General features: G+C 71.5%; 101 protein-coding genes, 3 pseudogenes and 1 riboswitch (2 of these 105 running past the window's edge). Of the genes and pseudogenes, 51 read left to right on the top strand and 53 right to left on the bottom strand.

What is annotated here, in order from left to right; all coding sequences use genetic code 11:
* The 4 genes and pseudogenes from IF54_RS0127515 to IF54_RS39825 form a co-directional block, all read left to right on the top strand.
* On the top strand, positions 1–2,132 hold the 3' portion of the coding sequence (locus tag IF54_RS0127515) for a SpoIIE family protein phosphatase/ATP-binding protein (protein ID WP_078852120.1). Its footprint begins 661 nt before the window's first position; the window shows 2,132 of its 2,793 coding nt (coding positions 662–2,793); its start codon lies off the left edge, out of view; it ends in the stop codon at positions 2,130–2,132.
* Positions 2,133–2,278: 146 nt separating this feature from the next.
* Complete coding sequence (locus tag IF54_RS0127510; protein WP_030323389.1) at positions 2,279–3,643, top strand: FAD-dependent oxidoreductase; 1,365 nt, start codon at positions 2,279–2,281, stop codon at positions 3,641–3,643.
* 194 nt (positions 3,644–3,837) lie between these two features.
* A complete protein-coding gene (locus IF54_RS0127505; RefSeq protein WP_037820670.1) occupies positions 3,838–4,998 on the top strand; it encodes an FAD-dependent oxidoreductase in 1,161 nt (386 codons plus the stop codon).
* A 122-nt stretch (positions 4,999–5,120) separates the two neighbouring features.
* Positions 5,121–5,670 (top strand): annotated as a pseudogene (locus IF54_RS39825) (MarR family winged helix-turn-helix transcriptional regulator).
* A gap of 150 nt (positions 5,671–5,820) precedes the next feature.
* Here IF54_RS39825 and IF54_RS0127495 read toward each other — a convergent pair.
* On the bottom strand, positions 5,821–6,798 hold the full coding sequence (locus IF54_RS0127495) for an ABC transporter substrate-binding protein (RefSeq protein ID WP_030323385.1): 978 nt from the start codon (positions 6,796–6,798) through the stop codon (positions 5,821–5,823).
* 152 nt (positions 6,799–6,950) lie between these two features.
* Between IF54_RS0127495 and IF54_RS0127490 the strand changes: the two genes are divergently transcribed.
* The gene (locus tag IF54_RS0127490; RefSeq protein WP_030323382.1) at positions 6,951–8,345 is read left to right on the top strand and encodes an alpha/beta hydrolase family protein; all 1,395 of its coding nucleotides are present in this window, start codon (positions 6,951–6,953) and stop codon (positions 8,343–8,345) included.
* Between the two features lie 12 nt (positions 8,346–8,357).
* Here the strand turns inward: IF54_RS0127490 and IF54_RS0127485 are convergent, their stop codons facing one another.
* Positions 8,358–9,248: a peptidoglycan-binding domain-containing protein gene (locus tag IF54_RS0127485; RefSeq protein WP_030323381.1), complete on the bottom strand. Its 891-nt coding sequence runs from the start codon at positions 9,246–9,248 to the stop codon at positions 8,358–8,360.
* 285 nt (positions 9,249–9,533) lie between these two features.
* On the opposite strand from IF54_RS0127485, the gene IF54_RS0127480 reads away from it, so the two are divergent.
* The 3 genes from IF54_RS0127480 to IF54_RS0127470 all read left to right on the top strand — a co-directional run bounded on the left by IF54_RS0127480 (position 9,534) and on the right by IF54_RS0127470 (position 13,036).
* Entirely contained in the window at positions 9,534–10,883 is a 1,350-nt protein-coding gene (locus tag IF54_RS0127480; RefSeq protein ID WP_030323380.1) for a jacalin-like lectin, read from the top strand.
* Between the two features lie 201 nt (positions 10,884–11,084).
* On the top strand, positions 11,085–12,461 hold the full coding sequence (locus IF54_RS0127475) for a glycoside hydrolase family 43 protein (RefSeq protein ID WP_030323378.1): 1,377 nt from the start codon (positions 11,085–11,087) through the stop codon (positions 12,459–12,461).
* A gap of 83 nt (positions 12,462–12,544) precedes the next feature.
* The gene (locus tag IF54_RS0127470) at positions 12,545–13,036 is read left to right on the top strand and encodes a lamin tail domain-containing protein (RefSeq protein ID WP_030323376.1); all 492 of its coding nucleotides are present in this window, start codon (positions 12,545–12,547) and stop codon (positions 13,034–13,036) included.
* Here IF54_RS0127470 and IF54_RS0127465 read toward each other — a convergent pair.
* Both IF54_RS0127465 and IF54_RS0127460 read right to left on the bottom strand, forming a co-directional pair.
* Positions 13,020–14,027, bottom strand: coding sequence for a hypothetical protein (locus tag IF54_RS0127465; RefSeq protein WP_030323374.1), 1,008 nt, complete (start codon positions 14,025–14,027; stop codon positions 13,020–13,022). The two genes, IF54_RS0127470 and IF54_RS0127465, sit on opposite strands and share 17 nt — an antisense overlap.
* Positions 14,024–14,416, bottom strand: a complete 393-nt coding sequence (locus IF54_RS0127460) for a PadR family transcriptional regulator (RefSeq protein WP_030323372.1) — start codon at positions 14,414–14,416, stop codon at positions 14,024–14,026. Before IF54_RS0127460 ends, IF54_RS0127465 begins: the two co-directional genes overlap by 4 nt.
* A gap of 307 nt (positions 14,417–14,723) precedes the next feature.
* Here IF54_RS0127460 and IF54_RS0127455 point away from each other — a divergent pair, with 307 nt between their 5' ends.
* A complete protein-coding gene (locus tag IF54_RS0127455; protein ID WP_030323370.1) occupies positions 14,724–15,839 on the top strand; it encodes a hypothetical protein in 1,116 nt (371 codons plus the stop codon).
* Between the two features lie 82 nt (positions 15,840–15,921).
* Here IF54_RS0127455 and IF54_RS0127450 read toward each other — a convergent pair whose 3' ends face one another.
* Positions 15,922–16,581, bottom strand: a complete 660-nt coding sequence (locus IF54_RS0127450; RefSeq protein ID WP_030323369.1) for a maleylpyruvate isomerase N-terminal domain-containing protein — start codon at positions 16,579–16,581, stop codon at positions 15,922–15,924.
* Positions 16,582–16,692: 111 nt separating this feature from the next.
* Between IF54_RS0127450 and IF54_RS0127445 the strand changes: the two genes are divergently transcribed.
* From IF54_RS0127445 to IF54_RS0127435, 3 genes are read left to right on the top strand one after another with little or no spacing between them, the layout of a single operon-like run.
* A complete protein-coding gene (locus IF54_RS0127445; RefSeq protein WP_030323368.1) occupies positions 16,693–17,232 on the top strand; it encodes a (2Fe-2S)-binding protein in 540 nt (179 codons plus the stop codon).
* A complete protein-coding gene (locus IF54_RS0127440) occupies positions 17,229–18,221 on the top strand; it encodes an FAD binding domain-containing protein (RefSeq protein WP_030323367.1) in 993 nt (330 codons plus the stop codon). The genes IF54_RS0127445 and IF54_RS0127440 overlap by 4 nt, the downstream gene beginning before the upstream one ends.
* Positions 18,222–18,233: 12 nt before the next feature.
* The gene (locus IF54_RS0127435) at positions 18,234–20,300 is read left to right on the top strand and encodes a xanthine dehydrogenase family protein molybdopterin-binding subunit (RefSeq protein WP_078852119.1); all 2,067 of its coding nucleotides are present in this window, start codon (positions 18,234–18,236) and stop codon (positions 20,298–20,300) included.
* Positions 20,301–20,469: 169 nt separating this feature from the next.
* On the opposite strand, the gene IF54_RS0127430 is transcribed toward IF54_RS0127435, so the two are convergent.
* Entirely contained in the window at positions 20,470–21,498 is a 1,029-nt protein-coding gene (locus tag IF54_RS0127430; protein WP_030323363.1) for a hypothetical protein, read from the bottom strand.
* 211 nt (positions 21,499–21,709) lie between these two features.
* Between IF54_RS0127430 and IF54_RS0127425 the strand changes: the two genes are divergently transcribed.
* From IF54_RS0127425 to tgmB, 3 genes are all read left to right on the top strand, one after another.
* The gene (locus IF54_RS0127425) at positions 21,710–22,027 is read left to right on the top strand and encodes a YkvA family protein (protein WP_030323361.1); all 318 of its coding nucleotides are present in this window, start codon (positions 21,710–21,712) and stop codon (positions 22,025–22,027) included.
* Between the two features lie 131 nt (positions 22,028–22,158).
* Positions 22,159–22,350 carry a putative ATP-grasp-modified RiPP gene (gene tgmA / locus IF54_RS0127420; RefSeq protein WP_020134687.1) on the top strand — a complete coding sequence of 64 codons (192 nt, stop codon included), beginning with the start codon at positions 22,159–22,161 and terminating at the stop codon, positions 22,348–22,350.
* A gap of 16 nt (positions 22,351–22,366) precedes the next feature.
* Entirely contained in the window at positions 22,367–23,341 is a 975-nt protein-coding gene (gene tgmB, locus IF54_RS0127415) for an ATP-grasp ribosomal peptide maturase (RefSeq protein WP_030323360.1), read from the top strand.
* 7 nt (positions 23,342–23,348) lie between these two features.
* On the opposite strand, the gene IF54_RS0127410 is transcribed toward tgmB, so the two are convergent.
* Together IF54_RS0127410 and IF54_RS0127405 are read right to left on the bottom strand one after the other, a co-directional pair.
* Positions 23,349–23,564 (bottom strand): hypothetical protein, encoded by a 216-nt coding sequence (locus tag IF54_RS0127410; protein WP_020134689.1) that lies wholly within the window; start codon positions 23,562–23,564, stop codon positions 23,349–23,351.
* Between the two features lie 116 nt (positions 23,565–23,680).
* Complete coding sequence (locus tag IF54_RS0127405) at positions 23,681–24,136, bottom strand: hypothetical protein (protein ID WP_030323359.1); 456 nt, start codon at positions 24,134–24,136, stop codon at positions 23,681–23,683.
* A gap of 182 nt (positions 24,137–24,318) precedes the next feature.
* On the opposite strand from IF54_RS0127405, the gene IF54_RS0127400 reads away from it, so the two are divergent.
* Positions 24,319–25,293 (top strand): GlxA family transcriptional regulator, encoded by a 975-nt coding sequence (locus IF54_RS0127400; RefSeq protein WP_037820662.1) that lies wholly within the window; start codon positions 24,319–24,321, stop codon positions 25,291–25,293.
* 103 nt (positions 25,294–25,396) lie between these two features.
* Here the strand turns inward: IF54_RS0127400 and IF54_RS0127395 are convergent, their stop codons facing one another.
* Positions 25,397–25,639 carry a DUF5133 domain-containing protein gene (locus IF54_RS0127395; RefSeq protein WP_030323357.1) on the bottom strand — a complete coding sequence of 81 codons (243 nt, stop codon included), beginning with the start codon at positions 25,637–25,639 and terminating at the stop codon, positions 25,397–25,399.
* A 174-nt stretch (positions 25,640–25,813) separates the two neighbouring features.
* Here IF54_RS0127395 and IF54_RS0127390 point away from each other — a divergent pair, with 174 nt between their 5' ends.
* On the top strand, positions 25,814–26,170 hold the full coding sequence (locus tag IF54_RS0127390) for a hypothetical protein (protein ID WP_030323356.1): 357 nt from the start codon (positions 25,814–25,816) through the stop codon (positions 26,168–26,170).
* 68 nt (positions 26,171–26,238) lie between these two features.
* Here IF54_RS0127390 and IF54_RS0127385 read toward each other — a convergent pair whose 3' ends face one another.
* Together IF54_RS0127385 and IF54_RS0127380 are read right to left on the bottom strand one after the other, a co-directional pair.
* Complete coding sequence (locus IF54_RS0127385; protein WP_030323354.1) at positions 26,239–26,781, bottom strand: hypothetical protein; 543 nt, start codon at positions 26,779–26,781, stop codon at positions 26,239–26,241.
* Positions 26,782–26,809: 28 nt separating this feature from the next.
* Positions 26,810–27,280 (bottom strand): ATP-binding protein, encoded by a 471-nt coding sequence (locus IF54_RS0127380; protein WP_107047898.1) that lies wholly within the window; start codon positions 27,278–27,280, stop codon positions 26,810–26,812.
* 288 nt (positions 27,281–27,568) lie between these two features.
* Between IF54_RS0127380 and IF54_RS0127375 the strand changes: the two genes are divergently transcribed.
* Both IF54_RS0127375 and IF54_RS0127370 read left to right on the top strand, forming a co-directional pair.
* Positions 27,569–27,799 (top strand): DUF397 domain-containing protein, encoded by a 231-nt coding sequence (locus IF54_RS0127375; RefSeq protein WP_028809148.1) that lies wholly within the window; start codon positions 27,569–27,571, stop codon positions 27,797–27,799.
* A gap of 141 nt (positions 27,800–27,940) precedes the next feature.
* The gene (locus tag IF54_RS0127370; protein WP_030323352.1) at positions 27,941–28,858 is read left to right on the top strand and encodes a helix-turn-helix domain-containing protein; all 918 of its coding nucleotides are present in this window, start codon (positions 27,941–27,943) and stop codon (positions 28,856–28,858) included.
* A gap of 10 nt (positions 28,859–28,868) precedes the next feature.
* Here the strand turns inward: IF54_RS0127370 and IF54_RS0127365 are convergent, their stop codons facing one another.
* The 3 genes from IF54_RS0127365 to IF54_RS0127355 form a co-directional block, all read right to left on the bottom strand.
* Positions 28,869–29,600, bottom strand: a complete 732-nt coding sequence (locus tag IF54_RS0127365; RefSeq protein WP_030323350.1) for a class I SAM-dependent methyltransferase — start codon at positions 29,598–29,600, stop codon at positions 28,869–28,871.
* Positions 29,601–29,735: 135 nt separating this feature from the next.
* On the bottom strand, positions 29,736–30,554 hold the full coding sequence (locus IF54_RS0127360) for an SAM-dependent methyltransferase (protein WP_030323348.1): 819 nt from the start codon (positions 30,552–30,554) through the stop codon (positions 29,736–29,738).
* 156 nt (positions 30,555–30,710) lie between these two features.
* Entirely contained in the window at positions 30,711–31,568 is an 858-nt protein-coding gene (locus tag IF54_RS0127355; RefSeq protein WP_030323346.1) for an aldo/keto reductase, read from the bottom strand.
* 246 nt (positions 31,569–31,814) lie between these two features.
* Between IF54_RS0127355 and IF54_RS0127350 the strand changes: the two genes are divergently transcribed.
* On the top strand, positions 31,815–32,693 hold the full coding sequence (locus IF54_RS0127350; RefSeq protein ID WP_030323343.1) for a Gfo/Idh/MocA family protein: 879 nt from the start codon (positions 31,815–31,817) through the stop codon (positions 32,691–32,693).
* A gap of 75 nt (positions 32,694–32,768) precedes the next feature.
* Here the strand turns inward: IF54_RS0127350 and IF54_RS0127345 are convergent, their stop codons facing one another.
* Together IF54_RS0127345 and IF54_RS0127340 are read right to left on the bottom strand one after the other, a co-directional pair.
* Complete coding sequence (locus IF54_RS0127345) at positions 32,769–33,122, bottom strand: hypothetical protein (RefSeq protein ID WP_030323341.1); 354 nt, start codon at positions 33,120–33,122, stop codon at positions 32,769–32,771.
* Positions 33,123–33,215: 93 nt separating this feature from the next.
* On the bottom strand, positions 33,216–34,112 hold the full coding sequence (locus IF54_RS0127340) for a GNAT family N-acetyltransferase (RefSeq protein WP_030323336.1): 897 nt from the start codon (positions 34,110–34,112) through the stop codon (positions 33,216–33,218).
* 868 nt (positions 34,113–34,980) lie between these two features.
* Here IF54_RS0127340 and IF54_RS42780 point away from each other — a divergent pair.
* The 4 genes and pseudogenes from IF54_RS42780 (at position 34,981) to IF54_RS0127320 (ending at position 41,643) form a co-directional block, all read left to right on the top strand.
* Complete coding sequence (locus tag IF54_RS42780) at positions 34,981–37,398, top strand: type II secretion system protein GspG (protein WP_159002214.1); 2,418 nt, start codon at positions 34,981–34,983, stop codon at positions 37,396–37,398.
* 1 nt (position 37,399) lies between these two features.
* Positions 37,400–39,688, top strand: a complete 2,289-nt coding sequence (locus IF54_RS0127330) for a hypothetical protein (RefSeq protein WP_159002212.1) — start codon at positions 37,400–37,402, stop codon at positions 39,686–39,688.
* Positions 39,689–39,805: 117 nt separating this feature from the next.
* Positions 39,806–40,500, top strand: a pseudogene (locus IF54_RS39815) (beta-1,3-glucanase family protein); the annotation flags it as partial.
* A gap of 21 nt (positions 40,501–40,521) precedes the next feature.
* Positions 40,522–41,643, top strand: a complete 1,122-nt coding sequence (locus tag IF54_RS0127320; protein WP_030323332.1) for a PP2C family protein-serine/threonine phosphatase — start codon at positions 40,522–40,524, stop codon at positions 41,641–41,643.
* Here the strand turns inward: IF54_RS0127320 and IF54_RS0127315 are convergent.
* Positions 41,600–43,873: an MMPL family transporter gene (locus IF54_RS0127315; RefSeq protein WP_030323330.1), complete on the bottom strand. Its 2,274-nt coding sequence runs from the start codon at positions 43,871–43,873 to the stop codon at positions 41,600–41,602. The genes IF54_RS0127320 and IF54_RS0127315 overlap by 44 nt on opposite strands.
* A gap of 191 nt (positions 43,874–44,064) precedes the next feature.
* On the opposite strand from IF54_RS0127315, the gene IF54_RS0127310 reads away from it, so the two are divergent.
* Both IF54_RS0127310 and sthA read left to right on the top strand, forming a co-directional pair.
* Positions 44,065–44,271 carry a hypothetical protein gene (locus IF54_RS0127310; protein WP_020134704.1) on the top strand — a complete coding sequence of 69 codons (207 nt, stop codon included), beginning with the start codon at positions 44,065–44,067 and terminating at the stop codon, positions 44,269–44,271.
* A gap of 188 nt (positions 44,272–44,459) precedes the next feature.
* Positions 44,460–45,863, top strand: coding sequence for a Si-specific NAD(P)(+) transhydrogenase (sthA, locus tag IF54_RS0127305; protein WP_030323328.1), 1,404 nt, complete (start codon positions 44,460–44,462; stop codon positions 45,861–45,863).
* A 65-nt stretch (positions 45,864–45,928) separates the two neighbouring features.
* Here the strand turns inward: sthA and IF54_RS0127300 are convergent, their stop codons facing one another.
* Positions 45,929–46,396, bottom strand: a complete 468-nt coding sequence (locus IF54_RS0127300; protein WP_030323326.1) for a DUF5709 domain-containing protein — start codon at positions 46,394–46,396, stop codon at positions 45,929–45,931.
* A gap of 347 nt (positions 46,397–46,743) precedes the next feature.
* Between IF54_RS0127300 and IF54_RS0127295 the strand changes: the two genes are divergently transcribed.
* Both IF54_RS0127295 and IF54_RS0127290 read left to right on the top strand, forming a co-directional pair.
* Positions 46,744–48,216, top strand: a complete 1,473-nt coding sequence (locus IF54_RS0127295; protein WP_030323324.1) for an APC family permease — start codon at positions 46,744–46,746, stop codon at positions 48,214–48,216.
* Between the two features lie 11 nt (positions 48,217–48,227).
* The gene (locus IF54_RS0127290; RefSeq protein ID WP_030323322.1) at positions 48,228–49,190 is read left to right on the top strand and encodes a hypothetical protein; all 963 of its coding nucleotides are present in this window, start codon (positions 48,228–48,230) and stop codon (positions 49,188–49,190) included.
* A 31-nt stretch (positions 49,191–49,221) separates the two neighbouring features.
* Here the strand turns inward: IF54_RS0127290 and IF54_RS0127285 are convergent, their stop codons facing one another.
* The 7 genes from IF54_RS0127285 to IF54_RS0127255 all read right to left on the bottom strand — a co-directional run bounded on the left by IF54_RS0127285 (position 49,222) and on the right by IF54_RS0127255 (position 57,554).
* Positions 49,222–50,376 (bottom strand): HoxN/HupN/NixA family nickel/cobalt transporter, encoded by a 1,155-nt coding sequence (locus IF54_RS0127285; RefSeq protein ID WP_030323321.1) that lies wholly within the window; start codon positions 50,374–50,376, stop codon positions 49,222–49,224.
* A gap of 127 nt (positions 50,377–50,503) precedes the next feature.
* Positions 50,504–51,358 carry a proteasome subunit beta gene (gene prcB, locus IF54_RS0127280; RefSeq protein WP_030323319.1) on the bottom strand — a complete coding sequence of 285 codons (855 nt, stop codon included), beginning with the start codon at positions 51,356–51,358 and terminating at the stop codon, positions 50,504–50,506.
* 73 nt (positions 51,359–51,431) lie between these two features.
* Positions 51,432–52,370: a lysylphosphatidylglycerol synthase transmembrane domain-containing protein gene (locus IF54_RS0127275; protein ID WP_030323318.1), complete on the bottom strand. Its 939-nt coding sequence runs from the start codon at positions 52,368–52,370 to the stop codon at positions 51,432–51,434.
* Positions 52,367–53,854 carry a hypothetical protein gene (locus tag IF54_RS0127270; RefSeq protein ID WP_030323316.1) on the bottom strand — a complete coding sequence of 496 codons (1,488 nt, stop codon included), beginning with the start codon at positions 53,852–53,854 and terminating at the stop codon, positions 52,367–52,369. Before IF54_RS0127270 ends, IF54_RS0127275 begins: the two co-directional genes overlap by 4 nt.
* Before the next feature lie 137 nt (positions 53,855–53,991).
* Complete coding sequence (locus IF54_RS0127265; RefSeq protein WP_030323313.1) at positions 53,992–56,346, bottom strand: glycoside hydrolase family 65 protein; 2,355 nt, start codon at positions 56,344–56,346, stop codon at positions 53,992–53,994.
* Positions 56,343–57,080, bottom strand: a complete 738-nt coding sequence (locus IF54_RS0127260; protein WP_030323311.1) for a beta-phosphoglucomutase family hydrolase — start codon at positions 57,078–57,080, stop codon at positions 56,343–56,345. Before IF54_RS0127260 ends, IF54_RS0127265 begins: the two co-directional genes overlap by 4 nt.
* A gap of 42 nt (positions 57,081–57,122) precedes the next feature.
* Positions 57,123–57,554: a YybH family protein gene (locus tag IF54_RS0127255; protein WP_051735552.1), complete on the bottom strand. Its 432-nt coding sequence runs from the start codon at positions 57,552–57,554 to the stop codon at positions 57,123–57,125.
* Positions 57,555–57,632: 78 nt separating this feature from the next.
* On the opposite strand from IF54_RS0127255, the gene IF54_RS0127250 reads away from it, so the two are divergent.
* The gene (locus IF54_RS0127250) at positions 57,633–58,265 is read left to right on the top strand and encodes a nucleoside/nucleotide kinase family protein (protein WP_030323307.1); all 633 of its coding nucleotides are present in this window, start codon (positions 57,633–57,635) and stop codon (positions 58,263–58,265) included.
* Positions 58,266–58,421: 156 nt separating this feature from the next.
* Here IF54_RS0127250 and IF54_RS0127245 read toward each other — a convergent pair whose 3' ends face one another.
* The 9 genes from IF54_RS0127245 to IF54_RS0127205 form a co-directional block, all read right to left on the bottom strand.
* The gene (locus tag IF54_RS0127245; protein WP_030323305.1) at positions 58,422–59,573 is read right to left on the bottom strand and encodes an NAD(P)/FAD-dependent oxidoreductase; all 1,152 of its coding nucleotides are present in this window, start codon (positions 59,571–59,573) and stop codon (positions 58,422–58,424) included.
* Complete coding sequence (locus tag IF54_RS0127240; RefSeq protein ID WP_030323303.1) at positions 59,570–59,767, bottom strand: ferredoxin; 198 nt, start codon at positions 59,765–59,767, stop codon at positions 59,570–59,572. Before IF54_RS0127240 ends, IF54_RS0127245 begins: the two co-directional genes overlap by 4 nt.
* 12 nt (positions 59,768–59,779) lie before the next feature.
* Positions 59,780–60,964, bottom strand: coding sequence for a cytochrome P450 (locus tag IF54_RS0127235; RefSeq protein ID WP_030323299.1), 1,185 nt, complete (start codon positions 60,962–60,964; stop codon positions 59,780–59,782).
* A 193-nt stretch (positions 60,965–61,157) separates the two neighbouring features.
* Positions 61,158–62,990, bottom strand: a complete 1,833-nt coding sequence (locus IF54_RS0127230; protein WP_030323297.1) for a hypothetical protein — start codon at positions 62,988–62,990, stop codon at positions 61,158–61,160.
* A gap of 13 nt (positions 62,991–63,003) precedes the next feature.
* Positions 63,004–64,695 (bottom strand): hypothetical protein, encoded by a 1,692-nt coding sequence (locus IF54_RS0127225; protein WP_030323295.1) that lies wholly within the window; start codon positions 64,693–64,695, stop codon positions 63,004–63,006.
* 2 nt (positions 64,696–64,697) lie between these two features.
* Entirely contained in the window at positions 64,698–65,600 is a 903-nt protein-coding gene (locus IF54_RS0127220; protein ID WP_030323293.1) for a carbohydrate ABC transporter permease, read from the bottom strand.
* Complete coding sequence (locus IF54_RS0127215) at positions 65,597–66,517, bottom strand: carbohydrate ABC transporter permease (protein ID WP_030323290.1); 921 nt, start codon at positions 66,515–66,517, stop codon at positions 65,597–65,599. Before IF54_RS0127215 ends, IF54_RS0127220 begins: the two co-directional genes overlap by 4 nt.
* Positions 66,518–66,641: 124 nt before the next feature.
* On the bottom strand, positions 66,642–67,964 hold the full coding sequence (locus tag IF54_RS0127210; protein WP_030323288.1) for an extracellular solute-binding protein: 1,323 nt from the start codon (positions 67,962–67,964) through the stop codon (positions 66,642–66,644).
* Between the two features lie 277 nt (positions 67,965–68,241).
* Positions 68,242–69,363, bottom strand: coding sequence for an ROK family protein (locus IF54_RS0127205; protein ID WP_234439069.1), 1,122 nt, complete (start codon positions 69,361–69,363; stop codon positions 68,242–68,244).
* 308 nt (positions 69,364–69,671) lie between these two features.
* Between IF54_RS0127205 and IF54_RS0127200 the strand changes: the two genes are divergently transcribed.
* The 3 genes from IF54_RS0127200 to IF54_RS0127190 all read left to right on the top strand — a co-directional run bounded on the left by IF54_RS0127200 (position 69,672) and on the right by IF54_RS0127190 (position 74,460).
* The gene (locus IF54_RS0127200) at positions 69,672–70,571 is read left to right on the top strand and encodes an N-acetylglucosamine kinase (RefSeq protein ID WP_030323283.1); all 900 of its coding nucleotides are present in this window, start codon (positions 69,672–69,674) and stop codon (positions 70,569–70,571) included.
* A 184-nt stretch (positions 70,572–70,755) separates the two neighbouring features.
* Positions 70,756–72,687 carry a phosphatase PAP2 family protein gene (locus IF54_RS0127195; RefSeq protein ID WP_030323274.1) on the top strand — a complete coding sequence of 644 codons (1,932 nt, stop codon included), beginning with the start codon at positions 70,756–70,758 and terminating at the stop codon, positions 72,685–72,687.
* Between the two features lie 93 nt (positions 72,688–72,780).
* On the top strand, positions 72,781–74,460 hold the full coding sequence (locus IF54_RS0127190) for an ArnT family glycosyltransferase (RefSeq protein ID WP_051735551.1): 1,680 nt from the start codon (positions 72,781–72,783) through the stop codon (positions 74,458–74,460).
* Between the two features lie 29 nt (positions 74,461–74,489).
* On the opposite strand, the gene IF54_RS0127185 is transcribed toward IF54_RS0127190, so the two are convergent.
* Both IF54_RS0127185 and IF54_RS43085 read right to left on the bottom strand, forming a co-directional pair.
* The gene (locus IF54_RS0127185; protein ID WP_030323271.1) at positions 74,490–74,891 is read right to left on the bottom strand and encodes a DUF3662 domain-containing protein; all 402 of its coding nucleotides are present in this window, start codon (positions 74,889–74,891) and stop codon (positions 74,490–74,492) included.
* A gap of 31 nt (positions 74,892–74,922) precedes the next feature.
* The gene (locus tag IF54_RS43085) at positions 74,923–75,087 is read right to left on the bottom strand and encodes a hypothetical protein (protein WP_199821252.1); all 165 of its coding nucleotides are present in this window, start codon (positions 75,085–75,087) and stop codon (positions 74,923–74,925) included.
* A gap of 205 nt (positions 75,088–75,292) precedes the next feature.
* Here IF54_RS43085 and IF54_RS0127175 point away from each other — a divergent pair, with 205 nt between their 5' ends.
* The 4 genes from IF54_RS0127175 (at position 75,293) to IF54_RS0127160 (ending at position 80,293) form a co-directional block, all read left to right on the top strand.
* Positions 75,293–76,216 (top strand): MurR/RpiR family transcriptional regulator, encoded by a 924-nt coding sequence (locus tag IF54_RS0127175; RefSeq protein WP_030323269.1) that lies wholly within the window; start codon positions 75,293–75,295, stop codon positions 76,214–76,216.
* A gap of 345 nt (positions 76,217–76,561) precedes the next feature.
* Positions 76,562–76,954: a hypothetical protein gene (locus tag IF54_RS0127170; protein WP_030323268.1), complete on the top strand. Its 393-nt coding sequence runs from the start codon at positions 76,562–76,564 to the stop codon at positions 76,952–76,954.
* An 84-nt stretch (positions 76,955–77,038) separates the two neighbouring features.
* Positions 77,039–77,608 (top strand): antibiotic biosynthesis monooxygenase, encoded by a 570-nt coding sequence (locus IF54_RS0127165; protein WP_037820605.1) that lies wholly within the window; start codon positions 77,039–77,041, stop codon positions 77,606–77,608.
* Between the two features lie 204 nt (positions 77,609–77,812).
* The gene (locus IF54_RS0127160) at positions 77,813–80,293 is read left to right on the top strand and encodes a SpoIIE family protein phosphatase (protein WP_030323266.1); all 2,481 of its coding nucleotides are present in this window, start codon (positions 77,813–77,815) and stop codon (positions 80,291–80,293) included.
* Between the two features lie 25 nt (positions 80,294–80,318).
* Here the strand turns inward: IF54_RS0127160 and IF54_RS0127155 are convergent, their stop codons facing one another.
* The gene (locus IF54_RS0127155; protein WP_030323264.1) at positions 80,319–80,810 is read right to left on the bottom strand and encodes a flavin reductase family protein; all 492 of its coding nucleotides are present in this window, start codon (positions 80,808–80,810) and stop codon (positions 80,319–80,321) included.
* 9 nt (positions 80,811–80,819) lie between these two features.
* Positions 80,820–81,500 (bottom strand): peptidoglycan-binding domain-containing protein, encoded by a 681-nt coding sequence (locus IF54_RS0127150; RefSeq protein WP_030323261.1) that lies wholly within the window; start codon positions 81,498–81,500, stop codon positions 80,820–80,822.
* A gap of 184 nt (positions 81,501–81,684) precedes the next feature.
* On the opposite strand from IF54_RS0127150, the gene IF54_RS0127145 reads away from it, so the two are divergent.
* The 3 genes from IF54_RS0127145 to IF54_RS0127135 all read left to right on the top strand — a co-directional run bounded on the left by IF54_RS0127145 (position 81,685) and on the right by IF54_RS0127135 (position 85,927).
* A complete protein-coding gene (locus IF54_RS0127145; RefSeq protein ID WP_078852118.1) occupies positions 81,685–82,374 on the top strand; it encodes a TetR family transcriptional regulator in 690 nt (229 codons plus the stop codon).
* Positions 82,375–82,556: 182 nt separating this feature from the next.
* Positions 82,557–82,970, top strand: a complete 414-nt coding sequence (locus tag IF54_RS0127140) for a Zn-ribbon domain-containing OB-fold protein (RefSeq protein WP_028809156.1) — start codon at positions 82,557–82,559, stop codon at positions 82,968–82,970.
* A 191-nt stretch (positions 82,971–83,161) separates the two neighbouring features.
* On the top strand, positions 83,162–85,927 hold the full coding sequence (locus IF54_RS0127135; RefSeq protein ID WP_030323256.1) for a hypothetical protein: 2,766 nt from the start codon (positions 83,162–83,164) through the stop codon (positions 85,925–85,927).
* 220 nt (positions 85,928–86,147) lie between these two features.
* On the opposite strand, the gene IF54_RS0127130 is transcribed toward IF54_RS0127135, so the two are convergent.
* A complete protein-coding gene (locus IF54_RS0127130; protein WP_030323253.1) occupies positions 86,148–86,528 on the bottom strand; it encodes a PPOX class F420-dependent oxidoreductase in 381 nt (126 codons plus the stop codon).
* 32 nt (positions 86,529–86,560) lie between these two features.
* Positions 86,561–87,148: a TetR/AcrR family transcriptional regulator gene (locus tag IF54_RS0127125; RefSeq protein WP_030323250.1), complete on the bottom strand. Its 588-nt coding sequence runs from the start codon at positions 87,146–87,148 to the stop codon at positions 86,561–86,563.
* A 58-nt stretch (positions 87,149–87,206) separates the two neighbouring features.
* Here IF54_RS0127125 and IF54_RS0127120 point away from each other — a divergent pair, with 58 nt between their 5' ends.
* From IF54_RS0127120 to IF54_RS0127110, 3 genes are all read left to right on the top strand, one after another.
* Positions 87,207–88,151: a patatin-like phospholipase family protein gene (locus IF54_RS0127120; RefSeq protein WP_030323248.1), complete on the top strand. Its 945-nt coding sequence runs from the start codon at positions 87,207–87,209 to the stop codon at positions 88,149–88,151.
* Complete coding sequence (locus IF54_RS0127115) at positions 88,148–89,698, top strand: flavin-containing monooxygenase (protein ID WP_199821251.1); 1,551 nt, start codon at positions 88,148–88,150, stop codon at positions 89,696–89,698. Before IF54_RS0127120 ends, IF54_RS0127115 begins: the two co-directional genes overlap by 4 nt.
* A 95-nt stretch (positions 89,699–89,793) precedes the next feature.
* Complete coding sequence (locus tag IF54_RS0127110) at positions 89,794–91,158, top strand: S1 family peptidase (RefSeq protein ID WP_030323245.1); 1,365 nt, start codon at positions 89,794–89,796, stop codon at positions 91,156–91,158.
* 350 nt (positions 91,159–91,508) lie between these two features.
* Here the strand turns inward: IF54_RS0127110 and IF54_RS0127105 are convergent, their stop codons facing one another.
* Positions 91,509–91,694: a hypothetical protein gene (locus IF54_RS0127105; protein ID WP_020134742.1), complete on the bottom strand. Its 186-nt coding sequence runs from the start codon at positions 91,692–91,694 to the stop codon at positions 91,509–91,511.
* 116 nt (positions 91,695–91,810) lie between these two features.
* On the bottom strand, positions 91,811–92,971 hold the full coding sequence (locus tag IF54_RS0127100) for an ROK family transcriptional regulator (RefSeq protein WP_030323244.1): 1,161 nt from the start codon (positions 92,969–92,971) through the stop codon (positions 91,811–91,813).
* Positions 92,972–93,402: 431 nt separating this feature from the next.
* Here IF54_RS0127100 and IF54_RS0127090 point away from each other — a divergent pair, with 431 nt between their 5' ends.
* A complete protein-coding gene (locus tag IF54_RS0127090; protein WP_030323238.1) occupies positions 93,403–94,602 on the top strand; it encodes a Gfo/Idh/MocA family protein in 1,200 nt (399 codons plus the stop codon).
* A gap of 26 nt (positions 94,603–94,628) precedes the next feature.
* Here IF54_RS0127090 and IF54_RS0127085 read toward each other — a convergent pair whose 3' ends face one another.
* The gene (locus IF54_RS0127085; RefSeq protein WP_030323236.1) at positions 94,629–95,324 is read right to left on the bottom strand and encodes a L,D-transpeptidase family protein; all 696 of its coding nucleotides are present in this window, start codon (positions 95,322–95,324) and stop codon (positions 94,629–94,631) included.
* 121 nt (positions 95,325–95,445) lie between these two features.
* Positions 95,446–96,243, bottom strand: coding sequence for an SDR family NAD(P)-dependent oxidoreductase (locus IF54_RS0127080; protein WP_030323233.1), 798 nt, complete (start codon positions 96,241–96,243; stop codon positions 95,446–95,448).
* 50 nt (positions 96,244–96,293) lie between these two features.
* On the opposite strand from IF54_RS0127080, the gene IF54_RS0127075 reads away from it, so the two are divergent.
* Positions 96,294–96,830 carry a hypothetical protein gene (locus IF54_RS0127075; protein WP_030323231.1) on the top strand — a complete coding sequence of 179 codons (537 nt, stop codon included), beginning with the start codon at positions 96,294–96,296 and terminating at the stop codon, positions 96,828–96,830.
* Between the two features lie 66 nt (positions 96,831–96,896).
* Here the strand turns inward: IF54_RS0127075 and IF54_RS0127070 are convergent, their stop codons facing one another.
* From IF54_RS0127070 to IF54_RS0127050, 5 genes are all read right to left on the bottom strand, one after another.
* Positions 96,897–97,811 (bottom strand): SDR family oxidoreductase, encoded by a 915-nt coding sequence (locus IF54_RS0127070; protein ID WP_030323228.1) that lies wholly within the window; start codon positions 97,809–97,811, stop codon positions 96,897–96,899.
* A gap of 80 nt (positions 97,812–97,891) precedes the next feature.
* Positions 97,892–98,266 carry a DUF4180 domain-containing protein gene (locus IF54_RS0127065; protein ID WP_030323227.1) on the bottom strand — a complete coding sequence of 125 codons (375 nt, stop codon included), beginning with the start codon at positions 98,264–98,266 and terminating at the stop codon, positions 97,892–97,894.
* Positions 98,256–98,885, bottom strand: a complete 630-nt coding sequence (locus IF54_RS0127060; protein ID WP_030323225.1) for an MBL fold metallo-hydrolase — start codon at positions 98,883–98,885, stop codon at positions 98,256–98,258. Before IF54_RS0127060 ends, IF54_RS0127065 begins: the two co-directional genes overlap by 11 nt.
* The gene (locus IF54_RS0127055) at positions 98,885–99,970 is read right to left on the bottom strand and encodes an S-(hydroxymethyl)mycothiol dehydrogenase (protein ID WP_030323223.1); all 1,086 of its coding nucleotides are present in this window, start codon (positions 99,968–99,970) and stop codon (positions 98,885–98,887) included. The genes IF54_RS0127060 and IF54_RS0127055 overlap by 1 nt, the downstream gene beginning before the upstream one ends.
* Before the next feature lie 128 nt (positions 99,971–100,098).
* Positions 100,099–100,785, bottom strand: a complete 687-nt coding sequence (locus IF54_RS0127050; protein ID WP_037820600.1) for a TetR/AcrR family transcriptional regulator — start codon at positions 100,783–100,785, stop codon at positions 100,099–100,101.
* A gap of 53 nt (positions 100,786–100,838) precedes the next feature.
* Between IF54_RS0127050 and IF54_RS0127045 the strand changes: the two genes are divergently transcribed.
* Entirely contained in the window at positions 100,839–101,957 is a 1,119-nt protein-coding gene (locus IF54_RS0127045) for an FAD-dependent oxidoreductase (protein WP_030323217.1), read from the top strand.
* A gap of 195 nt (positions 101,958–102,152) precedes the next feature.
* Complete coding sequence (locus IF54_RS0127040; protein WP_030323212.1) at positions 102,153–103,907, top strand: ABC transporter ATP-binding protein; 1,755 nt, start codon at positions 102,153–102,155, stop codon at positions 103,905–103,907.
* A gap of 110 nt (positions 103,908–104,017) precedes the next feature.
* On the opposite strand, the gene IF54_RS0127035 is transcribed toward IF54_RS0127040, so the two are convergent.
* Entirely contained in the window at positions 104,018–104,314 is a 297-nt protein-coding gene (locus IF54_RS0127035; protein ID WP_020134755.1) for a hypothetical protein, read from the bottom strand.
* Positions 104,315–104,487: 173 nt separating this feature from the next.
* On the opposite strand from IF54_RS0127035, the gene IF54_RS0127030 reads away from it, so the two are divergent.
* A complete protein-coding gene (locus tag IF54_RS0127030) occupies positions 104,488–104,853 on the top strand; it encodes a nuclear transport factor 2 family protein (protein WP_030323208.1) in 366 nt (121 codons plus the stop codon).
* A gap of 24 nt (positions 104,854–104,877) precedes the next feature.
* On the opposite strand, the gene IF54_RS0127025 is transcribed toward IF54_RS0127030, so the two are convergent.
* Positions 104,878–105,420, bottom strand: coding sequence for a MarR family winged helix-turn-helix transcriptional regulator (locus tag IF54_RS0127025; RefSeq protein ID WP_051735549.1), 543 nt, complete (start codon positions 105,418–105,420; stop codon positions 104,878–104,880).
* A gap of 61 nt (positions 105,421–105,481) precedes the next feature.
* On the opposite strand from IF54_RS0127025, the gene IF54_RS0127020 reads away from it, so the two are divergent.
* From IF54_RS0127020 to IF54_RS43560, 3 genes and pseudogenes are all read left to right on the top strand, one after another.
* Positions 105,482–106,360 carry a hypothetical protein gene (locus IF54_RS0127020; RefSeq protein WP_030323203.1) on the top strand — a complete coding sequence of 293 codons (879 nt, stop codon included), beginning with the start codon at positions 105,482–105,484 and terminating at the stop codon, positions 106,358–106,360.
* 47 nt (positions 106,361–106,407) lie between these two features.
* Positions 106,408–106,490: riboswitch (ZMP/ZTP riboswitch) on the top strand.
* A gap of 22 nt (positions 106,491–106,512) precedes the next feature.
* Entirely contained in the window at positions 106,513–107,406 is an 894-nt protein-coding gene (locus IF54_RS0127015) for a bifunctional 5,10-methylenetetrahydrofolate dehydrogenase/5,10-methenyltetrahydrofolate cyclohydrolase (RefSeq protein ID WP_051735548.1), read from the top strand.
* A 77-nt stretch (positions 107,407–107,483) separates the two neighbouring features.
* Positions 107,484–107,755: pseudogene (locus tag IF54_RS43560) on the top strand (glycosyltransferase); the annotation flags it as partial.
* A gap of 433 nt (positions 107,756–108,188) precedes the next feature.
* Here the strand turns inward: IF54_RS43560 and IF54_RS0127000 are convergent.
* Positions 108,189–108,851 (bottom strand): TetR/AcrR family transcriptional regulator, encoded by a 663-nt coding sequence (locus IF54_RS0127000; RefSeq protein ID WP_030323198.1) that lies wholly within the window; start codon positions 108,849–108,851, stop codon positions 108,189–108,191.
* 219 nt (positions 108,852–109,070) lie between these two features.
* Between IF54_RS0127000 and IF54_RS0126995 the strand changes: the two genes are divergently transcribed.
* Positions 109,071–110,315 (top strand): YncE family protein, encoded by a 1,245-nt coding sequence (locus IF54_RS0126995; RefSeq protein ID WP_030323197.1) that lies wholly within the window; start codon positions 109,071–109,073, stop codon positions 110,313–110,315.
* A gap of 70 nt (positions 110,316–110,385) precedes the next feature.
* Here IF54_RS0126995 and IF54_RS0126990 read toward each other — a convergent pair whose 3' ends face one another.
* A protein-coding gene (locus tag IF54_RS0126990) for a cellulase family glycosylhydrolase (RefSeq protein ID WP_030323196.1) crosses the window boundary here: on the bottom strand, positions 110,386–111,984 show its 3' portion. 261 nt of this gene lie beyond the right edge of the window; 1,599 of the gene's 1,860 nt are visible here — the last part of the coding sequence; its start codon lies off the right edge, out of view; the stop codon is at positions 110,386–110,388.

Here is a 111,984-nt window from a genome sequence, read left to right as displayed (position 1 = left end):
TGGGCGGCACCGCCAACCAGCAGCTGCCGCTGCTCCTGATGGCCGCCGGCGTCGGACTCGCCCTCGCCACGGCCGGCACCTACCTCGTCAGCAGACGTCTGCTGCGCCAGACACACGGTCTGGGACCGCACGAGATGACCCGCATGTACGAGCACCACGACGCGGTCCTGCACGCCGTACGGGAGGGCGTCCTGATCGTCGGCGGCGAGGGCCGGCTGCTGCTCGCCAACGACGAGGCGCACCGGCTCCTCGACCTGCCGGCCGACGCCGAGGGACGGCACGTCCTCGACCTCGCCCTGCCCGCCGACATCGCGGGACTGCTGGCCTCCGGACGGGTCGCCACCGACGAGGTGCACCGGGTCAGGGACCGGCTCCTCGCGGTCAACCAGCGGCCCACCGACATCCAGGGCGGCCCGCCCGGCAGCGTCGCCACCCTGCGCGACTCCACCGAGCTGCGTGCCCTGTCCGGGCGCGCCGAGGTCGCCCGCGAGCGCCTGGACATGCTGTACGACGCCACGGTCGGCATCGGTACCAGCCTGGACGTGACCCGCACCGCCGAGGAGCTGGCCGAACTGGCCGTGCCGCGGTTCGCGGACTTCGTCACCGTGGACCTGTTCGACCCGGTGCTCAGCGGCGGCGAGCCGGAGGAGGCGACCACCCTGCGCCGCACCGCGCTCAGCGGGATCCGCGAGGACGCCCCGCTGTACAAGGTGGGCGAACGCATTCCCCTGGTCGACTCCGCCCCGCAGGCCCGTGGCATCAGCAGCGGCAAGGCCGTCCTGGAACCACGGCTCGCCGAGGCCACCGGCTGGCACGCGCAGGATCCGGAGCGCTCCGCCCAGGTCATGGAGTACGGCATCCACTCGCTGATCGCCGTCCCCCTGCGGGCCGGCAACCTCGTGCTCGGCACGGTCAGCTTCTGGCGCTCGGAGAAGCCGGAGCCCTTCGACACCGAGGAGGTCACCCTCGCCGAGGAGCTCGTCACCCGGGCCGCGGTCTCCATCGACAACGCCCGCCGCTACACCCGCGAGCACGCCATGGCGGTGACGCTCCAGCGCAGTCTGCTGCCGCGCCGGCTGCCCGAGCAGGACGCCCTGGACATCGCCTACAAGTACCTGCCCGCGCAGGCGGGGGTGGGCGGCGACTGGTTCGACGTACTGCCGCTGTCCGGAGCCCGGGTCGCGCTGGTGGTCGGTGACGTGGTGGGGCACGGACTGCACGCGGCGGCCACCATGGGCCGGCTGCGCACCGCGGTGCACAACTTCTCCGCCCTCGATCTGCCGCCCGACGAACTGCTGGCCCTGCTGGACGAGTTGGTGGCCCGGATCGACCAGGACGAGGCGGAGGAGAGCGGCAACTCCCCGGTGACCGGCGCGACCTGCCTGTACGCCGTGTACGACCCGGTCACCCGGCGGTGCACGATCGCCCGCGCCGGCCATCCGCCGCCCGCCCTCGTCCACCCGGACGGGAGCGTCGAGTACCCCGACGTGCCCGCCGGTCCGCCGCTGGGCCTCGGCGGCCTGCCGTTCGAGACGGCCGACCTGGAACTCGCCGAGGGCAGCCGTCTGGTGCTCTACACGGACGGGCTCGTGGAGGACCGGGAGCGCGACATCGACGTGGGTCTGGAGCTGCTGCGCGCGGCACTGGAGCGGTCCGGGCCCAGCCCGGAGGACACCTGCCGGGCCGTGCTGGACGCGCGGCCGCCGTCCCGGGCCATCGACGACATCGCCCTGATCGTGGCGCGCACCCGGGCGCTGGCGGCGGACCGGATCGCCGAGTGGCAGGTCCCCGGCGACCCCGCGGCCGTCTCGGATCTCCGGGCGTCCGTGTCGCGGCAGCTGTCCCGGTGGGGCCTGGAGGAACTCGCGTTCACCACGGAGCTGATCCTGAGCGAGCTGGTCACCAACGCGATCCGCTACGGCGGCGATCCCATCCGGGTCCGGGTGCTCTTCGACCGCTCCCTGATCTGCGAGGTCTTCGACAGCAGCAGCACCTCACCGCATCTGCGGTACGCGGCGATGACCGACGAGGGCGGCCGCGGGCTCTTCCTGGTGGCCCAGCTCAGCGAGCGCTGGGGCACCCGGTACACCCCCGCGGGCAAGGTCATCTGGGCGGAACAGCCTCTGCCCTGACCCCTGTCAACCCCCTTGCCCCTGATGCGGCGACCCCTCATAAGGCGTTTTTATGAGCCCATAGACCGGACCCGCGTACCCACTTAGGCTTGCCTTAGCTTAGGCTTCCCCGAGTCGATCTGTCACCGCTCGAAGGGAACCTGATCATGCCGCGCCCCCTGCGGGTAGCCATCGTCGGAGCCGGCCCCGCCGGGATCTACGCGGCCGACGCGCTGCTCAAGTCCGACGTGGCCGCCGAACCCGGTGTCTCCATCGACCTCTTCGAGCGGATGCCGGCACCGTTCGGGCTGATCCGTTACGGCGTGGCCCCTGACCACCCTCGGATCAAGGGCATCATCACGGCCCTGCACCAGGTGCTCGACAAGCCGCAGATCCGTCTCTTCGGCAACGTCGACTACCCCACCGACATCAGCCTGGACGACCTGCGCGCCTTCTACGACGCGGTGATCTTCTCCACCGGCGCGACCGCGGACCGCGAGCTGCGCATACCGGGCATCGAGCTCGACGGCTCCTACGGCGCCGCCGACTTCGTCTCCTGGTACGACGGCCACCCGGACGTGCCGCGCACCTGGCCCCTGGAGGCCGAGAAGGTCGCCGTGCTGGGCGTCGGCAACGTGGCGCTCGACGTGGCCCGCATTCTCGCCAAGACGGCCGACGAGCTGCTGCCCACGGAGATCCCGCCGAACGTGTACGAGGGCCTGAAGGCGAACAAGGCGCTGGAGGTCCACGTCTTCGGCCGCCGCGGCCCGGCCCAGGCGAAGTTCTCCCCGATGGAGCTGCGGGAGCTGGACCACTCCCCCAACATCGAGGTCATCGTCGACCCCGAGGACATCGACTACGACGAGGGCTCGATCGAGACCCGGCGTGGCAACAAGCAGGCCGACATGGTCGCCAAGACGCTGGAGAACTGGGCGATCCGCGATGTCGGCGACCGTCCGCACAAACTGTTCCTGCACTTCTTCGAGTCGCCCACCGAGATCCTCGGCGAGGACGGCAAGGTCGTCGGCCTGCGCACCGAGCGCACCGCCCTGGACGGCACCGGCAACGTCAAGGGCACCGGCGAGTTCAAGGACTGGGACGTCTCCGCGGTCTACCGCGCGGTCGGCTACCTCTCCGACAAGCTGCCCAAGCTGCCCTGGGACATCGACTCGGGCACGGTCCCGGACGAGGGTGGCCGGGTCATGCAGGAGAGCGGCGAGCACCTCCGGTCGACGTACGTCACCGGCTGGATCCGGCGCGGCCCGGTGGGCCTGATCGGCCACACCAAGGGCGACGCCAACGAGACGGTGTCGAACCTGCTGGACGACTTCGCGAACGACCGTCTCCAGACGCCGGGTTCGCCCGAGCCGGAGGCCGTGGACGCGTTCCTCGCCGAGCGCAACGTCCGCTTCACCACCTGGGAGGGCTGGTACAAGCTGGACGCCGCCGAGAAGGCGCTGGGCGAGCCGCAGGGCCGTGAGCGCGTGAAGCTCGTCGAGCGCGAGGACATGCTGCGCGAGAGCGGCGCGTGAGCCGACCCGCAGGCAACCGACCGGGCGGCGCGTGAGCCGACCCGCAGGAGCCGACCGAACGCCGGTCGTGCCGTGACCCTTCGCAGGGGCGGTACGACCGGCGTCGTGCTGTGCACGGAACCCGCGCGCCCGGCCGGTCGTTCCCCTCATGCCTGTACGGCCGTGCGGGCGCACGCGGGACGAACGGGGTGGGTGTGGCACGCGTACTGGTCATCGGCGGCGGTGTCGCCGGTACGGCGACGGCACTGGCGCTGCACAAGGCGGGCTTCGGGGTCGAGGTGCACGAGGCTCATCCGGACTCGGCCGAGGACATCGGCGCGTTCCTCACCCTGGCGAGCAACGGCATGCGCGCGCTGGCCCAGTTGGACGCCTCGGCGGCGGTCACGGCGGTCGGCTTCCCGCTGACCTCGCTGCGGCTCCTGGACGACCGGGGCACCGAGCTGGCACACGCCCCCATGGGCGAGACCTCCGCCCCGGTGCTGAACTACCGGTGCCTGCGTCGCGGGGAGCTCAACACCGCGCTCCAGACCGAGGCCGCCCGCCGCGGCATCCCCGTGCGGCACGGCGCCCGCCTCACGTCGGTCGAGGACGGCCCGGACGGCGTCACCGCGCGCTTCACCGACGGCGGCACCGCGAGCGGCGACCTGCTGATCGGCGCCGACGGCCTGAACTCCGCCGTGCGCCGGTCGATCTCGCCCACGACGCGGCCGTTCCCCTCCGGCCAGTACGTCTTCTACGGCTACACGCGCGCCGCGGCTCCCTCCGGCCCCGAGGCCTGCATCACCATGGTCCGCGGCAGCGGGGCCGCCTTCGGCTACGCGGTGTCGCCCGACGGCGAGACGTACTGGTTCGCCCGGGTGACCGGAGATCCGCTGACCGCCGAGGAGTTGGCGCAGGGCACCCCCGCCCACTGGCGCGAGCTGCTGCTGCCACTGCTCCGTGCGGACGCCGGCCCGGCCGCGGACCTCGTCGCGGCCACGGGTGAGGACCTCATGGTCACCAACGCCACCGAGATCCCCACCGGCACGCCCTGGCGCTCCGGCCGGACCCTGCTCGTCGGCGACGCGGCGCACGCGGCCTCCCCCGCGACCGGCCAGGGTGCCTCGATGGCCCTGGAGGACGCCGTCGTCCTCGCGAAGTCCCTGCGGGACGCGCCGGACACGGACAGCGCCCTCGCCCTGTACGAGGAACTCCGCCGTCCCCGGGTGGAACACAACATCACGGTCAGCGGCAACATCTCCCGGGGCACCCACACCCCGTCGACCGCTCCCCGGCCCGCCCCGGACGAGGAGCTCGCCCGGCTCCTGGACTGGGACACGGATCTCTGGGCCGCGCGGCCGGCCCACCACGGGTAGGGCTCCCGGCGACACCGGCGACAGCTCTCACGCCCGGTCCCCCCTGCCGCGGCCCGCACCAGAATCTGGGCCCGGACGACCTGTGCCCGACGAAGGAGCCGCCCGTGCCCGGGCAGTGATCCATCACCCAAGTGGAGAAGCTCGCGGCCGAGAAGCTCGGCGGGGTCCCGATCCGCCGGGAGCAGACGGCGGCCGTGGCGAACATCTGCCGGGCCGCCTCCGCGGTGCGCCAGCACCTGGAGAACTCCGTGCTGTGCGGCTCCGACCTGACGTTGACCGCGTTCTCGTGCTCTGGGTGGTGTGGGTGTGGGGCGAGTCGGAGACCCGGCATGTCGGCGAGGAGGCCGGCATCTCCAAGGGCACCCCGACCGGCGTGGCCCGCATCCTGGAGTCGCGCGGACTGCTGAGCCGCCCCGGGCACCCGGCCGACGGGCGTCCGGTGCTGCTGCGCCTCACCGGCCAGGGCGAGAGCTGATGCAGCGGGTGTTCCCGGCGTTCGACGAGGAGGCGGCCTTCGTGACGGCCGGCCTCAGTGACGCGCGGTGCCGGGGCCTCGCGGAGGGGCTGCGGCGGGTCGTCCTCCAGGTGGAGGAGCATGGCGAGGAGCGCCGCCACACCCTGCTCGACGGCGCCGCCCGCCCCCGCCGCAGCGGCCGGCACCCGAAGGCCTGACCCGGGCCGGATCCCCGGCGGCGGGCCGGGTCCCCGGCGGCGGGCCGGGTCCCGTGCAGCACGGAGCGCCTCGTGCAGCGGGCAGAGGCCCGCGCAGCGCGTAGAGCCCCGCGCAGCGCAACGCCGGGTCCCGGTCCGCCGCCCGGCCGGTCAGGAGAACAGCGCCGGGATGTCCGGCTTCTTGCCGCCGAAGATGCCGTCCTGCTCACCGAGGGCGGCGAGCTTCTCCAGGGAGGCCGTGTCGACCTGGGGCGGCCAGCTGGGCAGGATGAGCCCGCTCAGCACACCACCGCTGATCTTGGTGTAGGTCGTGAGGATCTGCCGGGCCTCGTCCGGGTGGCCGGTGGCGTACTGGAGTGACTCCGTCATCGCCTCGGTGAAGTTCTTCACCAGCGCCGGGTCCTGCTGCGCGATCTTCGACGAGGTGAAATAGGTCGCGACCGTCAGTTTCGGGTCGGTCTCGGCGAACGGCGAGGCGATGACCCGGGCGCCCTGCCCCTTGGCGACGGTCTGGGCCGGCTCGCCCATCCAGGCGGCGTCCACGCGGCCGCCGTCCAGCGCGGCCGGCATCTGGTCGAAGGGGATCTCGACGAACTTGACCTTCGCCGGGTCACCGCCGTCCTTGCGCACCGACTCGCGGACCGTGGTGTCCCCGATGTTCTGGAGGGTGTTGACCGCGACCGTGCGCCCGGCCAGATCCTTCGCCGACTTGACGGGGCTGTCCTTCTTCACGAGGACCGCGGTGACATCGGCACCCACCTTGCCGTTGGACGCGGCCCCGTTCACCACCGACTTCACGGGCACGCCCTTGGTCTGCGCCAGCATCAGGGAGGTGGTGTTGCTGAAGCCGAACTGGAACTGCCCGCTCACCACCCCGGGAATGATGGCCGCCCCGCCCTGCGCGGTGACCATCTTCAGTTCGATCCCGCGGTCGGCGAAGAACCCCTTCTTCTGTCCCAGGTAGAGCGGTGCCACGTCGACGATGGGGATGACACCGACGGTCACCTGGGTCTTCTTCCCGCCGCTCGCGGACGACGACCCCCCGCTGCCGGAGTCCGACGATCCGCATCCGGCGGCACCCGCGAGGGTCATCACCGCCACGGCAAGTCCGAGCATGCGCCTTCGCATGGAGCCCTCCTGACGAGGGGTCAGACACCTCACGACCCGCCCATTGATGTTGTGCACATCATTGACGCCCGCAATGTACACGCCTAGTTTCACGGTGTCAGTCCCCCCGACCGCAGGAAAAACGGACTGCGCCAAGGAGCCCACGTCTCGTGATGCACCGCATCCGCACCCGTACGCTCGTAGCCGTCGCGGCACTGCTGCTCGCCGCCCCCCTCACCCCGGCCGCCCACGCCGCCGCCGAGGACGTGCAGGTCGAGGGCCGGCTGCCCTCCGGAGCGACCTACCTCATGGACGTACCCGCCGACTGGAACGGCACGGTCCTCCTCTACAGCCACGGCTACACCCCGGCCGGCGCCCCCAACCCGGCCCGCAACGCGCCCGACGACACCACCAAGTCCCTTCTGCTGCACGAGGGTTACGCCCTGATCGGTTCCTCCTACGCCACCACCGGCTGGGCGGTCACCGAGGCTGTGCCCGACCAGCTGGCCACCCTCGACGCATTCACCGCCCGCTTCGGCCGCGCCGGACGCACCCTGGCCTGGGGCACCTCCTACGGCGGCCTCGTCACCACCGCCCTGGCGGAGCGTCACGCGTCCCGTCTGGCGGGCTCGTTGTCGATGTGCGGGCTGGTGCAGGGCGGTGTCGCCAACTGGAACAGCACGCTGGACCCGGTCTTCGCGCTCAGGACACTCCTCGCCCCCGGTTCGGACATCCCCCTGACCCGGCTGCCGAGCCAGGCCGCCGCGACCGAGGCGTCCGACGCGATGACCGGCGTGGTCACCGGGGCGCAGCGGACCCCCGAGGGCCGGGCCCGCATCGCGCTCGCCGCGGCCCTGCACAACATCCCCGGCTGGAATGACCCTTCACAGCCCCGGCCCGCCCCCACCGACTGGGACGCACAGCAGAGCGGGCAGTACCAGGCCGTGGTGGGGCTGGTGCGGTTCCCCGCCTTCGTCTGGCGACAGGAGGCCGAGACGCGGGCGGGCGGGAACATGGCGTGGAACACCGGCGTCGACTACCGCGCCCTGCTCCAGCGCTCGCCCTACCTCAAGGAGGTCGAGGAGCTGTACGCGAAGGCGGGCCTCTCCCTGAGGTCCGACCTCAACACCCTCGACAAGGCCCCCCGCGTCCGCGCCGACGCGAAGGCCGTGCGGTGGATGAGCCGGACGAGCACCTTCACCGGCCGGCTCACCAAGCCCCAGCTGAACATCCACACCACCGGGGACGCGCTGATCCCGATGCAGTCCGAGAGCGCCTACCTCAGGGCCGCCACGGCCGCGGGCTCGACGCCCCTGCTGCGGCAGCGCTATGTCGACAACGCGGGCCACTGCACATTCAGCCCCGGCGAGCAGATCGCCGCGCTGCACACCCTGGAGGACCGGATCACCCACGGGCACTGGCGCGACAGCGATCCGGCGGCCCTCAACTCCCGTGCCTCGAAGGCTGATCCGTCGTCCGCGGCTCGCTATGTCCCGTACGTGCCCGCACGTTACCCCCGCCCCTACGACCGGTCCCGCCCCTACGACGAGCACCGGAAGCATCCCTGACCGGACGACGGGTCACGGCTCCGTCGTCTCGGATTCGAGGGAGGCCCGCGTCGCCGCGCCGTAGACCCCCGACTCGTCCTGGAAGACGAATCGGGTGACCTGGTAGGTGCGTACCGCGCTCTCGACCGTGTCGTCGAAGTCGCCGTCCGCGTCCCCGCTGTAGAGCCCGACCTGCTTCAGGCGGAGCTGGAGTTCGACGACCTCGGGGCCGTGGTCGCCGTAACGGAGCACCGGGGGCTGTCCGTTCGACGAGGTCGGTCCGGGGGCCGCCGTCACGGAGGCGGCGACGCTGGAAGGGGCGCCGACCGGAGTGGGCGTGCCCGACGTGCTCGCGCCGGCGTCGGCGGACGCGCTCGGCGAGGAGGTGGGCGGCGCGGACGAGGCCGAAGTCGCGGTAAGGGAAGGGGAGACAGCGGACGGGCCGCTCGACGACGGCTGTTCCTCGGGTACGCCCGCCCGCACACCGCCGGCCACCGACCCGTCGCGCGCGGGGCTGTCGTACGAGAAGAGTCCGCCGACGAATCCACCGGTGACCAGGACGGCGACAGCCGCACCGGCTCCGGCGACGATCACCGGCCGCCGACTGCGGCGGCCGGGTCCGGCGACGGCCGGGGACTCCACGGACTGCTCCGCGACGGGCGTCCGCACCGTCTCGTCCATGGCCGCCAAGTCCCCTGTGAGACTTGGTCGTTCGAGGTCGTCGGCGGGATCCACGGGCTCCTCGCCGACCGCCACGAACGGCCGGATACGCACGGGGTCGAAGTCCTCGGCGGCGGCCGCCTCGGCCGTACGGGACTCCAGGTGGGCCTCGGCGGCGCGGTGGGCGCAGGCGCAGGAGGGGGTGCCGTCCGCCGCCCGGGGCGCCCCGCACTCAGGGCAGACGAGGACTGGTGGTTCACTCACGCGCGTTCCCTCTCCGTACGATCTTCATATCGTAGACAGATATGCCGCGCGGAAATTCCACAACTCTTCTTGATCTGGAACCGGGTCGTCCACAGCACCGAGATTCAGCCATCAAGCGTGAAGGCGAGATGAACGAAGGCCGGAGCGAGCCCTCAACAGCCCATCAACAGAGGGCGACTTGACGGAAGATGGTCTTCCGAGACCGCGACAACATGGGGTAACCAGCGGTAACTTCTGTGCCACCCGCTCCACTCACCCGCGCCACTCCTCCAGGAGAAACTCCCCATGCGCAGACTCCTCGCCTGCCTGGCGGCGGCCACCGCCGTTCTCGGCGGGCTCACCGTGGCCGCCCCGGCCGCCTCGGCCGCCTCGGCCGCCGACTCGGGCAGCTTCAACGTCCTCACCTACAACGTGGCCGGCCTGCCCGAGGCCCTCTCCAGCGCGCCGACCCCGCGCGAGTCGAGCACCACGGCGATCGGCCAGCGGATCGCGCCCTACGACATCGTGCACGTGGAGGAGGACTTCAACTACCACGCCTACCTCTACGCGGGCGACACCAACCACGCCTACCGCACGCCCACCAGCGGCGGCGCCGGCATCGGCAGCGGCCTCAACACGCTCTCGAAGATCCCCTACGACGTGGACGACTTCGAGCGGGTGCGGTGGAACTCCTGCCAGTACGACTCGGGTGACTGCCTGACCCCGAAGGGGTTCACCTTCATGCGGGAGCGCCTCGCCGAGGGTGTCTACGTCGACTTCTACAACCTGCACACCAACGCGGGCACCAACGACGGCGACCTCACCTCGCGCGCGGACAACCTCAACCAGCTCACGGCGTTCATCAACAGCCACTCCAAGGGCAACGCGGTGGTCGTCATGGGCGACACCAACACGCGCTACACCCGCTCCGGCGACACCATCGGCGAGTTCGCCGCGGCCAACGGCCTCACCGACGCCTGGGTCCAGCTGATCCGCGGCGGCACCCCGCCCGCCAAGGGCACGGACGCCCTGGTCTGCGACCAGACGGGGACGACCGTCCCCAACACCTGCGAGGTCGTCGACAAGGTCCTCTACCGCGGCAGCAAGCTGGTCTCGCTGAACGCCACGTCGTACAACAACGAGCACGCCAAGTTCCTCACCAGTGACAACAAGATGCTCTCCGACCACGACCCGATCACGGTCGGCTTCACCTGGCAGCGCAACGCCGCCTACCAGTTCAGCGACCAGTACGGCGGCCCGCACGGCGACTACTTCAACGACATCGCCGGCGTCCCCGCGGGCACCAGTGCCACGGCCATCGGGCTGCGGGCCGGCACCCGGGTCGACCAGATGAGCGTCACCCTGGCGAACGGCACCACGCTGACCCACGGCGGGACCGGCGGCACCGCTTCCTCGCTCACCCTCGGCAGCAGTGAGTACGTCACCACCGCCCAGCTCTGCCAGGGCGCGAAGGACGGCAACACCCGGATCTTCTACGCCAAGTTCACGACCAACCTCGGCCGCACGCTCGCCGGCGGCTCGACCACCTCGGACTGTGTGACCCGCACGGCACCGAGCGGCTGGCAGATCGCCGGCTTCCACGGCCGCGCGGGCGACGAGGTCGACAAGATCGGTTTCATCTACACCCAGCGCTGACCCGCCCCCGTTCCGGGACGGCGCGCCTTCCCGCGCCGTCCCGGAACGCACAGGAACCACAAAAGTCCGGCCGGATGATTGACGCGACCATGGCCAGGCCCTAGCTTCTGATCGATTTACCGAACTCCGTTCGAAATATCGGTCATTGAGGTGCCCCCCACGCCACCTCCAGGTCCCCCGCACGCACCTTGGAGAGACACGATGAGCGCGAACCCCCACCTGTCCCGTCGCGGCCTCCTGGGCATGACCGCCGCCGTCCCGCTCGCCCTGACCCTCGGCACGGGCACCGCGCAGGCCGCCGACTCGGCGTACGCGATGGTCTACTTCACCGAGTCGACCAATCTCGGCGACGGCACCGACTACGGTCTGCACCTCGCCGTCAGCCCGGACGGGCTCAACTGGACACCCCTCAACCAGAACAACCCCCTGGTCACCCCGACCGCCGGCGCCCTCGGCCTGCGCGACCCGTTCCTGATGCGCAGGCAGGACGGCACGTTCGTGGTGCTCGCCACCGACCTCAAGGGCACCGACTGGAACTACAACAGCCAGTACATCCACGTCTGGGACTCCGCCGACCTGCGCACCTTCACCGGCTACCGGCGCCTGAAACTCCACGACATGACCACCCACAGCTGGGCGCCGGAGGCGTTCTGGGACGCGGGCCGGGGCCAGTACGCGGTCATCTACTCGTCGGTGAACTCCAGCGGCCACAACGTGATCATGGTGAACTACACCAGCGACTTCGTCACCGCGTCGGCCCCGCAGGTCTTCTTCGACCCCGGCTACGACGTCATCGACGGTGACATGGCCGTGGGCGTGAACGGCTACAACTACCTCTTCTACAAGAAGAACCAGACCCTGGTCTCCGCGCGCTCCACCTCCCTGAACCCGGGCAGCTTCACCGAGTACAGCGCGGGCGTGGCCCACGGCGGCACCGAGGCGCCGACGGTCGTCAAGTCACTGACCTCGAACACCTGGTGGCTCTGGGGCGACACGTACACACCCAACGGCGTCTTCTACGCATGGCAGTCGAGCAGCCCGGCCACCGGCTCCTGGACCGCCCTCGACCAGAAGGCCTACACCCAGCCGGTCAACTCCAAGCACTGCGGCATCGCGACGATCACCACGGCCGAGTACACCAACCTGCTCGCCAAGTGGGGCGTCCCGGCCTGGAACCGGCTCAAGTCCTACAACTTCCCGGCCCGTTACGTCCGCCACGCCGACTACGTGGGCCGGATCGACGAGTACCCGATCGAGCCGTACAAGGACTCCCTGTGGACCCTGGTCCCGGGGCTCGCCGACAGCTCCGGGGTCTCCTTCCGCTCGGTCAACTACCCCGACCGCTACTTGCGGCACTACAACTACGCCCTCCGGCTCGACGTCAACGACGGCACGTCGACGTTCGCCGGTGACGCCACCTTCTACCGCACGGCGGGCCTCGCGGACGCGAGCTGGACGTCCTTCCGGTCGTACAACAACCCGACCCGTTACATCCGTCACGCCGACTACGTCCTGCGCATCGACCCGATCTCCACCACGACCGACCAGCGGGACGCGACATTCCGAGTCGGTTACTGATTTCTCCGAAAAAGCCCCCCTGACGGTCCGTGTTGTATACGCTCCAGATCTTCTTCACGAGACCTTCACAGGGGGGCTTTTCCATGCGCAGAGGACACATAGCCGCCGTCGCGGCCGCGGGCGTGCTGACCGCGTTGAGCGCGGTCCCGGCTCACGCCACCGAGTACTCGTCGGCGCTCAAGATCAAGGCCATCCAGTACGACGCCCCCGGCCCTGACTCCAACAGTTGCACCTCCGGCAACACCGACGAGGAGTACCTGACGATCAAGAACTACTCGTCGACCGCAACCGTGAACCTCAAGGGCTACGTCGTGAAGGACGCGACCGGGAACAAGTTCACGTTCACGAGGAGCCACTCGCTCCAGCCCGGCGACTACGTGAAGCTGCGCGGCGGCCACGGGACCGACTCGGACGCGAAGAACGTCGTCTACCGCAACAACTGCAACTTCATGTGGAACAACCCCGGGGACACGATCTACCTCTACAAGCCCTCCGGCGCGCACGCGGACACCCACAAGTACACCAAGAGCGCCAACGACCCGGACGGCAACGGGTACATCACGTACCACGGCTGAGCAGGTCGCGTCCGCTCACGACGGCCAGTGCGGCGGTCAGCGCGACGAGGGCCGCCGCCTGGGTCAGGACACCCACCCGCAGCGTGCCGGGCAGGACGTCGAGCCACGGGTAGACCGCGGCGATCCGGACCGCCAGGAGGAGCAGCCCCAGCGCCGCCAGGGCCGCGGCCTCCCCCGCCGCGGGGCCGCGGCTCCCGCTCCGGGCTCGGTACAGCAGCCAGGCGAGGGCCGTCACGAGGTAGCAGGTGACGAGCGCCCAGGCGGTGTCGACCCCGTCGGGCAGGGCCACGACCGAGCCGCCCATCAGCACACAGCAGGCGGCGAAGACCAGGCCGGGCGCGCCCACGGGAAGGCGGGCCGGGGGCGCGTCACGGTGGTACGCGGCGCACCATGCCAGTGCCGAGGACCATGCCAGGACGGTGGCCGCGACGACATAGCCGGAGTCCGAGGGCGCGAAGTCGAGCACCCACAGATCGGCCAGGGGCCAGAGCGTGGGCAGCGCCGCGACGAGCGCGGAGACCTGGGCGAGCCGGCGGTGGTCGCGCAGCAGGGCGAAGTAGGCGACCGTCCACAGCAGGGGCAGGAACCACTGGGCGACCGCGCCGGCACCGGCCCACACACCGTGGCCGGTGAAGCCGTCCGTGAACAGCGCCCACTGGCTGCCGCCACGGGTGGACGCCCAGGTCAGCCCGAGCACCCGGTCGACCACGGCGGAGGCCGCCTGGAGCAGGACGGCGAAGAGCGCGAAGAGGCGGACGGCCGAGCCCAGCACGGCGTAGCGGCGGGGCGCGCTCCCGGCACCGAGCCTGCTGCGGACGGCCAGCGCGACGATGCTCGCCACCTCGCCGAGGGTGGGGCGGCTCTGGTCCTGGGTCTCCTGGTCGACGTCCCAGAGGTAGGTCTCGACGATCTCCTCCTCGCGCTCGCGCCGGTAGTAGGCGGGAAGCAGGCGCAGGACGGCGCGGTAGCGGGTCTCCAGCAGGGTCGTCATGCCAGACCTCCGGCGAGTCCGGGACCGGCGAGGGGCCCGTCGGTCGTTCCCGACGAGCGCCCCGGGGCCGGTCCCGGGCTGCGCCGTCCCTCGGCGATCCGCTTCTTCGCGGCGCTCGCCCCGGCGGCCAGCCGCTCCGCCTCCGCGGCCAGGGCCGCGGTGCCCTCGTCGGTGAGGCGGTAGTAGCGCCTGAGCCGGCCCTGCTGGACCTCCTCGCGGTCCAGCACGATGAGCCCGTCGGCGGTGAGCCGGTCCAGTACGCCGTAGAGGGTGCCGACGCGCATCTGAACGGCCCCCTCGGACAGTTCCTCGACCTCGCGCAGGATGCCGTAGCCGTGCCGCGGCTGGTCGGCGAGTGCGGTCAGTACGAAGAACGCCGCCTGTGTCATGTTCCTCGGTGCCATGAACACGAATATATCGGCTCCCGATATATTCAGCGAGCCGAATCGCGCGATCCGGTGGAACACGACGAACAGGGCCGGCCCCAATGCGGATGGTGGGCCGGCCCTGTTCGTGAGGTCATTCTGGCGTGCGGAGCGCGAACAGGGCACAGGTGAAAGGAGGTTGCTCTGTGTGGAACTTGTGCGCCCCGTGTGCGCTTGCGCTGTCCGGCTGCCGGACCCCGCCTGGCCCGGACAGGCCGTCGGCGACGATACTTGGCCGTGGCACGCACCACCCCCTCCCACAGATGGACCCATGTCAAGCACTCCCACGGCAGACTCCACAGCACCTTCCACCGTCTGGCTGGCCCGCGGCCGCCATCTCGGATCCGACGCGGCGGACGTCCTGCGCCGAAGTCTCGCGCGGCTCAAGGAGAGCGCGGTCATCGACGACTTCAACGAGCCGTCCGGGGCCGACGACGCCCCGGAGCGGATCTTCGAGGCCCGCTGGCGGGTCGGGGACGAGGTGACCGTCCGGGCCCGCCTCTCGCTGTCCGCCGTCTCCAGCGGCAGCCAGGAGTGGGTGCTGGCGGCGGAGGCGGAACAGCCCTGGGATCTGCGCTGGCCCTCCCCCGCGACCATGTTCTGGCCCGAGAGCGACGACGTGTTCTGGGACCGGGACGCGGCCACGGGCCTGCGCCTGCGCGACCTGAGCGTGCTGCCCGAGGAGGACAAGGAGGTACGGCGGGTGCTGCGGCAGGCGGTGCGCGGCAGTTGGGCCGTGCAGGTCGTCGTGCACGAGGCCATGACCCCCGGCCAGGGCGGCCGCCGGCCCCTGGCCGACATGCTGCCGCCCGGCCTGCGCCACCGGGTCGTGGAGCACCGGGCGCAGCCGCACCAGCTGCGGGTGCTGAACTGGGCCGTGAAGGAGTTCGGTGTGGAGGTGCCGCGCGGCGGTGCCGTGGTGCTGCCCGGGACGCCGGTGCCGCCCGGTTACGACGGCCAGGACTTCGCCGTACGCACCGTGTTCCTCGACGGCTCGGAGCCCACCGAACTGCTCGCGGCCGTGACGCGCTACGCCTCGATGCCGAAGCCGCTGCCCGAGGGTGGCGAGGCGGCCGTGACCGCGCTGCGGGAGCAGTGGCAGCTGCTGACCCTTCAGGAGGAACTCGAGCGCGAGCGCGCGCTGGTGGCGATGTACGCCGAGGCGCTGGAGGCCATGACCAAGTCCCGGGACCTGTACCGGGAGGCCGCCGAGCGCGCCAACGAGGCGCTGGCCATCTACCGCGAGAACGCACCGGCGGCACCCGAGACCCCGGCCGATCCGCAGGCCGGCTCGCCCTTGCAGCAGCTCTCGAAGACCTTCGAGCGCTGGAAGGGCACCCTGCGGCCGGCCGCGCGCGAGGAGGACCCGGACCAGCGGATCGGCTGAGGCTCGGGCACGGCGGGACAGCTGAGGCTCGGGCAGAGCCGCGTCGGCTCAGGCCAGGCTCGCACAGAGCCACGTCGGCGGATCAGCTGAAGAGCGGGAAGCGGTCCGCGTCGGCGCCGAGCGCGCGTCGGTCGGCGTCCGTGAGCGGTGCGCGTCCGGTGGCGGCACGGGCGTAGTGCTCGTCGCTCCAGTCGAGGGGCAGGGGCCGGCCGAGGAGTCCGTCGAGGGTGGCCCGGACCGCGGCCAGCCCTTCGGGCGCCGGACCTGGCGCGTCCGGCAGGCCGGTGACCAGGTCCAGATGGTGGATCGTGGCCTCGACGGCGAGGGTGGTCACCAGGTCGGCGGCGGTCAGGACATGCCCCTGCGTGGTGACCCGCAGTCCCGCCGGGGTGTCGGCGGCGGCCCGCACGGTGGCCGCGGCGGTCTCCAGGTACAGGTCGCGCAGCTGGCGGAAGTCGAGGAACATGCCGGCGCTCACCCGGCTCCAGCGCCGCCCGTTCGCCGCGCCGACGGGGTCCGGCGCCCAGTCCCGCCAGTAGGTCACGGCGTCCCGGTCGGGCGGCCCGGGCGCGGGTGTGTGCAGGGCGACCAGGGCGCGCTGGGCGTCCCCCATGCAGTGGAAGACCAGGTCCCGCACGGCCCAGCCGGTACAGCCGGTGGGCCGCCAGGACTCCTCGTCCCCCAGGGGCCCCACGACGGCCGCGAAGGCCCCGTAGGCGGCACGCAGTACGTCGGCGTTCATGCGGGTCAGCCTAGGCGGGCATGCCGCCCGGGAGGCGAGAGGTGTCAGAGGGCCGACTGTGGATACGCGGTGGGGACAGCACCTCCGCCTGTCCGGAAGGTCACCGTCATCATGAGCGGTCAGCACGACCCCGGCTCCACCTGCTCCGAGACGACACTCACGGTCAACGGCAAACCCCACACCCTCCTCGTCGACCACCGGCGCGTCCTGCTCGACGTGCTGCGCGAGGACCTGGAGCTGTGGGGTGCCGGGAAGGGCTGCGACCACGGCCAGTGCGGCGCCTGCACGGTCCTGGTGGACGGACGCCGCGTCAACAGCTGCCTGCTGCTCGCGGTGGCCCTGGACGGCAGCGAGGTCAGGACCGTCGAGGGCCTCGCCGGCGACGGCGAGAAACTGCACCCACTGCAACAGGCCTTCCTGGACCGCGACGCCTTCCAGTGCGGCTACTGCACACCCGGCCAGCTCTGCTCGGCGCTCGGCATGCTCGACGAGGCCGCCGCCGGTCATCCCTCGCGCGTCACGACCGATGCCCCCGCAGGCCGTCCCGTGCCGCTGGACCGCGACGAGATCCGCGAGCGGCTCAGCGGCAACCTGTGCCGCTGCGGCGCCTATCCACGCATCGTCGACGCGGTCGAGGACGTGATCCCGTGAAGACCTTCGACTACGTACGGGCCGCCTCCCCCGAGGAGGCGGCCGAGCTCTTCGCCGCCCGCCCGGGCGCCCACTACCTCGGCGGCGGCACCAATCTCGTCGACCTGATGAAACTCGGCGTCGAACAGCCCGACGCGCTGGTCGACGTCAGCCGCCTGCCCCTGGACGAGGTCGAGGAGCTGCCGGACGGTTCGCTGCGCGTCGGCGCCACGGTCCGCAACAGCGACCTGGCGGCCCATCCGACCGTGCGCGAGCGGTACCCGGTCCTCTCCCAGGCCCTGCTCGCGGGAGCCTCGGGGCAGTTGCGCAACGCGGCCACCACCGGCGGCAACCTGCTCCAGCGCACCCGCTGCCCCTACTTCCAGGACGTCTCCAAACCCTGCAACAAGCGTGCACCGGGCAGTGGTTGCGGGGCCCGGGAGGGCGTGCACCGGGACCACGCGGTGCTCGGGCACTCCCCGCACTGCATCGCCACCCACCCCTCCGACATGGCCGTCGCCCTCGCCGCGCTGGACGCGCGTGTCGAGCTGTACGGCACGGAGGGCGCCCGGAGCGTGCCCGTGGCCGACTTCGTCCGGCTGCCCGGGGCACATCCGGAGCGGGACACCGAGATCGCGCCGGGCGAGCTCGTCACCGGGGTACTGCTGCCCGCGGCCGGTGCCGGGCTGCCGTCCGCCTACCGCAAGGCCAGGGACCGGGCGTCGTACGCCTTCGCGCTCGCCTCGGTTGCCGTGGTGCTGCGCGTGACGGACGGGGTGGTCGACCACGCCGGGATCGCGTTCGGCGCGCTGGCGCACCGGCCGTGGCGAGCGCGGCGGGCCGAGCAGGCGCTGCTGGGCGCCGCGCCCACACAGGCCGCGTTCGAGCACGCGGTCGACCTGGAGCTCTCCGCCGCGGAGCCGCTGCGGGACAACGCCTACAAGGTGCCGCTTGCGCGTTCGCTCGCCGTGGACGTGCTGACCCGGCTCGCCCGGGCCGCCGGGGCCTGAGGAGGAGGACGCATGAACGCCACCGCGCCGAGCCCCGCTCCGGGGGTTCCTGTCGAGCGCCGCGAAAGCGGGGAGTCTGCCCTGGGCGCTTCGGTGGAGCGCCGCGAAGGCCGTCAGAAGGTCACCGGCACCGCCCGTTACGCCGCCGAGCAGCCCCGCCCCGGCCGGGCCCACGCGTGGCCCGTGCCCGCCTCGGTCGCCCGCGGCCGGGTCACCGGCATCGACACCGCGGCCGCGCTGGACCTGCCCGGGGTCATCGCCGTGCTCACCCACGAGAACGCGCCGCGGCTCTCCGAGCCGGACGATGCCATGCTCGCCGTCCTGCGCGACTCCCGTGTCCCGCACCGGGGTTGGTTCGTCGCCCTGGTGGTGGGCGAGACCCTGGAGGCCGCCCGCGCGGGTGCCGCCGCCGTCCGCGTCGACTACGCGGTGGAGGACCACGACGTCACCCTCACCCGCGACCATCAGGCAGCGTACGCCCCCGAGGAGGCGAACGGCGGATACCCCGGGACCCGTGAACACGGCGATCCCGAGGGCGCGTTCGCGTCCGCGGACGTCCGCGTCGACGTCGACTACCGGGTGCCGCCGCTGCACAACCACCCGATGGAACCGCACGCGACGACGGCCGAGTGGCAGCACGGCCGGCTCACGGTGCACACCTCCACCCAGGGCGCCACGACCGTACGCACCGTCCTCGCCGGCCTGTTCGGCATCCCGGAGGATCACGTCACCGTCCACGCGGAGCATGTGGGCGGCGGGTTCGGGTCCAAGGGCACGCCGCGTCCGGACGTGGTGCTCGCCGCCATGGCGGCCCGGCACACCGGCAGGCCGGTCACCCTGGCGCTCCCCCGCCGCTTCCTGCCCGCCGTCGTCGGACACCGCGCCCCGACCCTGCACCGGCTGCGGCTCGGCGCCCGCCCCGACGGACGGCTCGTCTCCCTGATCCACGAGGTCACCACCCACACCTCGCGCGTCAAGGAGTTCGTGGAGCAGGCCGCCGTACCGACCCGCGTGATGTACGCCGCCCCCGACTCCCGTACGGCACACCGGGTGGCACCCCTCGACCTGCCCACGCCCTCCTGGATGCGGGCCCCCGGCGAGGCGCCCGGCATGTACGCCCTGGAGTCGGCCATGGACGAGCTGGCCGGCGAACTCGGCATGGACCCGGTGGACCTGGGCGGGGCCGGAGGGGCCCCGCGCCCGGCCGCGGGAGCCGAGGGCCCCCTGCTGGTGGGGTCGGGGGTGGCCGCCGCCACGTATCCCGTGCTGGTCCATCCGTCCACGGCGGCAGTGCGGGCGCTGCCCGACGGGACCTTCCAGGTGGGGATCAACGCCGCCGACATCGGCACGGGCGCCCGTACCGTACTCGCGCAGATCGCCGCGGACAGGCTCGCTGTGCCCGTGGACCGGGTGCGCATCGAGGTGGGCAGCACGGATCTGCCCGCCGCGCCGCTGGCCGGGGGCTCCTCGGGCACGGCGTCCTGGGGCTGGGCGGTGCACGAGGCGTGCGCCCGGCTCGCGGAGCGCCTGGCCGGGGGACTTGTGCCCGCGGAGGGCATGGAGGTCCGTGCCGACACCGCAGGCCGGGCCGACGCCGACAGCCCCTACGCCCGGCATGCCTTCGGCGCGCACTTCGCGGAGGTCGCCGTGGACACCGTCACGGGTGAGACCCGGGTCCGCCGGTTGCTGGGGGTGTACGCCGCGGGACGCATCCTCAACTCCCGTACCGCGCGCTCCCAGTTCGTCGGCGGGATGACCATGGGGCTCGGGATGGCACTCACCGAGGGCAGCACGATGGACGCCGCGTTCGGCGACTTCACCGAGTCGGACCTGGCCTCGTACCACGTGCCCGCCCACGCCGACGTGCCCGACATCGAGGCGCACTGGATCGACGAGGACGATCCCCACCTCAACCCCATGGGCAGCAAGGGCATCGGCGAGATCGGCATCGTGGGGACGGCGGCCGCGATCGGCAACGCCGTCTTCCACGCCACCGGCACCCGCGTGCGCGAACTGCCCCTCACACCGGACCGCGTGCTCGGCGGCATCGGGAGAGGGGCAGTTCCCCGCGGTTTCTAGCGGCTTGCGGTTGTCGGCAGCCGGGATTTCCAGCGGCTTCCGGCGGTCGACAGCCGGGATTTCCAGCGGCTGACGGCGTTCGGCAGGCGCGGTTTCCAGCGGCTCGCGGCGTTCGGCAGGCGCGGTTTCCAGCGGCTCGCGGCGGCCGGTAACCGCGAGGGGGCTTCGGCTACGGCGTCAGTTGCGCGTCCGGCCGCTCCCGGGCCGGTCCCTCCACGAGCCGCCGGTCCGCCGGGACCCGCTCCGGCCGGGCCGGCACCGCCAGCTGCACCACGAGTGCGGTCAGCGCCGTCAGGGACGCGCACACCGCCGCCGTACCGGCGATCCACGCCGGGGCGAGCGGCAGCTCCAGGGCTTGGGACAACCCCGCCGAGCGGAAGCGGCCGTCGAGGAGCTGGCCCGCGGCCACTCCGGCCGGCAGGACCACCGCGAGGGCGAGGAGCGGCACGGCGGGCCGGATCGCCAGCAAGACCGCCAGGACGGCACAGAGCGCCGAGACGCCCAGGGCGAACCCGTACACCGGCAGCGACGCCCCGTCCCGGTGCGCCGGGAAGCAGAGCACGGCGCACACCAGCAGGGCCAGCGCGGCGAGGCGGCCGGGCCAGGCCGGAGTCCGCGCGGGCCGACGGGGTGTCGGGGGGTGCGGCGGCGGCGCCGGGAACACGCTCGCACCCGGCATCGCGTACTCCGGCGGCGACTCCGCCGCCAGGAGCGGTTTCGACGGCTCGTACGACGGCTGTGCGGGCCGCTCCTCGGCCAGTCTGCCGATCAGCTCGACGAGTTCCTCGACGGGCCGTCCGGTCGCGGCCGCCCGCACCGCCTCCTGACCGCAGTGGGGTTGCAGCTCGGAGCGGTTGAGCAGGGACACCAGGCGGGTCACCTCCGCCACGGGGCGGGACTCGGCGGCGGCGCGGATCGCCTCGTCGGCGCTGTCCGGGTCGCGGGGCGGCCGGGTGAGCAGGGAGACGAGCCGGGTGACGTCCTCCACGGACCGGTCCACACCGACGGCACGGAGGGCCGCGGCCGTGGCCTGGGCGTACTGGGGCGACTGTTCCAGCAGGGTGATGAGGTGGACGACGTCCTCCAGGGGACGGTCGGCCACGGCGGCACGCACCAGGTCGCCGACGGTGTCGCCGTACGACGGCTCGGTCGGTATGGCGGGGTCGTTCGGGCGGGGTGCTGACGGGCCGGTGGTCATGCTTCTGCTCCAGACACAGGGTGCGGTCGCTCCTATGCGCCCCCGTCGTACGACCGCGACATTGAGGTCTCCATTCGTAAGCGGGTCAACGACGGCGTGCCACTCGGATGCGCCACGGGTGTGAGTGCCGCCCTCGGCAGGCCTATTGCGGCCGGATGGGGGAATCCGTCGGACAGCGCTGCGTCGAGCGCCCCGAGGAGGAGGTCGGCCCGTGGATTCGACCACAGCACTGATCGTCGTCGTCGCGGTGCTCGCGGCGCTGGCGCTGGCGGTGGCCGTGGGACTGCTGGTACGGCTCGTCAGGACCCGGCGCGGGCTGCGCCGGGCGGGGCTGCCCACCGGGCCCCGCTGGGTGTTCTGGGGCGCGTTGCTCTACCTCGTGCTGCCCACCGATCTGGTGCCGGACCCGGTGTATCTCGACGACATCGGGGTCCTGCTGCTCGCGTTGCGCACGATGCGTGGTTCCGCCGCCGACCGGGCGGCACTGCAACTCGGTGAGGACGACCGGTCGGCCTCCCGCCGACCGTGATTACGCAGTGTAAGGAAACCAACCACCCGTTCGATTCGTATAAGTCTCTGGGAGCCGAAGGAAGTCGGTGACCCGACGGCGTCGTGGGGAGACGGCCGTCCGCTAGAAGCAGTACCGGCGAGGGAGAGACGATGCAACCGTTCGCGCTCAACTACGCACGCCCGGCAGCGGCGTTGGAGGCGACCACTCCGTACGTCTACGACTCCGGGCGGCAGTTGAACGTGCTCATGGACGGCCGGGTCGCGGCCCGCGACCACGCCCTGATGCGGGAACTGGGGACCACCACCTCCACGGCGGGCTCCAAGACTCACTTCGACGACTGAACACAGGTCGACACTGATGACCGTGTTGATTCTGACCTGCGAAGAGGATGTGACGGCCGACATGGTCGTGGTGCACCTCGACGCCACGGGGGTTCCGGTGGTCCGGCTCGATCCGGCCGATCTCACCGACGGGGTCGCGCTGTCCGGCGAGTACGTGCACGGCCGCTTCCGCGGCCATCTGTCGGCCGGCGGGCGCCTGGTGGGCATCTCCGGGCTGCGTTCGATCTGGGTCCGCCGCCCGGGCATCCCGGCGGCCCGGGCCGCCGTCCCCTCGGAGTGGCTGACCGAGGAGTCCGGCCAGGCGCTGTACGGCATGCTGCGGGGCAGCGACGCCCGCTGGATGAACCATCCCGACGCGGCCCGCCGGGCCCGGCACAAGCCCTGGCAGCTACGGCTCGCGCAGCGCTGTTCGCTGCCCGTGCCGGCCACGATCGTGACAACGTTTCCGCAGGCCGCCCGCGAGTTCGCCGAGCGCTATCCGGATCTGGTGGTCAAGCCGGTCTCCGGCGCCCATCCGCAGGATCCGCCGCGGGCGGTGCCGACCAGCCGGGTCGCTCCGGACACCGACTTCGCGGCGGTCGCGTTCGGTCCGACGCTGCTCCAGCGGCGGGTGGCCAAGCGGGCCGACATCCGCCTGACCGTCGTGGGAGAGACGATGCTGGCCGCCCGGAAGGCCACCGGTCCGGACGACGAGGTGGACGTCCGGTTCGCCCGGTCGGCCTCCTCCTGGCAGCCGGTCGACGTGCCGCCCCGGGTGGCCACCGCGGTGGGCGAGTATCTCCGGGCCGCCGAACTGGCCTACGGCGCTTTCGACTTCGCCGAGGACGGGGACGGGACCTGGTGGTTCCTGGAGTGCAACCAGTCGGGGCAGTTCGGGTTCATCGAGGTGGAGACCGGTCAGCCCATCGCGCGCAGCATCGCCGCATGGCTGGCCCAGCCGGGACCGGAGAACCGCGCCTCCGCCGACGGGGCCGACCCGGTGGTGAACTGAGGCCGGTTCAGTAGGGCCGGGGGGCGGCGGGCGGAAGCGCGGGCACCCAGCCCTGGCCGGGCTGGGCGGGACGCTCGGGGGCGGGCGGGGACATCAGGGACTGGTACGGCCGCATGACGTACTCCAGTTCCCTGCGTACGCGCTCGGCCTCCCTGCGGGTCAGAGCGGGGACGTCGCCGCGTTCGGCGACGAGTCGGTCGTAGATGGGGGAATCCTGGAACACCCGTCAACGCGCCTTTCGTTCTCACGGCCCACGCGCGTGGGCACGGCTGCCGAGTCTAGGCGCCCCCACGCACCGACGTGCGAATTACGGTGTCGGCCTTGACGGTCCGGAGGCGCTCATGCGCCCGTGGTGGACCCCGGGCGGACGATCATCAGGACGGTCACGGTCGCCCACAGCAGGTTGAAGACACCGGTGAACATGGCGAGTTGAACGGTACCGCGGCGTTCGACGCTCCCCTGCCCGGTCAGTTCCTCGAGGAGTTCGCCCTGCCGGGGCAGCACGAAGGCGGCGAGGACGCCCGCGGCCGCCGCGGTCAGGGCCATCGACGCGGTCAGCCACGCGTCGCCGAGGACCCCCATCGCGGCCCCGGTGGCGACGCCCAGGACCGGGACGGCGATGCCGACAGCGGCGTAGGCGCGGCAGATGCGGTGCAGCAGACGGACCGTGCCGACCCCGCTGGCCTCCTCGTGGGCCCGGCGGACGGCGGGCGGGAACATGCTGGCCGCGACGGTCACCGGCCCGACGGCGACGATGGCGGCGAGGACGTGCAGGGCCAGCAGGAACTTGGTCATGGGGTGGGGTGTCCTTCTCCGGTGCGGTCGGCGGTGCCCGATCACCCTAGGAACCCGCGGGACGATCACACAGCGGCAGAAACGACAGCTTCCAACTGGTTTCCGCCAACCCCACCGACCGGATGTCCCCACGGTTGTCCCAGGTGTGCGGCCCTGGCGGGAATCCGCCTACTGTGGCGGGCATGCATTCCGTGGCGATCCTGGCTCTCGACGACGTGGTGCCCTTCGACATGGCGGCGCCCATGCAGGTGTTCGACTGGACGCACCTGCCCGACGGCCGCCCCGGTTACCGCGTCCGCCTGTGCGCAGAATCACCCGAAGTACGCGCGGACGGCGGCTTCTCCCTGCGCGTCGGACACGGACTCGACGCCCTCGTCGAGGCCGACACGGTCGTCGTGCCGGGCCGCTCCCCCGCGGCCGGACCGCCGTCCCCGCGCGTCCTGGCCGCTCTGCGGGACGCGGCGGCGGCCGGGACCCGGATCGCGTCCGTGTGCGCGGGCGCGTTCGTGCTGGCCGAGGCGGGCCTGCTGGACGGGCTGCGGGCCACCACCCACTGGGTGGCCGCGGACGAGCTCGCGCGGCGTTTCCCCGCCGTCGAGGTCCAGCCCGACGTGCTGTACGTGGACAACGGTCAGATCCTGACCTCGGCCGGCGCGGCCGCCGCCCTCGACATGTGTCTGCACATGATCCGCCGGGATTTGGGCTCGGCCGTCGCCGCGCACGCCGCCCGGATGTCGGTCATGCCGCTGGAGCGGGAGGGCGGACAGGCCCAGTTCATCGTGTACGACCATCCGCCGGTGCCGCGGGGTTCGACGCTGGAGCCGGTGCTGGAGTGGGTCGAGGACAACCTGGCCCACGAGATCACCCTCGGGGCGATGGCGGCGCGGTCGGGGATGAGCGAGCGCACCTTCAGCCGCCGGTTCCGTGAGCAGACGGGCAGTACGCCCTTGCAGTGGCTGCTGCGGGCCCGGGTGCGGCGCGCCCAGTACCTGCTGGAGAACACCGCGCACCCGGTCGAACGGATCGCGCGGCAGGCGGGGTTCGGCTCCCCGACAGCGTTCCGGGAGCGGTTCCGCCGGGTGGTCGGCACCACTCCGCAGTCCTACCGCGCGGCCTTCCATGCGAAGGACGCGGTCCCGGCGGCGGCACGGATCTGACCGCCCGCCGGGTCCGGCGTCATGGGCCAGCGCTCCCGGTCTGCGCGCTGCACTCCCGGGCTGGGCCCTGTGTTCGGTTCCCGGGCGCGGAGGCCCGGGTCCCTCAGACGGCCAGCGGCAGGCCGCTCTCCCCTTCGGGGTCCGTACGTCCCACGGTCGGCAGCAGGGCGTCCGCCCTGGCCACCGCCTCGGCGACGTCGGTGGTGCCCATCATCACGCACAGTGAATAGCTGACGTCGGCCAGCTCACGGGCCGTCGCCGGCCTCTCCCACTCCGCCTGCGCGATCCTCAGCGACGCGTAGCGGGTCAGCAGCGTTCTGACGGCCTTCGGGTCCGGCACGAGCACGAAGTGCCCCTCTCTCGATTTTTCGCTGCGTATGCCCGGTCTGGCCCGGACCAATCCCATCCGCCGCCGTCCGGCACGCAATTGGCGCAATACCGTGCGACCGCACCCGCTTCCCCGAGGGGTCGCAAACCGTTGGACAAGGGGCATCCCTCGCACCACGAACGGTATACGCCCATGAACCGCTCCGCAGGACTCCTCAGTGCCCTCTACCTCGCCACGACCACGGGCCTCGTCTGGACGGCGGCGCTGACGCTGCGCGACGGCCCGGTGTGGGCCGCGTGCCTGTTCGCGGCGGCGAGCCTGGTGCCGGTGATCGCCGTCGTGCGGGAGTGCGTCGTCTGCGACCAGCGGCAGGCTCTGGCCGAGATGCGAAGGAGCGCGGCCGCTCCCGGTGGCCCCGGCGCAGAGGCCGCAGACGCGATCGTCCGCGCCGAGCTGGGGGGCGCGTGCTGCGAGCGCTGGTGGACGAGCTGCGGTACTGACCACGACTCGACGTGCCCGCGCCGGGTGCCCCGGAGCAGCGCGGCGTGACATCCAGCGGCCGGCCGGCGGTTCGGACGAGCTCTCTGGCGTGCAGCGAGGTGTAGGCGCCGCCGCTCCTACTCGTCCAGAGCGCGGGCGAGTTCCGAGGTGGCGTGGGCGATCTCGGTGTCGTCGTCGGCCATCAGACTCTTGAGGGCGCCGCTCTTGGCCCGGACGGCCTGGCGGGCCTGCCGCTCCCAGACCACCGGGTTCTCACGGTGGTTGAGCAGCTTGGGGTAAACGGCCGCGGTGCTCTCCCACTGACGGGCCCCGGCGATGCTCCTGAGCAGCTGGATGATCTCGGCCCGGCAGGTCACCTGGGGCAGTTGGGCGAGCTCCCAGAGGAAGGGGACGGTGGCGGCGGTGGCCTGCTCGACGACGAAGCCGTACTGGCAGATGCGCCGGCGCAGATCGACGAGGGCGGCGCCGGCGGTCTCGGGATCGCCCCAGGCGACGCTGTTGAGGAGGAGCGGGATCGCCGCCGCGTTGCCGGTGGAGTCCTGGATCTCGCCCCAGGGGACCCGGCTCAGTGCCGTGAGGGGCGTGGTGCGCGCCACCCCGGCGGTGGGAGCGGGGCTGCTGGTGCGCTCGTGGCTCGGCTGGTCCGGAGCGGTGCGCATGGCGTGAGACCTTTCCGCGGCTGTCATGTCAGGGAGGAGGGGCGGTCGACAGCTTGGCCCAGACGGTCTTGCCGGCCGGGGGCCGCGAGGTCCAGCCCCACTCCTCCGCCAGGGCGTCGACGATGTACAGTCCCCGGCCGTGCTCCCGCAGGGCGCGGTCGTCGGTCGGCGTGTACGCGGGTGGTTCGTCCCCGGGGTCGGAGACGGTGACCAGCAGATGGCCGGGGCCCAGGGACAACCCCAGCCACACCTCGGCCGAACCGTCCACCGCGGGCCGGAGCACCGCGTGGGCCACGGCGTTGGCGGCGAGTTCGGTGATCACGAGGGTGGCGTCGTCGCTGCGGTGGCCCATCGACCAGCCGCCGAGAGTCTCGCGGGTGAACGCACGGGCCCGGGCGAACCCGTCCCCGCTGCACGCCACGAGCAACGCGGCGGAGACCAGGGGTCCGGCCGAGGGCGGGCGCCGGGCGCCGAGCGGATCCGGGCGTCGCAGGGACACACCGGCCGTGCCCGCATCACCCGCCCCCGGCACAGCCTCGCCCGGCGGCCGGAGTACATCTTTCGCAGGTGATGACACGGCATCTCCCTGATGCGACGTCAAGACGGGGCGCAACCGCAGGGGGTGACGCTGGAGCTATTATCCACGCTGAAGGCGCCCGCGTGCAATTGCACGAGAAATTGCGCGAAGGACGGGTGGGGCCACGGAGGTTGTGGATGTGCGCCCCCTCCCGGCCGGGCGGCCGGGCGACATGGCTCGGCGCCGAACGTGAACAGCAAGGAGACAGCAGTGCCACGAGTGCAGAACGGAGTGCGGGCGAGCTCGCTCGACGCCCGCTGGGTCAAGAGCCGTCACAGCAACGCCGAGGGCAACTGCGTCGAAGTGGCCTCACTGGTCGACGGTGGTGTCGCGGTGCGCAACTCCCGCTACCCCGACGGTCCCGCGCTGGTCTACACACCGGCCGAGGTCGCGGCGTTCGTCGCCGGCGCGAAGGACGGTGAGTTCGACCACCTGCTCTGAGGCGCGGGAGGGGCGTGCGAGAGGCATGGGGACACCGGTCTCAACTCCCGTACGCCGACCGGCTTCTACGGAATGATGCGGTACGGCCACGCTGCGTGCGATAGTGTGAGTCGTCTCTGTGCCGGTTTACTGGGAGTCAGGATGTCTGCCGCGTCCCACCGCATCTCCCGCCTGGAACCGTACCTGGACCGGTCCGAACCGGCTCCCACGCTGCTGAAGATGCTGGTCGGCGTCCAGTTGGCGGGTTTCCGGGAGGATGCCGGGCTTGCCCAGGACCAGGCGGCGCGAGCCCTCGGGTTCAGCCCCGCCAAGCTGTCCCGCATCGAGTCGGGCAAGGGCCGCAGGCCCCCGTCGGAGAGCGACGTCCGCGCCCTCCTGGAGCTGTACGGCACCGAGGACTACGAGTCCTCGGTGCTCCTCAAGCTGCTCCAGCGCGCCGGTGAGCCCGGCTGGTGGCAGCGCTACGACAAGCGGCTGATGCCGGAGTGGTTCGACCGGCTGGTGGGCCTCCAGGAGGCGGCCGCGGCCATTCGTACCTTCGAGATCCAGTACGTCCCCGGACTGCTCCAGACCCCTGACTACACCCGGGCGGTGGTGGAGCGCGGGCTGCCGACCGCACCCGCGAGCGAGGTGAACCGGCGCGTGGAACTGCGCACCCGGCGTGCCGAGTTGCTGCTGCGCCAGGACGCACCTCAGCTGTGGGCGGTCATCGACGAGTCCGTGCTGCTGCGGGTGCTGGGCAGCCGGGAGGTCATGCGGAACCAGCTCGCGCACCTCGTCGCGATGGCCCAGCGTCCCAACGTGACCTTGCAGATCATCCCGTTGGACGTGACCAACGCCTCCGCCCCGGCCATCCCGATCACCTATCTGCGTTTCGGCGGTCTCGATCTGCCGGACGTCGTCTATCTGGAGCACATCAAGAGCGCCAACTTCCTGGAGGACCGGGACGAGACGGAGGAGTACCGCCTCGCCCTGGACCGGCTGGCGGACGACGCGCTCGAACCCCGGGACTCGCTGGAGCGGTTGCGCGAGACGATGAACAGCCGTTACGGCGGCTGACGGCTCGAGGTCAGTGGTCGCGCCCGAACAGGGCGGTCCAGAGGAAGGGTTCACCGAAGCGGGGCGACTCGGGCGGTTCGTCATGCATGCGCCGCAGTTCGATCTCCGTGAGATCGCGGAAGATGCGGCGCAGGGAGTCCGCGCTGTAGGCGAGGCCGCCGTCGAGCCGGCCCTGCCGGTACAACTCCTCGTCGGACAGCTCCGATCCCATGGCGCCGTCGGCGAAACAGACGAGGCCGAAGCGACCGCCGGGTGCGAGGTGCCGCTCCAGCAGGGCTAGGTAGCTGACGCGTCGGTGCGGTGGCAGGTGGTGGAAGCAGCCGGAGTCGTAGATCAGGTCGTATTCGGCGCGGAGTTCGGTGCCCGCCAGGCGGAAGGCGTCGCCGCACAGGAAGCGGACCTCGCCGGGCACCTGGCGGGCGCGCTCGCGGGCCCAGTCGATCGCCGCGGGTGAGAGGTCCACGGCATCGACCTCGAAGCCGAGCGAGGCGAGATACACCGCGTTGCGACCGGGACCGCATCCCAGGTCGAGGGCACGGCCGGGGGTGACGAGACCGCGCTCGACGGACGACACCAGGTTCTCGTCTGGTGCGTCCGCGAAGAACGGCACCGGCCGGGAGCGGTCGGCGTAGAAGCCGTCCCACCAGGAACCGGCGTCCGCCGTCCAGCGGTCGGCCTGGGGAGGGAAGAGGGCGTCGAGGAGTTGGAGGACGTCCTCGGTGGTGCGGATGGTGCGGTCCATGTCCGTGGCGTCCCTTCCCGGACTTGCTTGGTGCGTGATCCAGGGCTGAACCACCGCACTCAGCGCGCTGTCGCCGACACACATGTGCCCCTGGCGCCGGGCCTTCGCGGGCGGGCCAAGGGCATCGGTGTGCGGTCAGACCAGGCGGCCGACTCCGCCGAACTCGATCCACTCGTGGGTGAGCTGGCGGGGGGCCACCTCGGAGTCGGGGCGCCAGGTGGAGACCTCCACGAGGCCCGGCTCCAGGATCTCCAGGCCCTCGAACCACTCGGCGACGTCCTTCGGCTCCCGCACCCGGCCCCAGTGCCCCTGGGTCGCCTTGTCCATGAAGTCCGTGACGAAGGCCCGCACTTCGGCGTCCTCGCTGACCAGCTGGCACATCACCATGAAGCTGCCCGGCGCGAGCCGCTCGCGCACCCGGCGGGCCAGGGCGGCCGGGCCGTCGGTGTCGCTGTCGGGGATGCAGTGCATGACCGAGTTGAACAGCACGGCCACCGGCTGCGAGAAGTCGATCAGCCTCTTGGTGTCCTCGTGGTCGAAGATCGCCTCGGTCTCCCGCATGTCCGCGTGGATGACCGCGGTCCGCTCGTCCTGCTCCAGCAGGGCCCGGCCGTGCACCAGGACCATCGGGTCGTTGTCGACGTAGACGACGTGCGAGTCGGGGTCGATGCGCTGGGCGACCTGGTGGACGTTGTCCTGCGTGGGCAGGCCGGATCCGTGATCGAGGAACTGGCGGATGCCGTGCTCCGCGGCGAGGGTCTTCACCACTCGCTGGAGGAACCGCCGGTTGTTCACGGCCAGCCTGCGGGTGCTGGGGACGACCTTGTCGAGTTCCTCGCAGGCGGCGCGGTCGGCCGCGTAGTTGTCCTTGCCGCCCAGATAGTGGTCGTACATGCGCGCGGCCGTGGGCACGGATGCGTCGATCGAGGTGGACAGCTTCTTACCGGTGCTCATCTTTCCCCCAGCTATTGCCGCCAACTGGCCTGGCAGGGCAGGGAGTCCATCCTAGAGACACCACGATCGCCGGTGCCAGTCCGCACACGGTCAAAAGCCACCGACCAGCGACGTGGCGGACCTGTGGGACGGCACCGGCGAGAGCACGTGGGGATGTCAGGCGGCGTCCAGCTCGGCGAGTTCGTCCGCGCCGAGCACCAGGTCGGTGGCGGCGAGGGAGTCGCGGATGGTCTCCGGGCGGCTCGAGCCCGGGATCGGCACGACGACCGGGGACTTGGCGAGCATCCAGGCCAGGCAGACGCGCTGCGGACTCACCCCGTACTTCTCGGCGATCCGCGCGAACGGGGCGTGCGCCGAGCCCAGTTCGCCCGCGCGCGAGATACCGCCGAGCGGGCTCCAGGGCAGGAAGGCGATGTCGAGCTCGTCGCACAGGCTCAGCTCGGGCTCGCTGGAGCGGAAGGCCGGGGAGAACTGGTTCTGCACGGAGACCAGTCGGCCGCCGAGGACCTCGTTGGCCAGCCGGATCTGTTCCGGGTTCGCGTTGGAGATGCCCGCCATGAGGATCTTGCCCTCGTCGAGGAGGTCGCGCACGGCGCCGACGGACTCCTCGTAGGGGACGCGGGGGTCGGGGCGGTGGAACTGGTACAGCCCGATCGCCTCGACACCCAGCCTGGTCAGGGACGCCTCGCAGGCCTCCTTGAGGTGCCGGGGGCTGCCGTCGAGGGTCCAGCTGCCGTCACCGGGGCGCAGGTGGCCGCCCTTGGTGGCGACGAGGACGTCACCGCCCCGCTCGTGGGAGGCGAGCGCCTTGGCGATCAGGGTCTCGTTGTGGCCGACCTCGTCGGCGTCGCGGTGGTAGGCGTCGGCGGTGTCGATGAGGGTCACGCCCGCGTCGAGCGCGGCGTGCACGGTGGCGATGGAGCGTTCCTCGTCCGGCCGCCCCTCGATGGACATGGGCATTGCGCCCAGGCCGATCGAGCTGACGTCGACATCACCGATGCGGCGGGTGTGCATGGCTTTTGACCTCTTTCGGCTGTCCAGCGGAACCGAGCTCGCTCCGGCGGGCGGACGAGCTCCTTCCAGAGTGGCCGCCTTCCGACTCGAGGGTCCAATAGAAGAATGAGAACGGATTCAGCGACCGGAGAACTGAATGGCGGCGCTTGCGCGGCGGCCACCCGTTTGTGACACGCTCACCTCGACCGCCCGGTGACAGCGTGGCCGGTCGTGGTGGGAATCGGCTGTGGTGAGAGAGGCGGCGGCATGCGTATCGGACTGCTCGGAACCGGTCCCTGGGCCCGGATGGCCCATGCCCCCGCGCTCAGTGCGCACCCGGACCTGGACTTCGCCGGGGTGTGGGGCCGCCGTCCGGACGCCGCCAAGGAGGTGGCCGACGAGCACGGCACACGCGTGTACGACGACGTCGACGCGCTCCTGGCCGACGTGGACGCGGTCGCCGTAGCCCTGCCGCCGGCCGTGCAGGCCGGTCTCGCGGCGCGGGCCGCGCGGGCGGGGCGTCATCTGCTGCTGAACAAGCCGCTCGCCACGACGGTCGAGCAGGGGCGGGCGGTGGTCGAGGCCGTCCGGGAGACCGGGGTCGCCTCGGTGGTGTTCTTCACCTCGCGCTTCCTGACCGAGACCGAGGCGTGGATCGCCGAACAGGCTTCGGTGGACGGCTGGTTCACGGGTCGGGCCGAGTGGCTCGGGTCGGTGTTCACCGGCGAGAGCCCGTTCTCGGACTCGCCGTGGCGACAGGCCAAGGGTGCCCTGTGGGACGTGGGCCCGCACGCCCTCTCGGTGCTGCTGCCGATCCTGGGCGAGGTCCGCGAGGTGGCCGCGGCCGCGCACGGCCCCGGGGACACGGTCCACGTGGTGCTGCGGCACGCCTCCGGCGCGTCGAGCACCCTGACCCTGAGCCTCACGGCTCCGCCCGCGGCGGCGGGAGCGGGCGTGGAGCTGCGGGGCGCGGGCGGAGTGGCCCGGCTCCCGGAGTCGTCCGAGGGCGCCGTACCGGCCCTCGTCCGGGCCACCGACGCCCTCCTCGCCGCCACCCGCACCGGCCGGCCCCACCCGTGCGACGCCGCCTTCGCCCTGCGCGTCACGGAGATCCTGACGGAGGCGGAGGCATTGCTGGAGCGGTAGCGGCAGGACGGAGCCCTGGCGCCCATGGACGGGTACGTTGCCCGGGCGCCCACGTACGGGTACGTCGGCGCCTGGTCACGATCCGTCGTGCGGTGTCGCGAACGGCTCGTCGTTCCACCGGAACCATGCCCGCTCCCCCTCGATGTGCAGCAGGAACTCGGGGACCGGACCGTGCGGGGCGATCAGGGAGACGCGTCTCGCTATCCGGTCGTAGGTCTCCTCCCACTCCTCCCGCCGCTCTTCGTCGTCGAGGTCCATCAGGGCGAGTTCGCGGGCGAACAGCTCGCGTACGGAGTCGAACCCCGGGCCGGCGGTGAAACGGCCCGAGAGCCAGGGGAAGTCGACGTCGTCGATCAGGATCTCCCCGACCTCGCCCCCGGCGCCGTCCTCTCCGCTGCGCACCCGCCAGACCTCGCCGTCGAATCCCATGCCCGCCGCCTCGCTGCACCGACGATCACCGCTGCGGCCAGCATCGCATCGGGCACTGACACCGGCCCGGGGACAGGGAGGCTCAGGTGAAGATCAATCCGCTTTCCCGGGAACGAAGTTCAACCGTTCCCGCACCACCGGATAACCCGCCTTGGTGAAGTTGGCGGCCATCGGGAAGTTGCCCTGGTCCGTCGCGGCGGAGACGAAGTCCGCGCCCCGCTCGGCCAGGTAGTGGGTGCACTCGGCGAGGAGGTCGTAGGCGTAGCCGTGACCCCGGTGCTCCGGGACGACCCCGATGAAGCCGACGCAGGGTCCCGAGGGGTTGTGGGCCGGGATGTGGATGCCGGCCGTGTCGCCCTCGGGGGTGTACGCGATCTGCCACCACTCCCGGGGCGAGGGGCACCAGTGGAAGAAGTCGAGTTCCTCCTGGGCGGCCCGGTCGAGTCCGCCCTCCTCGATGGCCTTGAGGGCGTGCGCGTCGAGGGTGGCGGAGTGGATGCGGCGCAGGAGGTCGAAGAAGACGGCGTCGTCCGGTTCGGGGCGGAACTCGAGGCGTCCGGGGCGCTCGGGCAGCCCGCACTCCGGTGTCCAGCGGTACAGGAAGCGCTCGACCATCAGCTCCTGCCCGGCCTTCCGCGCGGCGCTGAAGCAGGTCTCGGCGGCCGCCCGCTGCGTCGGGTGCTCGCGCCAGCCCGCGGGCAGGTTCATCTCCAGCTCGACCTGCCAGGGTGCGGAGCGCAGGAGTTCGGCGCCGGCCTCCTCCTCCCCTTCGGCCACGTCGAACCAGTTGATGTTGAGGGGCGCGGTGGCGTCGGGGCCGCCCCACCAGGCACCGCGCGCCACGACCCGGCCGTCGCGCAGGGCCACGCGCTTCCAGTCGGGCCGGTGGCGGGTGAGCCGGTGGGACTCGCGGGCGCCGAGCGGGTCGGGCAGGGCGTCGAACAGGTGGGCGTCGCGCTCGTCGAGCGCGCGGATGACCAGATCGGTCATGTGTGGGTTCCTCCGGGATGCGTACTGCGTGGGCGCTCCCGGTCAGACGAGGCACGCCGGGACGACGGAGAGGGAGCGCTGGACGGTCGTGACCTGCATGGCACTCGCCTCCTTCCGCTGGTCTCGTGGCGTGGCGGCTCACGCTACGGGATACGCGGAGCGGCGTCCACCGGCTTTCGCGTTCAACTGCGTTGCCGGTAAGGCGACTTAACCGGTCATTGCGCTGGCTGACACAGTGCGGTGGATCGCCGCCGCTTGCCGTGAGTCTGAGAGAGCGTTTGCGTGGTCGTGGGGACGCCGCCGTGGAGGTGTCTGAGCAGAGGGGAGCGCTTGGAGCCGCTGCTTCCTCCTTCCTCAGCACGAACGGCACTTTCGGGACCGAGGCCGCGAACCGCTGCCGGGCCAGGCCGGGCCGGGAGGTGCTGCGCGGGACCTTCTACGTGCTGCACACGAACCTTCAGTGGGAGTACAGCCCAGGAAGGGGGCTTGAGCCCGGGCATACTGCTAGGTGCGACCGGGCGTGCCGGACCTAGCCTTCCGCGGAATCAGTCAAAGCTTTGTGCAACGGCAGCGCACTCATGCGCCAGCGGCGATGGCACGCTGCAACAGAGTCCCCGGTAATTCGACAGCCCCACGGTATGCCTGATCACTCAGGCGTTCGCTGTCTCTCATCAGCCAGCCCAAGCGGCGAGGCTCGACATATGCGCGAGAGGCGAGAGCCGCAGCGGCTTACCTCACTCAATTCCCGTAGGCATCCATGGACGCTGCGCATGAAGCTTCAGCGTTGACGACCGATGGGCTTGACTCGGCCTCCCGCTACGCGACCCAATGGAGCCTGATACATGGCCAACGAACTAGGGGGGCGGCCATGGCAGAGCTGACCAATTCGCGTCGCACGATTCTTAAAGCGACACACACCCCGATCCTGCTGGCCGATCCGGAACGTGAAGTTCTGCGCGGGCCGATGAAGCGTTCGCTGGTGTTGCACATGGCCCAGGACCGGGCCGTTGACGGCGCACTCGACCGGTTGGCAGTGCACTCTCCGCACGCGGATGCAATACGGCAAATCGTGGAATCGGCGGGTGGTGATCCCGGGGCCGAGCTGGCCGCAGTCGCCACAGTACCCGCCGGTGTGCTTCTCGATATCGCGGAGGAAATCGGCGCCGACAGGGCCCAGGTATCGGCATTCCGGGCATCCCTCGCCGTGGAGCCGATCGGCTATCTCCATTTGGAGAAGCTGGCGTTCACACCAGTTGGCGTGGAGCGCGGCGAGCTGGTCTACTCCGTGCCGCTGGCCCCCGCCGAGCAAGTGAACATCACTTTCCGTGAGTGGTCGAACACGAGCCAGGAGTTCGAGCGTCTGGAGACCGACACGCTCGACGAGTTCAGCGAAGAAGGCGTCTCGGAGAAGAGCGAACTCCAGCAATCGACGGAAAACCAATACCAGCACACGACCGAGTTGAGCGCGAGCGTCAATATCTCGGGCACGTATGGTGGTGTTTCGTTCGCGGCCGCCGGGTCGGCCAGCGCCACTGATTCGGCCAGCCGCTCGGAGGAGTTCACCCGCTCCCAGTCCAGGACCGTCACGAAGAAGGCGTCTCGCAGGGCCGTTCAGGAACACAAGCTCAGCTTCCGGGTGGCCTCGGCGTCCGGCACGGAGAACGAGAGCGTCAAGCGGTTCAAGAATCCCCACCGCGACAAGCCGATGCGAATCGACTACTACCGCATGATGCGCAAATGGTCCGTGGACCTGCTCCGCTACGGCATCAGACTCACGTACGACCTGGTCATTCCCGAGCCTGGATCGGAACTCTTGGATCGCATCATCGAGATCAGGTCCATTGAGGCGGCGCTGAGGGCGGGCTTCGGTGCTGACGACGGACCGGAGTGGGCCCGCTTTCCCCTGAAACCGGATGAACTCACCCGGGCCGATTACCCGGACAAGGCCGCTTCGTACGGTGCGGTGGTCGAGTCACCCCCAACGGAGACCAAATCGGTCAACGCCGCAGACTCCAGGACGTTCAGCTCCTTCGACGAGAGCCAGCGCGGCGGCGCGTACGCGGTCGTTCTGGACGTAGACACGCTGTACACGGTCACCGGAGTCATGGCGACATCGAAGGGGTTCGAATGGCCGAAATATCTGTCTGATTTCGAACGTGACAAGACAGTCGTCGACAACGGCTATGCCGAGCCTTTCACCCTGGGCCGGTCAGGATCAGTCGCAGTGCCGTACTCGGTGCGCTACGCGGCCAGCTACTCGGTCACCGTCACCTTGACGCTCACGCTCAAGGACGAGGCCTTCCGCGCCTGGCAGAACAAGGCGTGGTCGACGATCAGGGACGCCGCCGAGCGTCGCTACTACGAACAGCGCACCGCTCTGCAGCAGCGCCTTGCCGAGCTGACCGAGCAACTGGCGGCAAACGACACCCTCACGCTCCGGCGCATGGAGCGCGAGGAGATGATGAAGCACGTCCTGCGCTGGCTCGTCGGCCCGCCCTTCAGCACCTACGCGGACACTGAGGACTACTACTCCGGCACCGGTGCCGTGACGGATGACGCGACCTGGCGCGACGGTCTAGCCCGAGGAGCGACGATCCGGTTCCTGCAAGAGGCCGTCGAGTGGGAGAACCTGCTCTACATCGTCTATCCGTACTTCTGGTCGAACCTCAAGGGCGCGAATTTCCGTAAGTTCCTCGACCACCCTGACCCCCTGCACCGTGCATTCCTGCGCTCCGGCGCGGCACGCGTCGTAATGACGATCCGCCCAGGCTTCGTGGAATCCTTCCTCGCCTTCGTGGCCGGCACTCCGGTGCCGCCCGCGCCGTACGTGGCCATCGCCCAGGAGCTGGAGGCGTTTGCGAACACCAACTACCCCGGGATCCAGCCGGCCAACGCCGTCGAGGACACGCGCCCCCTATTGCTGCCGAAGCAGAAGGCTGCCTGGGCCGACATTCAGCTCCTCACCCTGCTCTTAGGCGATTACGAAAAGCAGAACGGCAGTTATCCCACCACCAGCGATGGTCTCCAGGCCATGGCCGCCGTGGCGAAGGCGCGGAATGTCACGCTGCCCCTGAAGGACCCGTGGGGGACGCCGTACGAGTACGTCAGTCCGGGGGTGCACGGCGACTACGACCTGTCCTCGCTCGGCGCCAACCGCAAACCGGGCGGCGAGGGGGCGGACAGTGATCTCACCAGCTGGGCGGAGGGCGCGTTGATCGGGCAGTGGTACGAGTACACGCCCACCAGCGCCATCGACATCACGATCGATGCACCCCCGGGACCGTGAGATGAACACCAAGGGACACCGTGGTGTCGGTGAGCAGGGCGCGCTCCCACTCCTCGAACGGACCTTCAAGGACTGGGCCGACGGGGAGGCGCAGGGCCTGGAAGCGGTGCTTCTCGGCAACTGGCTGACTGACCTCTCCCAGGTCATCGACCCCGTCGCGTACGCGGCTCTGGCTTCCAAAGCCCAGTCCTTGGTCGAGGACTTCATCCGGCTGATCACCGCGACGACCCTGTACCGATCAGGGACGAATTGGTACCGGACTTGGACCGGCGACCGAGAGGACCGCCTGGTCCGGGCAGTACGCGAGAAGGTCTACGGCGCCCTCGGCGTGCTCCTCGGCGCCGACCCAGCCACTCGGTCGGTGCTCCGAGACGTCTCCACCGACGCCGTGTTCGTGAAGGGCTATCTTTCCTTCGGTGTGGCAGAGAGGGAGAGCGAGCCGGACCGGTTCTCCGTCGAACAGTACGAAGCGATCTTCAAGGCCGTCTTCCGTCAGTACTTCCCTCACGAGCACTGCGACCGCCCACGCGTCCCCATGTCCCCTGACACGTACGAGACCTCACTGGACCGAGGCCCCCGCGCGGGGCAGCAGCGGTACCGCACTCCGGACCTCTACCGCTATCTGCGTGACGACATCGAAGTCCTCGCAGCCGGTTTCGCCGAGCTCGAGACCGACTGGGCGCGGCCTGTGGGCCGCGGCGAGCTCGCAGTGGACGGCTCGGACCCGGCTTTCGCTGTCGGACTGGCCCGCATGGGCTATCTCTTGCACGCGGTCGAGGACTTCTACGCGCACTCCAACTTCGTCGAACTGCACGCCCTGGCGAGCGGAGCGAAGTATCTGCCTAAGCAGTTCGAGACTCGTGACGCCGGGATCTTCGCGCGACGGCTGAAGCGGTGGGTTCCAGGGGCGCGGGACGGCGCCGCCCTGCCGACCGAGGACTTCGTGGTCACCGGCTATTTCGACACCCAGGACACCGTGGTCTCCCTCCTCCACGTTTTTGAGGAAGTCCTCGGCATCGGCTGGAAGGACCCGCGGCGCCAAGTCGGGGATTTCTTCCGGACCGTAGAGTCCACGGATCTCAGCCGGGTGGAGCAGGAGTACTACGATTGGCTGCAGTCGGTACTCGAGATCTTCCGTGATCCCGTGCAGGCGGCGGAGAACGAGGACAACCGTGTCGTCGAGGTGCTGAAGGACAAGTTCGGGGACAACCTCGAAACGCTCGCCAAGCCTGCCATGCGTCAGTCCGTACTCGCCGAGACGCTGGCGAGAACGACCTACTTGAAATTGCTCCCGGCGGAAGTCCTGTCGCGGCTGTCACGGTTTGTCCTCGCTGTGTCGAAGACGATCGCCGTGGGAAAGCTCGCGATGTCCGTGTACGAGGCTATCGACACCGTCGCCAAGTTGCTCGCGAATCCGATCGGCGTCCTCATCGACGCGGCGAAGGACGCGGGTCTGGGGTTCGCCCAGGAATCCGCCCTGTATCTGGCGAAGGACCTGTTCCTGTACGAGCGGCTGTTGCAGGGCTCGGACCATCGGGTCGGCTCGCACTCGCTTCTTGCCAAGGACACCGGGTCCGAGTGGCTCTACGGCTATCAGCGGGCCTGCGCGACAGCGGCCCATTACATCATCGTCGACACCATGCTGCGCCGTCTCCGCCCGGCCCCACCGCTCGACGACCAGTACGTGGACTGGTTGGCGCTCCTAGAAACGCTGATGTGCAACCCACTGGTACGGAGCACGGGACGGACCGAGTTCGCGACTGCGGACGCGGTCGAGCTGAACGTGTGGCCGCCGTCTCAAGTGGTCCCAGCCATGAGGGACTTGGCCGCCAGGCGAGGCGTCCAGGAGGTCGACGGGGTGCCCGGCTGGATGCGGGTGGCGGCCTCGACGTTCACCGTGGCCGATTTGACGCCGGAGCAGGCCGGGCGGTTGGCCCGCGCGGCGGTTCGCAAGCCGGCTGGCGTGACCTCGAGTAAGGGCATGATCAGCCTGATCGTGCCCGATCAATCGGTCAGCGTCGACTCACGGCCGAGTCGCTCGGCTCCCACTGCCGGCGAGTGGCCAGAGGCCGTCTTCGACAGGGAGCGGTCCTACGCGGGCAAGGGCTGGGAAGTGGTCCGGGGCTACACATCCGCCTCGCAAGACCAGAGCGTTGCGCCGAAGACTTTCGTCGATGTGGCATTCATGGACGAGTCCCGGACACGGCAGCAGATTCTGCGTGGACATGACCTGCGCCGGCGCCTGGAACAGGCGTACCACGTGCTGGTGATACCGCCGTTCAAACCGTGACACAGGGCTGGGGCTGAGCAACCGTCCGACGGTACAAGCCGACTTGCCCGGGGAGAACCATGCTGTGATCGTATGGCGTGATTCCGCCCTTGTAATCGGCCTGTCCGGCAGCGGTGAGTCCAGGCTGGCGCGAAGCTGAAGTTCAGGGTCGTCAGGGACGGCAACGGCAACCCGGCCCTCCAGTACTCGGCGGGCTGGGTGACTTCGGACCCCAACTACCCGGTGCTGCACGACTGCGCCGAGTTCACGTGGCCGACAGGCGGGTCATCGCGGCGGGCCACGGCCTGGACGCCGGCCTGTTCCCCGCGGACCACTTCGCGCCCTCCATCGACGAGGTCTGGAGCACGTACACCGGCAGGGACCTGAAGGTCACGACGGACGCGGGTACCTTCACCGGCCGGGTGCGCGGCGAACGGTTCGTGTTCAGCGGGCCCGCGCAGGTCTCCTTCGCCCGCCCCTCGACCCGGGACGTACTGTTCTGCGACGCCGCGCTCGCCGCCCCCAACGACGGCACCACGGGGCCGGTCGCCGCCGTGCTCGGCGCCGGGTTCAACCGGTCGACGCCGGTGAGCGCCGCCGCCCAGCCCACCACCGACCCCGCGTCCTGCTACCGGACCGCGCGCACCAACCACTACGCCAGGGCCATGCACGCGGCCACCCAGGACGGCAAGGCGTACGGCTTCGCCTTCGACGACGTGGCCGACTTCGCCTCCTGCGTCCAGGACACCGCACCGACCGGGATACGGCTGACACTGACGCCCTTCCAGGGGTCCGCGAAGCCGGTTCGGGGTGCGGCGCCCGGCGTGGCGTAGCAGCGTAGAGGTGTGAGCGGAGTGCGCGGCCGGTCGGCACACCGCGACCGGGACGACGGGCGGACCTGGCTGCGCGGCGGCGCGCCGCCGCCCCGCTGGGTGCGGGTGCTGCCCGCCGCCCTGCTGGCCGGGGTGTGCGTGTCGACCCTCGTGAGCCCGGATCCCCTGGACATCGGGTTCCTGCTCGGTGCCATCCCGCCGCTGGCCGTGCTGTCGTACGGCCCGGCGGCGACCGCGGTGCTCGGCGTGCTGGTCCTGGCCGTGCTGAACATCCCGGCGTTCCGGCTGAACGATCCGGGTGCCGAGGACGCCCTGACCGTGGGCTTCGTCGCCGCTCTGAGCGTGGTCGTGTCCTACGTCCGCAGTAGGCGTGACGCGCAGCTGGTGACCGAGCGCGCGGTCGCCGAGGCCGCCCAGCGGGCCGTCGTGCCGCCGTTGCCGGAGCGGGTGGGCGGCGTGCGGTGCGCGGGACTGTACGTGGCCGCGCAGCAGGGGACGCTGGTGGGCGGCGACTTCTTCGACGTCCGGGAGGGTCCCTGCGGGGTGCGTGCGGTCATGGGTGACGTGCAGGGACACGGGCTGTCGGCCGTCGCGACCGTCGCCTCCCTGCTGGGGGCCTTCCGGGAGGCGGTCCTCGACCGGCCGGATCCCGAGTCCGTGGCGGCGCGGCTGGACCGCAGGCTGACGGTGGACTCCGCGGCCGTACGGCACTCGGAGCTGTTCGCGACGGCGGTGGTGCTGGAGTTCGGCGGTGGCGCGAGGGCGGTACGGATCGTGGCGTGCGGGCAGCCCGGCCCTGTGCTGCTGCGGGACGGGCGGGCCGTGGAACTGGACGCCCCGGTGGGGACCCCGCTCGGTCTCGGCCTGTCCGACGGGGCGCCGGCCGGGCTCACGGTCCCGCTGAAGCCGGGGGACCGCCTCTTCCTGGCCTCGGACGGCGTCTGGGAGGCGCGGGACTCCGCCGGGGCCTTCTATCCGTTGCTCGACCGGCTGGTCGAGCTCTCGGCCGACGGCCCGGACGGCCCGGTGCCGCTGCCGGTGCTCGCCGAGCGGGTGTGGACCGACCTCGTGCGCTACGCCCCGGAGCTCGACGACGACGTCACGATGCTCGTTCTCGCGCCCGGCCCTGCCGATCCCCGCTGACTGCCCCGTCCGTCTCGTGCTCCCCCTCGGCGTCGATGTGCGGGAGGATCCGGTCCAGCCACCGGGGTGTCCACCAGGCGTGCCGGCCCAGCAGGGTCATGACGGCCGGGACCATGAGCAGCCGTACGACGGTCGCGTCGATCAGCACGCTCACGGCGAGGCCCAGTCCGAGCATCTTGACCACGATGTTGTCGCTCACGATGAACGCGGCGAAGACGCTCACCATGATCAGCGCGGCGCAGGTGATGACCCGCGCGGTGATCTCCAGGGCGTGGGCGACGGAGGCCTTGGCGTCACCGGTGCGCAGCCAGGCCTCGTGGACGCGGGAGAGCAGGAAGATCTCGTAGTCCATGCTCAGTCCGAAGATGATCGCGAACATCATCATCGGCACATAGCTCTCGATGGGCACCTTCCCGGAGACCCCGAGCGCGGGACCGCCCCAGCCCCACTGGAAGACGGCGACGACGACGCCGTAGGAGGCGGCGATCGACAGGACGTTGAGGACGGCCGCCTTCACGGCGACGAGCAGCCCGCGGAACACCGCGAGGATGACGAGGAAGGCGAGGGCGACGACCACGCCGATGATCAGCGGCAGGCGGCCGGCGACGATGTCCCGGAAGTCGACCTGTGCGGCCGTGGTGCCGGTGACATAGCCCTTGGCGTCGGTGCCGGAGACCGCGGCGGGCAGGGTGGTGTCGACCAGGCGGTTGGTGAGGTCGGTGGTGGTGGCGCTCTGCGGGGACTCCTTGGAGTACACGGTGGCGAGCAGGACGTCCCCGTCCTGGGTGGGGTTCAGCTGGGTGACCGTGGCGGCGCCGGGCACGGCGTTCAGGGTCTTCTGCGCCTGCGTGGACAGGTTCGAGCGCTGTGAGGACGGTACGGAGGTCTGGTCGATCACCACGGTGAGCGGGCCGTTGGAGCCCGGTCCGAAGGCGTCGGTCATCAGGTCGTAGGCGCGACGGTCGGTGAAGGAGGTCGGGTCGGCGCCGTCGCCGATGTGGCCCAGCTGGATGGAGAACAAAGGGATGGCGAGGATCGCGACGGTCGTCACGCCCGCGGCCAGGTACTGCCACGGCCGCCGCTCGACCCGCTGGGCGTAGCGGTGCCACGTTCCGTGCGGTGTCTCGCCCTCGGGGGCGTCCGTCTCGGCGACCGGGCGGCGCACGTGGTAGCGGTCGATGCGGGTGCCGATCAGCCCCAGCAGGGCCGGGACCAGGGTCAGGGCTCCCAGGACCGCGGAGACGACGGTCACCGCCGCGGCCACGCCGAGCTTCCCGATGAATCCCACCCCGGACGCGGACAGCCCGGCCAGGGCGATGATCACCGTGCAGCCGGACACGAGGACGGCCCGTCCGCTGGTGGCGGTGGCCCGGCCCGCCGCGTGCACCGGATCCTTGCCGTCCATGAGGCTCTGCCGGTGGCGGGTGATCTGGAAGAGCGCGTAGTCGATGCCGACGCCCAGGCCGATCATCGTGGCCAGGGTGGGCGAGACGGTCGCGAAGGTGAACGCCGCCGCGAGCAGGCCTAGGCAGGCGAGTCCGCCGATCACGCTGATCAAGGCGGTCACCAGGGGGATGCCGGCGGCGATCACGCTGCCGAAGCCGATGAGCAGGACGACGATGGCCACGGCGAACCCGATCAGCTCGCTGATCTTGTCGTTGGCGGCGGGCCGGGCGAGCTCCCCGAGCGGCCCGCCGTACTCGACGTCGGCCCCGGCCGACCGCAGGGGTTGTACGGCACTGTCCACGCCGTGCAGGTAGCCGTCGCCCAGGGTCGAGGGCTGGACGTCGAAGCGGACGGTGATGTAACCCGTCTTCCCGTCCGAGGAGACCGGTCCGACCTTGGAGGCCGGCACGGAGAGCGGGTTCTGAGCCGACAGGACGTGCGGCAGCTTCTGGAGGTCGCCGACGGTCGTGGACATCTGCGAGCCGAGCGAGGTGAGCGCCTTGTCACCGTCGTGCAGGACGATCTGGCTGCTGTAGCCGCCGGCCACCGGGTCGTGCTTCTTCAGGACGTCGAGGCCCTCCTGCGACTGGACGCCGGGCAGGGAGAAGTTGTCGGAGTAGTCCCCGCCGAAGGAACGGTTCAGGGCCTGGAGGGCGACCAGGGCCACCAGCCAGGCCACCACGACGATCACGAAGTGCCGGGCGCACCACTCCCCGAGTCTGCGCAGCACGCCCTTCGGTGCCTGGGCCTGCTTCTCCGTGCTCGTCCGGCTGGTGGTGGACATGGCGTCGTCTTCCCTGCCGTCCCCGAGTGCTCAGTACCCCCATTACACGCCTGTCGTATCACCGGGGCATCCCGAAGGCGCGTCGCCCCGGCGGCTCCGGATGCAGGGTCGGCCCGGGCGTTGAATGGTGATATCGGACCCGTTGACCTCACCGGGGCCGCACCGCTTTCCGGATCCGAGGAGCCGAGATCATGCCGACGTCACAGCCCGACGCGTCCGGGTCCTTCGAGGACCGCGCCACTCCGGACGCCCTGCTCCACGCCCGTACCGGCACCGAGGTGTCGCCGGAGGACCTCGTCCTGGCCTCGGGCAAGGACATCACCCCGCACAACCTGGAATGGGCCCGGCGCAAGCTGGCGGCGGAGGGCCCGGCGGCGCTGGACAAGCTGCTGCCGTAGCGGTGGCCGTCGGACCTGGCTGTCGTGCGGCAGCCGGGTCCGGGCGTCGCCGTACAGCCACGACTCGCCTTCCAGGCACAGCACTTGGACCCGCCGGACGGGGATGCCGGCCGAACCCGCCGCCGTTCCAGGGCCGGTTGGTCGCTCGCTCTTTCGGAAGGGGCCCTACGGCTGCCAGACTTGCGAGGGTGCCCGACTTCGACATGCTCGTCATCGGATCCGGTCCGGGTGGCCAGAAGGCCGCCATCGCCGCGGCCAAGCTGGGCCGCCGGGTCGCCGTCGTCGACCGCCCCGACATGGTCGGCGGGGTCTCCATCCACACCGGCACCATCCCCTCCAAGACACTGCGCGAGGCGGTGCTGTACCTGACCGGTCTCACCCAGCGCGACCTGTACGGACAGAGCTACCGGCTGAAGGAGGACATCACCGTCGCCGACCTGACCGCGCGCACCCAGCACGTGGTCGGCCGCGAGGTCGACGTGATCCGCAGTCAGCTCTCCCGCAACCACGTCTCCCTCTACGGCGGCACCGGTCGCTTCGTCGACGCCCACACCGTCGCCCTGCGCGAGGTCACCGGCCAGGAACGGCTGCTCAGCGCCGAGCACATCGTGATCGCCACCGGCACCCGGCCCGCCCGGCCCGACAGCGTCGAGTTCGACGGCCGGACCATCATGGACTCGGACAACGTGCTGAACCTGGAACGGGTTCCGCGGTCCATGGTCATCGTGGGGGCCGGTGTCATCGGCATGGAGTACGCGTCGATGTTCGCCGCGCTCGGCAGCAAGATCACGGTGGTCGAGAAGCGCGCCGGAATGCTCGACATGTGCGACGTCGAGGTGATCGAGTCGCTCAAGTACCACCTGCGGGACCTCGCGGTGACGTTCCGCTTCGGCGAGACCGTGGCCGCGGTCGAACGCCATCCCCGCGGCACGCTGACCGTGCTGGAGAGCGGCAAGAAGATCCCGGCCGACGCGGTGATGTACTCGGCCGGCCGGCAGGGGCTCACCGACGGCCTCGACCTCGGCAAGGCGGGCCTGTCGGCGGACCCCCGCGGGCGGATCGCCGTGGACGAGCACTACCGCACCGAGGTGCCGCACATCTACGCCGTCGGCGACGTGATCGGCTTCCCGGCGCTGGCGGCCACCTCGATGGAGCAGGGGCGCGCCGCGGCCTACCACGCCTGCGGCGAGCCGGTCGGGCAGATGCACAACCTCCAGCCGATCGGCATCTACACCATCCCGGAGATCAGCTTCGTGGGCCGGACGGAGGATCAGCTCACCGAGGACCGGGTGCCGTTCGAGGTCGGCATCTCCCGGTACCGGGAACTGGCCCGCGGGCAGATCGTCGGCGACTCGCACGGCATGCTGAAGCTGCTGGTCTCCGCCGAGGACCGCTCCCTGCTCGGCGTGCACTGCTTCGGCTCCGGCGCCACCGAACTGATCCACATCGGCCAGACCGTGATGGGCTGCGGCGGCACCGTCGACTACCTGGTCGACGCGGTGTTCAACTACCCGACGCTCGCCGAGTCGTACAAGGTCGCCGCCCTGGACGCCACGAACAAGCTCCGCCAGATCGACCGGATCGGGGACTGAAGCTCCTCCGGGCCGTGCCTCAGGAGCTCCTCGGGCCCGCCTCAGGGGCTCCTCCGGGGCCTGCCTCAGGGCGACTCGGGGTCCTCGATCACGTGCATGGCGGCCTCCTCGGCACCGGCCGCGCCCGCGTCGATGCCCACGTCGGTGGCGACCTCCTCCTTGACGGTGTCGGAGTGGGCGCCCTCGTCGGGGGCCACGAGGCGCCCGGCGCGCTCGGTGCCGGCCTCGGGATCGACCGGCTCGCCCTCGCCGCCGGGGAGGTCGCCCACGCCGTCGCCGACGGGTTCACCGGCCTCGGGGACCTCCTGGGCGAGGCGCTGGTCGAGGGTCTCGCCGTCGTGCTGCTCGGCCGCGGTGGTGCCGTACCGGGTCACACCGAGGGGCTTCTCCGGCGGCGAGTAGCCCTCGTCGAGGGTGTCGTCGTAGGTCCGTTCGTCCAGGGCGTCCTGGAGGTCGAGCGGGGCCGCGTCCTCCTGCTCCTCGTTGGTGCCGGTGGGCTGGTAGACGTCGTCGGCCATCGGGTCGCCGGACATGGATGTCTCCTTCGCACATGGGTTGATCCACGGTCCTGATCCGCGTTTCCCCGAACGCGCCGTCCAACCTCAAAAGGTGCGCGGAGCACGGCTTTCACCGTTTCGGAAGGTTACCCCCCAGTTAATCTTGAAGGGTCAAGGAATAGGGCTATCATCACACGCACACACGGAGTGACCGTCGGCCCACACAGCGATCGGGCGGTCCCCGTATTCTCGCGATTCCTCTCGACACCTCCCCTGGCCGAGGCCATCCCTCTCCAGCCCCGGGGCGGAGCCACCCCCCACTCTTCTGCGCCGTACGGTCCCCCCGCGGCCGTACGGCGTGCCCTACCGAAAGCAGCGCAACCATGAGCATCAACAGGGGCAGAGGGCTACAGGCCAACGCCCTCGGGACGTTCGACACCGTGGTGATGGCCGTCGCGGGCAGCGCGCCGGCCTACTCGATCGCGGCGACCACCGCGGTCCTGGTCGGCGCGGTGGGTCTGGCCAGTCCGGCGGCTCTGCTGTACTGCGCGATACCCATGCTGGGCATCGCCCTCGCCTTCAGCTACCTCAGCCGCATCGACGTGAACGCGGGCGCCAGTTACTCCTGGGTGGGCCGTACGCTCCATCCCTTTCTGGGTTTCGTCAGCGGCTGGGCGCTGGTGATCTCGGCGACCATCTTCATGGTGGCGGGTTCGCTGCCCGCCGGTTCGATGACGCTGTCCCTCTTCGACCAGGACCTCGCGGACAACACCGCGCTGTCGACCGTCGTGGGCGCGGCCTGGTTCGTGCTGATGCTGCTGGTCGTGCTCGGCGGCGCCCGGCTCACCGTGCGCGCCCAGCTCATCATGTCCGGCGTCGAACTGGCGATCCTCGCGCTGTTCGCGGTCCTCGCCCTCTTCCACACGGGCGGCGCACGCGCCTTCGAGTGGTCCTGGCTGGGCTTCGGCCACTTCGACGGCATGCAGGGCTTCGCCTCGGGCGCGCTGATCGCCGCGTTCTACTACTGGGGCTGGGACGTCACCAGCAACCTCAGCGAGGAGACCCGCAACAGCCGCCGTACGACGGGCCTCGCGGGCCTCATCGGCGTCGGCATCGTCTTCCTCCTGTTCGAGGTGTTCACCATCGCGGTGAACGTCGTCCTCACCTCGAGGCAGATCGACGACAACGACGCCAACGTCCTTGCCGTGCTGGGCGAGGAGGTCCTGCCGGGCTGGGGCGGCAAGCTGCTGATCGTCGCCGTGATGCTGTCGACCATCGCCACCCTGGAGACCACGCTCATCCAGGTCACGCGCTCGCTGTTCGCGATGGGCCGGGACCGCACGATGCCGTCCGCGCTGGGCCGGGTGCACCGCCGCTGGAACACCCCGTGGGTGGCGATCGTGGTGGTCGGCGCCGTGGCGCTGGCGATGTTCGTCGCCTCCAACGCCCTGGGCTCGGTGGGCGACATCCTCTCCGACGCGATCTCCGCGATCGGCCTCCAGATCGCCGTCTACTACGGCCTCACGGGCCTCGCCGTGGTCGTCGCGTACCGCAAGATGCTGCTGAAGTCCCCGACCGACTTCCTGCTCGGCGGGCTGTGGCCGCTGCTGGGCGCGCTGTTCATGTTCTGGATCTTCGTCGAGTCGCTGGGGGACCTGAGCACGGCCGCGATCTCGATCGGGGTGGGCGGGCTGGCCGTGGGGCTGGTCCCGATGCTCTGGTACTGGAAGAAGGGCAGCGACTACTACCGGCCGGCGCGGCTCGACGCGAGCCGTACGATCGCGACGGACTGGGTTCCCGACGGCGGGACGGCCGGGCCCTCGCTGGTCCACGAGGGTCTCCCGACCGACTTCTGAGGGGTTGTGCGATGGCGAGAGACCGTTTCACCCCCGAGTTCGACCCCGACTGCGGGGACGTCCCCCTCACCACCGCCCGCCAGGACATCGTCATCGGCCGCTGGCAGGGACTGCGGGAACTGCTGCGCGCGACCGGCCCCGACTGGCTCGCGCGGGGGCACCGGGTCCGCACGCTCGCGCAGGCCTGCGCGGGGAGTTCGACGGTGGAGTCATGGCTGGCGGCCGAGCCGCACAACGGCGACGCGCTGGTGCTGCGGGCGGCCACCGAGACGGCCCGGGCGTTCAACCTGGCCATCGCGGCGGGGCGGGGGGTGCCGATCGACCGGCGCCGGATCGACGCGGCGGTGATGGCCTGTCTCCAGGCGTCCGAGGCCTTCGTGGACGACCCGACGCCGTGGATCTCGCTGATCTCGGTGGCCCGGCTGTACCCGGCCGGGGTACGGCGGCAGGAACTGGGGCGCTGGTGGGACGAGTTGCACGCCCGCGACTCGTACAGCGTGGAGGGACACCTCCAGGTGCTGCACTACTACTCGTCGCGCTGGCACGGCTCGAACGGCCTGATGTACGACTTCGCCCGCGACGCGGCCGGGGTGGCGCCGCCGGGTTCCGCACTGCCGGTGCTGGTGCAGTACGCGCGGGTCGAGGAGTACCGGGCGGCGGTGGACGCGGCCGACGGGGACCGCAAGGCGTCCGTGGGGCTCGGGCAGCACTGGAAGCACGACGGGGCGGTGAGTGACGTACGGCGGACCTGGCAGCGTTGGATCGTGGGCCGCAGTGACCACACCGTGCACCCGGGCGAGCTCCGCGACCTCAACTACCTGGCGCACGCCGCCTGTCTGGCGGGCGTCGCAGAGGTGGCCGTCCCCCTGCTGCGCATGCTGGACCGCCGCGGCACCCGCACCCCGTGGTCGTACACCGGGGAGGCGGAACAGCAGTTCATCAAGTGGCGCAAGGAGTTCAGGGTGCGCGCCTGAGCAGCGGGGCCGGCGCGGCCCCCAAGGCCGGTCATTCGGCGGGCTGTTCGGCGAGCGCCACCGTCCACTTCTCCTCGATCCGGCCGACCTTCCACACCACCAGGGCGACGATCCACGTGACGAAGAACAGGCCGACGATGACGAAGCCGAGGAGGTTGAGGTCGAGCCCTGCGATCCAGGTCCAGAAGGGGCCCTGGAGGTTCAGCTTGTCGGCGAGCAGGCCCAGGAGTTCGACCGTGCCGATGAGGAGGGCGACGGCGACCGACAGACCGGTGACGGTCAGGTTGTAGTAGACCTTGCGGACCGGCTTCGAGAAGGCCCAGCCGTAGGCGAAGTTCATGAAGGAGCCGTCGATGGTGTCCAGGAGGGACATGCCGGCGGCGAACAGGACCGGCAGGGTGAGGATCGCGTACCAGGGCAGCCCCGAGGCGGCGCCCGACCCGGCCAGGACCAGCAGGGCGATCTCCGTCGCCGTGTCGAAGCCCAGGCCGAACAGCAGGCCCAGCGGGTACATCTGCCACGGCCTGGTGATCGACCGCATGACCCGGCCCAGGAGGCGGTTCATGAAGCCGCGGCTGTTCAGCTGCTCCTCCAGGGCCGCCTCGTCGTAGCGGCCCGAGCGCATCCGCCGGAACACCTTCCAGATGCCCACGAGGACGACCAGGTTGACCGCCGCGATGAGGTAGAGGAACGCGCCCGAGACGGTCGTACCGATCAGACCGGTCACGTCGTGGAGGCGGGAGCCGCCGTCGCGCACCGGTCCGGCGAGGGCCTTCACGCCGAGCGAGAGCAGCAGGGCCAGGACGAAGACCACGCTGGAGTGGCCGAGCGAGAACCAGAACCCGACCGAGAGGGGCCGTTGCCCCTCCCCCATCAGCTTGCGGGTGGTGTTGTCGATCGCCGCGATGTGGTCGGCGTCGAAGGCGTGCCGCATCCCCAGGGTGTAGGCGGTCACGCCGATGCCGACGCCGAAGGACTTCTCGCCGACGCTGTAGTGGTGCGGGGCGACGATCGTCACCAGCGTGACCCAGCCGATGACGTGCAGGGCCACCACGACCGCGGCCATGCCGCCCGCCCTGACCCACTCCTGCCGCGTCATGGAGTGACGGACGCGGTGCCATACCGAGCCCCTCGCGGGGGCGGTGGCGGGGAGGAGGGACGGAGCGGAGTCAGGGGCGGCCGTCATCGGGCGGAGCATCCTTTGCGAGGAGGTACGGCCGCGTTCAGCAGCCTTGTGCCATCCTCCAGTACCTGCAAGTCATGTGCAGTAAAGCCCGTGGCAGGTCTTTGTCACGACTGGGGAAAGTGCCCGGTCAGGGCGTCGCGTTCGGCCCGTCCGGCCTGGCCCGCCGCTGCTCGACCATCTCCCGGCTGAGTGCCGCGGTCTCCGACTCGGACAGTCGCTCGAAGCCGTCCTCGGTGATGACGGAGAGGATGGGGAAGATCTGCCGGTTGATGTCCGGGCCGCCGGTCGCGGAGTCGTCGTCGGCCGCGTCGTAGAGCGCCTGGAGCGCGGTGAGCGCGGCCTCGCGGCGGTCGAGTCCCTTGCGGAACAGCTTCTTGAGCGCGCCTCTGGCGTACGGCGAGCCGGAGCCCTCGGCGTGGAAGCCGGCCTTCTCGTAGAGCCCGCCGGCGATGTCGAAGCTGAAGATGCGGCCCCGTTCGCCCGCGGTTCGGGCCGGGTCGTAGCCGACGAGGAGGGGGACGACGGCGAGGCCCTGCATGGCCTGGCCAAGGTTCTGCCGGATCATGCCGGACAGGCGGCGCGCCTTGCCGTCGAGGGTCATGCCGACGCCCTCGATCTTCTCGAAGTGGGCGAGTTCGACCTGGTAGAGCTTGACCATGTCGAGGGCGAGTCCGACGGTGCCGGCGAAGGCGACCGCCGTGTAATCGTCGGCCGGGTGCACCTTCTCCAGGTCGCGCTGGGCGATGAGGTTGCCCATGGTGGCTCTGCGGTCGCCGGCGATGAGGACGCCGTCGCGGAAGGAGAGGGCGAGCACGGTGGTGCCGTGCGGCACCTGGTCCGGGGCCGCCCGCACATCGTCGGGCAGAACATTACGGGTGCTCAGCAGTTCGGGTCGGTGGGCTGCGAGGAACTCGGTGAAGGACGAGGACCCCGGGGTGAAGAACTCCTCCCCCAGACGCCCACCGTGCTCGTTCCCCGTCATGGCACTCCCCTCGCCCTCGGCCGACATCCGGAGTCCTACCAGGAGCACGGCGCCCGGAAACGCCGCCCCGGGTTCACAGCGCCTTGCGGCGTACGAGCAGAGCGAGCACCACCAGGCCGGGCGGCAGGGGCAGCCACACCGTCAGCAGCCGGTAGCCGAGCACCGCGGAGGCGGCCGCCACACCCGGCGCTCCGCCCGCGGTGAGGGCGAGGGCGAGCGCCGCGTCGAAGGAGCCGAGACCGCCGGGGGTGGGCAGCAGGGCGGCCGCGCTGCTTGCGGTGAGGTAGAGCAGCGCCACCAGCGGCGGGGCCAGCGGCAGCGCGACGGCGCGCGTGACGGCGATCAGCACGACCGCGTGCAGGACGGCGAAGCCCAGCGAGCCGCCCCACAGGGCGAGCGCGCGGCAGGGCCGTGCGTGGACCGCCCTGATGTCGGCCAGGACGAGCGCCAGGGCCGCCCGGCACTGCGGCCAGAGCACGGCCATGAGGAGTCCGGCGAGAACGGCGACGGCGCCGGCCGCGAAGAGCCACCCGGCGTGCGGACGCGGCAGCCCGAGGACACCGGGAGAAGCCGTCGCGAGTACGGCGATGAGGGCGGCCCGGGTGAGCCCGCCCGCCGTGGCCTTCACCGCGAGCGCGGTCGCCGAGCGTCCGGCGGACATCCCGCACCGCATGAGGAAGCGCAGATTGACCGCGCCGCTGCCGAGTCCGGCGGGCACCAGCTGGCCCACGGCGTCGGCGGCGAACTGCGCGGCCACCAGGCGCCTGGCCGGCAACGGCCGTAGCACCGCGCCCTGTTGGGCCAGTGCCGAGCACATCCAGGTCACCGCTGCGGCCGCGGCGGCGACGAGCAGCCAGGCCGGGTCGGCCAGGGCGAGCCGCAGCGCACCGGTCTCCAGCACGGACCAGTGGCTGCGGGCCAGGTACCCGGTGGCCGTCAGCACGGCGAGCGTGAGGGCGAGGTGCCCGTACACGCGTCCGCGGCCGGGGGCGGTGACCTGGTCGGCCGTCATGTCGGGCCGCGTTCGCCCTGGCTCGGCGCGATGTGGAGGTCCATCCCGGCGGCGGGCCGGGTGGGCCAGTCGCGGGCGTAGGCGGGCGGCTCGGCACCGTGCTCGGTGAGCACGGCGACGGGCATACGGCGGGACGCGCCGAGGATCTTGGACTCGGTGCTGTTGGTGTTGGGGCCGAAGGCCGCGGCCGAGTGGCACCCCGCGTAGTAGGCGACGGGGACCGACAGATAGCCGGTGAGCACACAGGGCGGCCGCACTCCCAGGCGGTGCAGCTCGCTCGCGGTGTCCGCCCAGTCCTGGTGGGAGTCGGTGGTGCGTTTCACGGTGCGCTCCAGCACGACGTACTGCACCGCCAGATGGCCCGTGATCCCGATGGCGAGGAGCGTCGCCGCGACCGGGCGCCACCGGCCCGCCGGGGTGGTCGCGAGGTGGAACAGCGCGTCGGCGACCGGAAGGGCCATCAGGAGGTAGGCGGGCAGCAGGAACCGGGGGGCCGCGTAGCCGATCAGGAAGAGGTAGGGCACGGCGGCCGTCGTGGCACAGGCCAGCGGGACGAGGGTGCGCGCCGTGCGCCCGGCCCGGACCGCGACTACCAGGCCGACTGCGGCCAGCAGCGGCAGAACGGCCCACCACGTCATGACGGCCGGGTTCGGCAGCGGGCCGGTGCACGGGCGGCACAGGGCCCGGCCGCCGAGGCTGCGCAGCTGGTCGACGACGGCGAACTGCGGGCCGAGGCCGCCCTGGATGCGGGAGCCCTCGTGCAGCCGCTCGGCCAGACCGCCGTAGCTGGTGTACGCCTCGACCACCCACTGCACACCGCCCAGGACCAGCCCGGCCACGAGCGCGACGGCGGGACGCGGGCGCCGGGTGACGGCGGCGGCGACGAACAGCGGAAGGGTGGCCCATACGGCGTCGGTGGGCCGCATCCACGCCATGAGCGCGGCACCGGCCACCACTCCCCACAGCGCCCTCGGGTTCTCTCGGGCTCGCAGGAAGCAGCCCACCGTGCCCAGCGCCCCGACGGCGACCCAGTAGTTGGGCATGGCCTGCGGGCCGTAGAACACGGTGATCCACAGAGAGGCGAACAGGGCGCCGCCGACGGCCAGGACGCGGTCCGGGAAGAGGCCGCGCCAGGTGCGCAGGGCCAGGTAGAGGGCGAGGCCGGAAAGGAGGGCGAGGTAGACGCGCAGGAGTTCGGTCGAGGTCGACCAGCTCGCGATCGGGGCCACCAGGAGCGAGACGCCGCGGGCGCGCGGGGCGCTGAAGTAGGCGGCCGGGGCCTGGGTTCCGACCTGGCTGACGTACACGGTCTCGTCCCAGCCGAGGCCCATCCCGGGACGGACGAGGAGGAGTTGGGCCAGGGTGAAGGCGGCGGCCACCGCCGCGATCAGCCAGTGGCCGCGGTCCCGGAAGGACGTGCCGGGGGGATCCGACTCGGTACGTCGCCGCGCACCGTCGAGCAGGGCGCTGTCGCCGTGGGCCATCGTCCTCGTCCACCCCTCACCCCGTCTGCCGCGGGGACTGGTCCATTACACAAAGGCAGGGACAAAGTAACCCGCGGCAGAGGGGGGTGCAGGGTGGAGTTCGGCCAAGCGGCGACTGGCCGGATCGCCGTCCTGGCTCAGCGCGCGTGCGGGGCGCGGTGCGGGGGCTGGTCCGGGGCCGGGCGGTCGCGCGGCGCGGGAATGGAGCGGACGACGGGGCCGTCGCCGTTCAGGGTCAGCGGGGTGCCGTGGTGGCTGATCGTCAGCGGGGCGCCCGAGACCAGGGTGTACGTCGCCTTGTCCGGGCCGATCTCCACCCGCAGACAGCGGTCCAGGAGCCGGAGGTTGAAGGCGAGCCGGCTGAACCGCTCGGGCAGGCGGGGTGCGAACCGGAGCGAGACGCCGTCGCGGCGCAGTCCGCCGAACCCGGCGACGAGGGCCGTCCAGGTGCCGGCGAGGGAGGCGATGTGGAGTCCGTCGCGGGTGTTGTTCTCCAGGTCCGCGAGGTCCATCAGGGCCGCTTCCGCCGTGTAGGCGTAGGCCAGGGACAGATGTCCGGCGCGGGCGGCGACGACCGCCTGGACGCAGGCCGACAGGGAGGAGTCGCGGACGGTCAGCGGCTCGTAGTAGGCGAAGTTGCGGGCGATCTGCTCCTCGTCGTGGAACTCCTCGAACCAGTTGCTGCACAGGTACATCGCCAGTACCAGGTCGGCCTGTTTGACCACCTGCTTGCGGTAGAGGTCGAAGTAGGGGAAGTGCAGCATCAGCGGGTACTGGTCGGCGCTCGTGCCGGCGAAGTCCCAGGGCTGGTGACGGGTGAAGCCGGCGTGCTGTTCGTGCACGCCGAGTTCGTCGTTGTAGGGGATGTGCACGGCCTCGGCGGCATCGCGCCAGGCGGCACTCTCCTCGTCGTCGACGCCGAGTTCGGCGGATCGTCGGGGATGGCGGGCGCAGACCTCGGCGGCCGCCAGGAGGTTCGCGCGGGCCATCAGGTTGGTGTACGTGTTGTCGTCGGCGACGGCGCTGTACTCGTCGGGCCCGGTGACGCCGTCGATGTGGAAGACGCCCCGGTGGTCGTGGTGGCCGAGCGAGCGCCACAACCGGGCGGTCTCCACGAGGAGTTCGACTCCGGTGTCGCGTTCGAAGTCCAGGTCGCCGGTGGCCTCGATGTAGCGCACCACGGCGTCCGCGACGGCAGCGTTGACGTGGAAGGCGGCGGTGCCGGCGGGCCAGTACGCCGATCCCTCCGAGCCGTCGATGGTCCGCCAGGGGAACGCGGCGCCGCGCAGGCCGAGTTGGACGGCACGTTCGCGCGCGGCGGGCAGGGTGTGCTGCCGCCAGCGCAGGGCCTCGGCGACGGCTCGGGGCTCGGTGTAGGTGAGCAGGGGCAGGACGAAGGTCTCGGTGTCCCAGAAGGCGTGGCCGTCGTAACCGGAGCCGGTCAACCCCTTGGCGGGGATGGCCCGTTGCTCGGCGCGGGCGCCTGCCTGGAGGACGTGGAAGAGGGCGAAGCGGACCGCCTGCTGGATCTCCTCGTCGCCGTCGACCTCGACGTCGGCGCGGCCCCAGAAGTCGTCGAGGTAGCCGCGCTGTTCGTCCAGGAGACCGTCCCATCCGCTGTGGGCGGCGGCCGCGAGGGCCGCGTCCACCTGGTCGCTCATCGCGGGCCGGGAGCGGACACCGGACCAGCCGTGGGCGACCAGCTTCTCCACCCGCAGCCGCTGTCCCGGCTCCAGCACGGAGGTGACGGTCAGTCGGGCGAGGTCCACCATCTCCTCGCTGCTGGTGGTGGTGCGCCCGGGCCCGTCGATCACGTGGTCGGCGGCCACGGCGACCCTCAGTCCGCTCTGCCGGGTGCGGTGCACGAGGCGCAGCCGGGTGCCGTCGGCGAAGCCCTCCTCGTGTTCGAGGGGCGACTTGAGGGCCTTGGCGGCGCGCGGGTCGCCGTTCGGCGCGGGCAGGCTCTCGTTGGTGACCAGCTCGGACTGGATCACCACACGGGTGCGGCTGTCGACGGGCTCCACCTCGTAGGCCACGGCGGCGATCGCCCGCTGGGTGAGGGAGACGAGCCGGGTGGAGCGCACCCTGATCCGTGAGCCGGCCGGCGAGATCCACTCACAGGTCCGCTCCAGGACGCCCCGGCGCAGGTCGAGGTTGCGTTCGTGGGAGACGAGACGGCCGTAGCGCAGGTCGAAGGGCTCGTCGTCGACGAGGAGCCGCAGGATCTTGCCGTTGGTGACGTCGATGACGGTCTGGCCGGACTCCGGATAGCCGTATCCGGCCTCGGCGTACGGCAGCGGGTGCAGTTCGTGGACGCCGTTGAGGTAGGAGCCGGGCAGGCCGTGCGGTTCGCCCTCGTCGAGGTTGCCGCGCCAGCCGACATGGCCGTTGGACAGGGCGAACACGGACTCGCTCTGGGCCAGGACGTCGAGGTTGAGGGAGGTCTCGCGGACCGCCCAGGGCTCGACGGTGTAGGAACGGTGGGTGATCACGCGTGTCCTCCCAGTTCGGCGAGACCCTTCACGACGATGTCGGCGCCGTGCTCGTAGAGGGCGTCGGTCTGTCCGACCCGGTCGAGGCCGACGACGTATCCGAAGCCGCCCGCGCGGCCCGCGTCCATTCCGGCGAGGGCGTCCTCGAAGACGGCGGAGCGCGGTGCGTCCAGGCCCAGGTCCTCGGCGGCGGCCAGGAAGGTGTCCGGGCGCGGCTTGCCGGGCAGCTTGCGCTCCTTGGCGACGACGCCGTCGACGCGTACGTCGAAGAGGTCCTCGGCGTCGATCGCGCGCAGCACGTCACGGCAGTTGGCGCTGGAGGAGACGATCGCGGTACGCAGACCCCGGGCGCGGGCCTCACGGATGTAGGCCAGGGTGTCGTCGTAGGCCTCGACGCCGTCTGTGCGGATCTTCTCCAGCACGAGGGCGTTCTTGCGGTTGCCGAGACCGTTGACCGTCTCGGCGCCCGGCGGGTCGTCCGCGCTCCCCTCGGGCAGGTCGATGCCGCGGGAGGCGAGGAAGGCGCGGACGCCGTCGGCTCGTGGCAGGCCGTCGACGTACTGGTCGTAGTCGTGGTCGTCGAAGGGCCGGAAGTCCTCGCCCTCGCGTTCGCGCAGGAACGCGTCGAACATCTCCTTCCAGGCTGCCGCGTGCACGACGGCCGTCTTCGTGACGACCCCGTCGAGGTCGAAGAGGCAGGCCTTGATGTCTTCCGGGAGACCGAGATCCGTCATACAGGGACGGTTCCCGGACTTTCGCTTCGTCAACAGGTGGATTCAGTCATGGGGGAACGAGTGGTGCTCGTGCGCCACCAGCCAACGGCCGCGTTCCTTGCGCAGCCCGAGGGTGAGCCGGAGGCGGACGTCCGGGTGCGCGGCGAGCTCCTCCGGGGTGGCGCAGCGCAGCAGGGCGTGGGCGTAGGCGACGTCGGTGCCGGCGGTGACGTCGAGGGTCTCGATGTCGAAGCAGGCGCCCTGGGCCTGCCAGGCGAAGAAGGGCGGCCAGTGCGCGCGGTAGGCGGCCAGCCCCCGGATGCCGTGGTGGGGCGGCGGCACGTCGTACAGCACGATGTCCTGCGCGTGGTCGGCCACCACACCCGCGAGGTCGCCGCGGTGCACGGCGGCGGCCCACGCCGTGACGAGGGCGCGGATCTGCGCCTCGTCGTCCCCGGCGTCCGGGGCGTCGGTCCGGTAGGAGTACTGGGGCACGGCTGGGGCTCCTTTCTCCCCCTTCCGCACTCCAGGGTGCCTGGTCGGCCTGTGGTCCTCGAATGAAAGACTCGGCGTGTGCCGCTGACCTTCGACGACCTTGTGATCCGAGCGCGTTCACTCGCCCGGGACGACGGGCGGGCGGTCCTCGGGATCGCCGGCTCCCCCGGCTCGGGCAAGACGACCCTCGCCGAACGGCTGGTGCGGGCGCTGAACGGCTCGGGCGAGCCCTGGGTGGCGCACGTTCCCATGGACGGCTTCCACCTCGCCGACGTGGAGCTGGACCGGCTCGGTCTGCGCGACCGCAAGGGGGCGCCCGAGACCTTCGACGCGGCCGGGTACGCGGCGCTGCTGAAGCGGCTGCGCGAGGAGCCGGACGACTCCGTGGTGTACGCGCCGGGCTTCGAGCGGGTCCTGGAGCAGCCGATCGCCGGAGCGGTCCCGGTGCTGCCGAGCGCCCGTCTGATCGTCAGCGAGGGCAACTACCTGCTGCTGTGGCCCCGGGTCCGGTCACAGCTGGACGAGGTGTGGTTCTGCGAGCCGGACGAGGAGGAACGGCTGCGCCGGCTGATCGCCCGGCACGAGGAGTTCGGCAAGACCCACGCGGAGGCGGTGGCGTGGGTGCTGCGTTCGGACCAGCCCAACGCGGAGCTGGTCGCGGCGACCCGGGACCGGGCGGATCTCGTGGTGCCGGCGACGGTCCTTGCGTGAGGCACGCCGTCACCGTGACGCCGCCGGCCGAGGCGCGCTGCCTGCGTGGCACTGACCGCTGAGCCACTCTGCCGACGTGACACCGACGGCTGAGCCAATCTGCCGGCGTGACACCGACGGCTGAGCCACTCTGTCACCGTCACGGTGACTGCTGAGTCACTTGGTGGTGGACGTGGCCGCCAGGGCCCGTAGCGCCGCGACCGGCTTGCGCAGTCCGTAGGCGACCGCCGTCGACGTGCCGTCGGCATGGTTCCAGGTCAGCAGGGCGCGTCCGTCGGCCACGCTGCCCTGCACCGCGGTCGGTTCGCCGAGCAGCGGCAGACGCCCGACGATCTTGACGGAGAGGCCGGTGACCTCGGTCCAGAAGTAGTCGTCGTGCGCCGCCGCCGGCAGCGGCAGGCCGAGTACCGAAGCGGCGGCGGCCCTGCCCTGGGCGACGGCGTTGGACCAGAAGGGCGCACGCCGGTCGGGCTGCGCCCCCTGGGCGCGGAGGTGGGTGACGTCACCGGCGGCGAACACGCCGGGCACGGCGGTGGCACAGGCATGGTCGACGCCGACGCCGAGGCGGCCGGCGAGGCCCGTCCCTGCCAGCCAGCCGACGCACGGTACTTCTCCGGCACAGGTGACCACGAGGTCCGCGGTGAGTTCGGTGCCGTCCGGGAGTGCCACGCCGCCCACGGGGTCGCCGGTCAGGGTGGCGAAGCCGGAGGCCTGGACGAAGCGGATGCCGTGGGCCGCGGCACGTGCGGTGATCTCGGTGGACAGGTAGTCGCCGAGGACGCGTTCCAGCGGCCGGTCGGTGTCCACGACGGTCACCGGGATACCCCGGGCGGCGCAGGCACTGGCCACCTCCATGCCGAGGAAACCGGCGCCGACGACGATCGCCGACCCGGCGTCCGCCAGGCGGGCGCGGAGCCGGCGGGCGTCCTCCAGCGTGCGCAGGACGAGTTCGCCCCGCTGTCCGGGGGCGGCGAGCCGGCGGGCGTCCGCGCCGGTGGCGACGATCAGCGCGTCGTAGCCGATCCGACGGCCGTCGGCAGTGGTGACGGTGCGCCGGTCGGTGTCGGCGGCGACGGCGGGCGAACGGATGAGGTCGGCGTCGAGGCCGTCGAGGGCCAGACCCAGGGTCCGGTCGGCGGCGGGGTCCTTCAGGACCACCTTGGACAGGGGCGGGCGGGAGTACGCGCCCTCTTCCTCGGCGCCGACGAGGGTGAGCGGCCCGGCGTGGCCGAGGGCACGCAGGTGGCGGGCGGCGGTGGTGCCGGCGAGTGACTCGCCGACGACGAGCACCGAGCGCGGTGCGGTCACGACAGGACCCGCAGGGCGGCGACCGGGCAGGCGTTGACGGCCGCGCGGGCGGCGGGCCGGCTCTCGTCGGGGACGTCGGTGCCCTCGAAGCGGTACGTGAGTTCGGCGTCGTCGTCCAGGCTGAAGACGTCGGGGGCCTGGTCGGCGCACAGACCGTGGCCTTCGCAGCGCGGATAGTCGACGGAGATCTTCATGGTGCTGTCCGTTCAGGCGGGGATGAGTTCGAGCGGCAGGCGTTCGAGGCGGTGGATGACGTTGTTCAGGGCCCACTCGGGTGGACCGGTCACCTCGATGCGGTCGACGCGTTCGACCAGGGCGCGCAGGATCGCGGAGGTCTCCATGCGGGCCAGGCCCTGTCCGGCGCAGCCGTGGGTGCCCTGCCCGAAGCCGAGCTGGCGGGCGGCGTCACGGCGGATGTCGAAGGTGTCCGGGTCGTCCCACTCGAGCGGGTCGCGGTTGGCGGAGCCGTACAGGACCAGCAGCCGGGAGCCCTTGGGGATGGCGGTGCCGGCGAGTTCCGTGTCGCGGGTGGCGGTCCGGGAGAAGCCCCGGATCGGGGATTCGTAGCGGACGACCTCGTTGACCGCCTTCGGGACGAGGTCCGGGTCGGCCTTCAGAAGGCGCCACTGTTCGGGGTGAACGCCGAACAGGTACAGGGCACTTGAGATGGCACTGATGGTGGTGTCCAGGGAGGGCGCCAGGTAGTCGATCATCATGGTGGCGCACTCGGCGGGCATGATCCGGCCCTCGTCGGCGGCGAGCAGCAGGTCGTGGCCCATGCTGCCGTCCCGTACGGACCGGTCGCGCACGACACCGCGCGCGTAGCGCATCATGCCGAGGGACGCGGGGAGGGTGCGGGCCGCCTGGCAGTTGAGGGGTCCCAGGGCGTCGAAGGTGGCGCCGGCCCAGCGCAGCAGGTGCTCACGGCCCTGTTGGGGCCAGCCGACCAGGTCGGGGACGACGGACATCGGCAGCGCCGTGGCGACCTCGACGGCGTCGACCGTCCGGCGGGCCACGGCGTCCTCGACCACGGCGGCGGCCTGCTGGTCGACGGTGTCCTTCATCGTGCGCAGCGCCCGCGGGGTGAGGCGGTGTGCGAGGAGGGAGCGGCGGCGGGCGTGGTCCTCGCCGTCGCTGAACAGCGTGGTCCCCTGGCCCACACGGTTGGCGACGGGGTTGAGGGCGACGCCGCCCGAGGAGGCGAAGGTGTCGTCGTCCAGCAGCACTTGCCTGCACTCGGCGTAGCGCGGCAGGGCGTAGACCCTGTGCTTGCTCAGCCGGACCACGGGGCCGAGTTCACGCAGTGCGGCGTAGTGGGGATACGTGTCGCGGATGGCCGAGGCCGAGTACAGATCGGGCCGGTAGACGGGGATATCGGTACGCAGGGGCACGGGGGAGCCCTCCTGGAGGAAGCCGTGAGAGAGCGACAACGCCGCAGTGATGAAATCATCAGCCTTGATGGAATGAGCGTCAAGAGTTACGCCACAGTCAAACCGATGAAATCATCAGAACTGCTGATGCCCAAGAAGGGCTCGCTCCGTCAGCGCTCCGTCAGCACTCCGTCAGCGCTCCGTCAGCGCTCCGTCAGTCGGCCGAGAGCGTCAGTTCCGGCTCCCCGTGGGCGTCGCCCGCCACGTCCCCGAGCCTCGCCGTGAACGCCTCCGTGCGGATCGTGAGCCCGGCGCCGTCCCGGGTGAAGGTCGCTGTGAGCGGCTCGCCGGGGCCGTACCGGACGGCGAAGGCGTGCAGGTCGTCCGGGGCGTCCTGCACGGGATCCGCCTCCAACGCCGTGGAACTGACCAGGTGCCGCCACCCCTCGTCGGGGTTTCCGTAACCGCGCGGGTCCTCGGCCAGCGCGAACGCGGCCAGTTCCTGGGTTGTCTCCGTGCGGGCGTCGAAGTGGTCGATGCCCTCGGCCGACGGGTGCGTCAGCCGCAGCGCGCCCGCGGAGGTCACCTCGCCCTCGGCCGTGCGGCGCACCCGGTCGCCGTCGTCCTCGGCGTAGGGCAGCCCGGCCAGCAGGTACGGCGTGCCGGGGAGGCGTTCCACGGTCACCGTGGTCCACAGGCTCGTGCCGTCGGTGACGTACAGGGACTGGACGTGCCGCAGGACATGGTCGCGGCCGACGACGGGCTTGGTGACGAGCTTGGCGGTGAGGCCGCCGGAGCGCACGTCGCGGACCCGGACCTCGCCCATGGGACGGCACAGCAGAAAGCCGTCGACGACCGGTCCGAAGCCGTGCTGGCGGTTGACGGCCGCCGGCAGGTAGTAGGTGCCCGCCGCCTCGACGACCGCGGGAGTCATCTTCGTGTCGAAGGCCACCGACACCGTGCCCGCGCGCAGTTGGTGGCGGGCAGTGGCGGAGGACGGCTCCCGGTGCCAGCGCGAGGTGTCCTGGCTCTGCCAGACCAGCATCCAGGCGAAGTGGCCGTCCACCCCGCCGTCCTCCTTGACGGCATGCCGGGCCCAGCGGCTGTCGGCGCGGTAGCGGCCGAGGTCGGCGCCGATCCGGGCGCCGAAGTAGCGCAGACCGAGGACCGACTCGAAGGCGGAGTGCTGCTCGCTGTAGCGCGGGCCGCCGTTGTCGAAGCCGCCGACCGTCAGCCGGGCGTCGATGTAACGGGCCAGCGTGTCGCCGTCCTCGGCGAAGATCTCCGCGCCGCTGACGCGGTGGGCCTGGGCCAGGAAGGACAGGGAGATCGGGCCGTAGTTGTTGTCGTAGGCGCCGCCGTGCTCGGGGGGCAGGGCCGCGCCGCGGTCGGTGACGCGGTGCGCGTGGATCTCGTCGGTGTACAGCCGCAGCGCCCGCGCACGGACCGACTCCCCTTCCGCGCCCGGGAGATGGGCGGCCAGCATCAGACCGCCGACCACGCAGCCGATGGCCTGGTTGCCGGCCTCCTGCGGGTTGAAGAAGGTCGCCTCGGTCAGCCAGCGCCAGTATCCGCGGGCCACGTCCAGGAGTTCGGCGCGCTGCGCGTCGTCGACCAGGCCGTCGGCGGCGTGGAGGATGTTCACGGCCTGGAGCAGAGCCCACACCGTGCTCGGCCAGTCCCCGATGGGGTGCGCGCCGGCCTCCAGGGTGTAACGGGCGTACGGCAGACCGGAGTTGCGCACCCTGAGGTTCGGATAGCCCGGGTTGTCGTCGGTGTAGACCCGCTCGCGCAGGTGGAAGGCGAGACTGCGGGCGACCGCCTCCGGCAGCCGCGGGTCCTTGCCGCGCTGCCAGGCATGGGCGAGCAGCGAGGTGATGCCGAGGGAGGTGTCGCCGATGTCGTCGTCGCAGTCGGGGTGTTCGAGGTTGCCCTCGGGGGTCAGCCGGGCGAGGGCCTGCTCGGTGACGTCGGCGAGGACGGCGTCGTAGGCCTCCGGGGTGTCCGGCAGGTCGTGCAGCGGCGCGAGCTGGCGTGGGAGGTGCAAGGAGATCAGCCCTTCAGGCCGGGGAGCCGGCACGCAGTGTGAGGGTCAGTGTCTGCGGTCCGTGCCCGCCGAGGTAGACGCGGTTCCCGGTCGTCGCGTCCGTGCCGCCGGCCACGGTGTAGTCCTGCCCGGGGTCGTAGCCCAGTACGTCGCTCCGGTCCGGTCCGACGAGCGGTTCGCCCGTCTCGACGGCGGCCTCGACCCGGATCTCGTCGTCGCCGACGCGGTAGGTCAGGGGCTCGGTCGTCATGCACCAGCGTCCGTCGCCGAGCGGTACGGCGCCCTGCGGCTCGCCGCCCGGCCGGAAGGTCAGTTCGAGGGACCACGGCACCGGCGGACCGCTGATGTCGATCCGCAGGTCGGCCCCGTCGTCCCGCAGGTCGGCCTCGATCCGGGTGGTGTGGGAGACCTCGTCCTGCGGGCGGTCGGGGAAGGACATCGCGGCGGAGAAGCGGCCCTCGTCCACCAGGCGGTAGGCGCCGTCGTCGCGTCTGCGGTCCTTCGGGAGCGGCTGGTAGTAGGCGCTGGTGAGGGTCTGGGTGAGCCGGTACCGGTGGTCGGCGAGCCGTTCCGTCTCGGCGGCGCGGAACGGGCCCAGGTCGAAGAAGCCGCGGGAGAGCCGGACCGCGTCGAGGACGGCGGCACCGGCGAACAGGCGCAGGAAGGTGGGGTTGCAGGCCAGGCCCGAGCGGATGCGCCGGTGCTCGGGCACGTCGGAGCCGCCGTACACCACGGTGTGCGCGGTGGCCGAGGTGTGGGCGGCGAGGCGTGCGGTGGAGAGGTACCGGTCGCGCGGGAGCTCCTCCGCGTCCGGGGCCGGCAGGGCGCGGGCCAGATCCGGGGTGAGGAGCGTCTGGGCGAGCAGGTCGGGGTCGTGGATGCCGTCCGCGGCCGCCAGACGGGCCGCACGGGCGAAGTCGCCCCGGCCGGTGCGGATCGCGAGCAGCCGGTAGTGCGGCAGGTAGGGCCACAGCGCGAACGACTGCCTCTGGTCCTGGCGGCGCGAGTGGACGGTCTCCACCGTGCCGTCCGGCCTGATCAGGTCCAGGGTCGCGGTGAGGTTGCGTTCGACGGCGTCCACCAGGTCGGGACGCCCGAGCACCTCGGCCAGCAGCAGCAGCGCCGGGTTGGTCACGATGGACGCGTAGACGGCGCTGCGTTCCGAGTACAGGCCCTCGGCGTCGATGTCGACGCCCTCGGCGAGCCACTCCTCGACGCGGGCGAGCAGCCGGTCGTCGGGGAACGACCGGTGCAGCCGGGCCAGCGCCGCGGACAGCTCCCAGCGGTGGTTGGGGGTGTGCACCCCACCGGTCAGGAGGCTTTCGGTGGCGGCGCCGGCGATCTCGGCGAGCGCCGCCGTGACGTCGGCCAGTCCGGGTCCCGCGCCCGCCGCGAGGACGTGCGCGTCGCACACGTCGTTGACGGTGAACGCGGAGTCCGGCGGCGACTGCACGTTGTCGCCGCCCGCGAAGAGGCCTGAGGCGGTCTGCACGGACCGCAGGGCACGCAGGTGGGTCAGCGCCGCGGCGACGGCCCGCTCGCTGCCGTGCAGGGCCGACTCCGGCGAGCGGTACGCCGCGACCAGGGTCTTCACCCGCCGGGCCAGGGCGCGGTGCGGCTCGATGAACGCCGCCGACGGGTCGGACGACCCGTCGGCGGCGAGCGCTGCCGCGCGGACGAACTCGTGGTCGAGCGGGAAGGGCAAGGTCAGTCCTTCAGTCCGGCGTTGATGTCGGCACCCATGACGTACTTCTGGAAGACCAGGAAGATCGCGATCAGCGGGATCATCGAGATCACCGACGCGCCCAGCAGGACCGACCAGTTGATGTTCTGCGCGCCGACGATGCTCTGGATACCGATCTGCACGGTGAACTTGTTGGGGTCGTTCAGCATCAGCAGCGGCCAGATGTAGTCGTTCCAGCGCCACTGGAAGGACAGGATGGCGAGGGTCAGCATGATGGGCCGGGACAGCGGCACCATGATCCGCGCGAAGATGGCCAGTTCGCGGGCGCCGTCGATGCGCGCGGCCTCCACGAGTTCGTCGGGGACCGTCAGGAAGAACTGGCGGAACATGAAGCATCCGGTCGCGGTGAGCACGGCCGGGAGGATGATGCCGGCGAACGAGTTGTAGAGGCCGAGGTTGCGGACGACCAGGAACTCCGGAGCGAGCATGACCTCGCCCGGCAGCATGGTGGTGGCCAGGATGCAGATGAAGAAGGCCTTGAGCCACTTGTTGTCGTACTTCGCCAGCGCGTAGCCGGTGCAGCAGCTGACGCCCACCGTGAGGATCGTCGTGATCACGCAGACGAGGGCCGTGTTGATGAAGTACTGGGAGAAGTTGGCGCTGTCCCACGCCGCCCTGAATCCCGACAGGGTGGGGTTGTGCGGGACCAGCGTCAGGGGATAGGAGAACAGGTCGCTGGACGGCTTGAAGGAGCTGAGGACGAACCACAGCACCGGGAAGCCGTACAGGCACGCCATGATCCACAGCAGTGTCGTCGCGGACACCGCCTGCCGGAGCCCACCGGTGGCCGTCTTGCGGGGCCGCTTCTTGGAGACGCTCCGCCGGGAGCCGACGTCGGCCGGGCGCGGGATGTCGGTGGTTGTCATCGGTTCTCCACCCGTCGGTTGACGATCAGCTGGATGATCGCGACGGCCATCAGGATGAGCATGAGCACGAACGACGCGGCGCTCGCGTAGCCGATCTGGCCCCGCTTGAAGCCGGTCTCGTAGATGTACTGGACGAGCAGGTTGTTCGAGGTGCCGGGTCCGCCGTTGTTGAGGGCGACGAACACCGGGTACTCCTTCATCGAGTTGATCGTGTTGAGCAGGATCACGATGAACGAGGTGGGCGCGATGCTCGGCAGGGTGATGCTGAAGAACTGGCGCCAGGGTCCGGCGCCGTCGAGCGAGGCCGCCTCGTAGTACGACACCGGCACGTTCTTGATCGCCGCGATGAACAGCAGCATCGTGAAGCCCGTCCAGGCCCAGGCCGCCGCCATCACGACGACGAGCAGCGAGAGGTCCGCGTTCGACTGCCACGGCACGGCGTCCCCGCCGAACTTCTCGATGACGTAGTTGACCAGGCCGAAGTTCTCACCGAACATCCACCGCCACAGGACACCCACGACGATGGGCGACAGCAGCCACGGGATGAAGAAGATGACACGGGCGACCGATCCGCCCTTGGCGTGCTTGCTCACCACCAGGTTGGCGGCGAGCAGCGAGACCACGAAGTTCAGCGGGACGAAGAGGACCGTGTAGAGCAGCGTCCGGGTCAGCGCGTCGTAGAACGTGGAGTCCCCGAACAGGTTCTGGTAGTTGTCCAGGCCGACCCACTGGAACACCCCCACGCCCGTGTAGTTCGTGAAGGAGTAGATGAGCCCGATCACCGCGGGCCAGACGAAGAACAGCGCGAAGAGCACGACGTTGGCCGCGATGAGGACGAGCGGCGCAAGAGTGTACTTACTGCGTCTGCTGGGACGACTCGGCGGGCTCACCGACACGTCCGAGGCGCGTTTTGTCATCTTCCTGTCTCCGTGCTGGTGGAAGGGATTGCGGTGGGCTCAGGCCCTGAGCCCGGCGGCCTGGGGCGGCCGGGGCCGGGCGGCGGGGTGGGGACGCCGCCGCCCGGGCGCCGGTGGCCGGTGATCAGCCGCCGACCTGCTGGTTGTAGCCGGCCACGATGTTCTCCAGGGCCTTGTCGGCCGACTGCTGGCCGTTGATGGCCTTGCCGAGCTCCGTCTTGGTCGGGTCCTCGGTCAGGCTCTTGCCCTTCAGCACCCATTCCGTCTGGGCGTTGTTGAAGTAGCCGGAGATCGGGGCGTAGAGCGGGATCTCCTGGTTGTAGAGCTTGAACGCCGCCTGCGCCGCATCGGACTTGAAGGGGTACGCCGGGTTCAGGCCGCTCTCGACCGGCAGGAAGCCGGACGTCTCGCACAGCACCTTGTAGTGGGCCGGCTCGTACAGCCAGGACAGGAACTTCGTCGCGGCCTTGGACGCGTCGCCGTTGTTGTTGAAGCCGACGACCATGCCGCCGCTGTTGACGTCACTGGCCTGCACCGGCTGGGCCGGGGTCGGGACGCTCGCCCACTCGAACTTCTTGATGCTGTCCGCGAAGGCGGCGACCTGCCACACGCCGGACCAGTAGGCGACGACGTCACCGCTCTGGAACATGGCGGACGGGTCGGCGCCGGAGGTCCACACCGACTTCGGCATGGTCTTGTCGTCGTTCCAGCCGACGAAGGTGTTCACGGCCTTCTTGGTCGCCGCGTCCACCGAGAACTTGCCGGAGTCGTCGGCGTGGACGTACTTGCCGCCCATCTCGTACACCATGGCGCGCAGGCGCGACGGCGACTGGTCGAAGGTGAGCGAGTACTTGACGCCGGTCTTCTCGCGGACCTTGTTGGCCGCGGCGATGAAGTCGGTCCAGGTCCAGGTCTTCGCCGGGTCGGTCGGGAAGGAGACCCCGGCCTTCTCGAAGAGCGACTTGTTGATGAACAGGCCGGACGCGGTGACGTCGGAGGGGATCGAGAGCACCTTGCCGGAGGAGTCCTTGGCAAGGAAGTTCTGGTTGATGTTGTTGCTCTTCTTGTCCGCGATGGACTTGAGGTCGATCAGCTTGCTCGACCAGATCGGGTCCAGCGCCGGGACGGCCGCCACATCGGGCAGGGAGTTCGCCTGCGCGGCGTTGTGCAGCTTCGTGGTGTAGCCGTCGTAGGGGATGTTGACGAGCTTGATGCTGACGCCGGCTTCCTTCTTGTAGTCGGCGACCACCTTCTTCCAGCCCGCGTCCTGGCCCGGAACGGTGGAGATCCAGAAGGTCAGCGACTTGGAGGTACCGCCGGAGCCGCCGTCCCCGCCACAGGCGGTGAGCGTCAGAGCACCTGCCGAGACAGCGGCAGCGAGGGAAACCAGGCGGCGCGTGCCGCCGCGGCCGAGACGGCGAGAGCGCCGCACACCCACAGTGGTCATCTTCGATCCCTTTTTTTCGTCGTAGGGGACGGAGCACGGCGCCGATCTTGGCGGCACTGGTGCAGTTTGCAGGAGGTTCGCTTTCCGAGGGCGCGGCCTCGCCCGGCCGCGTCATCCTGAAGGGGGAGGGTCCCCGGTCCCTTGGACCGTCACCGCACGGGCACGCCCTCGTGCGGTTGCCGTACATCGAGTACGGGCGGGACGCTCGCCCCAAGCCGGCGTCCCGGCCGACTTAGAAAGCGCTTGTCCGGACATTGGCAGACCGAGTCCGAAACCGTCAATCCTTCGTTCGCACAGGCTGGGTCACGGTTTGGACTCCTCTGGCGACCGCGAGGCGGGAGGCGCCCACCACGGTGCCGAGATCACCGACCTGGCTGCTGACCACCTCGGTGGGCCAGCTCAGCCGTTCGAGCTCGGCCCGCACACCGGGCAGGAGCTGCGGGAACGCCCCGGTGCTGCCGCCCAGGACAAGCAGCCCGGGGTCCAGTACGGCGGTCACCGCGGCGGCCAGCCGGCCCACGTCCACGGCGTGCCGGTCGACAATCGCACGGGCTGTGTCAACCCCCTCTCCGGCCAGCGCGAAGAGCTGTTCGGCGGTGCGCGGGCAGGGGCCGTCGGAATCCGGCCAGGCCGCCGCGGCGCGGCGCAGGAGGGAGTGGGCCCCGATGTACTCCTCCAGGGCCTCGTGGCGGGGCTCCAGGTCGTCGTCCCAGGGGTAGGGCAGCCGGGCGAGCTCACCGGCGGCCCCGTTGGCGCCAGCCAGCACCTGTCCCCCGACGACGATGCCGAGACCGATACCGACGCCGATCCGCAGATAGCCGAAGGTGTGCCGGCCGCGGGCCGCGCCCTCGTGCAGTTCGGCGAGGGCGGCGCAGTTGACGTTGTTCTCCAGGTGCACGGGGACTCCGGGCGGCAGCGCCACGGTCACCGCGTCGAAGACGGGACCGGCCTTGGCGGTGGCCGGGCGCAGCCGCTGCGGGGCGGTGACGTCGCCGACGGCCACCACGATGGTGCGCAGCGGCGCGTCCGGGGGCAGCGCGGACAGCGCCTCCCGCACCACGTCGGCGGCGTCCTCCCGGGGCCCGGTGGCCTCGGCGAGCAGCGTGCCGTCCAGGGCGCAGCCACGGACCCGGGTGAGGGCGGGGCCGAGGTCGACGGCGAGCACGGCGCCCGCGGCCGGACCGAGACGGTAGACGGCGGCACTGCGGCCCGTGGCCCCGGACGAGGTGCCGGAGTGGGCGGCGAGGTGAACGCCCTCCAGTTCGGCCACGGCGGAGGAGACCGTCGGCTTGGACAGGCGCGCGAGACTCGCCAGCTGCGGCCGGGTCGCGGCCCCCGCCTGGGCCAGCACGGCGAACACAGCGTTCGCGCTCTCGGTCAGACGGGGGGCTCTTGCCACGTCGTGTTCCACAGTTCCCCCAGGTCACAGGCCCCCTCCCGGCCCGAGCGGCTCGGCGGGAGGCGGCGATGGGTTGCTCGGGCGCCGCGCGTTCCCGGCCCGGGGAGGCTGCCCGGGAAGCCGGGTGCGCAACGCCTATTGACAGGCACTGTACTTCGTTAGTTAACTTCCTAACGAACGTCACGGTACTCGCCTGCCGTGGTCCGTCAGAAGCCTGTCCCGGGGCTTCCCGAGTTCATCAACTGCCTTGCCTCCAGGCACGGTTCGCCCACCGTCGCAGCACCCAGCGCACCGACGAAAGAGGATCCGTGCAGGACACCGCACCCCTGGTGGTCGGCATCGACGTGGGCGGCACCAAGACCCAGCTGCGCGCGTACGCGGGCGACACCCTCGTGGCCGATCATGTCCGTTCCAGCAGCGGCTGGCGGCCGCACGACCCCGTGGCCGCGGCCGGCTGGCTGGCCGCACTGGCCGCCGAGGCACTGCCCGCGGGCGTTCGCCCGTCGGCGCTCGCCGTCGGCGGCCATGCCTGTGAGACCCCGCGACAGTGCGCGCAGATCCGCACCGCTCTCCAGCTGCACTTCGACGCGCCCGCGCTGGTCGTGGGCGACGCCGAACTGCTGGTTCCGGCCGCGGGACTGGAGAAGGGCGTCGGCCTGGTCGCCGGCACCGGCTCGGTCGCCGTGGGCCGTTTCGCCGACGGCACCCCGGTGCAGGTCGGTGGCTGGGGTGCGCTCCTGGGCGACGAGGGCGGCGCCGCCGGTCTGGTCCGCGAGGCCGTCCGCGCCGTATGGGCGGCGCACGACCGCGGCGAGGAACCCGACGCGCTGGCGCACGGTCTGCTCGCCGGGTTCGACGTCCCCGAGGTGCCCGCGCTCGGCGCCGCGCTGGAACACGTCACCGCCGCCTCCGCCGAGTGGGGCCGGCATGCCCCGGCCGTCTTCGCGGCCGCCGAGGCAGGATCCTCTCTCGCCCGCTCCGTGATCTCGGAAGCGGGCCACGCCCTGGCCGCACTCGTCGGACGCCTCGCCGCGCGCGGGGTCGTGGTCGACGACGTCGTGGTCGCGGGCAGCACCGTCCTCGCCCAGCCCCCGCTGTACGACGCGTTCACGTCGGCGCTCGCCGAGAGCGTGCCCACGGCCCGGCCCCGTCCGCTGCGGGAACCGCCGGTCGAGGGAGCCGTGGCGATGGCCCGTTCACTTGTGTGACATGCCCTCGTCGCCGAGTCTCCTCCGCTCCGACATGACTCGCCCGTAGATCTTCGCTCGTACGACTTCGGAAAGCGCATTCGACGCTCAGTCCTCAGGCGCATCATGAGTCGCATCCGCACCACTGTCATGTGCACCACCGCCCCGGCCGTAGGGCCGCAGAACTGAACAGAGAGGCTCATCCATGCCGTCATCCGCCGGGCAGGAGTCCCCCGCGCGCGCCACCGGACGCGCCGTGAACCGCAGGGGCTTCCTGAAGACCTCCCTGGGCGCCACCGCAGGTGTCGTGGCCGCGCCCACTCTGGTCGGCTGGCTGGCCGCCGCCGACGCGAAGGCCGCCACCGCGCCCCTCGCGTTCGTCGACGACTACAAGACCAACCAGTCCGCGAACCGCACGCCCGAGACCAACGCGGTCGTGCGGGCTCTCGGCGGCTTCGCGCAGATATGGAAGACCGGCGACGCCTGGAACACCGGCACGCCGCTGCGGAACGACATCCTGCGTGCCAACGTGCGGTACAGCATCGACGTCACGACCCGGCGCACCCCGGCCGAGGCGAAGCTCGCGTTCCTCTACGACCGCATGCACCAGAGCTACTCCACGATCGACGGCCTCGGCCCGCTCGCCCCGCTCTACAAGGCCGGCGCCAAGGCGGTCACGTCGATCACCAGCGCGCCCGACGGCACTCCCCCGACCACCATCGACGACACCCTGCCGGCCGACGCCCCGGCGGGCTCGGCGCTCGGTGCCGGCTCGCACGACTCGGACCTCGGCAAGGTGGCCACGCTGGTGGACACCGTGCGCGGCAACTGGGCGTCGGGCAACCCGTCCAAGTACGCCTACCTGTACCCACGCCCGTGGCGCATGAACGAGGACAGCCAGGTCGTCGACACCGGCCGGAAGGACGCGCTCGGCTACCCGGTGTACGAGTCGAAGGTGGTCGTGGCCCCGCAGCTGCTGCGTCAGCGCAGCACCTCCCCGGCGGACGACGGCGGCTTCCCCAGCGGGCACACCAACGCCTACCACCTGGCCTCACTGGCCTACGCGTACGCCGTGCCCGAGCGGTTCCAGGAGCTGGTCACCCGCGCCATGGAGCTGAGCCACACCCGGATCGTGGCGGGCATGCACTCCACGGTCGACGTCATGGGCGGCCGGATCATGGCCACCGCCCTGGCCGCCGCCACCCTGGCCGACCCGGCGAACGCGCAGCTCAAGGCGGACGCCCGGGCCCAGGCGCTGGCCTACTTCACGAAGCGGACCGGCACCACGGCCGACACCCTGTTCGCCTACGCCCACTCGGACCCCGCCGACCCGTACGCCGACCGGGACGCCAACGAGCGTGCCGTGACGCCCCGGCTGACCTACGTGCTCAAGCGGGAGGGCCGCAGCAACGCGTTCACCGTGCCCAAGGGCGCCGAGGTGCTGCTGGAGACCCGGCAGCCGTACCTGGACGCCGCCCAGCGCCGCGAGGTCCTGCGGACCACGGCGCTGCCCTCCGGGTACGTCCTGCTGGACGGCTGGGAGCAGTGGGGCCGGCTCAACCTGTTCGCCGCCGCGGACGGTTACGGCTCCTTCGACTCCGACGTCACCGTCACCCTCGACGCGGCCGGGGGCGGCTTCCACACGGCCGACAGCTGGCGCAACGACATCGACGGATGCGGCGGCCTGACCAAGAAGGGCAGCGGCACGCTCACCCTGACCGGCCACAACAGCTACACCGGCGGGACCGTCGTCCAGGAGGGCACCCTGGTCGCCGCCTCCGCCCACGCCCTCGGCCACGGCGACGTCCGCGTACGGGGCGGCAGGCTGACGCTCGCCGGCAGGTCGCTCCAGGTCCACGGGACCTACACCCAGGACTCCGCCGCGCTGGAGCTCACCCTGCGCTCCGGCCAGGAGCCGGTCCTGGAGGTGACCCGGCGCGCGGTGCTCGGCAAGGGCAGCGTGCTGAGGCTGACGCTGGACGCGAAGAAGCCCCCGAAGGCCGGTCAGCGGGTGCGGGTGCTCTCCGCATCGGCGCTGCGCGGCCAGTTCGACCGCGTCGAGCTGAACTCCGGCACGCTGCGGGCCGTACCCGTCTACACGGCGGAAGGTCTGTCGGTACGACTCCTGAAGCGATGACGCCCGCGGGGCGGGAGCCGGTGCGAGAGTGGCCCTCATGAGGTCCCTCCGGATCGCTCCCGCCACCGCCCGCCCGGCGTCACCGCGGGGCGGATGATGACGAGCGAGCAACAGGCGGTCCTGGAGCCGGTCCGCGGGTCCGGGTCACGCGACGACGAGCAGCGGCGGCCGCGAGCCGCTCGGCGGTGGCTGGTGCCGCTCCTCGTCGTCGTGCTGCTGGCGCAGATGGCGGCCGTCATGGTGACCACCGCCGTCCAGCAGACCCCCACGATCGACGAACCCGTCTACGTAGCCACGGCCGCCGAGTACCTGCACGGTCAGGGCATCCGCTACAACCCCGAGCACCCGCCGCTCGGCAAGCTCGTGATCGCCGCCGGGGTGGCGATCGCCGACCCGCACGTGGACACGGGCTTCCACGGCCCCCAGATCGACCTCGGCCCCCATCTGCTCTACGAGTCGGGCAACGATCCCTGGACGCTGATGTTCTGGGGCCGCCTCCCGGTGATCGTGCTGACCCTGCTGTTCGGGCTGGTGGTGTTCGCCTTCGCCCGCGAACTCGCCGGACGGGCCGCGGGTCTCACGGCCCTGGCCCTGTACGCCTTCTCCCCCGACGTCGTCGCCCACGGTTCGCTGGCCACCCTCGACGTCCCGACGGCCGGCTTCCTGCTCACCTCGGTGTGGCTGCTGTGGCGGGCCCGACTGCGGCCTCGGCTCTACGTACCGCTCGCCGGTCTCGCGCTCGGGGCGGCGCTCGCCACCAAGATGAGCGCGCTGCCCGCGGTGCCGGTGTTCATGGGCCTGGCCGCCCTGTCGGTGTGGCACGCGCACCCGGACACCGAGCGGCGCGGCAAGCTGCTCCGGGTCCTCGCGGGGGCGGCCGCCACGGCGGTGGCCGCGATCGCCGTCGTATGGGCGTCGTACCTGGTCGTCGACCCGCGGCTGCGCTGGCCGTCCCAGGACCCGGTGCCGGTGGTGCACGGGCTGCGGGGGACGCTGGCCCATCTGCTGCCGCTTCCCAAGGCGTACACGGACGGGATGCTCCTTCAGTTGCGGTTCGAGAACCACCCGTGGGAGGGCTTCCTGTTCGGGCGGGTCTACACCGGGCACCTCTGGTACTACCTGCCGGCGGCACTGCTGGTGAAGACCCCGATGGGTCTGCTCGCGCTGTGGGCCGCCGGGGCCGTGGCGCTGGTGGCGGTACGGCGGTTGCGGCCCGCGGCCCCGTATCTGCTGGTCCCCGCAGGGGTGTTGCTGGCATCGGCGATGACGGGGGTGCGGGACTTCGGCACCCGGTACACGCTCTTCCTGCCCATGTTCCTGACGGTGGCGGCCGGTTGTGTCCTCGCGGTGCGCCGGCGGTGGGCGACCGGAGCGACCGCGGCGCTGGTGCTGTTCGTGGCCGTCAGTTCGCTGCGGACGTTTCCCTACTATCTGCCGTACTCCAACGAGGCGTTCGGCGGACCGTCCGCCACGCATCTGCGGCTGCACGACTCCAACGTCGACTGGGGACAGGATCTCGGCCGGCTCGCCGACCGGCTGCGGAAGCGCTATCCGCACGAGCGGATCTGGCTCGTGTACAAGGGCAGCGGGGTGCCCTCCGCGTACGGCATCGAGGCGTCCGACCCGCGCGAGGTGCCGGCCGGTGAGGTCCGCGGACTGCTCGTCGTCTCGGACTCCTCGGTTGCCAAGGCGAAGGGCCGGCTGGCCGAGTTGATCGACAGCAGCCGGCCCGTCGACGAGGTCGGCCACTCGATCACGATCTACCGCCGATGATCATCCGGTCGGCTGCGGGGCCTCGCCGCTCAGCGGGCCGCGAGCTGGAAGCCCTCGGCGCTCACGTGCGGCATCGCCCGGCTCACCACCCGGTAGCGGCCGTTGGGCACCTGGCCGGACCTGGTGATGTGCACGGTGAGCGGTCCCGCCCATTCGTAACCCTGGCGCTCGCCGTGCCGGGCGAGGCTGTCGGTGAGCTCCTGGCCCACGTCGCTGCCCCGGCGTTCGAGTTCGTCGTAGGCGAAGTCCGCAAGTTCGACGTCGTACGCGTTCGGGACCACCACCCGGCTCTCGCTGCACACGACCACGTTGCTGTCGCACTCGTTGCGCAGCGCCTCCAGGAGTTCGACGGGCTCGCGACCGACGATCCGCGCCCACAGCGTCTCCCAGCCGTGCTCCATTGCCTGTTCCAGCGCGCTCAGCGCACCCATTCCCACTCACCTGCCTGGTTCGCGTACGGCGTCATTGCTGGGCGAAGTCGTCGGGTTCCACCCGCGCTTCCTCGAACGCCTCGCGCAGGGTCCGTCCGCTGCCGCCGGGGACGGGCGGCTCGCCCTCCTGGTGCCGGGAGTTCAGGAGTTCGTCGGTGGTGTCGGTCTTGTGCCGGTTCTCCTCGGGGACCGTCATACGGGGCCGCTCCTAGGTGTCGTCGAAACGTGTGGTCGAAGTCCTTGCCCAGCGGCGGGTTCCCGATAGGCGCCGGCGTATCCGTCCCGATCGGCGCCGGCGCACCCGTCCCGATCGGCGCCGGCCCGACGCTGTCGCACCGACGCTGGTCACCAGGGCGTGTGAGCTATGTTGACTCCCCGTGGGAGACAAAGGAGGCGCCCCGGTGCCATCGCCGCAGCAGGCACGTGCACAGGCATCCGCGATCACCTCGGGCAAAAGCGCACCGGAAGCGGAGGCCGCCCCGGCTTCCCAGCTCCGGACGCTCTTCGACAGGCCCCGGCTCTCGCCCGGGCAGCGGCGCATCGCGCAGTACCTGATCGAGCACATCACCGAAGCGGCGTTCCTCTCCATCACCGACCTCGCCGAGCGGGTGGGCGTGAGCCAGCCCTCGGTGACCCGGTTCGCGGCCGCAGTGGGATTCAGCGGCTACCCCGCGCTGCGGGAGAAGCTCCAGGCCATCGCGCTCGGCACGCTCGCCGGGGGCCCGGTGGCCGACGAGGAGTCCCGCGGCAACGAACTCCAGGCCGCCGTCGACGCGGAGATCGAGAACCTGGAGAACCTGCGCCGCGACTTCGCCGACCCCGACCGGATGATCGACCTCGGCCGCAAGCTGTCCGAGTCGACCCCGCTGACCATCCTGGGCCTGCGGATCTCGGCCTCGCTGGCGGAGTACTTCGCGTATGCGGCCCGCCGTATCCATCCCGACGTACGGCTGGTCACCCGCGGCGGCAGCGTCGCCTACGACGCCCTCCTCCAGTCACGTGAGGCGGGCGGGACCTGGGTGCTCGCGTTCTCGATGCCCCGGCACGCCCAGGAGACGCTGACCGCGCTGCGGGTCGCCCGCAGCGCCGGGCTGAAGGTCGCGCTCGTCACCGACCTGGCGCTGGGGCACGTGGCCGACGAGGCGGACGTCCTGTTCACCACCGGCACCGGCTCCCGCCTGGTCTTCGACTCCTACGCGGCACCCGGGGTCATCGCCGCCGCACTGCTCCAGGCCATGACCGACGCGGATCCGGAACGGACCCAGGCGCGGCTGGAGGAGTACGAGCAGATCTCCGACCAGCACCAGTTCTTCCTCAGGGACTGAGCACCCCTCCCCGGTCATACCGCTTCACAACGGGACCTTTCGTAATAAATCAAGCATGAATGTTTTCATACTCCTTGCAAAGCGAACGGCATATATAAATACTGCTCACGGATCACCCCGGGACCGCTCCGGGGACTCGTCCGCACCCCTGTCCCCGTCCCACCCCAACCGCCCGAAAGGGCTCCCCTCACGGACATCCCGAGCCGTCGTCCACCTACCCGCGTCGGCGCCCGGGGTGTTCGGTTGGGCCCGCCTGCACGCGGGCCCGTGGCGGCCCCGGTCATCCCCTAGGCCGGGGCCGCCCAACCCGTCGGACCAGCCGCACGACGCCGCACACCGGAAGCGATGATCATGACCCTGACGACCACGCGGACCTACATCCGGACCGGTCCGGACTGGCCCTGCCAGGTCAAGACCCCCGGCAGCTACGACTGGGAGCGTTCCGCCGCCAAGTGGCTGCGCGACCTGGTGCCGGCGCGGTACGCGAGCTATCCGGCCCTGATGCGGCACACCGTCCTGCTGGCCCGGCACGCCCAGATCCAAGTGCAGCACGAGATCCGGGTGGCGCGCACGGCGCTCCAGACCGCCCGCGCCGACCTGCCGGCGCTCGGACTGCCGGAGTCGGTCATCGAGCACACGATCAAGCTGTACGCGGCTGAGGTCCTCCAGCTCCAGCACATCGCCCGCAGCGTCCGCGAGGTCACCCAGGCGCTGGTCGAACACCACCAGGGCCGCTGACGCTCCCGCGGGGCATCGAGGGCCACCCGGGCGCTGCTCCTCCCGCGGGGCATGATCCACGCCGTTCGTGGAACCGGGGTGAGCATGAGCACCACCTCCGAAGTGCGGCGCGGCGACCCGGTCACCACGGTCCTGACGTGGGAGGTGCGCCCCGGCCACGAGCGGGAGTTCGAGCGCTGGACCCAGGGCATCACCCGCTGCGCCCGACGGTTCCCCGGCAACGAGGGCGTGTCCTGGCTGCGGCCCGAGGACGGACACCGCTACCACGCGGTGCTGCGCTGGTCGGACGCGCACCGGCTGACCGCGTGGCTGGAGTCCGACGAGCGGGCCGACTGGCACGCGCGCATCGACGGCGTCGCCACGGAGCTCGGCGGTGAACGGCAGTCGACCACCGGTCTGGAGACCTGGTTCAGCCTGCCCGGCACCACGGTGCGGCCCCCGGTCCGCTGGAAGATGGTGCTCACCACGTTCCTCGGCGCCTTCCCCTGCACCCTGCTGGTCCAGTGGCTGCTGACACCCCGGACCGCCGCGTGGCCGCTGCCGCTTCGGGCCGCCGTCTTCCCCGTGGTTCTGCTGCCGGTGCTGACGTACCTGATCATGCCCGTACTGAGCCGGCTGCTGCGCCGGTGGCTGTATCCGGCACCAGGCAACTGAGCCCGTCCGGGAGGGAGACGTGACCGTGGCGTCCATTCCTGCCCCCAGCGGAACGGGGGGCACGGCCGGTTTCGTCAACCGGCGGGGTCACCGGTGTGTGCGACGTGTGCGGACACAGGCGGGATCGACCCCGGCCACCTGTGCGATGCTCGACCCGTGACGAGCGAGCCTGCCGGCCCTTCGCACGCCGGGACCGTCCCCGACATGGCCGCGATGGCCAAGGTCGTGGCCAGACAGCGTGCGGAGATGGACCGGTTGCGGGATCAGGCCGCCACCGCGGCGGTGCTGGAGCGGGCCAAGGGTGTCCTCATGGCCCAGACCGGCTGCACCCCCGAAGCGGCAGGAGAGGAACTGCTGCGGCGCGCCAAGGCCGGCGACCGCACCCTCCTGGAGGAGTGCTGGATCACCTTCGGCGCTCTGGTGCCCCCACTGCCCGGGACCGCCCCTGAGTCCGGCAGCGTCGAGGTCCCCACCGGCACCGACCAGTCCGCAGGCCCCGGCACCGACCCGTCCGCGGCCCCCGCCGGCACCCTCTCCGCTGTTCCGGGCCCCGCCGGTCCGCAGTGGGCGTGGACCGGCACCGGGCCGGCCGACGAGCGGGACAGCACCGGCGCCTCCGACGGGCGGGGCAGCGCCGGTCCGGACGACGGATTCACCGCGCTCGGTCGTCTCGGCAAGGCCCTCGTCCATGCCGCCACGCCCCACGACCTGGCCCGGTGCCTGCTGGAGGAGCTCACGGCGGACGTCGACGCCGACGCGCTCATGCTCTTCAGGACCCTGCCCACCGGAGGTCTGGAACTGATCGGGCACGCCGGGATCGACGACACGCTGGCCGGCCAGTGGGCGATGGTGCCGCCGCTGGACGGCGTCGCCGCGCTCGAGGCGCTCCGCGCGCGCGAGCCGCGCTGGCTGGAGGACTTCGCGCGGGATCAGGAGCGGCATCTGCTCATCGGGGATCCCCCGGAACGCTGGCTGTCCCGCGCCTGGCTGCCGGTGCCGGCGGAGGGCGCGGCCGAGGTCTGCATCGGGATCCTGCGGGCGCGCGGCGGCGCCTTCTCCCTCGCGGATCGGCACCTGCTGCGGGCCGTCGCCCGGCTGTGCGCGGGCTGGCTCCGTTCCTTCGGCGCCCGGCGGACGCCCACCCCCGGGGCCACGGTGGCCGCCGCACAGCCGGTGTTCGACTCGCTGCCGGGCTCGGCGATGCTGCTCACACCGCTGCGCGGAACCGACGGCGTGGTCGGCGACTACCGGATCGACGCCGCCACCGAGGACGCGGTCGACGTCCTGGGCCGCACCGGTCGCCAGTTGGTCGGCCGACGGGTCCTGGAGTGTCTGCCGAGCATGGCGGACGAGGCGGTGTGGCACGGCTGTCTGCGCACCCTGACCACGGGTGAGCCGTTCGAGGGCGAGCCGTTCGCCCACCAGTCGGTGGTGGACGGCAGCGCCGAGCTGTCCACGTACGCCGTGCACGCGGCCCGGCTGGGCGACGCCTTGGTCCTCACCTGGGTCCGGCACGACTCCTCCGACCGGCAGGAGCAGCGCCTGGCGGACGTGCAGCGGCTGGGGCAGCTGGGCTGGGCGAACTGGAACCTCGTCACCGACGAGGGCAGTTGGTCCTCCCAGACCTTCCTCGTCATGGGCCGGGACCCTGCGCTCGGACCGGTCCGCCTGGCCGACCTCCCGGGGCTCGCCGTACCCGAGGACGCGCCGGTGCTCACCCGGGCCGTCGAGCAACTCCTGCGCACAGGGCGCCAGTTCGACCTCCCCTTCCGGATCAGGTCCGGGAGCGAGGTCCGCCATCTGCGGATGGTCGCCGAGGTGGTGAAGGACGGGGAGAACCAGCCCGTCGAGGTGCATGGCTTCGTGCAGGACCTCACCGCGCAGCGCAGCGCCGAACTGGCCCTCGTCGAGAGCGAGCGGGCGATCCTCACCCAGGACGGTGTGCTGCACGCCGAACGGGCCCTGGCCGCCCGGCTCCAGCACGCGTTGCTCCCGCTGCCCACCCGGCCGGTCGCCCTCGCCGGACTCCGGGTCGAAGTGGCCTACCTGCCCGCCCAGGCGGGGATCCACGTCGGCGGTGACTGGTTCAGCGCCATCGAACTGCCCGACGGAGAGGCCCTGTTCGTGGTCGGCGACGTCGCGGGCCACGGCATCGACGCGGTGGCCACCATGGCCCAACTGCGCTTCACCGCCAAGGGCATGGTCATCACCGGGTCGTCGCTGACCGGGGCGCTGGCCCGGCTCAACACCCTGCTCCTGCACTCCCGCGGCTCCCACGACGCGCACACCACCGCGACCATGGTCCTGGCCCGCTACGACCCGGACGAGCACTGCCTGGTGTGGGCCCAGGCCGGTCATCCACCGCCGTTGCTGGTGCGCGGCGGCGAGGTGCGCTATCTCGAGCGCCCGGTCGGCATGCTGCTCGGGGCCTGCGCCGCCCCGGACTTCGTGGAGGCGCGCTGTGTGCTGGAACCGGGCGACCGGGTCCTGCTCTACACGGACGGCCTGGTGGAGCGGCCGTCGGAGGGCCTCGACCACGGCCTGGACCGGCTCGCCGCGGCCGTCGCGGCCCATGACTCCCGGGAGCCGGGCTCGTTGCTCCCGCTGCTCATCGCGGTCCTGGAGGGCGAACGGCGCGACGACGTGTGCGTAGTGGACATCCGGGTGCCCGGCGCACCGCAGTGACCGGTCGGCCGCTTCGCGGTCCGGGTCAGTCCGCCGGGTGGCCGGGCGAGATGGAGACCGCGTCGGAGAGCCGTAGCAGAGGCGTCTCCGCGGTGTCCTCGCGGGCGCCCCACGTCTGCGGTTCAAGGAAGAATCCGACATGGTCGCCACCGTCGGTGCGCGAGACGACCGTGCCGACGAACCAGGCCGCCGCGTCCTCCAGCACGACGGCCCCGCCGGCCTCCCGCCGCGTGCGGACCTGGGCGAACTTGTCCGTGCGGTCCCCCGTCTGCCCGCCGAACAGCTCGGCGAGGTCCCGCTGTTCGCGGGTGAGCAGATGGACGGCGAGGCGGTCGGCGGTACGGGCGACGCGGTAGGTGCGGTTCGCCTTCGACAGCCACACCACGTACCGCACGGGCTCGATCGAGCACTGGCAGGCGAACCCGACCAGACAGCCGGCGCGGTCGCCGTCCACGGCGGCGGTCACCACGCACATGTCGGGGTCGAGCCGGTCGATGAAAGCGTCCATGCCCGCCATCCTCCGCGATCAGCCGCCGCCCGTACGGGACTCCAGGTCGTGCCGTGTGTCGTCGCCGTACACACCGTCCTCGTCGCCGCGGATGCCGTACCAGAGCTGGAAGCGGGCCACGGCAGCGGCCAGGGTCGCGTCGTAGGTGCCGTCGGTGGACCCGTTGTCGTAGACGTTCGGGATGTGCCGCAGACGTTCCTGGAGGTCGGTCACCTCGGGTCCCCTGTCCCCCTCGCGCAGGGTGCCGGCGCCGTCGGGGTCGCCGGCGCCCGAGGGGGTGGGGGTGGGTACCGGGGCCGCGGGGGCGGTCGCCGAGGGCCGGGGGGCGGCGACCGCGGTGCTCTCCGTGCGGTCGGTGAGCAGGAGGGCGCCGCCGAAGCCGATCACCGCGGCGGCGGTCACGGCCGCCGCGACCGCGGTGCGGCGCAGGCCGGGCACCCGGCCCCGCGGGATGTCCCGGACGCGAGGGTCGTCCCTGACCGGCGGCAGCTCCTCGGTGGCGTCCTCCGTCCCCGACGGGCGGCCGGGCAGCACGATCGGCTCGTAGCCGGCGGCCGGGCGCCCGGAACCGACGGACGGGCCCGGCGGCAGGTCTTTGAGCAGCTCCGCGAGCGCGTCGGTGCGGCGCGGACGCAGCACCCGGATGGGCTCGATGGCCCGGTCGTCCGGCGGCACCCCTCGGTCGGACGGTGTGGGCATCCTCTTCTCCTTCCGTCCCGTGCGCATAGGTGTTTCGCCGTCCCCCGGGGAGAGATACGGGGCCACGGGGCAGGGAGTTCAGCACGACGGCCAGGTCCTCCCTCACCGCCCCAGACAGCACTCAGTTCCCTCTTTTGACAGCACCGAGTGCCACAGCCGGGGTCGAGGTGCTACTTTCGCGACCATGAGCTCCACCAAGCCCCCCATGCGGGACGCGCTGGTCGCGGCCGCCTTCCGGCTGTTCCTGGAACGGGGTTACGAGCAGACCACCGTCGACGACATCGTCGCGCTCGCCGGAGTCGGGCGCCGGTCGTTCTTCCGGTACTTCCCGTCCAAGGAGGACGTGGTCTTCCCCGACCACGAGCGCTGCCTCGCCGACGTGACGGCCTTCCTCGACGCCAGCGACGCCGGGTGCGACCCGGTGGAGCGGGTCTGCGAGGCGGTGCGGCTGGTCCTGCGGATGTACACCGAGAACCCGACCTTCTCCGTGCAGCGCTACCGCCTCACCAAGCAGGTTCCGGGCCTGCGCGCCTACGAACTGTCCGTCGTGTGGCGCTACGAGCGGTCCTTCGCCGCGTATCTGCGCGGACGGCTGAAGGGGCTGCACGACGGGACGCTCCGGGCCGACGTGATCGCCGCCGCCGTGGCCGCGGCGCACAACAACGCCCTGCGCTCCTGGCTGCGTTCGGACGGACAGGACGACCCGGAGGAGGCCGTGGAGCACGCGCTCGGCTATGTGCGGAGCTCGTTCGGGGGACGCGGCGCGCCGGCCGCCGACCAGGAGTCCGAGGACGTGGTGGTGATCGTCTCCCGCCGCGGCGCCCCGTTGTGGCGGGTGGTCCAGGAGATCGAGTCCACGCTCGACGGGGGCTGAGAGGGGATGCCCCGGGGCCGAGGGGGCGAAAACCCGGGAAGCGATAGGGGTACCCAGTACCTTTACTCCTGGCACTGAGTGCCATACGCTGACGCCGTGCACGGTGGCACAGGGAGCCGCGCACAGGCGTGCCGGTGCTCCGCGCACGCGCGATTCCGGCCGAGCGCAGGGAGTTGACCAGCGTGTACCACCACTCAGGCAGCATGGCCCGTACGGCAGGCGGCTCCGCGACGAGCCTCCTCGACCCCGTCGCCCCGGCCACGGACGCGATCCTCTTCCAGCGCTGCACCTGGTGCGGTACGGCGATGTACCACCGGCTGCTGTGCCCGGTCTGCCAGGGCGGCGACCTGCGCACGGAGCGCAGCGAGGGCGTCGGGACGGTCCGCCACGCCACCGTGGTGCACCGCAACACCCCCGCCGCGCGCAATGTGTCACTGGTCGAGCTGGCCGAGGGCTTCGTCGTCCGGGGCCGGGTCATCGGCCCGCCCGCCGCGATCCACAGCGGCGACCGGGTCCGGATGTCGACGGCCAAGGACCCGGTCCGCGGCGAGCCGGTCTTCCAACTGGTCGACGAGCCCTACCGCGCCTGGAGCTGACGGCCCGCCGACGTGCGGCCGGGGCCGACCGTCCGCCGCTCCCCTGACCCCGTCGGCCTGATCACGTCGTTCTCCCGCGAAATCCGCCGACACACAGACAACCCACAGACGCCTCCGCCCCGTCCTAAGGGACGCGAGAGGCGCCCGGGACCGACGGGACGTCTGCGCACGGGGTTTTGAGGAGAGAACCATTGATCCGTGCCCGGCGAATATGCGTGACCGCCGTGGCGGTACTGGCGGCCCTGGCGGGCTCGCCCGGACTGGCGCAAGCCCAACAGCCGCCGTCGACAGGGCCGTTGAGCGCGCAAGACGGCAACGGACTTCCGCCCGGATGGCGGATCGACGGGAAGAGCGGAGCGCGTGAGCTGGTCTGGCGCGCCGGCAGGACCGTCCCCACGGGGGACGCGCGCGTCGAGTTCCGTACCGGGAACCGGCTGCTCGGAGTGCCGAAGCCCGCGAAGGACGGGCGCACCTTCCGGCTCCCGCTCGACGACATCGGATCCGCCGGACTGACGGATCTGCAAGTGACCGCCGCGGGACGGCGGTTGGACGCGGGCGCAGACGAGCCGCGCCGGTCCGGCGCAGGAGGGGTGCAACTCCCCCCGCAGGCCCCGGCGAACGGTGTCGACCCCGGGAAGTCCGGTCCGTACGGCACGGTCACCGGCCGGTACGACCTCGCCCCGGTCCGCCTGCCCGGGTACGCCACTCCCATCGAGATGCGCGCCGAGGTCGTGGCACCGAAGGGAGCCACCGGCAGCCGTCCGCTCGTCCTGTTCCTGCACGGCCGCCACTCCACCTGCTACAAGCCGGGCACCGAGAACGACAGCCAGGACTGGCCCTGCACGGACGGCTACAAGCCGATCCCCAGCGAGAAGGGCTACCTGCGCGACCAGCGGCTCCTGGCCTCCCAGGGCTATGTGACGGTGTCGATCGCGGCGAACGGCATCAACGCCCAGGACTGGCAGGCCGAGGACGCCGGCGCACAGGCCCGTTCCTCCCTGGTACGGCAGCACCTCGCGCGCTGGGCCGAGTGGAGCGCCCACCGTACGACCGCCCCGGCCGTGGTGCGCGCGGCGCCGAAGGCGGACCTGTCCAGGGTCCTGCTCGTCGGCCACTCGCGCGGCGGCGAGGGCGTCAACCGGGCTGCCATGGACAGCCTGTACCCGCCGCCCAGGGCCGAGGACGGCTACCGCGGCCCGGTGCGCTGGAAGGTGCGCGGGACCGTGCTGATCGGACCGACGATCTTCGGCCAGAATCCGGTCGCCGACGTGCCGTCCGTGACCCTGCTGCCGGGCTGCGACGGCGATGTCTCCGACCTCCAGGGCGAGGACTTCGTCGACGGCACCCGGGGCGTCAGCCGGGGCACCGCCCTGCACAGCGCGGTCTACATGGTCGGCGCCAACCACAACTTCTTCAACAGCGAGTGGACCCCGGGCGAGGCCGTCGCGCCGGCCGCGGACGACTTCGGGGACGACCCCGAGCACAGGGACCCGGTGTGCTCGCCGGGAGCGGCGACCCGGCTGACCGCCAAGCAGCAGCACAAGGCGGGCGCCACCTACATCGCGGCGGCGGCCCGGCTCTTCGTCGCCGGGGACGACCGGGTGCTTCCGCTGCTCGACGGTTCCGGCAGGCGGGCGCCCTCCGCCGACCCGGCCCGGGTGCTGGCCCACGCCGTCGGCGGCCGCCGCACCGGCGGCTTCCTGCCGGACGGCGGCGCCAAGGTGGCCGGTGCCCGGCTGTGCTCGGCGGTCGACCCGAACCCGGCCGTGGCCTGTCTGAACCCGGCGACCGCCGGCTCGTCGCCGCACTTCGCGTGGTGGGAGACGGAGAAGGAGACCGGCCGCAGCGCGGTGGCCCTGAAGTGGTCCGCACCCGGCACACCCGCCCGCGTCACCCCCGCCAGGCCGCTCTCCCTCCACGGGTCCCGGCAGCTGGCGCTGCGGGTCTTCGTACCGCCGAACACCACCGGCACGAAGTTCGACGTGTCCGTCACCGACTCCGCGGGGCGCCGGGCGACGCTGGGCCGGGCCCAGCTGGCGGGCCTGCCGGGCTCCGACCGGACCGCGTCCTACTGGGCGCAGGAGCTGCGCGTCCCGCTGACGGCGGCCACCCGGGCCGGGCTCGACCTCCGGCACGTCAAGTCCCTTGAGCTGACGCCCCGTTCGCGGTCCGGGCAGGCCTGGCTGATGGACGCCTGGGGCTGGGCGCCGGGCACCCCCGCCGTCAAGGCCGCCGCGCTGACCCGCGTCGACGTGGGCCGCACCCTCGTCAAGGAGGGCGACTCGGGCACCCGCACCTACCGGATCCCGGTGCGGATCTCCGGGCACGGCAGCGGTCAGGTCCGGGTGTACGTCATCGAGCCGGGCAGCGGGCGGGCCAAGAGCAGGCTGGTGACGGTACGGCCCGGCAGTCACGCGATCGACGTGCCGGTCAAGGTGAAGGGCGACACCGACTACGGCGACGACGTGGAGCACGACATCGCGGTCAAGGCCGTCCACAACTCCGTCGTGGGCAAGCACCGCGGCGGGCTCACCGTCGAGAACGACGACCCCGAGCCGGTGATCACCCTGTCGCCGGTCGTGGACCGGGTCACCGAGGGCGGGACGCTGTCCTGGAGGCTGTCCATCGACGCACCCGCCGCGGTGGACCTCTGGCAGCCGGTGCGGGTCCTCCCGGTCACCGAGGGCGCCGAACTGTCCACCAAGGACGTGGACCCGCAGTGGCTCAAGGACTGGTCGGGTGAGGAGCCCGACCCCGAGCGCCGGCTGTCCGACGCGAGCCTGTGGGCGTGGCTGACCATCCCCGCGGGCAGCACCGGCGTGGACTTCGTGACGCCGACCGTCCGCGACCAGGTGGCCGAGCCGACGGAGTCGATGCGCCTCGCGATGACCGACCGCAATGCCCGACCGCTGCCCGACCGGCCGGTGCTGACGGGTACGGTGCTCGACCAGCCGTAGGCGCGACGGCGAGGGTTCGTGACCGCCCTCTCGCGCGGGGCCCGGAGTGCCCGGGCCCCGCGCTTCGCGAGGTCGCACCGGCTTGAGCCGCTCACACTCGCTTCGCGAAGTCGTACCGGCTCCCCCCCCCGCCCCCACACACACCTCGCGAGGTCACACCGGCGTCCCCGGCTCACGCTCGCTCACGAGGTCACGCCGGCTTCCCGAGGTCCCATTCGCTTCACAGGGTCACGCGGATGCCGACCGTGCCCTCCCGTCCCCGTCGCAGTCTGCTGCCGAGGAGGGTGAGCCGGCCCAGGACGCCGTACTTCCGGGCCAGGAGCTGCCGGTAGCGTCCGGTGGTCGCCGCATCGACGATCTCCGCGGTGGCCGGGATCTGGTCACCGGTCGGGTTGCCGCGTACGTCGCAGGGGCCGACCAGGACATCCGCGCGGGCCCTGATCCGCTTCACCTTCCAGGCGTCGGCGGCCGACCACGCACCGAGCGTGTCCCCGTCCCTGACCACCCACACCGGGGTGGCGACCGGAGTGCCGTTCTTCCGAAAGCTGGTCAGCAGAAGGTACTTGCCCGCGCCGAGCCGCTCCAGCGGCGTGTCGTCCATGACGGAAGTCTAGGCGCGGTCCCCTCGGAAGGTCACTCGACCAGGAACCGGCCGAGCAGGTCGATGACCGGCTGCACCGGGACCGTTGGGTCGAAGGCCCGCTGGACACCGATGCCGATCCCCAGGGCGAGCAGGATCAGAGCGGCCGTGTCGGGGGCCATGCTCGGGGTCACGCCCAGTTCCCGCACCTGGGTGCGGATGAGGTCGGCGAGGGCCGCGGTGACCGCCTGCCGCCGCTGGGCGAGCTGTTCGCAGACCTGTGCGTCGCGGCGGTTGGCGGTGGCGAACTCCACCTCCAGCGCGGTCCACGAGCTGTCGCCGATGTGCTGCTCGGCCCAGCGCGCGAACCCGGCCAGCCGCTCCTCGATGCCGTCGGCACCTGCCATCTCCGCGGCGATCAGGGCCACTTGCCGCAGGGCGATGCGGTCCAGAACGGCCAGGCAGAGGTCGTTCTTCGTCGCGAAGTTGGAGTACACCGCGCCTTTCGAGTACCCGGCGGCCTCGGCGACCCGCTCGATGGAGGTGGCGGTGAAGCCGTCGCGCAGGAAGAGCTCGTGCGCGGTCTCTAGGACGTGTTCGCGGGTGCGGGCCTGGCTCTCGGCCCGGGTCAGTCTTGCCACGCACGCAGAATACCGCTAGCTTCCGGATTCCCTTGAGATCTGAATACCGGGAGAATCCATGGCTCCACGACGTGCTCTGGTGATCGGCTGCGGCGGCACCCTCGGTTTCGTCTGGACGGTCGCCGCGCTCGCCGCCGTAGAGGACGCGCTGGACTGGGACACCCGGACCGCCGAGGTGCTGGTGGGGACCTCCGCGGGGGCCGAGGTCGCGTCCGCTCTCGGGTGCGGACGATCCCCGGCCGACCTGCTCACGGCGATACGGGGAGAGCGCGGCGCGGATCCGGTGCTGCGCGCGCACGTCCGCACGCACCCGGGCCCGCTGCCGCCGGTGCCGCTGCCCGCGCTGCCGGGGGCGGGGCTGGTCGCGGCCGCGGTACGGGGAAGGGTGTCGCCGGGGTCGGGCCTGGTGGGGCTGCTGCCGCGCGGCCGGGGCGACGCGCACTGGCTGCGCCGCTTCGGTGCCGCACTGACGGACGGACGGCCATGGCCGGACGCCACGGACACCTGGCTCGTCGCGGCGGACACCCGCACGGGCCGCCGGATCCCGTTCGGCGCGCCGGGGTCACCAGGGACGGATCTCGGGACCGCGCTCGCCGCGTCCTGGGCGATCCCTGGCTGGTTCCCGCCGGTGCGGATCGGCGGACGGACCTATCTGGACGGCGGAGCGGTATCGCCCACGTCGGCGGACCTCCTCGCACCCCTCGGGCTGGACGAGGTGGTGATCGTGGCCCCCATGTCAACCTCGGGCGGCGCGCCCGCCACCGGCCTGAGCCGACTCGAACGGGTGCTGCGCCGGTGGATGACCCGCACCGTCGACCGGGAGGAACGCATCCTCCGTGCGGCGGGCTGTCGCGTCGTCCGGGTCGAGCCGGGCGCCGAGGAACTGGCGGTGATGGGCGCCAACTTCATGGACCCGCGGCCCCTCCCGGCCGTCCTCGACGCCGCCCTGCGCACCGCCCCCGACCGCGTCGAGCGGGCTCTCGAAAGGAGCGTGACGGCATGAGCAACCCTAAGGAGCGTGGCGGCATGAGCACCCATGTCGAGGTCCTCGTCGTGGGCGCCGGGATATCCGGGGTCGGCGCCGGGGCGAGGCTCCGCGCGGCCGGCATCCGGGACTTCCTGATCATCGAGGCGGCCGGCGACTTCGGCGGCACCTGGCGGGCCAACACCTACCCCGGCTGCCAGTGCGACGTCCCGTCCCGCCTCTACAGCTACTCCTTCGCCCCGAACCCCCGCTGGACACGGGTCTACGCGCACCAGCCGGAGATCCTCGCTTACGTGAAGCGGGTCGCCGACACGTACCGGCTGCGTGAGCACACCCGGTTCGGGGTGCGAGTCACCGAAGCGCGGTGGCAGCCCGGTCCGGCGCGGTGGCGGGTCCGCACCGACGCCGGGGAGTTCACCGCCCGGTTCCTGATCGCCGGTGCCGGTCCGTGGAACGAGCCCCTCGTCCCGGACGTGCCCGGTCTCGACGGGTTCCCGGGCGAGGTGTTCCACTCCGCGCGCTGGAACCACGCCTACGACCTTCGCGGCAAGCGGGTCGCGGTGCTCGGGACCGGTGCCTCCGCCGTGCAGTTCGTCCCGCGGATCGTCCCGGACGTGGCACGGCTCCATCTGTTCCAGCGCACCGCCCAGTGGGTGCTGCCCAAGCCGGACCACCGTCTGCCGAGGGCCGAACGGTGGGCGATGGGCCATGTGCCCGGAGCGCGGGCCGCGTTGGCCGGGCTGGAGTACCGGGTCATGGAGGCGCTGGGACACGGGTTCCGGCGGCCCGGCCTCATGCGGGGCGTCCAGGCCGTCGCCCGGGCCCATCTGCGCGCCACCGTGCGCGATCCCGCGCTGCGCAGCAAGCTGACCCCGGACTACACCATCGGCTGCAAGCGCATCCTGTTCTCCAACCACTACTACCCCGCGTTGACCAGGCCGCAGGTCGAGGTGCACGCGGCGGCCGTGCACGCTGTCGACGGCAGCACCGTGCGCGGCACGGACGGCAGCTCCGCCGAGGTGGACGCGATCATCCTCGGCACCGGCTTCCACATCCTCGACACCCCGCTCGCGGGCCTGGTCCGCGACGGCTCCGGCCGCACCCTCGCCGACCACTGGCAGGGCTCCCCCGAGGCATATCTCGGCACCGTCGTCGCCGGTTTCCCGAACGCCTTCCTGCTCCTCGGCCCCGGTCTGGGAACCGGGCACTCGTCGGCATTCGCCATCCTGGAGGCACAGCTCGACCTCGTCCTGGGCGCCATCACAGCCGCACGGCAGGAGAGTCGGGCGGCGATCGAGGTGCGCGAGGAGGTGCAGTCCGCGTACAACGCGCGGCTCCAGGCCGCCCTGGCCGGCACCGTCTACAACTCCGGCGGATGCCGCAGCTACTACCTCGACGCCAACGGCCGCAACAGCTTCAGCTGGCCCTGGTCGACCGGCCGGCTGCGCAGCGCGGTGGGCCGGTTCGACGCACGCGACTTCGTCCTCACCGACGACACCGCTGTGCGGGACGGGACGCGTCGAGGAAGTTCGCCGTCTTTGCCACAGGAACACCAACTGCCGTGAACGCGCCCGGCTCCGGCGCCGTATGCAAAGGAGGGCACTCAACGACCGGAGGGCCCCGCGGTGCTGACACCGCTTGTTCTGGTTTGGAGCCATGCATGAGGCACGCACGACGACGGGTCGTCCGGCGGGTGACACGGCTGGCGGCAGTCGGCGGACTCCTCCTGGGAGGCACGATGGTCACGCGGGCCGTCGCCAGCGAACCTCCCGCCACCGCGCCGCCGCGCACCTTCGCGCAGCAGGCCGGGGAGACGGGGACGGACATCGTGGCGCGGCTCGGTTCCGCCCGTACGGCGGGCACCTGGATCCGTGCCGACGGCAAGCCCGTCGTCGCGGTCACCGACGCGAAGGCGGCCGCCGAGGTGCGCGCGGCGGGGGCCGAGGCGAAGGTAGTCCGGCACAGCATGGACGAGCTCAAGTCGGCGGCGAAGACGCTGCGTTCGGCACCGCGGGTCGCGGGGACGGCGTGGTCCATGGACTACCGCACCAACCAGGTGGTGGTGCAGGGCGACAGCACCGTCTCGGCGTCCGACTGGGCCGGCATGAAGAAGGTCGCGGACGGCATCGGCGGCTTTGTGAAGACGGAGCGCACCGCGGGCACGTTCACGCCCCGCCTGAACGGGGCGCAGCCGATCCTGTCGACCGGCGGGCGCTGTTCGGCGGGCTTCAACGTGACCAACGGCCAGAGCGACTTCATCCTGACGGCCGGGCACTGCGGCCCCACCGGTTCGGTGTGGTTCGCGGACACCGGCGGCACCAACCAGCTGGGCAAGACGGTCACCCAGAACTTCCCGGGCAACGACTACTCGCTGGTGCAGTACGCCAACGGGAAGGCCGGCGACGGAGCCGGCGTCGTGTTCATCGGGAACGGCAAGGGTGTGCAGATCACCGGGTCGGGCGACCCGTCCATCGGGCAGCGGGTGTTCCGCAGCGGCAGCACCAGCGGGCTGCACGACGGGCAGGTGACCTCGGTCAACGCGACCGTGAACTATCCGGAGGGCACGGTCACCGGGCTGATCGAGACCAACGTGTGCGCGGAGCCCGGGGACAGCGGGGGGCCGATGTTCTCGGAGGGGATCGCGCTCGGCATCACCTCGGGCGGCAGCGGTGACTGCACGCAGGGCGGGACGACGTTCTTCGAGCCGGTGACCAAGGCGCTCAAGGATCTCGGCATGCAGCTGATCGTGTCGAACCCGGCCGCGGCCGGTGGGGCCTCCCCCGCGCCGTCGGCCACTTCGGCACAGGGCGCGATCGCACCCGGCGGCGCCTCACCCGGTTCCTCGGCCACGGTCGCGGGGGCCGAGGGCACCCCGTTCCTGAGCCGCCTCACCGACACCCGCAACGTCGGTCCGGGCCTGCTGGTCGTCGGAGGCAGCCTGATCGCCCTGGTGGCGGCCCGCTACATCCGCTCGGAACAGGACCGCAAGGCGTATCAGCGCTACTACTCGGCGACTTGGGGCTGAGCCACGGGTCGTCCCACGCTGCGCAGACCCGGTCCGTCCGAGAATCACGGGGAGGGCCGGGTAGCGCGGGCGAGCACGACTGCACCCGACGGCAATTGCCGTCGGGCGGCAAGCAGGAGCAGGCGGAAGCCGAGCGAGGCGGGCGGCAGGACCACTAGTACGGCGGCGGCCCGCCCCGACGCCCACGCCGACGCCGACGCCGACGCCGACGAGCAGCATCCCGTCGGGTCGGCGGTGGTAGGTGAAATCGACGATGCCTCAGCAGACCGCTGAGGTCAGTGCGAGGAGAGGGGCCGTCCCGTCAGGGGTGCCCGGGGGCGGGGCGGTGATGCCCCGAGGGGTTCTCGGGGCTAGGCCGCCGGGACCGGTTGGGGAGCGGCCGCGGCCCACTCCAGGACGAGGCGCTGGTATTCCTCACGCTGCTCGCCGCTCAGTGTCCCGCCCGCCCGGCGCCACAGGGCCCGGATCTCCTCGTTGACCTCGTCGGCCGATCGATCGGTAACGGGTTCAACGGTGGTGGACATGGTGTGAAGCATACGGCTCCGGAAGTGAAGGCGCCGTGAGTAATCACGCCAGAAAAGGACATAACGGACCGTGTTACTGATCACGTCCATCTGTCAACACGCGTTCCTGTCAAGGGTTGTGGCCTGCTTCACACGTCGGCCACACCCAGGACCAGCACCTGGATCGCCAGTACGGCGGCCCCCCGGGCCCAGTCGTGGAAGTCGGAGACCTTGGTCTCCAGGTCGACCGGGGCGGCCCGCGGATGGCGGTGGACGCGGACGGTGTCCTCGACGGTCTCGGCGGCCACGTCCATCAGTCCGACCCCCTCCCCGGCGAGCAGGATCTTCTGCGGCATGGCGAAGTTGGCGATCTGGGCGACCAGGACCCCGAGGGCGCGTCCGGCCTCGTCGACGACACGGGCGGGCATGGGCTCGCCGGCCGCCGCGAGGGCGAGGATCTCCTCGTAGCTGTGGTCACGGCCGGTGGCGGCCCGCACCTGGTAGCGGATGCTGGGGATGGTGAGCAGGGAGACGGCGCTGCCGCGGGCGCCCTCGGGGGTGAGCGGGCCGTTGGGGTCGATGATCCAGTGCCGTCCGAAGCCGCGGTCCTCCTCGGCATAGGGGACGCGTCGGCCACCGAGGACCAGGCCGTAGCCGATACCCGCGCCGATGGTCAGGACGACGAAGCGCTCGAGGCCGCGCCCGGCGCCGAACCAGGTCTCGGCCTCCACGAGGGCGGCCACGTCGTTCTCGACGACCACGGGCAACCCCGTGCGCTCCTCGACGAGTTCACCCAGCGGCACGTCCCGCCAGTGCAGGAACGGGGACTCGCCCACCACGGCACGCTGGTGGACCAGGCCGCCGACCCCGATGCCGATGCCCGCGGGACGCGGGTGCTCGCGAGCCAGCTCGTCCGCCATCTCCGCGAGCAGGTCGGCGACCTCGGCGGGGTCATGGCTGGTCAGGGGCCGGTCGTGGCGGGCCACGATGTCGCTCCTGAGGGTGGTGACGACGCCGTAGACCATGTCCTCGGTGATCTTGAAGCCGAGGAAGGAGCCGGACTCCGCGACCACGTCGAGGGGTTGGGAGGGGCGTCCCTGGCGCACCTCGGCCGGGGTGCCCGCCTCGGGGACCTCGATCAGCAGACCCGACTCGATGAGGGGCTTGGTGAGCCGGGTGAGGCTGCCGGCGGACAGGTCGAGGCGGCGGGCGAGTTCGGTGCGCGACAACGGGCCGTGGACGAGCACCTCGATGGCCACCGAGCGTTCGCCCGCGCTCAGGGGGAGCCAGCTGGCAGCTACTGCGGTCATGAAGGTCAGACTCCCACGGATTTCTTTTGCCATAAAACCAACATGGCCAAGATACGACCCTCACCTCGGCCCCAGAAAGAAGCTTCCCGACCCTTGACGCTTTGATTCTTCCGCGACAAAAGTAAGTGGCCGGGGACGAGCCCCCGCAGACGAGGGAGTCCCCCGATGACCATCGCCTCCGTCGCGTCCGCCCCTCGGCGGCGCCGAGGGGATGCGGACGAAGCAGAGGACGGAGCGGAACAAGGTGTTCGGCCTGTTCCTCGCCGGCCTGGTGGACAGACTGTTGGGCATCGCACCGTGTACGCGTCGATGCATCCGGAAATGCGGGACATCTACGGCAACGGCACCTCCCTGGACAGCCTCGAGCGGACCACCGACCAGATCAATCTGATTCCCGACCAGTGACTCGACCTTCGAAGGGCATGCCTTCCATGACGTTCTCTCTCGGCATCGTCGGCGCCGGCCAGTTCTCCGGCCAGTTCGCCACGCTGTTCCAGGCCCATCCCGGCGTCGGCGACGTGTACGTCACCGATCTGCTGCCCGAGCGGGCCGAGCAGCTCGCCGCCGCGCAGGGGCTCGCCGGCACCTTCCCGTCGTACGAGGCGATGCTGGAGTCGAAGGAGGTCGACGCGGTCGCGATCTTCACCCAGCGCTGGACGCACGGCCCCCTGGTGCTCCAGGGTCTGCACGCGGGCAAGCACGTGTACTCCGCGGTCCCGATGGCGATCACCACGGAGGAGATAGCGGCGATCATCGACGCGGTCCGGGCCACCGGTCTGACGTACATGATGGGTGAGACCAGCCAGTACAACCCCGCGACCGTGCACGCCCGCAACCAGATCGCCGAGGGCGCCTTCGGGCGGCTCTTCTACGCCGAGGGCGACTACGTCCACGACATGGACCTCGGGTTCTACGAGGCGTACCAGTACAGCGGCGGCGAGAAGTGGAAGGAGACCGCCAGCTATCCCCCGCTGCTCTACCCCACGCACTCGGTGGGCGGGGTGCTCGGCGCCTGGCAGACGCACGCGGTGAGCGTGTCGGCGATCGGCGTGGTCGACGAGCGCGGGGACGGGGTGTTCGACAAGGAGGTCAGCCGGTTCGGCAACGACTTCTCCAACGCGACCGCGCTGTTCGAGGTGGCGGGCGGCGGGTCGTTCCGTACGAACGAGTTCCGGCGGGTCGGCTACCCGTCCCACATCCGGGAGTCCCGTTTCCGGTTCTTCGGGACCGAGGCGAGCATGGAGCAGTTGGCCACGGTCGCGCTGTGGCAGGACAAGAAGGGGGTTAAGGACATCAGCGAACTCCTCGAGCCCAAGCCCACCATGTCCCCCGACGACCCGTCGCTCCAGCACATCGCGCCGGAACTGCGGGCGGCGTTCACCTCGGGGTCGGCGCCGGTGCACGACCGGGAGCGGCTGCCGAGGGCCTTCGACCAGCTGCACAACGGGCACGAGGGCAGCCACCACTTCCTGGTGGACGACTTCGTGACCGCCGTGAACACCCGCACGCTGCCCTCGGTCAACGCCTGGGTGGCGGCCCGCTACACCCTGCCGGGCATCATCGCGCACGACTCGGCGCGACAGGGTGGAGCGCGGCTGGAGATCCCGGACTTCGGAGACGCGCCTCAGTAGGGGCTGGGGGCCGGGTGCCCGCTCGCTCAGGTGCCCGGCTTGCGGCCGTACACGAAGACGTCGTCGCCCTTCTTCAGCAGCGACCAGTACTTCTTGGCGTCCTTCGGGGTCATGTTGGTGCAGCCGTGGGAGCCGGGCGGGTTCCACATGGAGAGGTTCACCGAGTGGAAGGCCTGGCCGCCGTCGAAGAACTGCGAGTAGGGCATCGGCACGTTGTAGATCGAGGAGACGTGATTCTTGTCACGCCAGTAGATCTTCTTCAGGCCGGTGCGGGTCTCGTAGCCGTCGCGGCCGGTGCGGACCGGGACGGGGCCGTACACCAGCCGGTCACCGTCCTGGATCCAGCTCAGCTGGAGGGTGAGGTTGACGCAGGCGATGCGGCCCTTGTTGGTCGGGCACTTGCCGTCCCGGTTGGGGTTGCTCCCGACGGCCTTCTGCTTCGTCATGAGGTCCATCACGCCCCAGGTGACGGATCCCGCGTAACCGATGTTCGGGCTGATGCCGTGCTTGGTCTGAAAGGCCTTGATGGCCTTGCAGTCGGCGGTGGACTGCTTGCCGTCGACCGGGCGGCCGAGGAACTTCTCCACCTGCTTCTGGTACGGGCCCGCCTGCGTGGTGCAGCTCGCCGCCTGCGCGGGCGCGGCGCCCAGCGCGATCGTCAGCGGCGCGACGAGCCCGGTGATCCCGAGCGCGACGGCACCTCGTCTGCGTATGTCCCCCATGGCCTTTCCCCTGTCCCCTCGAATACGTGTGTGCGATCTCTACCAGGTAGACGGCCCGGCGCACCAGTCCGTTGTACCGACGCCCGCCCTGCGACGGAACGGTGACAATGTCCGGACCCGGTCAGGCACCACGGCCGGGGTGGACCGCCGTGTGGAAGCCGGTGTTGACGGCGGTGAGGCCGCCGTCGACGACGAGGGTGGTCCCGGTGATCCAGGCCGCGTCGCGGGAGGCCAGGAAGGCTACGGCGGCGGCAACGTCCTCGGCTTCGCCGACCCGACCCAGCGGATACAGCCGTCGCAGCTCACTGAGCTCGTCCTCACGCCCGTCCCAGGCGGAAGTACGCACCGTACCCGGAGCGACCAGGTTGACGCGAACCCCGCGGGGGCCCGCGTGCCCGGCGAGCGTGCGGGTCAGGGAGGCGAGGCCGGCCTTCGCCGCGCTGTAGGCGTGGTTGCCGAAGTCCTGGAGGCCGTTGACGGAACCGATGGTGACGATGGCGCCGCGGCCGGAGGCGACGAGGTGCGGGAGCGCAGCGCGTGAGCAGCGATAGGGGCCGCCCAGGGTGATGTCCAGGTCCCGGCCCCACTCGTCGTCGGAGTCGTCCTCGAAGAGCGGGGTTTCGGGGGTGCAGCGGGCGGCGCAGTTGACGAGGACGTCGAGCGAGCCGAACACCTCGACGGCGTGGGCGACGACCGCCTCTACGGCCGCCCGGTCGGCGACGTCGCACGCCAGGGCGCGGGCGTCCAGTCCCTGTCCGCGCAGCCTCGCGGCCGTCCTCTCCACGACCGTCGCGTCGCGGTCGGTGAGCAGGACCCGCGCGCCCTCCTCGGCCAGCCGTCGGGCCGTCGCCGCGCCGATGCCGCGGGCCGCACCCGTGACGAGAACTCCGTGTCCCTCGAAGCGTTTGGTATGCGTCATGCGGCCGAAGGTAGTCCCCGGCTGATCAAGTCGGCCGATAGCGTGCGGTCATGTCGGCGTTCATACAGCAACTGCCCGCGCTCATCGGTGTGGTGGTCGGTGCTCTCGGTTCGTATCTGGCCGTTGTGCGCAGCGATCGGGCGCGGTTCCGGCGGGAGCAGGCGGCTCGGTGGGAGGAGCGGCGGCTGGGGGTGTACTCGGACTACGCGCGCACGCTGAAGAAGACGATCACGTTGGTGTGCCGGGTGGCGGCCCACCTCGGCAACGACCCGCACCCGCATCCGCTCTCCCCGGAGGAGGCCGCACCGCTGCTGGCGGAGTCGACGCTCGCCCGCGACCCGGACGGGGAGGCCCTGCTTCTGCTGGGGAGTCCCGAGGTGGTGGAGAAGGCGCGGGTCTGGGTCACGGTGGTGCTGGAGATGGAGCAGTTCCTGCGCGACAGGACCCGCGATCCCGAGGCGTGGCGGGTCCTGCTGGAGCGGCACCGCAACGGCCGGGACGGCTACTACGCGGCCGTACGCGACGATCTGGCGCTGCCACCAGGCCTTGCGGTCCGGTGGCAGGTGCCGCCCGTGCGGTCCTCCTGACCTCCCCGGCTCCGCTCCCGCCCCCGCCCCCGCCGATGCCACCGCACGTCTCGGCCCCCCCCGGCGTCAGCGGTAGCCGGCCACGTCCGCCGGCTTGCCCGCGTCCTGCACCTCGACCAGGTAGCGCCAGGCGTCCGGGCGGCTGCCGTCCAGGTCGGTGAAGCCGTAGGTCCGGGCGAGGGAGCCGGCGTCGAGGGACAGGCCGTTCCAGCGGGACACCTCCGGGTCGGCGGCCAGCTCGGCCACGGCACGGCCCGCATAGCGCGGGGTCTCCGAGATGGCGAAGTGGGGCACCTGGTCGAGGGCGTCACGCCAGTTCTCCTCCCGCACCCCGAACGTGTCGAGCATGATCTCCGAGCGCATCCAGCCGGGCGTGAGCGCGACGGCGGTGGCGCCGCGCGGGCCGAGTTCGTGGCCGAGGGCGAAGGCCATGCGCAGCACGGATGTCTTGGCCAGGTCGTAGAAGAAGGACACGCGGTAGTTCTCGCGGTTGTAGGCGTCGGTCCCGTCGGTCATCTCGACGACCAGGCCACCGGGCCGGCGCAGCAGCAGGGGCAGGGCGTGGTGGCTGGTGATCGCGTGGGTCTCGACGGCGAGCCTGAGCAGCCGCAGGCCCTTGTCGAGGTCGTGCTCCCACACCGGGGCGTCCCACGCGAAGAGGTGTTCGCCGCCCCAGATGTCGTTGACGAGGACGTCGAGGCGGCCCTGCTCGTCGGCGACGCGGTCGACGAGGGTGCGGACCTGCGCCGGGTCCAGGTGGTCGGTGGGGACCGCAATGCCGTGGCCGCCGGCCGCGGTGACCAGGTCGGCGGTGTCCTCGAGGGTCTCGGGGCGGTCGTACTCGGAACGGCCGGCGCGGGTGCTGCGTCCGGTGACGTAGACGGTGGCGCCCGCCGCCCCGAGTTCGACGGCGATCCCGCGCCCCGCTCCCCGTGTCGCCCCGGCGACCAGCGCGATCTTGTCCCTCAGCGGCTGTGGCATGTCCGACCTCCCGTTGTGCGCGATGTGGAGTCGAGCATCGCCGGGAAACCGGACAGCCTCTGTCGTGATTTACGGAAGGGTCACCCGGACGCGCGGAGCCTCTCGTCCAGGGTGTCCAGATCCGGCAGGAACCAGATGTGGCGGCCCTGGTTCGTCTCGTGCACGAAGTCGCGCAGGGCCGTGCTGGCGTCGGTGTGGCGGGTGACATCGCCGACGACGGCGAGACGGACCTGGTAGGTCACGAACTTCTGCATGACCGCGCCGGCGACGCCCGACCGCAGCCGGAAGAACTCCTCGCCGACCCGTGCCACGGGTACGGCGACCACCTCGGCGTCACGGCCCATCGCGTCGCCGATCAGGTCGAGAGCGGCCCGCTCGCCGTCCAGAGGCGGTCCGTCCGGGGCGCAGTGCAGGACGTTCACGCCGTTCAGGGGCACGACGCCGTCAGTGGCCACGGGCGATCCACTCCTGGAGGTGCGGGGCCTCGGCGCCGATCGTCGTCGGGTCTCCGTGGCCGGTGAGGACCTTCGTCTCGGGCGGCAGGGCGAGCAGCCGGTCGCGGATCGAGTCGATGATCGTAGGGAAGTGGGAGAAGGAGCGGCCGGTGGCGCCCGGGCCGCCCTGGAAGAGGGTGTCGCCGGTGAAGACGGTGCCGAGGCCGGGGTCGTAGAGGCAGACCGCGCCCGGCGCGTGCCCCGGAGTGTGCAGCACCTGGAGGTCGGCGCCCGCGGCCTCGATGACCTGGCCGTCGCGCAGATGTGCGTCGGGGTCGCGGTCGGGGTGGGTCTGCTTCCACAGGGGCAGGTCGTCGGGGTGCAGCCAGATCGTGGCGCCGGTGCGCTCGGCGAGGGCGGGCGCGGCGTCGATGTGGTCGTTGTGGGCGTGGGTGCAGACGATCGCGGTCAGCCTGCGGTCCCCGACCGCCTCGAGGATGGCGTCGGCGTCGTGGGCGGCGTCGATGACGATCACCTCGTGGTCGTCGCCGACGATCCAGACGTTGTTGTCGACGTCCCAGGTGCCGCCGTCGAGGCTGAACTGCCCTGAGGTGACGAGGCGTTCGATGCGGGCGGCCATCAGAGCACCACCACCGAACGCAGGACGTCGCCGTGGTGCATGCGCTCGAACGCCTTCTCCACCTCGTCGAGTTGGATGGTCTCGGTCACGAACGCCTCCAGGTCCAGGCGGCCTTGCAGGTGCAGGTCGATCAGCATCGGGAAGTCACGGGAGGGCAGGCAGTCGCCGTACCAGGACGACTTGAGCGAGCCGCCGCGCCCGAAGACGTCGAGAAGCGGCAGCTCCAGCTTCATCTCCGGGGTGGGTACGCCGACGAGGACGACGGTGCCGGCGAGGTCGCGGGCGTAGAAGGCCTGCTGGTACGTCTCGGGGCGGCCGACCGCCTCGATGACGACGTCGGCGCCGAAGCCGCCGGTGAGTTCGCGGATCGCCTCGACGGGGTCGTTCTCGCGGGAGTTGACGGTGTGGGTGGCGCCCATGGTGCGGGCCTTCTCCAGCTTGCGGTCGTCGATGTCCACGGCGATGATCCGGGCCGCGCCCGCGAGGTTGGACCCGGCGATCGCCGCGTCGCCGACGCCGCCGCAGCCGATGACGGCGACGGTGTCGCCGCGGCCGACGTTGCCGGTGTTGATCGCGGCGCCGATGCCGGCCATCACCCCGCAGCCCAGGAGCCCGGCGACCGCGGCGGAGGCCGACGGGTCGACCTTGGTGCACTGTCCGGCGGCGACCAGGGTCTTCTCGGCGAAGGCGCCGATACCCAGGGCGGGCGAGAGCTCGGTGCCGTCGGTGAGGGTCATCTTCTGCCGCGCGTTGTGCGTGTTGAAGCAGTACCAGGGCCGTCCCCGCAGACAGGCCCGGCAGTTGCCGCACACGGCACGCCAGTTGAGGATCACGAAGTCGCCGGGCGCGACATCGGTCACCCCCTCGCCGACCGACTCGACGACCCCGGCCGCCTCATGGCCGAGCAGGAAGGGGAAGTCGTCGTTGATCCCGCCCTGCTTGTAGTGCAGGTCGGTGTGACAGACCCCGCAGGCCTGCACCTGTACGACGGCCTCCCCGGGGCCCGGATCCGGCACCACGATCGTCTCCACCCGCACCGGCTCGTCCTTGCCGGGTGCGATCACTCCGCGTACCTCCTGCGCCATGGCCTGACCCCTTCCGTCGCCCGGTGTACGTCCCTCCGACCCTACGCGCGAATGATCGGTAACGGCACCGATTCCCGCAGGCCGGGGCGTTGGGGGCAAGCGGGTGACCTGATCGGGCGCCGGTCGGGTCAGGGGTGGTCGAGCTTGGCGGCCACCGCGTCGAGCACCCACTCCAGGCCCGTCGTGAAGGAGGTCTCGGCGTCCACGTGCGTGCCGTCGTACACGGCCTTGCTCAGGGCCGGGAAGCGACCCGTGGCCAGCATCTTCGTCAGATGGGGGCCGGAGGCGCGCTGCCATTCCCGCTTGCTCAGACCCGTGGCGCGCTCGGCCCGCAGGTTCGCGATCTCGCGCCTGATCGCGCCGGTGAAGTAGGAACCGACCGTCTCCACCGCGCGCATGACGGTGTCGATGTCGGCGAGTCCGTCCAGGGCGGCCAGGGTGGACTCGGTCACGGCGAGACCGTTCGGGCCCGGGCTCGGGCGGCCGCCGAGCAGGTCGGCCAGCCACTCGTGCCGGAGCGCGGCCCGCCTGGTGCGGTGGGCGAGACCGCTCAGCGCCTCGCGCCAGTCGCCGGGCCGCTCCTCGGGGAGGATCTCGGCCTGGACCTCGTCCATCATGAGGTCGAACAGCTCCTCCTTCGTGGCGATGAAGCCGTACAGCCGCATCGGTCCGGCGTTCAGCCGGGCGGCGACCTTGCGCAGCGACACCGCCTCCAGGCCGCCCTCGTCGGCGAGCGCGACGGCGGCGGCGACGATCCGCTCCCGGTCGAGCGGCACGGGGCGCGGCGGCGGCTCCGGTCGGTCCCACACAGTCATGGCGACATCGTACTGTTGCGATACGGCGTAGCGCCTCAATACAGTGTATCGACATGAGACATCGCATCGCCGTGGTCGGGAGCGGTCCCGGCGGCCTCACCTTCGCCCGTGTCCTGCACCGCCACGGCCACTCCGTCGCTCTCTTCGAACGCAACCCCTCCCCCGACGCCCGTCCCCCGGGCGGCACACTGGACCTGCACGAAGGGATGGGCCAACTCGCGCTGGACAAGGCGGGGTTGCTGGCAGAGTTCCGGAAGCTGTCCCGCCCCGAGGGACAGGCCATGCGCATCCTGGACACCGACGGCACCGTCCTGCGCGACTGGCGGCCCGCCCCGGACGAGCAGGCCAATCCCGAGATCGACCGCAAGCACCTGCGCGACCTGCTGCACGGCCCGCTGGAAATCCAGTGGGGGCGGGGTGTGACGAAGGTGCTGCCGGGGACGCGGGACGGCGTGCGGATCGAGTTCGCGGACGGGCCGCCGGAGACGTACGACCTCGTGGTCGGCGCGGACGGCGCCTGGTCGCGGGTCCGCCCGGCCGTCTCGTCGGCGACGCCGCACTACACCGGCGTCACCACGGTCGAGACCTCCCTCGACGACGTCGACCGCCGCCACCCCGGCCTCGCCCGGCTGATCGGCGACGGTTCGGTGGCGGTGTACGGCGTGAACCGCAGCCTCACCGCGCAGCGCAACAGCGGCGGCCATGTGAAGGTGTACGCCAAGTTCCGTGCGCCGCAGGACTGGCACGCGCACCTGGACCCCGCCGACGTCGAGGCCCTGCGCGCGAGCCTGCTGGCGCTGTTCGACGGCTGGGCCGACCCGGTGCTCGACCTGCTCCGCCACGGCACCGCCTTCGTGCACCGTCCCCTCCACGTCCTGCCGGTGGGCCACACCTGGCCCCATGTGCGCGGGGTGACTCTGCTCGGCGACGCAGCCCATCTGATGCCTCCCCTGGGCGCGGGCGCCAACCTCGCGATGCTGGAGGGCGCGGAACTGGCCGAGGCCGTCGCCGCCGATCCCGAGGATCTGGACGACGCTGTCCGCGCCTTCGAGGAACGGATGTGGGCACGGGCGGCGAGGTGGGCGGAGATCACCACGGCCGGCCTGGAACGCCTCGTGAGCCCGGACCCGGCCGCTGCCCTCGCCCTCTTCGAGGAGGTCCAGCCGTCCTGACCACCGATCCGCGGCGACCCGGCGGGACGTCCTGAGCGCCGATCCGAGGCGACCCGGCCGAACGGCCTGACCGTCGAGTCACGCCGCCAGGCGGGAGTTGCCCTCGCGCCCGCACCCTCGCGGCAGGCCGCGGACAAGGACCGAAGACCGCCGACGTAGCCTGAAGTTCTCCACCGCCGACCCCGAAGGAGCGCCGTGGGCACCACCGAGACCACGCCCGGCCCGCCCACCTGGCGACTGCTCCTCGACTACGTACGGCCGCACCGCTGGACCCTGCTGGCGGGTGCCGCGCTCTCGCTCCTGACGGGCGTCACCGGCCTCCTGCTGCCCCTGGTTGCACGGAAGTTGATCGAGGACCTCTCCCACGACCGCACGATCACCTGGGCGTTGATCGCCATGTCAGGGCTGGTGATCGCCAACGCGGCGATCGGCGGGCTGGGTTCGTACGTGCTGCGGCGCACCGCGGAGTCGGTGGTCCTCGGCGCGCGGCGCGCCCTGTCGTCGTATCTGCTGCGGCTGCGCATCACCGCCGTGGACCGCACCGAACCCGGCGACCTCATGGCCAGGATCACCTCGGACACCACACTGCTGCGCGAGGTCACCACCGACTCCCTCGTGGGCCTGGGCACCGGCGGGCTCACGCTGGTGGCGACCGTGGTGATGATGGCCCTGGTCGATCCGGTGCTGCTGGGGGTCACGCTGGCGGTGATCCTGGCCGCGGGCACGGTCCTCGGGGTGATCGTGCCGCGCATCAACCGGGCGAGCCGACAGGCTCAGGACGCGGTCGGCGTGATGGGTGCCTCGCTGGAGCGGATCCTCGGCGCGCTGCGCACGGTGAAGGCGTCCGGTGCCGAGCACCGCGAGGAGCGGACCCTGCACGCGGCCGCCGAGGAGTCCTGGCGGCAGAGCGTGCGGGCCGCCAAGTGGTCGGCGGCCGCGGGCAACACGGCGGGACTCGCGATGCAGATCGCGTTCATCACCGTGCTCGCGGCGGGCGGCGCCCGGGTAGCCACCGGGGCGATCGGCGTCGGCACCCTGGTGGCCTTCCTGCTGTACGTCTTCTATCTGATGTCCCCGATCCAGCAGGTCGTCGGGGCGATCACGCAGTACCAGACGGGCGCCGCCGCACTCGCCCGGATCCAGGAGGCGCTGCGGCTGCCCGCCGAACCGGCCGCGCCCGCGGCGCCGTTGCCCGCCGCCGGGGCGGAACCCGCCGCCGTCGCCTTCACGGACGTCCGGTTCCGCTACGCCGACGATCTGCCCTACGTCCACCACGGCGTCTCCTTCGAGGTGCCGGCCCGGGGGCTGACGGCCTTCGTCGGGCCGTCCGGAGCCGGGAAGACGACGGTGTTCTCGCTGATCGAGCGGTTCTACGATCCCGAGTCCGGGGTCGTGACGCTGGACGGGCGGGATCTCGCGGAGTGGGAACTGCCGCACCTGCGCTCCGCGATCGGGTACGTGGAGCAGGACGCGCCCGTGCTGTCGGGGTCACTGCGCGAGAACCTGCTGCTGGGCAATCCCGACGCGGCCGAGGACGCGGTGACCCGCGTCCTGAAGACGACCCGGCTGGACGGGCTGGTGGCGCGGCTGCCCGCCGGGCTGGAGACGCTGGTCGGCCATCGCGGGACCAAGCTCTCGGGCGGTGAACGGCAACGGGTGGCGATCGCACGGGCGCTGCTGCGGCGGCCTCGGCTGCTGTTGCTGGACGAGGCCACCTCCCAGCTGGACGCGGTGAACGAGGCGGCCCTTCGGGACACGGTGGCGGACGTGGCGCGTACGACCACGGTGCTGGTCGTCGCGCACCGGTTGTCGACGGTGACGACGGCCGACCGGATCGTCGTGATGGACGCGGGGCGGGTACGGGCCGTGGGGACGCACCGGGAACTGGTCGCCGGGGACCCGCTGTACGCGGAACTGGCGGCCACGCAGTTCCTGGCCACGGCAGAATGAGGCAGATGTCCGCACCAGGACGCCAGGGGACATCCGAGGTCGGGACGTCCCAGGACGCGTCGAGGGCCGCCCGGTGATCCGGGCGGCCCTCGATGGTCGTGCGGGAGCGGTCAGGTCTCGATCGCGGGGACCAGTCCGGTGACGGGCGCGGCGAGGTCGGTGACCTGGTGCAGTTCGTTCAGCCGGTAGAGGTCGTTGGCCCTGTTGAGCTGCTCGGAGACCTTCGGCAACTGGGCCCTGTGCTCTGCCGGGATCTCGCTCACCGCGAGCGAGTCGAGCGTGGCCATCGGGCTGAGCGGGCTCGCGTCCTGGGCGGCCGCGCCGGCCGCGTTCGCGAGGGGAGCGGCGAGACCGGTGACGCCGACGGCGAGACCGACGGCGGCGACGATACGTCGAGTTGAGATCATGTTGTCAGCAACGCCCGGCGAGCGCTCCCGGACACGGCCGCCCGGCACCGCTCACCCGTCAGGCGGAGCGCCCGTACTGCGCTTGCCGTGGCCGCCGGGGCGGAGGAGTCTCGTAGGAAGAGGCCCTGCGCGGCCCGTGCCTCCTCGGGCCGCGGCCCTCGAAGGAGGTCACCATGGGCACTGCCGCAAACACCGGTTTCACCAGCGAGACCCTGCGCCGTGGCGTCGAAGGGAACTCCGCGGCCGATCTTCTGTCGCTCTACGCGGACGACGCCGAGATCCGCATCGTCGACCGCAACACGCAACCCAGCCACCCCATGGTGGTGCACGGCAAGGAGCGGATCGGCGCGATGCTCGACGACGTCTACAGCCGCGACATGACACACAAACTGGAAGGGTGTGTCATGGAGGGCGATCACGTCGCGTTCAGCGAGTCCTGTCTGTACTCCGACGGCGTGCGCGTTCTGTCGGAGTCGATGCTGACCCTCAAGGACGGCAAGATCACCGAACAGACCATGATCCAGGCCTGGGACGAGTAACAAGAAGGGCGCCGAGGGTCCAGATCACGCCCTGCCCGACCTGGACCTTCTCGGTGCGGGCGGCGCCTGGGCGCTCGGTTCCGCCTCGGCGGCCACGACGAGTTTCCGCAGCAGGTCCGCGAGTGTCCGCCGCTCTGCGGGGGTCAGCGCCGCGAGCAGCGCGAGCTCGCTCTCCTCCTCCGTGGCGACCTGCTGTTCGAACGCGGCGTGTCCGGCCTCGGTGAGCCGGACCCGCACCCGTCGCCGGTCGGGGTCCTCGTGGGTCCGGGCGATCAGCCCCGCGTCCTCCAGCGGCGCCAGACGGGCCGACAGGGCGCCCCGCGTGAGCCCGAGGTGGTCGGCGAGCTGTGAAGGGCTCCCGGTGTACGGCGGTCCGAGCCGGCGCAGGGTCAGCAGCACCTTGTACTGCCAGTTCCGCAGACCGTCGGAGTCGAGACCGGTCCGCCGGGCCTGTGCGGCGTGCCGGGCCAGGACGGCCAGCCGGGCGAAGATCGCCTCCTTGACCGGGTCCATCCAGTCCAGCTCCTTGCCCCACACCTCGACGTGCCGGTCGACCGAGTCCCGCATTACCCGCCCCCTGCAATGGTTTTCTTGTGGATGGTTTTTTGTCTGACTACCTTCCCCTGCCATGACGTACACCGCGAGCACTACCGTGGAACTCGATCAACTCCTCGCCGCCGCACACGACTTGGCCCTGGCGGGCCGATGGGAGCGGGCGCTGGGCCTGCTGGACACGACGGACTGCGCCGAACCTGCCGACCGCGCCCGGCTCGCCCTGGCCGCCGCCGAAGTCGCCCTCCTGAGCGACTGGTTCGCGGGCACGGATCTCACGGCCGCCCGCGCGGACCGGGCCGAGAAGGAGGCGCCGGGCGCCGGCTGGGACCTGGGCTTCATCCGGCTGCGCCACGACTACCGCTGCCAGTTGGTGCGTGAAGGGGTGTTCCGCCCCGGCCCCGAGGGCAAGGATCCCGAGGCGCTGGCCGGGATCCGCCGCAGCGCGCACGCGCTCCGGGACAGCGCCCCCGACGAGGTGCGGCGGGGCTGGGCGTCGATGTACCTCGGGCTGGTCGTCGAGAACCTCTTCGCCGAGCGCGCCGCCGCGCCCGCGCACTACGAGGACGCCCTGCGCGCGGGCGATGCGGGCAGCGAGGGCGGGGAGGGCGGCGACGACCTCCTGACCCGTGAGGCCCTGCGCCACCTCGGCGACCACGCGCACGACGCCGGCGACCACGAGCGCGCCGTGGAGTGCTGGGAGCGGGCCACCGGCCTCGGGGCGCGGGCGGGCCTGGTCCCCGGCGTCCTCGCCCAGCAGTTGCTGCTGGCGGTCCTGGCCCGGGACGCCGGCGACGAGGCCGGGGCGCGGGCACTGGCCCGGGAGGTCGCCCGCTGGGCCGGGGCGATCGGGGCGGACCGGCTGCACGCCCAGACGACGGGATTCCTGGACGGGGCGGATCCGACGGCGGCTCCTGAAACGGAGACCCGGGGCGGATCCGACGGCGGCTCCTGAAACGGAGACCGCTGCCTGACCGGTGTTCCAAAGCCTCGGTTAGGCTGGTGGCGGGCCGTGACTGGCGCTGAGGTGGAGCACCACCGGGGAGCGGTCCATGACTCCGAAGCCGTGCGCCTGGGCGATTCCCACGATCGACCCGGGAGTGGATCATGTCTCAGGCCCGCATCATGGACGGCACCGCGCTCGCCCGCCGCATCGTCGAGGAGACCGCCGAGCGCGCGGCGGACCTCACCGCTCGCACCGGCCGCGCACCCTGCCTCGCGACGGTACTCGTCGGCGAGGACCCGGCCTCCGTCACCTACGTCCGGATGAAGCGGAACCGCTGCCGCACGGCCGGTATCGAGTCACGGCACGTGGCACTGCCGACGGCCACCACCACCGAGGAACTGGTCGGCACCCTGCGGGAGTTGTCGGCCGACCCGACCGTGCACGGCATCCTGCTCCAGCATCCGATGGGCGCGCACATCGACGAGCGGGCGGCGTTCGAGGCGATCGCGCCGGAGAAGGACGTCGACGGGGTCACCTTCGCCTCCTTCGCGTCGATGAGCTTCGGCCTGCCGGGGTTCGTGTCCTGCACACCCGGCGGGATCATGCGGCTGCTCGACGCGTACGACGTCGACCCGGCCGGGAAGCGGGCGGTGGTCGTGGGCCGCAGCGCCATCCTCGGCAAGCCGGCCGGGATGCTGCTGCTCGCCCGGGACGCCACGGTGACCTACTGCCACTCCCGCACCACCGACCTGTCGGCGGCCGTGCGGGAGGCTGACATCGTGGTCGCCGCGGTGGGCCGGCCCCGGCTGATCCGGGGCCAGGACATCAAGCCGGGCGCGGTGGTCGTCGACGCGGGATACAACGAGGGGAACGTCGGTGACGTCGACTTCGACTCCGCGGTGGAACGGGCCTCGCTGATCACGCCGGTGCCGGGCGGTGTCGGCCCGATGACCATCGCCACGCTGCTGGAGCAGACGGTGACGGCTGCCGAGACCGCCGCCCAGCAGGGCCCGGCCCAGCACGTGAGGGTGACGCGAGGCCCGCGACCGGCCTGAACTGAGCGGTGCGCACGGGTCGTTCGCCCCGGAAGCCGGGGCCCGGCGCCATACTGTCCGGCGTGCGGGTAGCGATCATGAGAGCGGGTTCCCGGGGCGATGTCGCCCCGTTCACCGGTCTGGGGCACGGTCTGGCGCGGGCCGGCACGAGGTCACCCTGGTCACCCACGGCCGCTCCGAGCCGCTCGCGGCCCGGGCCGGCCTCGGGTTCCACGCCCTGCCCGTCGATCCCCGGGCGGAGCTGGAGTCCTCGCGCGGGCGGGCTCTGCACCGCAGCACGACCGGCGTGGGCAAGCTGGTGCGGGTGGTCGCGATGGCGCGGACCCTGGCCGTGGAGATGAGCGACGACTTCAGCAGGTCGCCCCCCGTCGCCGCCAGGCCCGCCCAGTCGCGCTGGATCACCCGCGCAGCCCGGCCAGGCGCAGCGCCCGCACGATCGCGGCGCTGACCCGCGCCGGATCGACCAGGCGCCGCACTCGGCGCTGTTCGCGCACATGGCGGCGGTGGTCCACCACGCGGGCGCGGGCACCACGGCGGCGGGACTGCGGGCGGGAGTGCCGGCGGTCATCGGGAGCGGGCCCGGGCACTGGGGGCGTACATCCGCGACGAGGACGGCGTGACACCGGTACTCGACGCGGTGAACAAGCTGGAGCGGAGCCCGCCGCAGCTCACGCGCGGGCGCAGGCCAGCTCACGCGCGGGCGGAATCCCAGCTCACGCGCGAGAGGGATTCCCAGCCACGCCCGAGCGGAATCCCCGCTCACACCCGGGCGGCATCAGAGCTCACACCCGGCCGGATTCCCACCCCGGCGGCTGGAGGATCCCCACCAGCTGGCGCACCAGCTCCTCCACCACCTCGTCCAGCGTCGCGTCCACCCATCCCGCGTTCCAGTCGTGGAGCAGGCCGTTCACGCTGCCGATGAAGGCCGTCGCCGCGAGCCGGAAGTCCCGGGGCGTGGCCTCCCCCCGGGAGACCGCCCGCTCCGCCTCGGCACACACGAGCTCGACCCAGTGCGCCCGACGGGCCAGGCGCTGCTCCTCCATCCGCGCGCTGACCCCGATGATCTCCACGAACGTGATCCGCACCCGCCGCGGGTCGGAGGTGACGTTGGCCGCGTACGCCCGGAAGATCGCGGCCACCCGCTCGGTCAGCGGCAGCTGGTCCGCGTCGGCCACCGCGGCCAGCACGGCCGCCGTCGCCCAGTCGTTGACCTCGAGGTGGAGGGCGGCGAGGACGTCCTCGAGGGTGCGGAACTCCTCGTAGAACTGGCGGGTGGACAGGCCCGCGGCCTCGCTGAGGGCGGCGACGGTCGTGGCGCGGTAGCCCGGGGCGTCCCCGAAGAGCTGGAGTGCCGCGTCCAGGAAACGGCGGCGTCGCTCGGCCTGCCGCTCCGCGGCGGTCTTGCCGCCGTAGCGACCGGTCGGGGCCCTGAGCCTGCCCGTCACCGCACCTCCTGTTCGAGCCGGAAGGTCCGGCCACCCGTAGGAGTGCAATTTTGTCGTGCACGCAGTCTTGTGGAGAAGGGCGCCCCTTCCTTACTTTGCAGTAAGTTCACTCTGAATGCGCACATCTTCAGATTTACCTCTGGCATGCCCACGCCATGAGCCTGTTCGAGCCGCCCGAATGCGCCGCCCCGTCTGAGCCGCCCCGTAGGGAGACCCGCCTTGCCCGCTATCCGCCCCAGGCACCTGTGTGCCCTGGCCGCAGCCGTCGTCCTGTCCGTCACCGCCCCCGTGACCGCCGCCTCCGCGGCGGACGGCACCGCCCTGCGCGAGGTGCTGTTCGTGGGCAACAACTGGGACGGCACCGCCGACGTCATCAAGTCCTCCGGCGATCTGGCGAAGATCGGCCGGATCAACGTCGTCCCGGACAAGGACGCCCGGATGGCGGAGATCAACGCCGACCCCATCAAGTGGATCTACTTCATGGCGATCCGCAACAGCGTCGGCGAGGGTCACGACCAGTTCGTCGACGACATGTACTCCACCCCGGACGGCAAGTCGGTGGTCGTCTCGCGGCCCAGCTTCGCGGACGTCGTGTCCATCGACCTGGCCACCGGGAAGATCAACTGGCGCTTCAAGGTCTCGGGGTACCGGGCGGACCACATGGCGGTCTCCCCCGACGGCACCCGGGTCGCGGTGTCCGCCTCGACCGCGAACACCGTGCACGTGCTGAACATCAACACCGGCCAGCAGCTGGGCTCCTTCGCCACCGGCGACAAGCCGCACGAGAACATCTTCTCCAAGGACGGCAAGTACATCTGGAACATGGCGATCGGTGACGTCAACACCGACTCCGACGCCCCCTGGCTGGACTGGACGAAGGGCGACCGGCACATCACGGTGGTGGACGCGACCACGTACAAGCAGGTCAGGACCATCGACATGCGGGACAAGCTGGACGCGATCGGCCTCAAGGACTACTCGGACGCGGTCCGGCCCGCCGTGTTCTCGCCCGATGAGTCCAAGCTGTACTTCCAGGTCTCGTTCTTCAACGGCTTCTTCGAGTACGACGTGGCCACCGACAGGATCACCCGTACCAAGACCCTGCCGAAGAACCCGGCGACCAGCGACGACCGCACCACCATGGTCAACGACTCGCGCCACCACGGGATCTCGATGAGCCCGGACGGCAGCAAGCTGTGTGTCGCGGGCACGATGGACGACTACGCGACCGTCGTGAACCGCGCCACGCTCCAGGAGGGCCCGCTGGTCTCCGCCTCGAAGCCTTACTGGGCGACCGTCAGCGGTGACGGCAAGAGCTGTGTGATCTCCGAGAGCGGCGCCGACCAGGTCACCGCGATCGACTTCGCGACCGGCCAGAAGACCGCGTCGGTGGCGGTGGGCGACCACCCGCAGCGGGTGCGGCTGGGACACGTGGCCGCGAACTGGACGAGCCCCGCTTCGTGACGTCACGCCGAACCGCGGCCGGTACCGCCTCTGCGCAGAGGCGGTGCCGGCCGCGGCTGTCGTCGACGGGTCAGCCGATCTTCGACGCCGCCCAGGACGCCAGCTCGGACTTGGCGGCGTTGAGCAGGGACGCGGACGGCGAGGTCGCCCCGTTGGTCACCAGCGCGTAGTGCAGGACGCCGGAGTCCGCGTCGCTGAGCAGCAGGCGGCGGCTGCCCGTGCCGCCCGGTTCGAGCGCCGCGCCGACCGGGGTGGACGAGCTGTACGCCGGAGGGCCGTAGACGGTGCCCAGGTCGGAGACGACCGTGGTCGTCGCGGTCGGGAAGGAGGCGGGGAGATGGAGTTCCGTGGGGGTGGACCCGCTGCCGGACCGCCACACCAGCAGCGCGTACTGGCCGGAGCCGACCAGCGAGGCCACGTTCGGCAGACTGCTCGGCACCGGGTTCCAGGTCAGGGTCGTGGAGCCGTCGCGTGAGCGGTCCTCGTAGGTGAAGGCGACCGTGGAGCCGGAGGTGGCGCTCGGGTAGACCCGGTCGAGCAGCCGGGCGTCCTGGCGGAGCACGGCCGCACCGGAGTCGTCGAGCCGGACGGCCGAGAGGTCCTCGTCGTTCCAGGCGTCACCCGAGGTCATGACCTTGCCGGGGTTGTCGTTCATCAGCTCGTGGTGGCGGCCGTTGTAGATGTCCCACTGCCATTGCGACCCGGACAGCACCGGGCCCGAAGTCGCGGGCGAGGACCACCAGTTGGCGCCCTTCACCCGGGAGTCCAGGGCCTGGTACATGGCCTTGAGGACAGTCGGCGCCTTGCCCGCGGTGGAGCCGTTCAGCGGGTGGCCGAACTCGCTGACCATGGACGTGGTCCCGAGGGCCGAGGCGCGGTCCCGGACGGTGCCGAAGTCGCCCACGTACTGGCCGTCGGAGGCGTTGCCCCACATCAGGATGCCGGAGATGGCCTTCTGGTCGTAGAAGTGGGTGTTGAAGACATAGCGGGAGCCGAGCGTGCCCGCGTCGAGGAGGCCGCCCTCCTCCTTGCTGACGTTGCCGTTCCAGAACAGGTTCGGCTCGACCATCGCGGGCTTGTCCGTCCAGCCGGCCGCGTCCATCCGGGCCCGGAACTTCACGTAGAAGGGCCACAGCAGGTCGCGTTCCCAAGTGCGGCTGTTCTGGCCGGAGTCGTAGCTGCCGGCGTAGGGCTCGTTGTACGGGTCGAAGCCGACCACCCCCGCGAACTCCTCGGTGGAGAGGCTGGTCTTGAGGTACGCCATGGTCTTCTGGGCGGTGGCCAGGAAGGAGTCCTGGAGGCCGTACCTGTTGTGCCAGAAGTCGTACTGGCCCGCCTTCACTGCGCCGTTCTGGGTGATGTTCTGCCCCCAGGTGAAGCAGATGCCGCAGGACTCGGCGGAGTAGTTGCCGAGCGCCACCGCCCACGCGGGGGCGCCGTCGCCGGTGTACCAGCTGCCGGAGTTGAACAGCCAGCGCGAGTACAGGTCCTGGTGGAAGTCGGGGTAGACCCGGATGCCCGCGTCGAGGAAGGCGCGCATCTGCTCGGTGGCGGCCGTCAGGTACGCGGTGTCGACCTGGCCCTTCACCGGTTCCGCGTAGGCCCAGGACAGCAGGAAGCGCACGGAGTTGCCGCCGCCGAGGGCTCTGAGGGCGGTCGCCGACTTCTT

Origin of the sequence: Streptomyces sp. NRRL B-3229 (assembly GCF_000719505.1) — a bacterium.
In the GTDB taxonomy this organism is placed as follows: domain Bacteria; phylum Actinomycetota; class Actinomycetes; order Streptomycetales; family Streptomycetaceae; genus Streptomyces; species Streptomyces griseorubiginosus.
This window is presented reverse-complemented; position numbering and strand designations above follow the sequence as displayed.

What these genes read in the sequence shown, in the direction of transcription:
- IF54_RS0127510 (WP_030323389.1), top strand. Translation starts at nt 2,279, where the DNA reads ATGCCGCGCCCCCTGCGGGTAGCCATCGTCGGAGCCGGCCCCGCCGGG.
- IF54_RS0127495 (WP_030323385.1), bottom strand. Translation starts at nt 6,798, where the DNA reads ATGCGAAGGCGCATGCTCGGACTTGCCGTGGCGGTGATGACCCTCGCG.
- IF54_RS0127490 (WP_030323382.1), top strand. Translation starts at nt 6,951, where the DNA reads ATGCACCGCATCCGCACCCGTACGCTCGTAGCCGTCGCGGCACTGCTG.
- IF54_RS0127480 (WP_030323380.1), top strand. Translation starts at nt 9,534, where the DNA reads ATGCGCAGACTCCTCGCCTGCCTGGCGGCGGCCACCGCCGTTCTCGGC.
- IF54_RS0127475 (WP_030323378.1), top strand. Translation starts at nt 11,085, where the DNA reads ATGAGCGCGAACCCCCACCTGTCCCGTCGCGGCCTCCTGGGCATGACC.
- IF54_RS0127470 (WP_030323376.1), top strand. Translation starts at nt 12,545, where the DNA reads ATGCGCAGAGGACACATAGCCGCCGTCGCGGCCGCGGGCGTGCTGACC.
- IF54_RS0127465 (WP_030323374.1), bottom strand. Translation starts at nt 14,027, where the DNA reads ATGACGACCCTGCTGGAGACCCGCTACCGCGCCGTCCTGCGCCTGCTT.
- IF54_RS0127460 (WP_030323372.1), bottom strand. Translation starts at nt 14,416, where the DNA reads ATGACACAGGCGGCGTTCTTCGTACTGACCGCACTCGCCGACCAGCCG.
- IF54_RS0127455 (WP_030323370.1), top strand. Translation starts at nt 14,724, where the DNA reads ATGTCAAGCACTCCCACGGCAGACTCCACAGCACCTTCCACCGTCTGG.
- IF54_RS0127450 (WP_030323369.1), bottom strand. Translation starts at nt 16,581, where the DNA reads ATGAACGCCGACGTACTGCGTGCCGCCTACGGGGCCTTCGCGGCCGTC.
- IF54_RS0127445 (WP_030323368.1), top strand. Translation starts at nt 16,693, where the DNA reads ATGAGCGGTCAGCACGACCCCGGCTCCACCTGCTCCGAGACGACACTC.
- IF54_RS0127435 (WP_078852119.1), top strand. Translation starts at nt 18,234, where the DNA reads ATGAACGCCACCGCGCCGAGCCCCGCTCCGGGGGTTCCTGTCGAGCGC.
- IF54_RS0127430 (WP_030323363.1), bottom strand. Translation starts at nt 21,498, where the DNA reads ATGACCACCGGCCCGTCAGCACCCCGCCCGAACGACCCCGCCATACCG.
- tgmA (WP_020134687.1), top strand. Translation starts at nt 22,159, where the DNA reads ATGCAACCGTTCGCGCTCAACTACGCACGCCCGGCAGCGGCGTTGGAG.
- tgmB (WP_030323360.1), top strand. Translation starts at nt 22,367, where the DNA reads ATGACCGTGTTGATTCTGACCTGCGAAGAGGATGTGACGGCCGACATG.
- IF54_RS0127405 (WP_030323359.1), bottom strand. Translation starts at nt 24,136, where the DNA reads ATGACCAAGTTCCTGCTGGCCCTGCACGTCCTCGCCGCCATCGTCGCC.
- IF54_RS0127400 (WP_037820662.1), top strand. Translation starts at nt 24,319, where the DNA reads ATGCATTCCGTGGCGATCCTGGCTCTCGACGACGTGGTGCCCTTCGAC.
- IF54_RS0127390 (WP_030323356.1), top strand. Translation starts at nt 25,814, where the DNA reads ATGAACCGCTCCGCAGGACTCCTCAGTGCCCTCTACCTCGCCACGACC.
- IF54_RS0127385 (WP_030323354.1), bottom strand. Translation starts at nt 26,781, where the DNA reads ATGCGCACCGCTCCGGACCAGCCGAGCCACGAGCGCACCAGCAGCCCC.
- IF54_RS0127370 (WP_030323352.1), top strand. Translation starts at nt 27,941, where the DNA reads ATGTCTGCCGCGTCCCACCGCATCTCCCGCCTGGAACCGTACCTGGAC.
- IF54_RS0127365 (WP_030323350.1), bottom strand. Translation starts at nt 29,600, where the DNA reads ATGGACCGCACCATCCGCACCACCGAGGACGTCCTCCAACTCCTCGAC.
- IF54_RS0127360 (WP_030323348.1), bottom strand. Translation starts at nt 30,554, where the DNA reads ATGAGCACCGGTAAGAAGCTGTCCACCTCGATCGACGCATCCGTGCCC.
- IF54_RS0127355 (WP_030323346.1), bottom strand. Translation starts at nt 31,568, where the DNA reads ATGCACACCCGCCGCATCGGTGATGTCGACGTCAGCTCGATCGGCCTG.
- IF54_RS0127350 (WP_030323343.1), top strand. Translation starts at nt 31,815, where the DNA reads ATGCGTATCGGACTGCTCGGAACCGGTCCCTGGGCCCGGATGGCCCAT.
- IF54_RS0127345 (WP_030323341.1), bottom strand. Translation starts at nt 33,122, where the DNA reads ATGGGATTCGACGGCGAGGTCTGGCGGGTGCGCAGCGGAGAGGACGGC.
- IF54_RS0127340 (WP_030323336.1), bottom strand. Translation starts at nt 34,112, where the DNA reads ATGACCGATCTGGTCATCCGCGCGCTCGACGAGCGCGACGCCCACCTG.
- IF54_RS42780 (WP_159002214.1), top strand. Translation starts at nt 34,981, where the DNA reads ATGGCAGAGCTGACCAATTCGCGTCGCACGATTCTTAAAGCGACACAC.
- IF54_RS0127330 (WP_159002212.1), top strand. Translation starts at nt 37,400, where the DNA reads ATGAACACCAAGGGACACCGTGGTGTCGGTGAGCAGGGCGCGCTCCCA.
- IF54_RS0127315 (WP_030323330.1), bottom strand. Translation starts at nt 43,873, where the DNA reads ATGTCCACCACCAGCCGGACGAGCACGGAGAAGCAGGCCCAGGCACCG.
- IF54_RS0127310 (WP_020134704.1), top strand. Translation starts at nt 44,065, where the DNA reads ATGCCGACGTCACAGCCCGACGCGTCCGGGTCCTTCGAGGACCGCGCC.
- IF54_RS0127300 (WP_030323326.1), bottom strand. Translation starts at nt 46,396, where the DNA reads ATGTCCGGCGACCCGATGGCCGACGACGTCTACCAGCCCACCGGCACC.
- IF54_RS0127295 (WP_030323324.1), top strand. Translation starts at nt 46,744, where the DNA reads ATGAGCATCAACAGGGGCAGAGGGCTACAGGCCAACGCCCTCGGGACG.
- IF54_RS0127290 (WP_030323322.1), top strand. Translation starts at nt 48,228, where the DNA reads ATGGCGAGAGACCGTTTCACCCCCGAGTTCGACCCCGACTGCGGGGAC.
- IF54_RS0127285 (WP_030323321.1), bottom strand. Translation starts at nt 50,376, where the DNA reads ATGACGGCCGCCCCTGACTCCGCTCCGTCCCTCCTCCCCGCCACCGCC.
- prcB (WP_030323319.1), bottom strand. Translation starts at nt 51,358, where the DNA reads ATGACGGGGAACGAGCACGGTGGGCGTCTGGGGGAGGAGTTCTTCACC.
- IF54_RS0127275 (WP_030323318.1), bottom strand. Translation starts at nt 52,370, where the DNA reads ATGACGGCCGACCAGGTCACCGCCCCCGGCCGCGGACGCGTGTACGGG.
- IF54_RS0127270 (WP_030323316.1), bottom strand. Translation starts at nt 53,854, where the DNA reads ATGGCCCACGGCGACAGCGCCCTGCTCGACGGTGCGCGGCGACGTACC.
- IF54_RS0127260 (WP_030323311.1), bottom strand. Translation starts at nt 57,080, where the DNA reads ATGACGGATCTCGGTCTCCCGGAAGACATCAAGGCCTGCCTCTTCGAC.
- IF54_RS0127240 (WP_030323303.1), bottom strand. Translation starts at nt 59,767, where the DNA reads ATGAAGATCTCCGTCGACTATCCGCGCTGCGAAGGCCACGGTCTGTGC.
- IF54_RS0127220 (WP_030323293.1), bottom strand. Translation starts at nt 65,600, where the DNA reads ATGACAACCACCGACATCCCGCGCCCGGCCGACGTCGGCTCCCGGCGG.
- IF54_RS0127215 (WP_030323290.1), bottom strand. Translation starts at nt 66,517, where the DNA reads ATGACAAAACGCGCCTCGGACGTGTCGGTGAGCCCGCCGAGTCGTCCC.
- IF54_RS0127210 (WP_030323288.1), bottom strand. Translation starts at nt 67,964, where the DNA reads ATGACCACTGTGGGTGTGCGGCGCTCTCGCCGTCTCGGCCGCGGCGGC.
- IF54_RS0127195 (WP_030323274.1), top strand. Translation starts at nt 70,756, where the DNA reads ATGCCGTCATCCGCCGGGCAGGAGTCCCCCGCGCGCGCCACCGGACGC.
- IF54_RS0127190 (WP_051735551.1), top strand. Translation starts at nt 72,781, where the DNA reads ATGATGACGAGCGAGCAACAGGCGGTCCTGGAGCCGGTCCGCGGGTCC.
- IF54_RS0127185 (WP_030323271.1), bottom strand. Translation starts at nt 74,891, where the DNA reads ATGGGTGCGCTGAGCGCGCTGGAACAGGCAATGGAGCACGGCTGGGAG.
- IF54_RS43085 (WP_199821252.1), bottom strand. Translation starts at nt 75,087, where the DNA reads ATGACGGTCCCCGAGGAGAACCGGCACAAGACCGACACCACCGACGAA.
- IF54_RS0127170 (WP_030323268.1), top strand. Translation starts at nt 76,562, where the DNA reads ATGATCATGACCCTGACGACCACGCGGACCTACATCCGGACCGGTCCG.
- IF54_RS0127165 (WP_037820605.1), top strand. Translation starts at nt 77,039, where the DNA reads ATGAGCACCACCTCCGAAGTGCGGCGCGGCGACCCGGTCACCACGGTC.
- IF54_RS0127160 (WP_030323266.1), top strand. Translation starts at nt 77,813, where the DNA reads ATGGCCGCGATGGCCAAGGTCGTGGCCAGACAGCGTGCGGAGATGGAC.
- IF54_RS0127155 (WP_030323264.1), bottom strand. Translation starts at nt 80,810, where the DNA reads ATGGCGGGCATGGACGCTTTCATCGACCGGCTCGACCCCGACATGTGC.
- IF54_RS0127150 (WP_030323261.1), bottom strand. Translation starts at nt 81,500, where the DNA reads ATGCCCACACCGTCCGACCGAGGGGTGCCGCCGGACGACCGGGCCATC.
- IF54_RS0127145 (WP_078852118.1), top strand. Translation starts at nt 81,685, where the DNA reads ATGAGCTCCACCAAGCCCCCCATGCGGGACGCGCTGGTCGCGGCCGCC.
- IF54_RS0127130 (WP_030323253.1), bottom strand. Translation starts at nt 86,528, where the DNA reads ATGGACGACACGCCGCTGGAGCGGCTCGGCGCGGGCAAGTACCTTCTG.
- IF54_RS0127120 (WP_030323248.1), top strand. Translation starts at nt 87,207, where the DNA reads ATGGCTCCACGACGTGCTCTGGTGATCGGCTGCGGCGGCACCCTCGGT.
- IF54_RS0127115 (WP_199821251.1), top strand. Translation starts at nt 88,148, where the DNA reads ATGAGCAACCCTAAGGAGCGTGGCGGCATGAGCACCCATGTCGAGGTC.
- IF54_RS0127110 (WP_030323245.1), top strand. Translation starts at nt 89,794, where the DNA reads ATGAGGCACGCACGACGACGGGTCGTCCGGCGGGTGACACGGCTGGCG.
- IF54_RS0127105 (WP_020134742.1), bottom strand. Translation starts at nt 91,694, where the DNA reads ATGCTTCACACCATGTCCACCACCGTTGAACCCGTTACCGATCGATCG.
- IF54_RS0127100 (WP_030323244.1), bottom strand. Translation starts at nt 92,971, where the DNA reads ATGACCGCAGTAGCTGCCAGCTGGCTCCCCCTGAGCGCGGGCGAACGC.
- IF54_RS0127090 (WP_030323238.1), top strand. Translation starts at nt 93,403, where the DNA reads ATGACGTTCTCTCTCGGCATCGTCGGCGCCGGCCAGTTCTCCGGCCAG.
- IF54_RS0127085 (WP_030323236.1), bottom strand. Translation starts at nt 95,324, where the DNA reads ATGGGGGACATACGCAGACGAGGTGCCGTCGCGCTCGGGATCACCGGG.
- IF54_RS0127080 (WP_030323233.1), bottom strand. Translation starts at nt 96,243, where the DNA reads ATGACGCATACCAAACGCTTCGAGGGACACGGAGTTCTCGTCACGGGT.
- IF54_RS0127075 (WP_030323231.1), top strand. Translation starts at nt 96,294, where the DNA reads ATGTCGGCGTTCATACAGCAACTGCCCGCGCTCATCGGTGTGGTGGTC.
- IF54_RS0127070 (WP_030323228.1), bottom strand. Translation starts at nt 97,811, where the DNA reads ATGCCACAGCCGCTGAGGGACAAGATCGCGCTGGTCGCCGGGGCGACA.
- IF54_RS0127060 (WP_030323225.1), bottom strand. Translation starts at nt 98,885, where the DNA reads ATGGCCGCCCGCATCGAACGCCTCGTCACCTCAGGGCAGTTCAGCCTC.
- IF54_RS0127055 (WP_030323223.1), bottom strand. Translation starts at nt 99,970, where the DNA reads ATGGCGCAGGAGGTACGCGGAGTGATCGCACCCGGCAAGGACGAGCCG.
- IF54_RS0127050 (WP_037820600.1), bottom strand. Translation starts at nt 100,785, where the DNA reads ATGACTGTGTGGGACCGACCGGAGCCGCCGCCGCGCCCCGTGCCGCTC.
- IF54_RS0127045 (WP_030323217.1), top strand. Translation starts at nt 100,839, where the DNA reads ATGAGACATCGCATCGCCGTGGTCGGGAGCGGTCCCGGCGGCCTCACC.
- IF54_RS0127035 (WP_020134755.1), bottom strand. Translation starts at nt 104,314, where the DNA reads ATGATCTCAACTCGACGTATCGTCGCCGCCGTCGGTCTCGCCGTCGGC.
- IF54_RS0127030 (WP_030323208.1), top strand. Translation starts at nt 104,488, where the DNA reads ATGGGCACTGCCGCAAACACCGGTTTCACCAGCGAGACCCTGCGCCGT.
- IF54_RS0127025 (WP_051735549.1), bottom strand. Translation starts at nt 105,420, where the DNA reads ATGCGGGACTCGGTCGACCGGCACGTCGAGGTGTGGGGCAAGGAGCTG.
- IF54_RS0127020 (WP_030323203.1), top strand. Translation starts at nt 105,482, where the DNA reads ATGACGTACACCGCGAGCACTACCGTGGAACTCGATCAACTCCTCGCC.
- IF54_RS0127015 (WP_051735548.1), top strand. Translation starts at nt 106,513, where the DNA reads ATGTCTCAGGCCCGCATCATGGACGGCACCGCGCTCGCCCGCCGCATC.